We start from the raw sequence: 115,343 nt of genomic DNA on the forward strand, positions 1-115,343 counted from the left end.
CCGGGCGGCCGGCCTCGACGCGCAGCCGGGCCAGCGTGCTCGGGGCCGCCGTGGGCTGCCGGACCGTGTCGACCACCCTGACCTCCGCGTCGATGCGGTCGCGGCGGACGTCGAAGAGGTGGTAGCCACGGTGTGCGTCGAGCAGCTTCCAGTGCGGGTTGTCCGGGCGCCGCGGGTCCCACTCCTTGCGGAAGGCCTCCTGGTCCTGGTCGCCGTTGCTGGAGATGGAGGTGCCGACGAATTCGGCGCCGACGACCCTGGAACCCGGGTCGGCGTAGTCCTCCTTGAGGTCGCTGATCATCGTCAGGTGCCGGTCGCCGGAGAGCACCACCGGGTTGCGGACCTGCCTGAACTCCTGGAGGAACCGGTTGCGTTCGGCCTGGTAGCCGTCCCAGGCGTCGTAGAACCAGAGCTTGCCCTCACCGACCTTGAGGTCCGTCTCGGCCATCATGATCTGGGAGGCGATGAGGTTCCAGCGGGCGGGCGAGTCGTGCAGCCCGTCCAGCAGCCACTGCTTCTGCCGCGCGCCGAGCATGGTCAGCGACGGGTCCTGGGCGCCGGCCTGGCTGGTGGCCTGGTCGCTGCGGTACTGGCGGGTGTCCAGGACGTTGAGCCGGGCCAGGCGGCCGAACTCCAGGCGACGGTACATCCGGATGTGCGGACCCGTAGGGACGGCGGTGGCACGGACCGGCATGTGCTCGTAGAACGCCTGGTAGGCCGCGGTGATCCGGGCCACGAACGCGTCGTGCGGCTGCTTGTCCGGGTCCTGCGGGATCTCGCCGGCGAAGTCGTTGTCCACCTCGTGGTCGTCGAAGGTCACCACGAAGGGCGCGTTCGCGTGCATCGCCGCGAGGTCCGGGTCGGTGCGGTACTGCGCGTACCGGTTGCGGTACTGGGTGAGGCTGAACGGCTCACCGGTGCCCTCGTGCCGTCGTACGCCCGTCGCCGAGGGCGTGGACTCGTAGATGTAGTCGCCGACGAACACCACGACGTCCGGGTCCTGGTCGAGCATGTCTGCGTATGGCGTGAAATAGCCGTGCTGCCAGTTCTGGCAGGAGGCGAGAGCCATGCGCAGGGAGCCACCGGAGCTGTGGGGGTGGGGCGCGGTACGGGTGCGGCCGACGGGCGAGAGCTGCCCGCTGGTGCGGAAGCGGTACCAGTACGCACGGTCCGCGCGCAGTCCGCGTACGTCCACGTGAACGCTGTGCCCGTACTCGGGCCGGGCCTGGGCGGTGCCCCGTCGGACGAGCTTTCTGAACCGGGAGTCCTCCGCGACCTGCCACTCCACCGGCACCATCCGGTCGGGCATGCCGCCGCCGTTCACCGGGTCCGGGGCGAGCCTGGTCCACAGCACGATGCCGTCCGGGAGCGGGTCCCCGGAGGCGACGCCGAGGCTGAACACACCGTCCGGCAGCGACGTCTCGGCCGCACGGGCGGCGGCCGGCAGCCACAGCTGGGCGGAGGCCGCGGCGCCGAGCACCGCGGCACCGGCGGTCAGAAAGCGGCGTCGGTCGGGGGATACTGCTCCGGTCATCGGCTGACTCCCTTACCTCGCTGGCCACTTGGACACTGGGAAGCTTCACGCTCGCGGGCGGTCCGCCCGCTGAACGCCGGGGTTCACGTACATGACAACTAAGCAGACAAAGAGAGACTCGCCGCCAGCATCGGAACAAGCCGTTGCCGGGGCGAGTCTGACAGGAGATCAGTAAGCGAAGCCGGTGCCGAGCCGTGCGCCTGTGGCGGTCGTACCGAGGAGTGTGTTGCCGAAGGCCGTGGTGGCGTCGGGGCTCACGACGGTCGTGGGGCCGGACCTGAAGTACCACACCACTCCGGCGTTGCCGTTCTCCCCCGGCGCGCCGGCGGACAGGTCGGCCGGACCGTCCCTGTTCGCGTCCGCAAGGTGCACGGCCTTGCCGAACGCGTCGCCCGCCTCGGCGGCGCCCGGCACATCGGGCGTGTTCTGCGTGACCACCTGGGCTCCTGCGCCGGTGAGCCCGGCCGCGGTGCCGCGCAGCACGACGACCGCGCCCGCGCCGGACACCGTGCCCAGGTCCTCACCGGGCACGCCGGTCACCACGTCCGGGTGACCGTCACCGGTGACGTCGGCGACCTGGACGTCCGTCCCGAAGCCGTCGCCCTTCTCTGCGGAGCCGGGCACGCCGGGACTGTCCTGGTTGAGGTACTCGGCCCTGGTGCCGTCGGCTCCGTCGCCGCCGCCCGGTATCCACGTGATCCGCCCGCCCCTGGCGGCGGGGGTGCCGAGGTCGCTGTCGTACCCGTCGACGGCCCGGCCGACCACGATGTCGTCGAAGCCGTCCCGGTCGATGTCGCCGATGCCGAGGTTCTCCCCGCCCTGGAGCCGGTTGCCGTCACCGTCCTGCACGGTGGTGTACGGGGAGAGTCCCTGCTCGCCGCCCAGCCAGTGCACGACCCGGCGGGCGTCGTACTCGTCGCCGTCGTTCTCGGTGGCGGCGACGTCGGTGATCCCGTCACCGTCGAGGTCACCGGTGGCGAGGTCCAGGACGCGGCTGTCGAACTCGTCCTTGACGATCTGCTCGCCCTGGCCCGCGGAACCGTCCCGGGAGAACGGTCCGTTCAGCACCCGCAGGTTGAACTGGTTCTCCACGGTCACCAGGTCCTCGGCACCGTCACCGCCGAAGTCCGCCAACGCCAGCTGCCCTTGCCCACCGAGCCCGTCGTACGCCTTCAACCGTCGCGGTCGAGGTCGGCGGTGACGAGCGCGCTGCCGAACGCGTCGTCCGCCTCGGGGCTGCCGGGCACACCGGCCGTGCTCTGGCTGAGGACCTGCCTCGTCGTGACGTTCAGCCCGTTCTCGGAGCCGTAGACGACGGCGACGTAGCCGGCGCCCTTCTCGCCGCCGACGGTCGCGCTCGGGGCAGCCACCGCGAGGTCGGCGTAGCCGTCTGCGTTGAAGTCGTCCCGGAGCTTCTCCGCGACGGAGGAGGCAGCGGGGACGGCGTGCGCGGCCACCGGGGTGGTGACGGCCGCGACGACGGCGACGGCCGCCGCGACCACTCGACCGGCCCTGCGCTTGCTCATGGACTGCGGCACGTCGACTCCGTTGCTCCGCTGGGCCGTTACGGTGCCGAGAGGAACAAGATCCTCACCGGCACTGCCCTGTACGACTCACCGGAGAACGGCTTGGTTGCACCGAAGTCCGTTGCGCATGTGCTTGTTGTTGACTCAGAACGGCTCGAAGTCGTCGAACTCCTGCTGCGCCTCGTCCCGCTCGGCCTGCCGGTCCTTGCGGCGCTGCGCGGCCGGCCGCTCCCCCTCGAGCCGGTGGTCCTCACCACGGCGGCCGAGCATCTCGGCTCCGGCTGTCACGGACGGCTCCCAGTCGAAGACGACCGCGTTGTCCTCGGGGCCGATGGCCACGCCGTCGCCGCCTCGGGCGCCCGCCTTCATCAGCTCCGCTTCGACACCGAGCCGGTTGAGCCGGTCCGCGAGGTATCCGACGGCCTCGTCGTTGTTGAAGTCGGTCTGGCGCACCCAGCGTTCGGGCTTCTCACCGCGCACCCGGAACAGGCCGTCGGCTTCCTGCGTCACGGTGAAGCCGGTGTCGTCCACGGCCTTGGGCCGGATCACGATCCGGGTGGCCTCTTCCTTCGGCTTCGCGGCCCTCGCCTGCGCCACGACCTCCGCGAGCGCGTACGACAGCTCCTTCAGGCCCATGTGCGCCACGGCCGACACCTCGAACACGCGGTAGCCGCGCGCCTCCAGGTCGGGTCGCACCATCTCGGCCAGATCCTTGCCGTCCGGTACGTCGATCTTGTTCAGGACGACGATCCGCGGCCGGTTGTCCAGCCCGCCGTACTGCCGCAGCTCCTCCTCGATGATGTCGAGGTCGGAGGCCGGATCGCGGTCCGACTCCAGCGTCGCGGTGTCCAGGACGTGGACGAGCACACTGCACCGCTCCACGTGCCGCAGGAACTCCAGCCCCAGGCCCTTGCCCTGGCTGGCACCGGGGATGAGGCCGGGCACGTCGGCGATGGTGTACACCGTCGAACCGGCCGTGACGACACCGAGGTTCGGCACGAGGGTGGTGAAGGGGTAGTCGGCGATCTTCGGCTTGGCGGCGCTCAGCACCGAGATCAGCGACGACTTGCCGGCACTCGGATATCCGACGAGCGCCACGTCGGCGACGGTCTTCAGCTCCAGGACGACGTCCCGCAGGTCTCCCGGCTCACCGAGCAGCGCGAACCCGGGCGCCTTGCGCCGCGCGGAGGCCAGTGCCGCATTGCCGAGGCCGCCCCGGCCGCCCTGCGCGGCGACGTAGGACGTGCCGTGCCCGACGAGGTCCGCGAGGACGTTGCCCGCCTTGTCCAGCACGACGGTGCCGTCCGGCACCGGCAGCACGAGGTCCTGCCCGTCCTTGCCGGAGCGGTTGCCGCCCTCGCCGGGCTTGCCGTTGGTGGCCTTGCGGTGCGGGGAGTGGTGGTAGTCGAGCAGCGTGGTGACCGACTGGTCGACGGTGAGGATCACGTCCCCGCCGCGTCCGCCGTTGCCGCCGTCCGGCCCGCCCAGGGGCTTGAACTTCTCACGGTGGACGGAGGCACAGCCGTGGCCTCCGCTACCCGCGGCGACATGCAGCTCGACGCGGTCCACGAAGGTGGTCATGGGATGTGCCTCCAGTTACTACGGGAATGTCTTTTGGGTAACACGCGAAAGGCGGACCCGCTTCCCTTGAGGGAAGTGAGGTCCGCCTCGCGAAAGCTTCCGATCAGGCAACCGGAACGATGTTCACGACCTTGCGGCCACGGTGGGTGCCGAACTGCACCGAACCGGCCTCGAGGGCGAACAGCGTGTCGTCGCCACCACGGCCGACGCCGGCGCCCGGGTGGAAGTGGGTGCCACGCTGACGAACCAGGATCTCACCCGCGTTGACGACCTGACCGCCGAAGCGCTTCACGCCGAGCCGCTGGGCATTGGAGTCGCGACCGTTCCGGGTGGACGATGCGCCCTTCTTGTGTGCCATTTCTCCTCAGTCCCTTACTTCGCAGCCGTGGGGATCTCAGTGACCTTGATCGCCGTGTACTGCTGGCGGTGGCCCTGGCGACGGCGGTAACCGGTCTTGTTCTTGTAGCGCAGAATGTCGATCTTCTGGCCCTTGTGGTGGTCCACGACCTCGGCCTGGACCTTGATGCCGGCCAGCACCCACGGGTCGCTGGTCACGGCGTCACCGTCGACAACGAGCAGGGTCGAGAGCTCGACCGAGTCGCCAACCTTGGCAGTGGAAATCTTGTCAACCTCAACGATGTCGCCGACAGCAACCTTGTGCTGGCGACCACCGCTGCGCACGATGGCGTACACGCGGACTCACTCTCTCGCTCGGGAAACGGCACCCCCGCAGGCCAGCCGCCCGACTCAGCGAGCGGCCTCTCCTGGGCGCCCGGCGCCCGGAGGATGAGGTTTACGGGGATGTGACGTGTCAGTCGACACGCCGACGGTCAAGGTTACGGGGCCGCGGCCGAAAGGGTCAAACCGAGCCGGGCCCGCCACCTGTGCGACCGGTCACGCCGGTCGCGTCCCCGGGGGCGTACGCGGAGTTCGCGCACGCCCCGGGGGACATCGAGGCCGGTCAGCCCTCGTCGGCGGAGGCCGAGACGGAGGACGCGGAGGACGCGGAGGACGTGGACTGCTCCGCCGCCACGGTCTTCTTCGACGCGGTCTTCTTGGCGGCGGTCTTGGTGGTCTTCGCCGCCTTCTTGGCCGTCGTCTTCTTGGCGGCGGTCTTCTTCGCCGCCGTCTTCTTGGTGGTGGCGGCCTTCTTCGCCGTGGCCTTCTTGGCCGTCTTGCGGGCTGCCTTCTTGGCGGGTGCCGACTCCTCGGCGGCCTCCTCCGTGACGGCGCCGCCGGACGCGGACACCTGCGGGGCCTCCTCGGGCGCGGCCGACGGGACGACCACGACGGCCGTCTCCTCGGACGCCGTGGACACCGTGGGCTTGCGCACGGCACGGCGCCGCGGACGGGCCGGGGCGGCGCTCTCGGCGGGCGCCTCGGCGGCCGGCTCGGGCACCTCGGCGGCGTCGGCCTCGGACACCGCGGTCGCGGTCTCGGCGACCGTCACCACGGTCGCCTCGGCCCCCGCCGGAGAACCGGCCGGAGCGGACACCTTGCGGGTGGCCCGCCGCCGGGTACGGCCCTTGGGCGCGGCATCCTCGGCCGGAGCGGCCGGAGCGGGCTGCGCGTCCGGAGCCGCCTCGACCACCGGGTCCTCCACGGCCATCGGCTCGGCCTGCGCCTCGGCGGCCGGCTCCGGCTGCACCGGACGGGCGACCTCCTGCGCGGCGGTCACGTCCTGAGCCGTCGGCACCTGGGCCTCGGCCTGCTCGGCCCTGCCCCTGCCGCGCCGGGTCCTGTCCCTGCCCTGCTCGGCCGTCGGCTCCGCCGCCTCACCGCGCGGGGAGCCCGCCGGAGCCGACGCCCGCCGGCTCGCCCGGCGTCGCGACCGGCCACGGCCGGCCGCGGCCTCCGCCTCGGCGGCGCTGCTGTACAGCTCCTCGTCGGGCTCGAAGACCGGTTCGGGCAGCGCGATCGGCTCGGCGACCTCGGCTCCGATCTCGGCCTCGGTCTCGGCCTCCTCCTCGGCGGTCTCGACGACCGCCTCGTGGACGTGGGGCTGTTCCGCGGCACCGGCACGCGCGCGCTTCTTGCGCTTGCCGCCGCCACCGGGGGCCGTCGGCTGCTCCATGTGGACGATGACACCGCGCCCGTTGCAGTGGACGCAGGTCTCGGAGAAGGACTCCAGCAGCCCCTGCCCGACCCGCTTGCGGGTCATCTGCACGAGCCCCAGCGAGGTCACCTCGGCGACCTGGTGCTTCGTACGGTCCCGGCCCAGGCACTCCAGCAGGCGCCGCAGCACCAGGTCCCGGTTGGACTCCAGCACCATGTCGATGAAGTCGATGACGATGATGCCGCCGAGGTCGCGCAGCCGCAGCTGACGCACGATCTCCTCGGCCGCCTCCAGGTTGTTCCTGGTGACGGTCTCCTCGAGGTTGCCGCCCTGGCCGGTGAACTTGCCGGTGTTGACGTCGACGACGACCATCGCCTCGGTCCGGTCGATCACCAGCGAACCGCCGCTGGGCAGCCACACCTTGCGGTCGAGGGCCTTGGCGAGCTGCTCGTCGATCCGGTACGTGGCGAAGACGTCGACCTCGGAGGTCCACTTCGACAGCCGCTCGGCGAGGTCCGGCGCGACGTGCGAGACGTATCCGTGGATGGTCGACCACGCCTCGTCGCCGCTGACGACGACCTTGGAGAAGTCCTCGTTGAAGATGTCGCGCACGACCCGGACGGTCATGTCCGGCTCGCCGTACAGCAGCGTCGGGGCGTTGCCGTTCTTGGCCTTCTTCTGGATGTCCTCCCACTGCTGCTGCAGCCGCTCGACGTCCCGGCGCAGCTCGTCCTCGCTCGCGCCCTCGGCGGCGGTGCGCACGATGACGCCCGCGTCCTCGGGGACGATCTTCTTGAGGATGGTCTTCAGCCGGGCCCGCTCGGTGTCGGGCAGCTTGCGGCTGATGCCGGTCATGGAGCCCTCGGGGACGTACACGAGGTAGCGGCCCGGGAGGGAGACCTGGCTGGTCAGGCGGGCGCCCTTGTGGCCGATCGGGTCCTTCGTCACCTGGACGAGCACCGACTGGCCGGACTTGAGGGCGGACTCGATGCGCCGCGGCCCGTGGGCCATGCCCAGCGCCTCGAAGTTGACCTCACCGGCGTACAGCACGGCGTTGCGGCCCTTGCCGATGTCGATGAAGGCGGCCTCCATCGACGGCAGCACGTTCTGCACCTTGCCGAGGTAGACGTTGCCGACGTACGAGGTCGACTGCTCCTTGTTGACGTAGTGCTCGACGAGCACGTCGTCCTCGAGAACGCCGATCTGCGTGCGGTCGCCGTGCTGGCGCACGACCATCACACGCTCGACGGCCTCGCGGCGGGCCAGGAACTCGGCCTCGGTGATGATCGGGACGCGTCGGCGGCCCTGCTCGCGGCCTTCGCGGCGGCGCTGCTTCTTGGCCTCCAGACGGGTCGAGCCCTTGATGGACTGCACCTCGTCGGACGGCTCGGCCTTGGGGCGGGGCTCGCGGACCTTGACGACCGTGCGCTCCGGGTCGTCGTCGGAGGGCTCGGGCTCGGTGCCGGAGTCCCCGGCGCGGCGACGGCGGCGACGGCGACGGCGGCTGCTGCTGGACCCGCCCCCGCCGGACTCGTCGCGGTCGGCGGCGTCCTCGGAGTCCTCGTCGTCCTCCTCGGCGCTGTCCTCGGTGTCCTGCTCGGCGCTCTGCTCGGACTCGGCGTCCTCGCCGCCCTCGCCGTCGGCCTCGGCCGACTCGCCGCGCCTGCGACGGCGACCGCCCCGGCGACGGCGGCGGCGCGAGCCGGTGCCCTCGGACTCATCCTGGTCGTCGCCGTCGGCCTGGTCCTCGGCGGACTCGTCGGCCTCCTCCGCCTCGTCGGCGGCGGTGTCGGCGGCGGTCTCAGGGGCCTGGGCCTCGGGCTCGTCCCCGGCACCCCGGCGCCGACGCCGACGGCGCGAACCGCCGGTCTGCTCCTCGCGCGGGGCCTCGGCCGGCGTGGCCTCCTCGGCCTCCTCGGCCTCCTGGGGCTCCGCTGCTCCGGCCGCCTCGGCGGCGGCAGCGGCGGCGGCCCGCTCCGGCGTCTGGAACTGGGGCTCGGTGAAGACGGGCGCCTGGAACAGCGCGACGGCGGGCCGCGCCGGACGCGACGGCGACTCGCTGTCGCTGTCGGCCGCCTTCGCGGTCGCACGAGCGGCGGCCTTCGAGGCCCTCGCGCCCTTGGCGGGCTGGGCGGGCTCGGCGAAGCCACTGGCGGCACGGCGCACGACCCGGCGACGGCGACGCGGACCGGCCTCTTCGGCCGACTCGGCAGCCTCGTCGGCGGGGGCGGTTTCGGCGGAGGCCAGGGGGGCCGTTTCGGCGGTGGCCTCGGAGGCGTTGGCCTCGGACGCGCGGGGGGCCTCGGCGGCCGGGTTCTCGGTCACGGATGCCTTCGCCTCCTCGGCGTCGCCCTCCACCGCGTCCGCGGCGGAAGGGGCCCCGGCGGGCGCGGACGCCCGCCGCGAGGCACGCCGGCGAGTCCGACGCGGAGCAGCCTCTTCAGCGGCCTCGGCACCCTCGGCTTCAGCGGCCTCGGCGCCTTCGGCGGCGCCGGAGGTCGCGACCGCCGGCTCCGGGGTACGGGCCTCGGCCGGAGCCGCGACCGTCTCGGCCGTCTCGGCCGGAGCCGCGGCGGGCGAGGTCACGGTGCGCGTGGCGCGGCGCCGGGTGCGCTTGGGAGCGGCGGCCTCGGTCACCTCGGCGGACGCGGCGGGAGCGGCGGCCTCGGCCGGCTCGGAGTCAGCGGGTGCACCGGCGGCCACCGGGACCACGGTCTCGGCGGCCTCCGCGGCCGCCGGAGCGCCGACAGGGGCGGAAGCCCGGCGCACGGCACGACGCCGCTTGCGCCCGGCGGGCGCGGCGTCCTCGTCGCTCTCGACGGCTTCGGGAGCCTTGTCGGTCTCGGCGACGGCTCCCTCGACCTCCCCGGCCTCGTCGGCCTCCACGACGTCGGCCGCGAGCTCTTCGGCATCGGCGGCCGGTATGGCGGGCGCAACGGTCTCCACCGGCGTGTCGGAGGAGGCACCGGTGGGCGGACCCGCCGGGCGGGACGCGGCACGGCGCCGCCTGCGCGGCGGCAGCGTGTCGCTGGGGGTGTTCTGTTCGGAACCCTCTGTAGGTTCGGTCGGTTCGAGCATGCGGGCTTATCTCCCGTCAGGCTCCCGGGCGCCGCGCTTGGTCCGGCGATGCCGGTGACGTCCGCGGCGCGCGCTGTGCGCGTTCGCCGCCGTCCGGGGCGCGGGCGCCGCACGGGAGCTCTCTGTGTCCTGTCTCGCCGGTTCCGTACGCCGAATGCGCACGGCCTGGCGAAAGTCTTCTGGTCGGTGCGCTGCCCGACCCAGGTGGCTCCCGAGTCCGAGGGCGGCGCTACGACGTCCGTCCCTTCGCGGGACCTTCCTTACGCCGGCGCCGTCGCGGCGGCAGTCGGTTCGGCCGTTGTGTGGGCCTCGACTGCCTCGCGGTCGGGCGCGAGCGGGTCGGTCACCGTGCCGGTCTCTGCATCGAACAGCCCCTGCGCCAGCCTGGTCACCGCTGCGGGGACCGGCGGCGCCAGGTCGGCCACGGCGCGGAGACCGGACAGGACGTCGTCGGGTCGTACGGCAGGCGTCACGTGCCGAACAACCAGCCGCAGTATCGCACAGGGCTGGTCGGTCGGCCTATCAGCCTGCGAACTGTGCGTTTCCTCGAGGGCGCGGACCTCCAGGCTCGCGACCGCGGAGCGGGCGTCGAAGGTGCGGACGCCGTTCTTGGCGAGGCGCTGGACCTCGACGGTCTCGGCCGCGTTGAAGGCGTCCGCCGCTCGGCGGGCCTCCTCCAGCGGCACTCCGTCCAGCCGGAGCTCCCAGACGGAAGCCGTCAGCCGGTCGGCGAGTCCCGAGGTGCGGGCCTCGACCGCCTCGATGATGTCGAGCCCGGTGGGCAGCGACTCGTCGAGGAGGGCCCTGAGCTGCTCCGGGTCGCGCGGCGCGGTGAGCGCGATCTCCAGGTATTCCGCCTCACTGCCCGTGCCGGTGGGTGCGGCATTGGCATACGACACCTTCGGGTGCGGTGTGAAGCCGGCCGAGTAGGCCATCGGCACCTCGGCACGGCGCAACGCACGCTCGAAGGCGCGCTGGAAGTCACGGTGGCTGGTGAACCGGAGGCGGCCGCGCTTGGTGTAGCGCAGTCGGATGCGCTGCACCGCGGGTGCGGGCGGCGGGCCTTCGGGCTGTCGCTTGCCCAGTGTCGTTCAGTCCTTCGTGAGAGCGGTCGTACTGCCACCAAGAGTACGTGCCTCGCGTCCCGAAGGTTCCCTCCGGTCGACCGGCCGCGGCTGCCGCGGATCGCCGAGGAGCATCCGCCGGAAGTCGGCGCGGGCCTGCCGTACGGACTCGCGGGCGGCGGCCAGCGCCTGCCGGGTGGCCAGCCCCACACTGCGGGCGGCCTCGGCGGCGGGCCGCAGGACGACGTCCCGTACGACGTGCCCGACGGGTGTCAGCACACTGCGGTACACCCAGCGGACCGGTTCGACGACGATCCACCGGAAGAGGGTCCCGAGGAATCGCCCGACGGCGAGCGAGATGTGCCCGGCGACGCGCCAGGCGTGGCCGAGCGCGTCCCACACCTCCCGCCCGATGACGGCGAGCGCGCGTCCGACGGGTGTGAGGATCCAGCGCCAGAGGGCGAGCGCGGGCAGGACGAGGAGGATGCGGGCGATCCAGTAGAGGGCCGCGCCGATGCCGGTGCCGATCATGCTGACCAGCCACACGAGCCCCTTGCCGCACCAGCCGATCGCGCGGCCGACCGGTGCGAGCACCCAGGTGTACAGCCAGACGGCGGGTACGACGACGAGGTACTTCGCGAGCCAGGCCAGGGCCGTCCAGACGCCGATGCCGAGTGCGGCGAGCCCGGCGCCGAGCCCCCTCAGGACCCACATCACCGCCTGCCCGACGGGCGTGAGCAGGTGCGCGTACACCCAGCCGAGCCCGGCTCCCACGCCCCCCGCGGTCCAGCCGATCACAGACCCGATGCCCCGGACGGTCCATGCGATCGCGTGCCCCACGGGCGTCAGTACGTGCCGGTACAGCCACACCACAGGCACGACGACGAGGACGTTCCCGAGCCATCCGAGGGCCTTGCCCACCGGGACGACCACGTATCGCCACAGCCCCACGAACGGCCAGACGAACACCGCCCGCGCAAGCCACAGCAGCGCCCGGCCGAGCGGCCGGAGCAGGGCGTCGTTCAGGAACCGCCCGGCCACGACGAGCGCGTCCCACAGCATCCGCACGGGCACGACCAGGACGAGCACGATGATCCGTACGGGAATCCGGATCGCGACGGCGAGGCATCCCCCGGGCGCCTCCGGCTCCTGCCGGACGGGCGGTTCGGCCGGCCGCTTGTGCAGGTCGACCCGCGTTCGGGAACTCTCGCGGGGATGCTTCTCCAGATCCATACCGTCGTAGACGCCTCAGCGCCCCGTCCGGATGCAGCACCGCACAGTCCCGCCCCGTTCTCCCGCGGTTCCGCCACTCGGCCGCAGGTTCATACGGCTCACGCGCGGGTGACCTGCGCCTGGAGCAGCCGGGGTGACTCCTGGAAGCCGCTGCGGGCGTACGCGGGGATGGCCCGCGGGCTGGAGTGCACGGTCACGCGTTCCAGTCCGAGCTCGCGGGCTCCGTCCAGGACGGCCCGGATGAGCCGCCCGCCCAGCCCGCCGTCCCGCGCCTCGGGTACGACGTACACGCACTGGAGATCGCCGGAGGCCCGCCGCGGCGCCCGGGGAGTGGGCACCCGCTGCACCACCGCAAGCCAGGCCATGCCGATGACCCGGTCGTCCCGGACGAGGACCATGCAGCGGTGGGATCCGGCGTTCTCCCCCGCCCAGGCGACGAAGTGCCGTACGAAGTCCTCGCGTTCGCCGAGGTCCTCCGAGCCGTTCTCGACGAGCCACTCCCACCGGAGGGTGGCCACTGCGGCGAGTTCGGCGGGCCGGGCCGGGCGGATGCTGATGTTCTCCATCAGGCCATTGTCGAGCCGGCCCTCGAGTCGGGCGTGGAGTCGGGCGTGGAGTCGGGCGTGGGGTCGGCCGCCCCCTCCGGCTCCCAGCGCAGCAGATCTCCCGGCTGGCATTCCAGCACCTCGCACAGTGCGGCGAGGGTCGAGAAGCGGACCGCCTTGGCGCGGCCGTTCTTGAGGACCGCAAGGTTGGCGGGGGTGATGCCGACGCGTTCCGCCAGTTCGCCCACGGACATCTTCCGTTTGGCCAGCATCACGTCGATGTCGACGGCGATCGGCATCAGATGACCTCTTCCAGCTCGGCCCGCATCCGGGCCGCCTCGATGTCGCGTGCGACGGCCTGCGCGAGCAGCATCCGCAGCACGAGCACGACCAGCGCGACGCCCAGCACGGCCACGACGACCCCGCACAGCAGCAGGACCACCCCGGGAGCCACGGCCTCGCCCGGCGCGAGCACGACCGCGAGCGCGAAGACCAGCAGGGCGGCTGCCACGAACGCGCCGATCACGATGTGCACGTAGCGGAAGGCAGCGGTCGAGAACACCGTCCCGCGACGCACCATCGTCACCAGCCGCCACACGCACACCACGACGACCTGGGCGGTCACGATACCGAGGATCGTGATCACGAGGATCGGGGTGCGCAGATACGCGTACTCGGGCTTGAGCCCGTTCATGTCGACGGCCAGCAGCGGCACCATCACCGCCTGCACGAACAGCGACCCGGCGATCAGCACCACGAGCACCCCACGCAACGCCGCCACGGCCAGCTTCCCCATCACCACTCCTTCGATCGAGCCACGATGGAAATCTATCGAGATTCGATAGGTGACGCAAGGCGTGACCCGGCGGGACGACGAACGCGATGTGCGGCTGCCCGGGGTGTGCGAGCCGTGGCACCGTGGCAGAAGGGATGCATGCCCGGCACCCGGACCGAGGAGGACGACGGTGGACTGGCGCGTGTTCGCTCGGGATATGGCCTCCATGGCGCGTGACCTGCTCGCCCAGGACTCGGTCGGCGCCACACTCGAGCACATCACCGGAACGGCCACGGAACGCGTCGCGGGCTGCGACGCGGCGGGCATCCTCCTGCTGCACGGCAAGAGCGTGGAGACAGTGGCACCCACCCACGACCTGGTCGTCGAGAGCGACCGGCTCCAGGAGCGCCTCGCGGAGGGCCCCTGCTTCGACGCGGCCCGCACCAGCACCGGGGAGCGCGTGTTCCGCATCGCCGACTTCACCGCCGAGCAGTCCCGCTGGCCCGCGTACGCCCGGCGGGCCCATGAACTGGGCGTGGGCAGCATGATGGGCTTCCTGCTGTACACCGAGGACCAGGATCTCGGCGCGCTCGACCTCTACTCGCACCGTCCGGGGGCCTTCACGGAGGACAGCGAGACCGCCGGCTGGCTGCTGGCCTCGCACGCCGCGGTCGCCTTCTCCAGCGCCCGCAGTCACGCCCAGATGGAGCAGGCCCTGGCCACGCGCCACGTCATCGGCGAGGCCATGGGCATCCTCATGGGCAGCCACCACCTCACCGAGGAGCAGGCCTTCGACGTGCTGCGCCGCTTCTCCCAGGAGAAGAACATCAAGCTGCGCGAGGTCGCCCGGCGGGTCTGCGAAGAGGGCCGCCTGACCTGACGGCTCCCCCAGCACACATTCTGAACTGGGGGAACCTGGCCGAGCCGGCCCCCCGGGGGAGCGTCACCAACCCGACTTGCTCAGCGGGTCCCCCACAGAACGGGCCTCTCACCTCACAGGTTCTCGCGCTTGGGGGCGTGACCATGCTTCGAAGCCTCTGTGACTTCATTGACCGGATGAGCCGCGGGATCGGATCCGGCAATTCCCGGGGACTGTCGTTCCCCGTGGAACCGCTGCCCCACAGCACGGCCGACAGCCGAGGCGCCCAGGTACCGCCTCCACCTGCCGGAGGGCTGTCGCAGCGGGCCCTGCTCATCGTCATCGCCTTCCTGATCGGCCCTCTCACCGGCCCCGCGGCGGGCGTGCTGCCCGTTCTGCTCCACGCGACGATCCTCGGCGCGGCGGCATGCCCGTGCCCGCTGGGAGCCGGCGCCCCGTTCTTGACCGTCAGGGGCAGGAGCCCAAGCGTTACTCCACATCTATGCCGTAGTCCCGGACGAGCTGCTCCAAGCCGCCCGTGTAACCCTTGCCGCCCAGCACGAAGTCCCAGTCACCACTGGACCTGCGCCGGAAAGATCCGAGCACCAATGCGGTCTCCCCGGCGCGCCCATCGGAGACCTCAAGCCGCCCGAGCTCGGTCATTGCCGGATCCAGGAGCCGGATGCAGGCATTGGTGAACCCGGACAGGTCAGCCTCCGGGTTCACCTCGGGATCCACAGCAGCCACCATCACGAACCGGTCAGCGGCCTCTGGCAGCCCATCGAAGGCGACATGAATGGCGGCCTTGTCCGGTCCCGCAGCCTGTACTGCGCGTACCGAACCGTCAGGTGTCTGCGGGTTGTTGAAGAAGACGAAGTGGTCTTCGCTGAGGACGTGGCTGCCCTGGCAGACCAGCGCGCACACGTCGAGTGCGACGTTGCCAGACCACGTCATGCCCAGCACGTTGTAGTCGTCGGAGGGAGCCGCAGGGCTGGACGGCGTCGGCTGCGCTGGGGCTCCCGGCCCCCTCTCTCCCAGGCGTCCGCGAAGCCCATGCCTGTGCAGCAGGTCAACGAGTTCGCTGCCGCCGATGAGCTCCAAGGGCTTGCCCCGAGCAAAGGTGTGAGATCCCGGACCGAACCCGGACGTCGTCACCAGAACGCCCTTGTTGGCGCCGACGTCTTGAACCGTGCCGTAAAGATCGCGCACGGCCGTGGGCGGCACCGTGTTGCGGTAGCGCTTCACCTGCACGACGATCTTGCCACCGCGGATGGGAGTCGGGTCCATCGCATCGACGTCCACGCCACCATCGTTCGAGCGCTGAGTCGTCACCGCCTGCATACCCATGGCGCGGAACAGCTCGGCGACGAGGGACTCGAAGGCGATCGGATCCATGTCGTACAGGTTCGGCTCGTGGTCGCCACCGTGGGCGGCCACAGGGCTGCCGACGTCCTGGGGCTGCCGGCTCGGCCGCACGGAAGTGAGCTGGTCGGGCCGGGTCGAGATCTGTCCCCGCAGCGCGTCGGTCAGGCAGCTGACCGGGTCCACCTGCCTCAGATTCAGGTCCGTGAAAGCCTCCCGAGAGGCCATGACGGTCGCCAGGAAGATCTGCGTCTGTCGTCCTGTCGCCGGATCGGGGGCGTCCACGAAGCCGTTCAGGGCTACCGAGTCGAGGATGTTGTACTCGTCCGCCGCGAACAGCTGATGCAGCACCAGCAGCATGCTCTGTCCCAGCACCTCTCGGTACAGCGCCCGACGCTGGCTCACCGGCCGTGTCGCTTCCTTGTACTGATCCTCTCGGGACAGGTACCTCACTGACTTCGCTTCCGGAACCACGTCGTATGTGGGCAGTTCCCAGTCCAGCACCAACTGCCGCCCCGCTACGTCGTAGGCCGCCGCCACCTGCCGAGGAAAGCCCTCCGGCCAGGCCGTCGACGCGTAGAGCGCAGCGGAGAAGTACTCGACCACGGAGTCCGGGGCGCCCCGTCCGACCCCCTCGGTCACTTCCACGACTCCGGCATTGTGCCGACGCACCTCGGCCCGCTGAGACTCCGTCCTCTGCTCGTAGTCCCGCTGCAACGCGGCTAACTGTTGCTGCCGCTGCGCCTCGGCGACCTGCGCGGCATGCCAGTCCTGCTCGAACCGAGCCCGCGCCTCGGCTTGTGCCCGCGCTCGCTGACTGGCGGTCCAGCCGCCCTGAGCCTGGTACTGGTTCGGGTCGGGCATCCGCACCGGCCAGGCAAGCTGCCCTGGGTCGAACGGTGGGATGTCTTCCGCACGCATGAGAGACAGTGCCCGGAAGACCGGCGCCTGGCAGCCCGTGGTCAGCAGACTCTGCAGGGCTGCGACCTGGGCTTCCAGCTCCTCGGTACGTCGCCTGGCCTCCGCCTGGCGGTAGTCTCGTTGGCTTTGCGTGGCCAGCCGCTGGTACGCCCGGACCTGCCGCGCCTCCTCCCGACGCTGCCTCGCCTCGGCTTCCACCTGACGTTGTTGCTGCCGCTGAATCTCAGCCCACGCACCGACAAAACCAGCAGAGCGACGACTCATGCGCTACAGGCCCTCCCCAGGACGTCGGCACAGCCGACCAAGCTCTAGTTGCCCCCGCAACCAGTAGTAACAAAACGACTGTATCCAGCAATCGCCGTCCTGAATATCAAGTTGCCAAAGCGATCAGAACGGAACGTTCGGGCAGGTCACCGCGCGCCCGTTCTTCACGACGCAGCCTCACCGTGCAAGGACGTCATCGAGCGCCGACACCACTGAGCCCCCTCCGGGTCGAAGGGGGCTCAGTAGTCGCCCAGAATGCTTCCGCGAGGCTCCGAGAGCCTCAGACCCACTCCACCTCTGAGTGGATGGCCGAGGCCCCTCCCAGGTCCAGCAGAGGCGTACAACGCCCACTCTGCTGCACCGGCTCCCGTCGACTCGAAGCCCCGACAGCAGCCAACGCAGCAGCCACCTCGTCCTCACTCGCCCCCGCCAGGGCATCCATCACCCGAACAAGTGCGTCACTCACCTCAGTGCTCGTGCCCGCTCGGCGCAGGGGCGGCATTCTTGACCGTCAGGGGCAGGAGCTTCTTGCCCGTCGGGCCGATTTGGATCTGCGTGTCCATCTGCGGGCACACCCCGCAGTCGAAGCACGGTGTCCAGCGGCAGTCCTCGACCTCCGTCTCGTCGAGGGCGTCCTGCCAGTCCTCCCAGAGCCAGTCCTTGTCCAGGCCGGAGTCGAGGTGGTCCCAGGGGAGGACCTCCTCGTAGGTGCGCTCGCGGGTGGTGTACCAGTCGACGTCGACGCCGAACGGAGCGAGGGCCTTGTCGGCGCAGGCCATCCAGCGGTCGTACGAGAAGTGCTCGCGCCAGCCGTCGAAACGGCCGCCGTCGTCGTAGACCGCGCGGATGACCGCACCGATGCGACGGTCACCGCGGGAGAGGAGGCCCTCGACGATGCCGGGCTTGCCGTCGTGGTAGCGGAAGCCGATCGAACGGCCGTACTTCTTGTCGCCACGGATCTTGTCCCGCAGCTTCTGCAGACGGGCGTCCGTCTCCTCGGCGGAGAGCTGCGGGGCCCACTGGAAGGGCGTGTGCGGCTTGGGGACGAAGCCGCCGATGGAGACGGTGCAGCGAATGTCGTTGGAGCGGGAGACCTCGCGGCCCTTGGCGATGACCTTCGTCGCCATGTCGGCGATCTGCAGGACGTCGTCGTCGGTCTCCGTCGGCAGGCCGCACATGAAGTACAGCTTCACCTGGCGCCAGCCGTTGCCGTACGCGGTGGAGACCGTACGGATCAGGTCGTCCTCGGAGACCATCTTGTTGATGACCTTGCGGATGCGTTCCGAGCCGCCCTCGGGGGCGAAGGTGAGGCCCGAGCGCCGTCCGTTCCTGGTCAGCTCGTTCGCCAGGTCGATGTTGAAGGCGTCCACGCGGGTGGAGGGCAGCGACAGGCCGATCTTGTCGTCCTCGTAGCGGTCGGCGAGGCCCTTGGCGATGTCGCCGATCTCCGTGTGGTCGGCGGAGGAGAGGGACAGCAGGCCCACCTCTTCGAAGCCCGTCGCCTTCAGGCCCTGCTCGACCATGTCGCCGATGCCCGTGATGGAGCGCTCGCGCACCGGGCGCGTGATCATGCCGGCCTGGCAGAAGCGGCAGCCGCGGGTGCAGCCGCGGAAGATCTCCACCGACATGCGCTCGTGGACCGTCTCGGCCAGCGGGACGAGGGGCTGCTTGGGGTACGGCCACTCGTCGAGGTCCATGACGGTGTGCTTGGAGACCCGCCACGGGACCCCGCTGCGCTTCGGCACGACACGGGCGATACGGCCGTCCGGCAGGTACTCGACGTCGTAGAAGCCGGGGACGTACACCCCGCCCGTCTTCGCCAGGCGGAAGAGGAGCTCCTCGCGGCCGCCCGGGCGGCCCTCGGCCTTCCAGGCGCGGACGATCGCGGTGATCTCCAGGACCGCCTGCTCGCCGTCGCCGATCACGGCGCAGTCGATGAAGTCGGCGATCGGCTCGGGGTTGAACGCCGCGTGGCCGCCGGCCAGGACGATCGGGTCGTCGACGGTACGGTCCTTGGACTCCAGGGGGATGCCGGCCAGGTCGAGGGCGGCCAGCATGTTGGTGTAGCCCAGCTCCGTGGAGAAGGACAGGCCGAACACGTCGAACGCCTTGACCGGCCGGTGGCTGTCCACCGTGAACTGCGGGACGTGGTGCTCCCGCATGAGTTCCTCGAGGTCGGGCCACACGCTGTACGTGCGCTCGGCGAGGACGCCCTGCTGCTCGTTGAGCACCTCGTAGAGGATCATGACGCCCTGGTTGGGCAGACCGACCTCGTAGGCGTCCGGGTACATGAGCGCCCAGCGGACGTCACAGGAGTCCCAGTCCTTGACCGTGGAGTTGAGCTCTCCGCCGACGTACTGGATCGGCTTCTGCACGTGCGGGAGCAGAGCTTCGAGCTGCGGGAAGACCGACGCAGCGACTTCGGCAGGCATGTCGCGCACCTTCGTGGGCTGGACTGAACTGACAGGGGTGACCATCCAGACTAACGCGATCGCGGGGAGCCTCCGTACGCCGGAAGGTCAGAGGTCCGCCGCAGCGTCCTTGATCCCGTCCCAGAACCCGGGCAGTTCGGCCTCCACGCGCACCGCCCGCTGCTCCTCGCGTTCATGGAGGAGGCCGTAGGTGAAGGCGCTCTCCCCCGCCGCGTGGGCGACCGCCGACAGCTCGCGGAGGGTCTGCCGCGCCATCACGCTGTCCTGGTGTTCGCCGAGCAGGTCCTGCAGCGACTTCATGGACTTGACCATGGTCTTGGCCGGTTTGCCGAGCACGGGTTCGGCCGCCTCCGCCGCGTAGCGGGTGCGCTTGGCCTTCTTGCGGGCCTCGTGCAGCGCGACGTCGCGGTCGGTGCCGGGCTCCAGGTCGGCGGCCTGCTCGATCAGACCGGAGACCTTGCGGAAGTCCTTCCGTACGGCCTTGGCGATCGGCTTGTGGGGCTCCTTGCGGGCCGCCTTCAGCAGCGGCGGGTCGGCGATCAGCGCGTCCAGGGTGTCGAGCAGGGCCAGGTAGCGGCGGGAGTCCAGGACGCCGATCAGACGGCCGCGGGCCCCGCTGTGCTCTGCGCCGGACCAGGAGTGCAGGCGCTCCGCGACCGGGCCGCGGACCAGGTCGGCGGGCACCTCGTCGAAGGCCGCGGTCAGCCGGTCGGTCAGCACCTCGCGGTCCCGGTCCAGGCCCAGCTCGCCGGCGAGCCACTTCAGCTCGTCGGCGACGGGTTCGGTGACGGTCCGGTCGAGGATCTTGTCGAACGACTTGAAGGTGCTGCGCAGCCGGCGGGTTGCCACGCGCATGCTGTGCACGGAGTCCTCGGCGTCCCGGCGGACGGCGGGGTCGAGCTCGACGATCGCGTCACGCTGGGTGCGCACATAGGCGAGCACATGGTCTCCGGCGGTCACCGGTTTCCCGGCGGGCGCGGACCTGCGCTGCTCGACCGGTGCCGTCTCCTCGAGGGCGCGGGCCAGTTTCGACGACGACGCCGAGGGCCGTACGCCCGCCTTGCGCAGCCGCTTCTCCACCTTGTCGAGCAGTACCGGGTCCGTTCCGTCGGCGAGTTCCACCTCGATCTCGGTCCATCGCGCTTCACCGCCATGGCCGGTGAGCCGCTCGGCGTGCACGGCGTCCACACTCATCTCGGCGAGCAGCCGGCCGTCGGCGTCGAGCAGATGACGTACGTCGCGGTCGGAGCGCAGCCGGACCACCGGAAGCAGCTCGCTGTCGCGGACACGGGAGCGGACCAGCGCGGTGAGGTCGTCGGGGAGGGTGTCGGAGAGAGGGGCGTGGATCTCGTCGCGGACATCGGGGGCGATCGGGAACTTCAGGTGCCAGCCTGCGTCGGAACCGCCTGTGCGGCGGCGCAGGGTGACGGACGACGCGGCGAGGCGTTCGTCGCCGGTGTCGTAGTAGGTGGCGTCGAGGTGGGCCACACCCTTGTCGACAACGGCCGCGACCCCGGCAACCCCGGTGAGGTCGGGTAGCCCGCCGTCGGCCGACTCGTACTTCCGCTCGATCTCGCGCTTGCTGTCCGCCATGAACCGAATCTAGTCGGCCGGGGCGCGGGGCGGCAGAGGGCCACCCCGCGCGGTGTCATGCCGACATCGGCCGTTGCACCCGGATCGACTGCAACAGCCCCACCGCTATCCACACGGCGAACATCGACGATCCGCCGTACGACACGAACGGCAGCGGCAGACCGGTGACCGGCATGATGCCGAGCGTCATACCGACGTTCTCGAAGGTCTGGAAGGCGAACCAGGCGACGATGCCCGCGGCCACGATCGTGCCGTACAGGTCCGTGGTCTCCCGGGCGATGCGGCAGGCCCGCCACAGGACGATGCCGAGGAGCAGGATGATCAGGCCGCCGCCGAGGAAGCCCAGCTCCTCCCCCGCCACGGTGAAGACGAAGTCCGTCTGCTGCTCGGGCACGAACTGGCCGGTCGTCTGCGAGCCGTGGAAGAGGCCGGAGCCGGTCAGGCCGCCCGAACCGATGGCGATGCGGGCCTGGTTGGTGTTGTAGCCGACGCCGGCCGGGTCGAGCTCGGGGTTGGCGAAGGCGGCGAAGCGGGCGATCTGGTAGTCGTCGAGGACCCCTAGCTGCCAGACGGTGACCGCGCCGAGGGTGCCCGCGCCGAGCAGGCCGAAGACCCACCGGTTGGACGCCCCGGAGGCCAGCAGCACTCCGAGCACGATGATGACCATCACCATGACCGACCCGAGGTCGGGCATCAGCATCACGATCAGCATCGGCACGGCGGCCAGGCCCAGCGCCTGCACCACGGTGCGGTGATCGGGGTACTGCTTGTCTCCCGCGTCGACCCGGGCCGCCAGCAGCATCGCCATGCCCAGGATGATCGTGACCTTCACGAACTCCGAGGGCTGGAGCGAGAAGCCGCCGGGCAGCTTGATCCAGGAGTGGGCGCCGTTGATCGTGGAGCCGAGCGGGGTCAGCACCAGCAGGATCAGCAGCACCGAGAAGCCGTACAGGACCGGCACGACCGTGCGCAGGCCGCGGTGGCCGAGCCAGATCGTGGCGGCCATCAGAGCGAGGCCGATACCGGTGTTCAGCAGGTGCCGGACGAGGAAGTAGTACGGGTCGCCCTGGTTGAGCTCCGTGCGATTGCGGGTCGCCGAGTAGACGAGGAGCGTGCCGAGCAGCGACAGGGCCGTCGCCGACAGCAGGATCGGCCAGTCGAGCCGCCGCGCCACCGAGTCACGGGCCAGCAGCCGTGTCCAGCCGGAGCGCTCCGGGCCGTAGCCGGAGACCTGGAAGCTGTTCACACCGCCGGTCATGCCGGCCACCTCCGGCTTCCCCGGCGGCGCCGCCTTCGGGTGTCACGGTTCTCCGGCGTCGGCGGGGCCGCCGTCGCCGGCTGGAGCGGGTCGGCCGGCGCGTTCGGGTCCTTCTTCTTGGCCTGCTGGTCCTTGGCCGGGTCCTTGGAGACCTTCGGGGAGGTGATGGTGCCGTCCGTCCTGACCTTCGGCAGGGCCTTCTGCGGGGTCGGCAGCAGCGCCTTCTTGGAGTCGATGTCGCCGTCCTCGGAGACGCCGTACAGCGCGTTGTAGATGTTGCGGACGGCGGGGCCCGAGGCGCCGGAACCCGTACCACCCTGGGAGATCGTCATGACGATCGAGTAGTCCTTGGTGTACGTGGCGAACCAGGAGGTCGTCTGCTTGCCGTAGACCTCCGCCGTACCCGTCTTGGCGTGCATCGGGATCTTGTCCTGCGGCCAGCCGCCGAACCTCCAGGCGGCCGTACCGCGGGTGGCGACTCCCGCGAGGGCTTCGTCTATCTCGTCGCGCGTCTTCTGCGTCATCGGCAGCTTTCCGTGCGACTCGGGCTTGATCGGCGTGACGGTCTTGCCGTCGGCGCTGATGACGGCCTTGCCGACGGAGGGGTCGTAGAGGGTGCCGCCGTTGGAGATGGCCGAGTAGATGGTGGCCATCTGGATGGGCGTGACGAGTGTGTCGCCCTGGCCGATGGAGTAGTTGACGGAGTCACCGGCGCGCATCCGGTTGCCTTCGAGGCAGTTCTCGTAGGCGATCTTCTCGGCGTAGCTGCCGTTGCGCTTGCCGGTGCGGCACCAGGCGTCCTTGTTGGCCTTCCAGTAGCTCAGCTTCCACTGGCGGTCGGGGACGCGGCCGGTGACCTCGTTGGGCAGGTCGATGCCGGTCTCCTTGCCGAGGCCGAACTGGTGGGCGGTCTTGTAGAACCAGTCGTGGGGCTTCTTCTTCGGCTTGGTGCCGCCGTCCTTCTTCCACTCCTCGTGGGAGAGCCGGTAGAAGACGGTGTCGCAGGAGACCTCCAGGGCGCGGCCGAGGCTGATCGGGCCGTACCCCTTGGACTCGAAGTTCTTGAAGACCTGGCCGCCGATCGAGTAGGAGCTGGAGCACTGGTAGGGGCCGTTGAAGGAGTAGCCCGCGTTGACCGCGGCGGCCGTCGGGATGACCTTGAAGATCGAGCCGGGTGCCGACTGGCCCTGGATCGCGCGGTTGAGCAGCGGGTAGTTGGAGCTCTTGCCGGTGAGCCGCGCGTAGTCCTTGGCGGAGATGCCGCCCACCCAGGCGTTCGGGTCGTACGTCGGGTTGGACGCCATGGCGACGACGCGGCCGGTCTTGGCCTCCATGACGACGACGGCTCCGGAGTCCGCCTTGTAGTTCGTGCCGGTGTTGCGGTCGTGCTGCCTGCGGGCCTCCTTCATGGCCTCGTTCAGCTGGTACTCGGCGATCCGCTGGACCCGGGAGTCGATGCTGGTGACGAGGTTGTCGCCGGGGTGGGCCGGGTCGGCCTCGGCCTGGCCGATGACGCGGCCGAGATTGTCGACCTCGTAGCGGGTGACGCCGGCCTTGCCGCGCAGCGCCTTGTCGTACTGGCGCTCCAGGCCCGAGCGGCCGACCTGGTCGGAGCGCAGGTAGGGCGAGTTGGTGTTCTGCGCCTTCTTGATCTCCTCGTCGGTGACCGGCGAGAGGTATCCGAGGACCTGGGCGGTGTTGGCCTTGCCCGGGCTCGGGTAGCGGCGCACGGCTTGCGGCTCGGCGGTGATGCCGGGGAAGTCCTCGGCGCGCTCGCGGATCTGCAGGGCCTGCTTGGGGGTGGCCTCGTCGGTGATGGGGATGGGCTGGTACGGCGAGCCGTTCCAGCAGGGCTGCGGCGTCTTGGCGTCGCACAGCCGGACCTTGTCCTGGACTTCCTTGGGCGTCATGCCCAGGACCCCGGCGAGCTTGGTGAGGACTTCCTCGCCGTCGTCCTTCATCTTCAGCAGGTCGGTGCGGGACGCGGAGACCACCAGCCGTGTCTCGTTGTCCGCGAGGGCCACGCCGCGTGCGTCCAGGATCGAGCCGCGGACGGCCGGCTGGACGACCTGCTGGACGTGGTTCCCCGACGCCTCCTTGGCGTAGGCCGCTCCCTCACGGATCTGGAGGTACCACAGACGCCCGCCGAGGGTGAGCAGGAGGGAGAGGACGAGGACCTGGATGACGACGAGCCGGATCTGGACCCGTGGATTCCGGCCGGTCTCGGGAATGTTGGTCACTGCGGCTGCCTCCTCCTCTCGGTGCGCGTACGGGTGTGCGGGTGCGACGGTGCGTCCGGGCACGGATGTGCGGATACGAGTGATGAACGACGGGCCCACGAGCCGGCGTTCCTGCTGGACCGACCCGTTCGGGTGAACTTCCCTGCGTTCACAGCCGCTTGACCCCCTTGATGCGCCCGGCGCGCGCCATCCGCGCCCGGGCCGCCTTCACACGCAGCCCGTTGCGCTGGCCGCCGATCTTGAGGCCGGTGCCGCCGGAGAGCCAGCCGGAGGAGATGTCCGTGGCCTTGGCGGCGGAGCCGGCCTCGGCGAGCGGATCGTTCTCGGCGCGCCGGGCCAGGGCCATGATCCCCGGCACGACGAACGGGGCGAGCAGCAGGTCGTACAGGGCGGCCGTGAACAGCAGGCTGCCGAGGCCCACATGGCGGGCGGCGGTGTCACCGACGAGGGCGCCGACCCCGGCGTACAGCAGGGTGGAGCCGACCGCGGCGGCGACCACCACGACCATGGGCCCGGTCGCGGACTTCAGCCGGCCCGTCTCGGGCTTCACGAGGCCCGCGAGGTAGCCGATGACGCACAGCACGAGGGCGTAGCGCCCGGCGGCATGGTCGGCGGGCGGGGCCAGGTCGGCGAGCAGACCCGCCCCGAAACCGACCAGGGCGCCGCCCACATGCCCGTACACCAGCGCGAGGCCGAGCACGGTCAGCAGCAGCAGGTCGGGCACGGCGCCCGGAAGATGGAGGCGGGCGAGGACGCTCACCTGGATCACCAGGGCGACGACGACCAGGGCGGAGGAGAGCAGGATCCGGTTGACGCGCATGGGGTGACAGCTCCTACTGCTCTTGCTGGTTCTGGCCGTCCACGGGTGCCTCGGCCGACGGCGTCACGGTCACCGTCACCGTCGGCCTGGGGGTCGGCTTGGGCTTGGGCGGGAGGACCGAGTCGCGCGGGTCCTTCTTCGGCGTCTCGACGACGACACCGACGATGTCGAGCTTGGTGAAGCCGACGTACGGCGTGACGTAGAGCGTGCGGGTCAGGCCACCGCCGGAGGGATCGACGCGGGAGACCACGCCGACGGGCACTCCGGGCACGAACGGCCGGTCCGCCTGCGAGCCGAAGGTGACCAGGCGGTCGCCCTTCTTCACCTCGGCCTTGCCGTTGAGGAGTTCGACGCGCAGCGGGCGGTCACCCTGCCCGGAGGCGAAGCCGAGCTCGTCGCCGGATTCCATCCGGGTGCCGACCGTGAAGTCGGGGTCGCTGGCCAGCAGGACCGTGGCGGTGTCCGGGCCGACGGTGGTGACCCGGCCGACGAGCCCCTCCCCGTTCAGGACGGTCATGTCGCGCTTGATGCCGTCGTTGGCGCCGACGTCGATGGTGATGGTCCAGGAGAAGCCCTGCGCGGCTCCGATGGCGATGACCTGGGCGCCCTTGATGCCGTACTGGCCCTGGCCGGCGATCTTCAGCATCTTGTCGAGCTGCTTGAGGCGGCTGCGGCTGCGGTCGTCGCTGCCGAGCCGCGCCTTCAGGGCCGCGTTCTCCTCTTCCAGCGCGGCGAGCCGATCGTGCCGTTCCCCGGAGTCGCGGATGGCGGAGACCGCGTTGCCGACCGGGTCGACCGCGGCCGAGACGCCGCTCTCGATCGGGCCGAATACCGTCGCCGCGCCCTGCCGGGCACCGTCGACGGGCGAGTCCTCCCCACCGCGGATGTCCACCGTGATCAACGCGAATGCGACGGCGATCAGCAGCACCAGGAGCAGCCGGCTCTCTCGTGTGTCCCTCACGTGCGGCGGCCGTGCCCTTCCTCATAGGAATTCGGGAAGCCCCAGGGAAACCCGAGGGCTGCTATGTGGGAGCTTATGCAGATGTATCAACGATCCGCCGTACGAGAGGAGATCGTCCCGTACGGCGGAATCGAAGAGTTATGTCATCTGCGCGGCTGGGCGTCCAGCACCTGCTGGAGCGCCTCGAACTCCTCGACGCACTTTCCGGATCCGAGCGCGACGCTGTCCAGCGGGTCCTCGGCGATGTGGATCGGCATGCCGGTCTCCCGGCGCAGCCGCTCGTCGAGGCCCCGCAGCAGCGCTCCGCCGCCGGTCAGAACGATTCCTCGGTCCATGATGTCGCCGGACAGCTCCGGAGGACACTTGTCGAGGGTCGTCTTGACGGCGTCGACGATGGCGTTGACCGGCTCCTCGATCGCCTTGCGGACTTCGGCGGCGGAGATGACGACGGTCTTCGGCAGCCCGGAGACGAGGTCCCGCCCGCGGATTTCGGTGTGCTCGTCGGAGTCGAGGTCGTACGCCGAACCGATCGTGATCTTGATCTGCTCGGCCGTGCGCTCACCCAGCAGGAGGGAGTACTCCTTCTTGATGTGCTGGATGATCGCGTTGTCCAGTTCGTCGCCCGCGACACGGATGGACTGGGCGGTGACGATGCCGCCGAGGGAGATGACCGCGACCTCCGTGGTACCGCCGCCGATGTCGACCACCATGTTGCCCGTGGCCTCGTGGACCGGCAGGCCGGAGCCGATGGCCGCGGCCATGGGCTCCTCGATGATGTGCACCTGGCGGGCGCCGGCCTGGGACGACGCCTCGATGACGGCGCGGCGCTCGACGCCCGTGATGCCCGAGGGCACACAGACGACGACCCGCGGACGAGCCAGATACCTCCGCTTGTGGATCTTCAGGATGAAGTAGCGGAGCATCCGCTCGGTGATCTCGAAGTCGGCGATCACGCCGTCCTTCAGCGGACGGACGGCAACGATGTTGCCGGGCGTGCGCCCGATCATCTTCTTCGCTTCGGCACCGACCGCGAGGATGCCACCGGTGTTGGTGTTGATCGCGACGACGGACGGCTCGTTGAGTACGATCCCGCGACCCCTGACGTACACCAGCGTGTTGGCGGTCCCGAGGTCGACAGCCATGTCACGGCCGATGAACGACATTGAGTTCCCCATCAGGATTCGTCTGGCCTTCCCACTAGCTTTTGAGGGCTTTTCAGGTAGGCAAAGGTGGGTGCTGTGACGTGAAGGCTTCCATCGTAGACGCGCCTTCGCGAACACTGCGGGAGGGTCTCCGCCATTGTCAGCAGATGGCGACCGCATTCGCTTGTGGAGACGGGCGTTCGGGGCCCATCGTTCCCTCGATCGGCACGCATATGCCGCAAAGTCCGGGGGCCCCGGCCCCCGGGTCTGCCGTATGTGCCGGTGAGGTGCGGACGCTACGCCCGGCCGGGGAAGAAAATCTTCACCTCGCGCTCGGCGGACTCCTCGGAGTCGGAGGCGTGGATCAGGTTCTCCCGGACGATGACGCCGAAGTCGCCGCGGATGGAGCCGGGCGCCGCGGCGATAGGGTCGGTCGGCCCGGCGAGCGCGCGCACGCCCTCGATGACCCGCTCACCCTCGACGATCAGCGCCACGACCGGACCGGAGGCCATGAACTCCACCAGCGGCTCGTAGAAGGGCTTGCCCTTGTGCTCGCCGTAGTGCTGCTCCAGCGTGTCCTGGTCCAGGGTGCGCAGCTCCAGCGCGGTGATCGTCCAGCCCGCCTTGCGCTCGATGCGGCTGATGATCTCGCCGGTCAGGCCTCGACGGACGGCGTCGGGCTTGAGGAGGACGAGGGTGCGCTGGCTCACGACGGGCTCCTTGTGCGTAAAGGTTTGACGGTGGGACGAGGTTACCCGGCGTGTCGGGGCGACTGTTACGCAGCGTCAGGTGTGGAGGAGCTCGCCTGGGCCGCGAATCTCGCCTTCGCCTCGTCCACCTTCCGGCCGTAGTGCACCGACGCCCACCACAGGGCCGCGAAGATCGCTCCCAGGAAGTACATGGTCGGCACGATGAAGCCCGACGCGATGAGCGCGATCTGCAGCGCCCAGCCCAGCGCCACCCCGCCCGGGCGCGTCACCAGGCCGCACAGCACCAGGCACAGGAACATCGCGATGCCGCTGACCGTCCACACGGTCGTCATGGACAGGTCGGGGTCCTTCATGGCGACCAGACCGGCGAACCCGATGACGAAGAACTCGCCGATCAGGGTCGAAGAACAGAGCGTGCGCACGGGACTCAGCCCCTCCCCAGGAGCAGTCGGGCCTCGCCGACGGTGATGACGGAACCGGTGACGAGCACACCGCCGCCGGCGAACTCGCCCTCCTCCTCGGCCAGGGTGATGGCGGCCTCCAGGGCGTCGGGCAGCCGCGGCTCGACCTGGACGCGCTCCTCGCCGAACACCTCCACGGCGATACCGGCGAGCTCGTCGGCGTCCATCGCGCGGTGGCTGGAGTTCTGTGTGACCACGACTTCGGCGAACACCGGCTCGAAGGCCTCCAGCAGCCCCCGGACGTTCTTGTCGCCGCTCGCGCCGACCACGCCGATGAGGCGGCTGAACTGGAAGGCCTCCCCGATCGCCTCGGCCGCCGCCCGCGCGCCGGCCGGGTTGTGGGCGGCGTCCAGCACGACCGTCGGCGACCTGCGCACGACCTCCAGCCGGCCCGGCGAGGCGACGGCCGCGAACGCCTTGCGGACCGTGTCCAGGTCCAGCGCGTCGGCCCGCTGCGCGCCGACACCGAAGAACGCCTCGACGGCGGCGAGCGCGACGGCCGCGTTGTGCGCCTGGTGCGCGCCGTGCAGCGGCAGATACACCTCGGGGTACTCGCCGCCGAGCCCGCGCAGCGTCACCAGCTGCCCGCCGACGGCCACCTGCCGCTCGACGACGCCGAACTCAAGCCCCTCCCGGGCCACGGTCGCGTCCACCTCGACGGCCTTCTTGAGCAGCACCTGCGCGGCGTCGACCGGCTGCTGCGCCATGATGACCGTCGCACCCTGCTTGATGATGCCGGCCTTCTCCGTGGCGATCTCGGCGTGCGTGGTGCCGAGCCGGTCGGTGTGGTCGAGGTCTATGGGCGTGACGACGGCGACGTCGCCGTCGATCACGTTCGTGGCGTCCCAGGAGCCGCCCATGCCGACCTCGACGACGCCGACGTCCACGGGGGCGTCGGCGAACGCCGCGTACGCCATGCCGGTGAGCACCTCGAAGAACGACAGCCGGTACTCCTGCGCGGCGTCGACCATCTCCACGTACGGCTTGATGTCCTGGTACGTCTCGATGAACCGCTCGGGCGAGATGGGAGCGCCGTCGAGGCTGATGCGCTCGGTGATCGACTGCACGTGCGGCGAGGTGTAGCGGCCGGTGCGCAGCTCGAAGGCGCCGAGCAGGGCCTCGATCATGCGGGCCGTGGAGGTCTTGCCGTTGGTCCCGGTGATGTGGATCGACGGGTACGACCGCTGCGGCTCCCCCAGCACGTCCATCAGCGCGGCGATACGGCTGACGGAGGGCTCCAGCTTGGTCTCGCCCCAGCGGGTGGCGAGCTCTGTCTCGACCTCGCGCAGGGCCTTGTCGACCTCGGGGTCGGCGGGGCGCGCGGGAATGTCGGCGTCGGGCGGGCCGCCCTGGGTGCGCAGGGTTCGGCTGCCGGCCTCGATGACCGCGAGGTCGGGGTCGCGGGTGGTCTCCTCCGCGATGATCTCGTCGAAGCTGTCGAGGGGGTCGGGCTGGTCGTCGGCGTTGTGGTCTGGAGGGAGCTCGCTCACGGGGCCAGTCTACGGAGACCGACTGACATTGCTTGCGGTGGCTTATGTCCATGGACGACTGCTGGTCCGCAGGGGTTGCTCGCGCAGTTCCCCGCGCCCCTTGACTGCGTGAAGGCCCCGGCGCTGACCAGCACCGGAGCCTTCACGACCGTACGGACCCCTACGCCTGCGGCAGCCTCTCCAGCTGCGCCTGGATGCGGGCGATGTCCTCCTCCGCCTTGGCGAGGCGGGTGCGGATCTTGTCCACGACGTGGTCGGGGGCCTTCGCCAGGAACGCCTCGTTGCCGAGCTTGGCGTTGGCCTGAGCCTTCTCCTTCTCGGCCGCGGCCAGGTCCTTCGCGAGGCGCTTGCGCTCCGCCGCCACGTCGATCGTGCCGGAGAGGTCGAGGGCGACCTCGGCGCCGGCGACCGGGAGGGTCGCCGTGGCCGTGAAGGCGTCACCCTCCGGCTGGAGGCGCAGCAGCTGCCGGATGGCGGCCTCGTGGGGCGCGAACCGCGTGCCGTCGAGGGTCAGCCGGGCCGGGACCCGCTGGCCGGGCTGGAGGCCCTGGTCGGCGCGGAAGCGGCGGACCTCGGTGATGACCGACTGGAGGGACTCGATCTCGCGCTCGGCGTCGGCGTCCCGGAAGCCGCTGTCCTTGGGCCACTCCGCGATGACGACCGACTCGCCGCCGGTGAGCGTGGTCCACAGGGTCTCGGTGACGAACGGGACCACCGGGTGCAGCAGCTTCAGCGTGACGTCGAGGACCTCACCGAGGACGCGCTGGGAGACCTCCGCCGCCTCGCCGCCCGCCTGGAACGTCGTCTTGGACAGCTCGACGTACCAGTCGAAGACCTCGTCCCAGGCGAAGTGGAACAGGGCGTCGGAGAGCTTCGCGAACTGGTAGTCCTCGTAGAACGCGTCGACCTCGGCGACGACCGAGTTGAGGCGGGACAGGATCCAGCGGTCGGTCGCCGACATGTTCGAGGCGTCCGGCAGCGGACCCTCGATCGTCGCGCCGTTCATCATCGCGAAGCGCGTCGCGTTCCAGATCTTGTTGGCGAAGTTCCGGGAGCCCTGGACCCAGTCCTCGCCGATCGGGACGTCGACGCCCGGGTTGGCGCCGCGCGCGAGGGTGAACCGGAGGGCGTCGCTGCCGTACTTGTCCATCCAGTCCAGCGGGTTGACCGCGTTGCCGAAGGACTTCGACATCTTCTTGCCGAACTGGTCGCGGACCATGCCGTGCAGGGCGATGGTGTGGAACGGCGGGGTGCCGTCCATCGCGTACAGGCCGAACATCATCATCCGGGCGACCCAGAAGAAGAGGATGTCGTAGCCGGTGACCAGGACGGAGTTCGGATAGAACTTCGCGAGCGACTCCGTCTGTTCGGGCCAGCCGAGCGTGGAGAACGGCCACAGGCCGGAGGAGAACCAGGTGTCGAGGACGTCGGTGTCCTGACGCCAGCCCTCGCCGCTCGGCGGCTCCTCGTCGGGGCCGACGCAGACGACCTCGCCGTTCGGGCCGTACCAGACCGGGATGCGGTGGCCCCACCACAACTGCCGCGAGATGCACCAGTCGTGGAGGTTGTCGACCCAGTCGAAGTAGCGCTTCTCCATTTCCTGCGGGTGGATCTTGACCTTGCCGTCGCGGACGGCGTCACCGGCCGCCTTCGCGAGCGGGCCGACCTTGACCCACCACTGCATGGACAGACGCGGCTCGATGGTGGTCTTGCAGCGCGAGCAGTGGCCGACGGAGTGGACGTACGGCCGCTTCTCCGCGACGATCCGGCCCTCGGCGCGCAGCGCGGCGACGATCGCCGAGCGGGCCTCCAGCCGGTCCAGCCCCTGAAAGGGGCCGTGGGCGGTGATGACCGCGTGCTCGTCCATGATCGTCAGGGCCGGGAGGTCGTGGCGCTGGCCGATCTCGAAGTCGTTCGGGTCGTGCGCCGGGGTGACCTTGACGGCACCCGTGCCGAACTCGGGGTCCACGTGCTCGTCCGCGACGACCGGGATGGAGCGGTCGGTCAGCGGCAGCTTGACCAGCTTGCCGATCAGGTGCTTGTACCGCTCGTCCTCGGGGTGGACGGCGACGGCCGTGTCACCGAGCATCGTCTCGGCGCGGGTGGTGGCGACGACGATGGTGTCGTCCCCGTCGCCGTACTTCATGGAGACGAGCTCACCGTCGTCGTCCTGGTACTCGACCTCGATGTCCGAGATGGCCGTCAGACAGCGGGGGCACCAGTTGATGATGCGCTCGGCGCGGTAGATCAGCTCGTCGTCGTAGAGGCGCTTGAAGATGGTCTGGACGGCCTGGGACAGGCCCTCGTCCATCGTGAAGCGCTCGCGCGACCAGGCGACACCGTCGCCCAACCGCCGCATCTGGCCGCTGATCTGGCCGCCGGACTCGCCCTTCCACTGCCAGACCCGCTCGACGAACGTCTCACGGCCCAGGTCGTGGCGGGACTTGCCCTCCTTGGCGAGCTCCCGCTCGACGACGTTCTGCGTGGCGATACCGGCGTGGTCCATGCCGGGCTGCCACAGCGTCTCGTACCCCTGCATGCGCTTGCGGCGGGTCAGGGCGTCGATGAGGGTGTGCTCGAAGGCGTGCCCCAGGTGGAGCGAGCCCGTGACGTTCGGCGGCGGGATGACGATGGTGTACGGAGGCTTCTCGCTCTTCTCGTCCGCCTCGAAGTAACCCCGCTCCACCCAGCGCTCGTACAGCGGCCCCTCTACGTCGGCCGGCGCGTACTGGGTCGGCAGGTCGGTGCTGGGCGCTGGTGGCTGCTGCTGAGCGTTCTCGGTCACGGGGGTCAGTTTAGAGGTGTCACCGCCCCGTCCCGAAACGCGTTTGCTTCGTAACGGTGGGGGGCCCGATGCCATGCACACGGCGGGTCTGCGCCAGGATGTCTCGAACACATAAGCATCTGGAGGGGAACCCAGAAGATGAGTCACAACCAGCCGGGCCCGTACGGCGGGCAGCCCCAGCAGCCCGGTCCGTACGGCCAGCCGGGCCCGTACGGCCAGCCGCCGCAGACGCCCCAGCCCGGCTACGGCTACCCCCAGCAGGCTCCTCCGCCCCAGCCCGGCTACGGCTACCCGCAGCAGCCCCCGCAGGGCGTCCCGCCCCAGCAGGCTCCTTACGGGCAGCAGCCCCCGTACGGTCAGCAGCCGCCCTACGGCCAGCAGCCCCAGTACGGCGTCCCCCAGCCCCCGGCCCCGGGCGGCGGCAAGAAGAAGACGGGCCTGATCATCGGCGCGGTCGCGGTCGTGGCGGCGATCGGGGTGGGCGCGTACTTCGTGCTCGGCGGGGGCGGCGGCGCGGGCGCCCTGGAGGACGACGGGCCGCACAAGATCGCGACGCCGGCGACCGTGCTCAGCGAGTACAAGCGCACCACGAAGGACGGGCAGGCCGCCGGAAACGCGTCGGAGTTGGAAAAGAGCGGCGTCAAGAACGCCAAGACCGCGGCGGGCCTCTACTCCACGGTGGACCTGAGCGACTACGACCCCGACGATCCGTCGTCCGCGGCGAAGATGGCGGCGGCCAAGACGCTTTCGGTGGCCGGTGCCTACGGTGAGATCTCCGACCCGGAGGCGACGCTGGACCTGTTCTTCGCCAACTTCAAGAAGTCGGCCGAGAAGGAAGCCACCACCGGGTCCGGCAAGCCCGAGCTGGTCGGCGAACCCGAGGACGCGGACCTCGACGGCGCGGCCATGAAGTGCCAGTCGGTCAAGGGGCAGGACCAGCTGACCAAGAAGGAGAAGACCAACTGGTTCTGCGCATGGGCCGACTACAGCACGATCGCCATCGTGTCGCCGGGTGAGGCGTCGCAGGGCGTCACCAAGGACGTGGCGATCGACCTCACCACCAAGGTCCGCAAGGAGATCCGCGTCGAGGCCTGACGCCGGCAACGACGAAGGCGCCCAGCAGCAGTGCTGGGCGCCTTCGCGTGCAGTGGGTGGCTACGCCGTCTTCTGCTCCCCCGGCCCCCGCCCCCGCGCATCCCGCGGAATCAGCGTCGGGTTGACGTTCGACTGGACGACGTCCGCCGTGATGACGACCCGGGCCACGTCCTTGCGGGACGGGACCTCGTACATCACGCCCTGGAGGACCTCCTCCATGATGGCGCGCAGGCCGCGCGCGCCGGTCTGGCGGAGGATGGCCTGGTCGGCGATGGCCTCCAGGGCCTCGCGCTCGAAGTCCAGCTCCACGCCGTCGAGTTCGAAGAGGCGCTGGTACTGCTTGACGAGCGCGTTGCGCGGCTCGACGAGGATCTGGAGCAGGGCCTCGCGGTCGAGGTTGTGGACCGAGGTGATGACCGGGAGACGGCCGATGAACTCGGGGATCATGCCGAACTTGACCAGGTCCTCCGGCATGACCTCCTGGAACTGGTCCTTGGACTCCATCTCGCGCTTGGAGCGGATCTGCGCGCCGAAGCCGATGCCCTTGGCGCCGGCCCGGGACTCGATGATCTTCTCCAGTCCGGCGAAGGCACCGCCCACGATGAACAGCACGTTCGTCGTGTCGATCTGGATGAACTCCTGGTGGGGGTGCTTACGGCCGCCCTGCGGCGGGACCGAGGCCGTGGTGCCCTCCAGGATCTTCAGCAGGGCCTGCTGGACGCCCTCGCCCGACACGTCGCGCGTGATCGAGGGGTTTTCACTCTTCCTCGCGACCTTGTCGATCTCGTCGATGTAGATGATCCCGGTCTCGGCCTTCTTGACGTCGTAGTCGGCCGCCTGGATCAGCTTGAGCAGGATGTTCTCGACGTCCTCGCCGACGTAACCGGCCTCCGTGAGGGCCGTGGCGTCGGCGATCGCGAAGGGGACGTTCAGCATGCGCGCGAGGGTCTGCGCGAGGAGGGTCTTGCCGGAGCCCGTGGGGCCGAGGAGCAGGATGTTGGACTTCGCCAGCTCGATGGCGTCGTCACGGCCGCTCGCCCCGCCGTTCTCGCCGGCCTGGACTCGCTTGTAGTGGTTGTACACCGCTACGGAGAGGGCCTTCTTGGCGGCCTCCTGGCCGACCACGTAGCCCTCGAGGAACTCGTAGATCTCGCGCGGCTTCGGGAGCTCCTCCCAGCGGACCTCGCTGGTCTCCGCCAGTTCTTCCTCGATGATCTCGTTGCAGAGGTCGATGCACTCGTCGCAGATGTACACACCGGGCCCTGCGATGAGCTTCTTGACCTGCTTCTGGCTCTTGCCGCAGAACGAGCACTTGAGCAGATCGCCGCCGTCACCGATGCGTGCCACGGTGTGCTTCCCCTTCGCCTGGGAGACTCCTGGACGTCGACGTCCAGCGGACTCCTGGTGCTGCCTTATGTCCGACGGTACCTTGCCGGGCCCCCCGTTCGGGCCCCCCTTGGCGCGGTTCGCTTTGACGTGAACCGAGCCAAACCGTGCCAAGGGGCGGCAGACGTTACAGCCTCTCGCCTCAGCGCAGGCTCGAGTTGTCCATCTTCCGGGTGGTGATGATCTGGTCGATCAGGCCGTAGCTGAGCGCGTCCTCGGCCGTGAGGATCTTGTCGCGCTCGATGTCCTCGCGGATCTTCTCGACCGGCGTGGTGGAGTGCTTGGCCAGCATCTCCTCCAGCTGCGCGCGCATCCGCAGGATCTCGTTCGCGGCGATCTCCAGGTCGGAGACCTGACCGCGGCCGGTCTCGCTGTACGGCTGGTGGATCAGCACGCGCGCGTTCGGCAGGGCCATGCGCTTGCCCGGCGTACCGGCGGCCAGCAGGATGGCGGCGGCGGAGGCCGCCTGGCCCATGCAGACCGTCTGGATGTCCGGCTTCACGTACTGCATCGTGTCGTAGATCGCCGTGAGCGCCGTGAAGGAGCCGCCGGGGCTGTTGATGTAGACCGAGATGTCACGGTCGGGGTCCATCGACTCCAGGCACAGCAGCTGCGCCATGACGTCGTTGGCGGAGGCGTCGTCGATCTGGACGCCGAGGAAGATCACGCGCTCCTCGAAGAGCTTCGCGTACGGGTCGTACTCGCGGATGCCCTGGGAGGTGCGCTCGACGAAGCGCGGGATGACGTAGCGGGACTCGGCCTGCGGGCCGGTGTAGCGGCCCTGCGAGGCGCTCATGTCCTGCACGGCGGGCATACGGTCGTAGATCCCACTGCCGGGGAACTGGTTCACGGTGTCTCCTGAAAGGGGCTGAGGCGGTCGGCTGGGGCTGTCTGGGGTCGCTGGGGCCCGGGAGGGCTCCGTGGGCCTCACGGGGCGCCACAGGCCCCGTGGGGACCGCTCAGGCCCCGGTGCCGCCGCCGCCCGGCATACCGGCGGCCGTGGGGATGACGTCGTCGATGAGGCCGTACTCCTTGGCCTCGAAGGCGTCGAACCAGCGGTCGCGGTCCGAGTCGCGGGTGATCTGCTCGACCGTCTGCCCCGTGTGCTGGGACGTGAGCTCGGCCATGCGCTTCTTGGTGTGCAGCAGCCGCTCGGCGTGGATCTTGATGTCCGAGGCCGAACCGGCGAGGCCGGCGGAGGGCTGGTGGATCAGGATCTCGGCGTTCGGCAGCGCGAAGCGCTTGCCGGGGGTGCCGGCGCTGAGCAGGAACTGACCCATCGAGGCCGCGAGGCCCATGGCGATGGTCACCACGTCGTTCTTGATGAACTGCATGGTGTCGTAGATCGCCATGCCGGCCGTGATGGAACCGCCGGGGCTGTTGATGTACAGGTAGATGTCCTTGTCCGGGTCCGCGGCAAGGAGCAGCAGCTGCGCGGTGATCTTGTTCGCGATGTCGTCGTCGACCGGCTGGCCGAGGAAGATGATCCGCTCGTTGAGCAGCCGGTTGTAGACCTGGTCGCCGAGGCCACCACCGATGGAAGGCTCGCCGGCGGCTGAGGGCATCAGATTCGTCACGTATCCACCTGCTCGTCTTACGACGGCGCCGGGCCGTCTCACGTTTCCCTAGGGGCTAGGAGCCGTTCGGGGACTCCACTGCCCTCGTATTCATGGACCCTAACGCGCGGGTCCCTTCGGGGAATCCCGGAGATGGGAGTGTTCGCCGGGGGCGTAGCGACTCGGGGGCAACGGTGCGGGTGTACGACAGGAGGGCCCGGGGTTCACACCCCGGGCCCTCCCTGCGATTCGACCGGTGCCGGGGGCTCAGCCCTCGGTCTTCTCCTCGGCCGGGGCGTCCTCGGCCGGGGTCTCCTCGGCGGAGGCCTCGGTGGTCTCCTCTTCCTCGTCGTCGAGGTCGATGATCTCGCCGTTGGTGTCCTTGACCGTGGCCTTCTCGACCACGACGGCCAGGGCCTTGCCGCGGGCGACCTCGCCGACCAGGAGCGGAACCTGGCCGCCCTCGACGACCGCCTGGGCGAACTGGTCGGGGGACATGCCGGAGGAGGCCGCACGCCGCATGAGGTGCTCGGTGAGCTCCTCCTGGTTGACGTTGAGCTTCTCCTGCTTGACGAGCTCGTCGAGCACGAACTGGGTCTTGATGCCCTTGACCGCGGCTTCCTTGGTCTCGGCGTCGAACTCCTCCTCGCTCTTGCCCTGGATCTCCAGGTACTTCGCGAGGTCGAGGCCCATCTGGCCGAGCTGGTGGTGCTCGAGGTTGTGCTTGCGGGTGTTGATCTCGTCCTCGAGCAGCTTCTCGGGGACCGGGACCTCGACCAGCTCGAGCAGCTTCTCCAGGACGCGCTCCTGGGCCTGCGTGGCCTGGTCGTACTGCTTCATGTTCTCGAGGCGCTTGCGGCTGTCCGCGCGCAGCTCCTCGATGGTGTCGAACTCGGAGGCGAGCTGCGCGAAGTCGTCGTCCAGCTCGGGCAGTTCACGCTTGGCGACCTGGGTGACCTTGACGGTGACCTCGGCCTCCTTGCCGGCGGCGGAGCCGCCCTTGAGCTCGGAGGTGAAGGTGGCCTCGCCACCGGCCTCCAGGCCCGTCACGGCGTCGTCGATGCCGTCCAGCAGCTCGCCGGAGCCGATGGTGTAGGAGACGCCGTCGGCGACTCCGTCCTCGAGGACCTCGCCGTCGACCTTGGCGCGCAGGTCGATCGTCACGACGTCGCCGTCCTCGGCGGCACGCTCGACCGGGGCGGTGGAGGCGAAGCGCTCGCGCAGCTCCTCGACGGCCTTGTCGACGTCCTCGTCGGTGACCTCGACCGCGTCGACCTCGACCTCGATGCCGGAGAAGTCCGGGATCTCGATGGCCGGGCGGATGTCGACCTCGGCGGTGAAGTTCAGCGTCTCGCCGTCCTTCAGCTCCGTGATGTCGACCTCGGGCTGGCCCAGCACGCTGAGCTCGGCCTCGTTGACCGCGTCGGTGTAGAACTTCGGAAGCGCGTCGTTGACCGCCTCCTCCAGAACCGCACCGCGGCCGAACCGCTGGTCGATGACCCGGGCCGGGACCTTGCCCTTGCGGAAGCCCTTCACCGTGACCTGCTGGTTGATCTTCTTGTACGCCGCGTCGAGGCTGTCCTTGAGCTCCTCGAAGGGCACCTCGACAGTGAGCCGAACCCGAGTCGGGTTCAGGGTCTCCACGGCGCTCTTCACGGTTCGGTCTCCTTGTGGCTGACTTCTTGGTTTCTGCCGGGGCCAGAACGGCCCGGCGGATTTCGCCGCCCGGAGGACTTCAGACGATGAGACACACGGGCGTGCAGCTTGCATAGTAACGGCAGCGACTACACCGCCCAAAAGGCGATCACGTGAGTGATCGGATGGGCGACCACGCGAGGTGATCGGATGGCTGGTCGGGGTGGCGGGATTTGAACCCACGGCCTTCCGCTCCCAAAGCGGACGCGCTACCAAGCTGCGCCACACCCCGTCTGGTGCGACACGTAGGGTACATGCCGCAAGGCGGCGTGGCCGCCGCATTTCCACTGGGTGTGTGCCGCGTCGGCTCCGGCGGGAATGCGGTGTGCGGCGGAGGGGGCCGACCCGCTACGATGCCTTCAGTGCCGCGGTCATCCGACCTGCGGCGCGTCCTGTGCGGGCGTAGCTCAATGGTAGAGCCCTAGTCTTCCAAACTAGCTACGCGGGTTCGATTCCCGTCGCCCGCTCTCAATGGCTCAGGGCCAGGTCAGAGGATCATTCCTCCGCCTGGCCCTGAGTGTTTCCAGGGGTTGTGTTCACGGGGTGTGGCCGCCGCAGATGGCCGCGACCAGGTCACTCAGCCGCGGGCCTGGCGCAGGGCCGAGGGTGGTGGAGCAGCGGCGGCGCAGCCGGGTTGTGAAGCGCTGCCAGAGCTGACCGGCGTAGTTGCTGAACAGCACCGTGCCCGCGTAGTCGTAGGTGGCCGGATCGAGGGCCGTACCAAGAGCGGAGTGGGGGCGCCGTTCCCGGCCGCGGGCGGTAGTGGTGTGCGCGGAGTGCTCCCATCCCGACCACCATCGGCCCAGGCAGAGCCGAGCGGACGTGGCCCATGGCGTCCGCTCCACTGTGGGTGGAGAAAGGAAGCGGGTGCGGCTTGACGTGGGCCTGTACCGTGAGCGCCGCAGACCTCGGTAAGGATTGAGCGGGTGCCCGTGCAGGCGATCAGACGCGTCGTTGCTAGCGCTCTCCTGCTCTGTGGTGCGTTGCTCGGTGCGCGGGAACTTCAGCGGCAGGCTTCCAGCCGCAGCGGGAAGAAGAGCCTCATGGCGCTTGCGTTCGCCCTCTGTGCTGCTGGCGTGCTGATCAGCCAGGCATAGCGGAACTCGGAGTGTTCGTGCCCCCTGCGTGCACGGTCGGATGGCGAGCGGCGGGGCACGTCGGCAAGTCGCGCGAAACGCGCAGGTCACCGTCTTACCAGGTCAGAGCAGAGGTGTTCTCCGGCGGTGCACCGGAGGAACGAGCATGCTGTCGGCCCGGCCGCCGTCGTCGTGCTGCGGCCGTCGGCGATCGCGGCGAGTGCGGCGGTCGGCCTCAGGTGCCGGGGTCCGGGTCGCGTGGCGGTCGGTGCTGTTCCGTCGAGGTTCTGTCGGGCCGCCGCGCCCGGTGGGGGCCGCGTCGGGCCATGCCGTGCCTGCGGGCTCGGTCGGCCAGGGGCGGCGGCCATGGACGCACGGGGCGCGGTGCGCCGGCGCCGGGCCCGGAGAGCAGCGTGCCGGAGTGGCGCCCGAGCCCGTACGAGACGGCCCTGCGCGTCGTCGAGGGCGAACATGTCGGCGGCCGGGCCGACGTCCTGGGGGGCGGCGAACTGTTCCGGGGACATGTAGGGCGGCGTGCCCAGGACGCGGGCGGTCGGGCTGGGGACGTCGGAGGCGGCGAACTCGGCGGCGCGGGGAGATGACGCGGGGGCCGTCCTCGGCGGGCATCGCGTTGGCCGGCTTCAGGTCGCGGTGGACGACTCCGGCGCGGTGGATGTCACGCAGCGCCTCGGAAACGGGTGCGGAACTCGTCGTCGTCGGCGTACTGGCTGTGCACGACCTTGACGGCGAGGCGCCGACCGGAGACCGCGAGCGGGCCAGGTGGACCACACCCATGCCGTCGGAGGCCAGGCATCCTCGATGCCGTAGCCGCCCCCTTCCGCCGGGTCAGGAGCGCAGCACCATGCCCGTACGTTCCCCCGTCACCCCCCGGTCAGAAGCTGATGGAGTTGATGGTCTCCGCTATCGAGTTGAGGAACCGGTTGATGGACGGGGCCATGCCGGTCGAGGCGAGGAAGAAGCCGAAGAGGATCGCCACGATCGCCGGCCCTGCCTTGATGGATCCCCCTCTCAGCAACACCACAAGGATGATCGCCAACAGCAGCACCACAGACAGTGAAATGGCCACAACTGATCACACCCTCGGTCGGTCCGCTCTCCCGGCCCGGGGACGCGACCCCGCGCACCCCCGCCAGAACCATCGTGCCACCAACGCGGCCGGGCTATGCGGCCGGTGACGCATCGACTACGCGCGTGTCGCCCCCGCCCGCGCGGCTCGCCTGCGCGCGGAGACCCAACATCGAGGAGTCGCACGGCAATTCGACGAGCCACCCGACAGTGAATTCGGCCGCATCGTTTCCGTCTCCACACAACGCGTTCGCAGGAAATTCGAATTGTTGCCGCGGACTCATCAACGCCCTTGCGAAACAGGGGTCGAAGAGGGCTGAAGCAGACATTCCGCTGGAGTCGCCTGCTGGTCTTATGCGTCACTTAGTCCGGAAGTATCACGACAAGCAGGGCCTAGGCGGTGCACACAATCCGGCATCGGACGATGTGTTGGCCATCACGCCGACAGTGACGTCAACTACCCGTAATCCGGGGTACCCGCAGCGAATAGCCAGGAATCACGTCCGGCGTTTTACGAATAGCTACAGGGAACGCTAGGGTGCCTCAGATGTTCCACGCTGCCTCGTCCCCCGTACGCGCAGCGAGGTCCCGGATCGTCTCCCCGAGCTCCTGGTGGGAGGGTCTGTGACGAACTCGCTGCGACCGAACGGCGACCGCAGGGCGCCACTTCCCCCGGCACAGTCACCGGCCGACGGAGTGCCGAGCCCGCGCTCGCCGCAGAGCACGCAGAAGAAGCAGAACGGCAGACAGCGCGACGCGTTCTTCGACAACGCCAAGTACCTCGCGATCGTCCTGGTGGCCATGGGCCACGCCTGGGAGCCGCTCAAGGGCGACAGCCGGATACTCGAGGCGGCGTACCAGGTCGTCTACGCGTTCCACATGCCGGCGTTCATCATCATCTCCGGCTACTTCTCCCGCAGTTTCGACATGCGGCCCGACCGGCTGAAGCGCCTGATCACCGGCGTTGCCGTGCCGTACATCATCTTCGAGACGGCCTATCCGCTCTTCAAGCGGGTCATCGACAACGACCCGCACCAGGAGATCAGCCTTCTCGACCCCTGGTACCTGACCTGGTTCCTGGTCGCGCTGTTCATCTGGCGCCTGACCACCCCCATCTGGAACCTGGTGCGCTGGCCGCTGCCGCTGGCGCTGGTTCTCGCCATGCTGGCGACCGTCACCCCGGAGATCGGTGACGACCTGGATCTGCAGCGCGTCCTGCAGTTCCTGCCGTTCTTCGTGCTGGGCCTGGTGATGAAGCCCGAGCACTTCCACATGGTGCGGCGCCGTTCGGTGCGGATCGCCTCGGTGCCGCTGTTCGCCGTCGCGCTGGCCTTCAGCTGGTGGGCGGTGCCGCGCATGAACACCGCCTGGTTCTACCACCGTGACGCCGCCCAGGAGCTGGGCGCCCCGTGGTGGACCGGCCCGGTCATGGTGCTGGCGATGTTCGGCTGCTCCCTGGCGCTGACCGCCTGCTTCTTCGCCTGGGTGCCGCGCCGCCACATGTGGTTCACCGCCCTCGGCGCCGGCACGCTCTACGGCTACCTGCTGCACGGCTTCCTGGTGAAGGCCGGCGACTACGAGGGCTGGTTCGAGGCGTCCTGGCTGCACCAGCCGGCCGGTGAGATCCTCGTGACCGCCCTCGCGGCCGCCGTCGTGACGATGCTGTGCACCAAGCCGGTGCAGCGCGTCTTCCGGTTCGCGATGGAGCCGAAGATGGCATGGGCCTTCAAGCGGGACGCGGCCGAGCTGGCCCGTGAACGCCAAGGCGCCGAGCGCCGCGAACGCGAGCGCGAGCGCGAGAAGGTCAACGCCTGACCTGCACGGCAGGGTTCATCCGACGAGACCGAGAAGTGCGCGCATCCGTGCGTACTTCTCGGTCAGTCGTTCGCGGGTCGCCTCGTCGAGGACCGCGAGGCGGGCCGGGTCCGCGTTGTGCGCCAGGTCCGACTCCTTCACCAGCAACGCGCCGGGCGTGGCGAGGATCCGCGCGGCGTACTCCTCCGGCGGCTCCCCCGCCCGCTTGGTGACCGCGAGGACGATGTCCTTCGTACGGCTGCTCAGCGCGGCCTCGCGCAGCCACTTCGGGGAGAGGGCGTCGTCCTCGACGGCGTCGTGCAGCCAGGCCGCCGCGATCTGCTCCTCGTCGCCGCCCCGCGCCCGCACGCCCTCGGCCACGGCCCGGAGGTGTTCGGCGTAGGGCCGTCCCGCCTTGTCGGTCTGGCCGGTGTGCGCGGCACGGGCGGTGGCCTCCACTTGGGCCAGGGTCATACGGGATGTCTCGGTCACCGCTCCAGTGTCTCGCGCGGCGCCGCCCGAACCCACCTCAGCGGATCGAGGCGGCCGTCGGGCCCTCGCGGCAGATCAGCAGCAGGGCCCGGTCGTCGTTGACGTCCTTGGCCACGGCCTCGATGAGATGCCAGGCGGCGCCGTGGAAGCCGCCGGCGACATAGCGGTCGGCCTCGCCGGTGAGGCGGTCGATGCCCTCGACGATGTCGCGGTCGGCGGTCTCCACCAGTCCGTCCGTGAACAGCATCAGCACGTCCCCCGGCCGCAGGGAGCCCTTCACCGGGTCGAACTGGGCGCCGTCGTACACCCCGAGGAGCGGGCCCTCGGCCGTCTTCTCCTCCCAGCGGCCGCTGCCGGCGCTGAGCTGGAGGCCCGGCGGGTGGCCCGCGGAGTAGAGCTCGTAGTCGCCGGAGTCCAGGTCGAGGACCAGGTGGATGGAGGTGGCGAAGCCCTCGTCCCAGTCCTGGCGGAGGAGATAACCGTTCGCGGCCGGGAGGAAGGCGTGCGGCGGGAGGGAGCCGAGCAGGCCGCCGAACGCGCCGGACAGCAGCAGGGCACGGGAACCCGCGTCCATGCCCTTGCCGGAGACGTCGGTGAGGACGACCTCGAGCGTACGGCCGCCGTTGGTGCGCGCCGCCACCACGAAGTCGCCCGAGAAGGACTGGCCGCCCGCGGGGCGCAGCGCCATCTCCCGGTGCCAGCCGTCCGGCAGGTCGGGCAGCTTGCTCTGCACCCGGATGCGTTCACGCAGGTCGAAGAGCATGGTGCCGCCGCGCCGCCAGGGCACGCCCACCCGGCTGCGGAACTGGGCGAGGAGCAGCCCGAAGAAGCCGCAGGCCGCGACCACGAGCACCACGCCGGGGGTGACCCTGGACGGGCCCTCCGTGTACGGGCCGAGCTGCACCGACTCCACGATCAGTGCCGTGGCCGCCGCCGCGTACAGGCCGAGCAGGCTCGCGGGGCGGAGCAGCAGGCCGCCCACGACGACCGGCAGGACCAGCGCGGCCGGCGAGAACCACACCGAGTTCGCCAGCGTCGCGGCCGCGATCAGGGGAACCATCACGAGCAGACCGGCCAGGGCGATCCAGTCCGAGCCGTTGCCGCGGAAGTAGTCCACGGCGGCTCGGCGCACGCCGACGCGGACCCGGTGCCACTGCTTCTTCAACCGGGCCGTGAACGTGTCGGCTTCCGCGCGCCGCTCTCGTCCTGATGCCATTAGTTCGGGACCCTATCCATCGGACCAGCCCCTTGGCACGGGAGGTCCCACTTGTCCCCCGTCCGAGGGCCGACTTCACAGTGAACTTCACAGCGCGCAGCCCTGCCGCCACCCGGGAGAAATTCCCTCGCTCGCCCCGCATTGCCCTGGTAGGCATGGCTCATGGGAACTGACGCGAACGGTCTTTCGCCCGACTTGCGGGTCCTGCGGCAGGACGATTGGGACAAGTGGTACGACTGCCTCGTCCGAGGTTTCGGAGGGGTGCCGGAGTCCGCCGAGGAGCGGGAGTTGTGGAAGTCGCTGACCGAGTTCGACCGTTCACTCGGTACCTGGGACGGGGACGAGTGCGTGGGGACGGCCGGGGCGTTCAGCTTCCGGCTGACCGTGCCCGGCGGCGCGTCATTGCCGGTCGCGGGCGTCACGATGGTCAGCGTGGCCGCCACGCATCGCCGGCGCGGAATCCTGACCTCGATGATGCGGCGGCAGCTGGACGATGTGCGCACGTGGGGTGAGCCGCTGGCCGTGCTCACGGCGTCCGAGCCGGCGATCTACGGGCGGTTCGGATACGGCAACGCGACCGTGTCGCTGACCGCCGAGATCGACACGACCCGGGTCCGGCTGTCGGTGCCGGACGGTACGGATGACGTACGGGTGCGGTACGCGGTACCGGCCGATGTGCTCGACGCGTGCGAGGCGGTGTACGCCCGGCTGGTTCCGGCGCGGCCCGGGATGCTGGCCCGGCGGCCCGGCTGGGAGCGGCTCGGGGTGCTCGATCCGGCGAGCGAGCGGGAGGGGGCGTCGCCCCTGCAGTGCGTGCTCGCCGAGCGGGACGGGGAGACGGTGGGGTACGCGCGGTACCGCGTCAAGCCCGAGTGGGAGCTGTCCGGGTCCAACGGCACGGTGATCGTGGAGGACTTGGCGGCGCTGGACCCCGCGGCGGACGCGGCGTTGTGGCGGTTCCTGATCGGGATCGACCTGACAGCGAAGGTGACCATGCGGGGGCGTCCGGTGGACGACGCGTGGCAGTACCTGGTGTCCGACCCGCGGCGGTGCCATCCGTGGGTGCGGGACTCCCTGTACGTGCGGCCGGTGGAGGTGGGGGCCGCGCTGGAGGCGCGGACGTATCAGACGCCGGTGGACGTGGTGTTCGAGGTGGAGGACTCGTTCTGCCCCTGGAATGCCGGGCGTTGGCGGTTGAGCGGGGACGCGAAGGGCGCGTCCTGCGAGCGTACGACGGATGCGGCGGATGTCGCCCTGTCGGTGCGGGAGTTGGGCGCGGCGTATCTCGGCGGTGTGTCGCTGGCCTCGCTGGGGGCGGCGGGACGCGTGCGGGAGCTTCGGTCGGGGGCGCTGGCGGAGGCGTCGCTCGGGTTCGGGGCGGGTGTGCCGCCGTGGTTGCCGCACGGGTTCTGATGCCCGCCCGGTTTCAGGGGCGTTGGCAGGCCGGGCACCAGAAGAGGTTGCGGGCGGCGAGGTCGGCGGTGCGGATCTCGCCGCCACAGATGTGGCAGGGCAGGTTGGCCCTGCGGTAGACGTACACCTCGCCGCCGTGGTCGTCCACGCGGGGCGGGCGGCCCATCGCCTCCGGGGTGTGTTCCGGGCGGACGGTGTCGATGCGGTTGTTGCGGACGCCCTCGCGCATGAGGTCGACGAGGTCGCTCCAGATCGCGTGCCACTCGGTGGGGGTGATGTCCTGGCCGGCGCGGTACGGGTCGATGCGGTGCCGGAAGAGGACCTCCGCGCGGTAGACGTTTCCGACGCCGGCGATGACCTTCTGGTCCATGAGGAGGGCGGCGATCGTCGTACGGCTGCGGGTGATGCGGCGGTAGGCGGTGTCCGGGTCGGCGTCGTCGCGGAGCGGGTCGGGGCCCAGGCGGTCGTGTATCGCCTGCTTCTCCGGGGGTGTGATCAGGGCGCAGGTGGTGGGGCCTCGGAGGTCCACGTAGGTCTTTTCGTTCGCCAGGCGGAGGCGGACGGTGTCGGTGGGTGGCGGTGCGGGGGCGGGACCGAAGGTGACCTTGCCGAAGAGGCCGAGGTGGATGTGGACCCAGTCGGTGTCGCGGAAGCCGAGGAAGAGGTGTTTGCCGTGGGCTTCCGTGTGGGTCAGTTCCGTGCCGGCGAGGAGGGTGGCGGCGGCTGTGAACTTGCCCTGGGGGCTGGTGGCGCGGGGCGTTGTGCCGAGGAAGGCGGTGCCGTAGTCCTGGGCCAGGCGGTGGATGGTGTGGCCTTCCGGCACGGTTCTCCCTGTGATCGTTGCCCTTGCCTTGACGCGGGCACGGGTCGATGTCCGCTCAGCACGCCGGGGCCGAACGCCCTCAAGCCTGGCCCACCCACCCACCCGAATCGGCTCCGAGGCTGAGGTCGAAAGACCTCGGGGCTCCGCCCCCGAACCCCGGCGGGGACTGCGTCCCCTGCACCCCTCGCGGGCCTCCGCTCCTGCCCCCCCCGCAGTGTCCCGCCCCGCCGTGGACGGGGACTCCGGGCCACGCGATATGCGGCGTGGAGCGGAGTCCGTCGCGGTCAGGGCGCCTGTGGGGCGGTTACTGCTGCGGGTGGTGCGGGGGGATCGGGGGCAGGTCGCCGGTCGTTTCGTAGTCGGCCAGCATGTCGATGCGGCGAATGTGACGTTCGTCACCGGAGAACGGGGTGTTGAGGAAGGTTTCCACGAACTTCGTCGCCTCGTCCTGCGAGTGCATGCGCGCGCCCACCGCGACGACGTTCGCGTTGTTGTGCTGACGGCCCAAGGACGCCGTCTCCTCGCTCCAGGCGAGGGCCGCGCGGACGCCCTTGACCTTGTTCGCGGCGATCTGCTCGCCGTTGCCCGAGCCGCCGATGACGACGCCGAGGGCGTCGGGGTCCGCGGCCGTGCGCTCCGCCGCCCGGAGGCAGAAGGGCGGGTAGTCGTCCTGGGCGTCGTAGATGTGCGGGCCGCAGTCGACGGGGTCGTGACCCGCCGCCTTCAGCCACTCGACGAGGTGGTTCTTGAGTTCGTAGCCCGCATGGTCCGAGCCGAGGTACACGCGCATGGGACGAGTGTGACATGGGTGTTTCGGGGAAGGCGCGCGGGGTGGCGCTCATGAAAACCCGAGGCAAATGTGAGCCGCATTACTGAACCTCAGGAAAACCTCAAGTAACAATCTGGATTCAAAGGTTCTCCTATACGTTCGCCTCCGATTCACTGGACCGGCTCGTACACCGCTCGTACGAGCTCCCCGTACACCGCCATGCCGCGAAACACCCCGTTCGTACGGCTCGGGCGTTTCGTACGGAAGTACAGCTCCCCGGCGCAAAGGAAATCCGTTCCATGACCTCGCAGCCGACCATGAACAAGGCCGGAAACGACCCCGGAGGGCCCGGAGAACCCGGAGCCCAGGGCTCCGGGCTGCAGGCCGGGCTCAAGAACCGGCATCTTTCGATGATCGCCATCGGCGGTGTCATCGGCGCCGGACTCTTCGTGGGGTCCAGCTCCGGTATCGCCACCGCCGGACCCGGCATCCTGCTGTCGTACGCCCTCGTCGGCACGCTCGTGGTGCTGGTGATGCGGATGCTCGGTGAGATGTCGGCCGCCAACCCGACCTCGGGTTCCTTCTCCGCGCACGCCGACCGGGCGCTCGGGCCCTGGGCCGGTTTCTCCATCGGCTGGCTGTACTGGTTCTTCTGGGTGGTCGTGCTGGCCGTCGAGGCGACCGCCGGTGCGGTGATCCTCGAGGGCTGGATACCGGCCGTGCCGCAATGGGGCTGGGCCCTGATCGTGATGCTGGTGCTGACCGCCACCAACCTCGTCTCCGTCGGCTCCTATGGCGAGTTCGAGTTCTGGTTCGCCGGCATCAAGGTCGTCGCGATCGCCGCGTTCATCGTCATCGGCGGACTGGCCGTCTTCGGGCTGCTGCCCGGCGTGGACAGCGAGCAGGCGGGGCTGAGCAACCTGACCGAGCACGGCGGCTTCCTGCCCAACGGGGCAGGCGCCATCCTCACCGGCGTGCTGCTCGTCGTGTTCTCCTTCATGGGCAGCGAGATCGCCACCCTGGCCGCCGGTGAGTCCGAGAACCCGCGGCAGGCCGTCACCAAGGCCACCAACAGCATCATCTGGCGTGTCGCCGTGTTCTACCTCGGCTCGATCGCGGTCGTCGTGTGCCTGCTTCCGTGGGACAGCAAGTCCATCACCAAGGACGGCTCCTACGTCGCCGCGCTCGACTCCCTCGGTATCGCGCACGCCGGTCAGATCATGAACTTCATCGTGCTGACCTCGGTGCTGTCCTGCCTCAACTCCGGCCTCTACACCGCCTCCCGCATGGCCTTCTCCCTCGGCCAGCGCGGCGACGCGCCGAAGGCCTTCGCCCGCACGACCTCCAACGGCGTGCCGCGCACGGCGATCCTCGCGTCCGTCGCCTTCGGTTTCGTCGCGGTCTTCTTCAACTACAAGTTCCCGGACTCCGTCTTCCTCTTCCTCGTGAACTCCAGCGGCGCGGTCGCCCTGTTCGTGTGGCTGGTGATCTGTTTCTCCCAGCTGCGCATGCGGAAGATCATCAAGGCCGAGGCGCCCGAGAAGCTCGTGGTGAAGATGTGGCTGTACCCGTACCTGACCTGGGCGACCGCCGGGCTGATCGTGTTCATCCTCGGCTACATGCTCACCGACACCGAGCACGACGGGCGCCAGACCATCCTGCTGTCGCTGCTCGTCGCGGCGGTGGTGCTCGTCATCGCCTTCGTCAAGCACAAGGTCCGCGGGGGCCGGCCGGCCGCCGACGCCCCGCAGGTCCAGGGTGAGGAGCGGAGCGAGGTTTCGGCCGGCTGATCCTTTGGCCGCTCACCGTTCGTCGTGAACGGGGGCCCGTGGTGCGTGCCGCCGCCCGGCTGCACGCACCACGGGCCCCCGTTCCGTTTGCCTACAGCACCGTGAAACTGTCCTTGACCTTCTCGTAGGTGGCGAGTGCCTCCTGTCCGGTCGCGTCGTCGTACCACGTGTTGACCTGGTACGACTTGCCGGTCACGGTGAAGCCGAGCAGACGGGCGTGCCAGTGCACTCCCTTCAGCGTGAACGTGTACTCCCAGACCACCGCCGGGTGGCCGCGGAACGTGGTCTCCTCCAGACGGATCTTGCGGTAGTCCTGGCCCTGGTGGGCGTTGCGCTCCGAGGTCTGCCAGGTCTCCAGCAGGTCGCCGCGGGCCAGGGAGGACTTGCCGACCAGCTCCTGGGAGCCGTCCGGGGAGGTGTAATGCACTTCCGCGCCCGTCTTCAGATCCCGCCGCCAGCCCTCGGGTGTCGCCCAGGCGAACCCACCGGCCTCCCGGTGCGTCCCCGGCGGCAGGGTCTGCGGCCTGGTGGTGCCCTCGACGGTGGGTGAGGGGGTGGGGCCGCCGGTGGTGGCCGGTGCGGACGCCGAGGGCCCTGCGCGGGGAGAGTCGTCACCGCCCGGTGAGCCTGACGAGGTCGCCAGCAGGATTCCTGCGACCGTGCCGGCGGTGGCAAGGGTGGCTGCCACGGCGGTGAGCACCGTACGGCGGCGGCCCACGCCGGTACGGGGACGGGGTGCGGCCGGGACGGCCGGGCCGGGGAGTTCACCCGGCGGCATCGGCACGGGGGTGGGGTGGGGACGGCGCTCGGTCTCCGCCTGTGCGCGGGCGAGGGACACGAGGCCTTGGGCCTGCCCGGACGTTTCGGTGGGTGTGGTGTGTGAGGGGTGATGGTGCGGGTCCGGGACAGGGGCGGGTCGGCGGGGGTCCCGGGCCGCCGGGAGGTGGTCGGGGGCGGGTGATTGCCGTGGAAGTGCGGGGGTAGATGTCCGCGACTGCGGCTCCGGGGCTGGTTGTCGCCTACCGAGGGTGGGTTCCAGATCAGGGGCCGACTCCGGCGCCGGCCTCGGTGCGGACTCCTCGTCCGCCACAGACTCCGGCCGTGACTCCCTTTCCGGTTCCGTTGCCGGGTCCCGCGGTCCCACCGAGACCGTCGGTGTCGGAGCCGGGAACGCCACGGGTTCCAGCGCCGCTTCCAGAGCCTCCAGGTCCGGGCGGGACGAGGGTTCCTTGGCCAGCAGGGAGGTCAGGATGTTCCGCAACGAGCCGGCCGTGGCGGGGAGTTTTGGCTCCTCGTACAAAACCGCGTGCAGGGTCGCGAGCGTGGTGTCGCGGGCGAACGGGGAGCGGCCGCCGAGGGCCGCGCAGAGGGTCGCGCCGAGGGACCAGATGTCGGACGGTGGGCCCTGCGGGCGGCCGGAGATGCGCTCGGGGGCCATGTAGTCGGGCGAGCCGACCAGCATGCCGACCATCGTGAGCGCCTTCGCGTCCTGGATCGCGGCAATACCGAAGTCGGTGAGGACGACCCGCCGTCCCTGGCCGGAACCGTTGCCGTTGCCACGTGCGGATCCGGCCATCCCGTCCGCGTGTTCCACCAGCACGTTTCCGGGCTTGATGTCGCGGTGCAGTACGCCCCGTTCGTGCACTTGCCGTAGTGCCGCGACCAGACCGAGGCCGACGCGGGCCGTCTCGCCGGGGCTCAGGGGGCCTGTCTCGGCGAGGATCCGTTCGAGGGAGCTGCCCGCCACCAACTCCATGACGATCCACAGGCGTTCGCCCTCGTCGACCACGTCGTAGATCCGTACGACGTTGGGATGGTCGATGCGGGCCGTGGCCCTGGCTTCGCGCAGGGTGCGCTCGCGGCGGGTCCTGCTGTCCTCCGCGTCGAGACCGTCGATCCGCATTTCCTTGACGGCGACCTGCCGGTCGAGTATTTCGTCGGCGGCTCGCCACACCCGCCCCATTCCCCCCTGGCCGATACTTTCGACCAACCGATAACGTCCCGTCACCAATATCCCTGGGACACCGCCGCTGTTCGCATTCCCCGGCAATCCGCTGCACCCCCTCCACGACGCCGCGACCGACTCCAGTGAAACACGACGGTCACACTTCGTGCCGCACCAGGATAGTGCGGTGAAATCTTGTGGTACCTCTTTCAGTGCTGCGAATTCAGGCGCAGCCCAGGGGGACGCAAGGGGGGCCGAACATGAGTTCTCGTCGTACGACGGCGATCGCGGGATCGCTGGTCATGGCATCTTTCTCGGCGGTGATGATCCTTTCCGGCACGGCCGGCGCGGAGGACGGGGGACCGCCGAGCAGCAAGGGGGGAAAGGCGGTCGACGAGGCACCGGCGGGGGTGGAGCTCACCACGCTGCTGCCCGGGAAGATCTCGGTCGACAACGGTTCGGAAAAGACGGCGATTACCGCCACGGTGAAGAACGAGGGGAGTAAGGACAGCGGGAAGATCAGGCTGTTGGTCGTCGGTTTCGACGGGCTTGTCGTCAAGGGTGTCGAGGGATGTTCGGCGATACCCGAGAACGGACTTCCGGAGGGCTCGAACAGCGGATTCGCATGCCCGATCGACAATCTCGCGGCCGGTAAGTCGAAGTCGTACGCCGTTGATGCGACGTTCGACCTCGGCAAGACCGGGAAGATCTGCCTGCCGGTGCAGACGGGCGACGGGAAGAAGACCTTCTGGCAGCAGGGCCCGGTGCCGTTCGGCACGAGCAACCCGTCACCGGACGCCCCCGCCACGCCGCTGCTCCTCGGCACCGACAACGAGCCTGCGGGCCCGGGCGGCAAGGAGCTGCCGAAGACCGGTCCGGCCCGTGATCTGCTGCCGCTGGGCGCGGCCGGTGCGTCGTTGCTCGCGGCGGGTGTGGCCGGAATGTGGTGGTCGCAGCGGCGGCGGCCGGGGGCTCAGCAGGGCTGAATCGGCCCCCTGTCGCGCCGTTGAGCACGCAGAGAGGCCCGCCGGGGACATCGTGTCCCGGCGGGCCTCTCGGTCATGGCTGAGGTCAGCTCTTGTTCGCGAACTTCCAGGCGGTCGGCAGTGCGCCCATCGCCAGCGCCGCCTTCAGCGCGTCGCCGATGAGGAACGGCGTGAGGCCGGCCGCGATGGCGGCGGTGGCGGACATGCCGGTGGCGAGGGCCAGGTAGGGCACGCCGATGGCGTAGATGATCGCCTCGCCCACCAGCATCGTGCCCGCCATGCGCAGCATCGAGCGGTCGGCGCCGCGGCGGGCCAGGGCGCCGACGACGGTGGAGGCGAGGATCATGCCGAGGATGTAGCCGAAGGAGGGGGCGACACCGGAGGAGGCGCCGGCGAACCACGGCACACCGGCGATGCCCGCGAGGGCGTACAGCGCCAGCGCGAGGAAGCCGCGGCCGGCACCGAGGGACGTGCCGACGAGCAGCGCGGCGAAGGTCTGTCCGGTCACCGGCACCGGGGAGCCCGGAACGGGCACGGAGATCTGGGCGGCGAGGCCGGTGAGCGCGGCGCCGCCGAGCACGAGGGCCGCGTCCCGGACACGGGAGGCGGGGAGCAGGTCGGCGAGGACCTGTCCGGTGCGGGCGGGTGTGGCGGCAGCGGTGCTCATGGGGACTCCGCGGAGGTGAGGGCCGGTGGGACACCGTGACGCTATCCCAGCGCCCTCGTCCCGATCACCGTCAGCGCTCGACAAAGGCGTGGTCCGGCGGTTGGTCGACTCCGAACAAAGGGTGCCGGTTACACCGAGGACGGCGTGATGCCGGTCACGGTGGTGGGATGGTGCGTGACACGGGGGTCGGATCGAGGGCCGTCTGTAGGTTTCCACCAAAGGGCCGCGTCCGCCGTCTCGCCCGTCGGTAGCCGTCTGGGCACGGCCGCCCGTCGCCCACCGCTGGTCGCCGAGCCAGGTCGCCCTGTTCGACAACCGCCATCCAGGGCGACGCCTCGCACTACACGCCGGTCGCCGCCCGGCCACACAGAGCGACGTGACTGTCCACATGGTGGGATGCCTCTCCGTACTCACGGAGAGGCATCCGAGACTGGCGGCGTTTTTGCCCTCGTACGCCTCTCACGCACAGGACGAGCCGCGCCCATGCCCAGCAGTACCACCGCGGAGACGCCGACCAGCGCGGACGGTGTCTCCCTCTCCCCTGGCCTGAAGCAGCGCCACCTCTCGATGATCGCCCTCGGCGGGGTGATCGGAGCCGGTCTGTTCGTCGGCTCCGGCGCCGGTATCGCCGCGGCCGGTCCGTCGATCGTGGTCGCCTACGCCCTCTCCGGTGTCCTCGTGATGCTGGTGATGCGGATGCTCGGCGAGATGTCGGCCGCGTATCCGTCGTCGGGGTCGTTCTCGGCGCACGCGGAGCGGGCGATCGGCCCCTGGGCCGGGTTCACCGCCGGCTGGTCCTTCTGGGTGCTGCTCTGCACGGCCGTCGGCCTGGAGGGCATCGGCGCCGCGAAGATCGTCAGCGGCTGGCTGCCGGGCACGCCGGAGTGGGCGTGGGTGGCACTGTTCATGGTCGTCTTCTGCGGCACGAACCTCGCGGCCGTGAAGAACTTCGGCGAGTTCGAGTTCTGGTTCGCGGCGCTGAAGGTCGGCGCGATCACGCTGTTCCTGGTGCTCGGTGTCCTGGCGATCATGGGTGTCCTGCCCGGCACGGACTCGCCGGGCGCGAGCCACCTCACGGACTTCCTGCCGAACGGCGGTGAAGGCCTGGTCATCGGCCTGCTCGCCTCGGTCTTCGCCTACGGCGGCCTGGAGACGGTCACCATCGCGGCGGCCGAGTCGGAGAACCCCGTCAAGGGCGTCGCGAGCGCGGTCCGTACGGCGATGTGGCGCATCGCGCTGTTCTACATCGGGTCGATGGCCGTCATCGTCACTCTGGTGCCGTGGGACTCCAAGGCCGTTGTGGAGAAGGGCCCGTACGTCGCCGCCCTCGACGAGCTCGGCATCCCGGGTGCCGGCCAGCTGATGAACGTGGTCGTCCTGGTCGCCCTGCTGTCGGCGATGAACGCCAACATCTACGGCGCCTCCCGCATCGCCTACTCGCTGGTGGAGCGCGGGCAGGGCCCGAAGGGGCTGGGCCGGGTCTCGGGCGGGGTGCCGCGGATCGCCGTGCTGGCGTCCTCCGTCTTCGGGTTCCTGTGCGTGCTGCTGAGCTACTGGCGGCCGAACGACGTCTTCGCCTGGCTGCTGAACATGATCGGCGCGGTGATCCTGGCCGTCTGGATCTTCATCGCCGTCTCACAGCTGCGGCTGCGCCGCCGCCTGGAGCGCGAGGCACCCGACAAGCTGGCCGTACGCATGTGGGCGTTCCCCTGGCTGACCTGGGCCGCCCTGGCCGGCATGGCCGCGGTCTTCGTCCTGATGGCCCGGGAGCCGGACACGCGGGTGCAGCTGTACTCGACGGGCGGGATGATCCTGGTTCTGGCGGGGGTGGGGTACGGGTGGCAGCGGGCGCGCGCGAAGGGCTGATCAACGCTGGGCTTCCGCCTGCCATTCCATGAGCCAGGCCCGGTTGTCCACGACGAAAGGGTGCTCGGAGCCGAGTACCCTTTCGCGGCGCTCGATGACCTCTTTGATCGCCGCCACGGCGGCGTCGTGCTTTCCCAGGCCGTGCGCGACCCGCGCCATGAGGCAAAGGGCGGAGAGTGCCAGGGGGTGATCAGCGCCCTGGAGGCGGATCCGGTCGGCCAAGACCCGGCGAGCCAGGGGTTCCGCCTCTTCGTACCGTTCCAGGATCCGAAGGCCTTCCGCGCGGTTGTGCCGAGCGGTCACCGTCGTCAGGTGGTCCGGGGGCAAGGCTCGCTCACAGGTGCGCAGCAGGGCTTCGGTCTCGGATTCGAACTCGCGTTCCTTGCCGAGCGCGGGCAGCACTTCTGCGAGGATCACCCAGGTGTTCAACGTCTCGGCCGAGTCCTCCCCCAGTAGGCGACGCTGGCCTTCCAGGGCCCGGCGGAGATAGTGCTCGGCCTCCTCGTACCGGCCCTGCAAGTGGAGCGGGGCCTGGAGACCGAAGCAGCTGCGCAGGGTGTCCAGGTGATCGGGCCCCCGCACGAGTTCGCGGTGCCCGAGAATGCGGCGGTGCAACGCCTCGGACTCCATGTACTGGCCCATGCGGAACAGCGCCCGGGCTTCCGTGTCGCGGGCCTCCATGGACACGGGGTGCTGCTCACCCAGGTATTGCTCGACCTTGTCCGCGATGCCCGGCGCGAGGGCCAGAGCACCCGCGAAGTCCCCGGAATCGAACACTCCACGAACCACGCGCACCGCCACCTCGGAGGTGCGCTCCCCGGGTGCCGCTGTCAGCAGCGCAGCGGCGTGCGGTGCCACCAGGGCGAGCAGACGCTGGATCTCCGGCGATTCGCCACGCTCGAGCGACACGGCCTCCAGCAGTCCGGCCGCCACTTCCGCGAGGGCCGGCCGTTGAGCGTGCGGTGTCCCCGCCGCCACGCTGTCCAGCAACACGCCGTGCGCCCGCACACATCGCACCCTGTCGGCGTCCACCAGCTCGACCAGCGAGTGATCGAGCAGTCCCCGTAGCGCGGGCTCCAACTTTCCTGCGGGAAGCGCCGGTTCGAGCCCCTCGGCCTCGACTGCCCTAAGGGCCGCCAGCAAACGCAGGGGTACCGGATCCGCCGCCAGCAGCGACAGGAGCCGCAGGAGGGTCGTCGCTTCAGGCAGCCCCTGCTCCGCGAGCGCGTCCAACGACAGCTGCCAGGTGCGGCCCACCAGATGCCGGGACTGGCCTCCTCCATATCCGGGAGCACCCTGGTCGACGATGCCCGTCGACTCCTCGGCGAGCTTGCGGTCGTACTCGTCCATGGACCACGACTCCAGGAGTTGGTGGGCGAGATGCGATCCTGCGAGGGTGAGCGCGAGCGGAAGTCGCCCCAAGCGCTCGGCGACCTTACGCGCCGACTCCACATCCCCCGCCTCCGGCGCGAGATCGCACAGGACCTGTGCCGCATCCTCCAGCGGCAGAACGCCCAGCGCATGCCGGCTCACCCCCGGCATGCGCCACAGCCCGGACGTCGCATGCCGCGTCGTGACGAGCACCGTGCCCCGCCCGCCGACCCGCAGCCACGCCCCGTCCTCCAGGACGCTCGGGGCGTCGGCGTTGTCGAGCACGAGCAGCCACGGCTCGGTGGAGTGGTCGAGGTAGTGCCAGACCAGGTCCGCCGCGGCCCGCTGCCCCGCCGCCGCGGCCGCCAGCTCTCCCGTGGCCGCGCCCCGGTCCCCCGCCACCGCCAGCATCCCGGCCCGCAGGGACATCCGCTCGGAGGCGTTGACCCAGAAACCCACCCGCCCGTGCTCGCGTACCGCCTCGTTGAAGAGCCAGTACGCCAGTGCGGTCTTGCCGCAGCCGCCCATGCCGTGCACGACGTGGACCTCACCGCCGGGTCCGGCGACGGCCGCGCCGAGCGTCTCGCGGAGTTGTTCACGGTTGCGCAGGATGCCCGGCGCCCGGCCGACCAGCGGCATCCGCACGGAGTCGGGAGCGGTCGGTCCGCCTCCCGCGGAGGGGGAGACCACCCGTCCGAACAGCGGGCCGCCGGCGTCGTAGTGGTGGTGGTGTTCCTCGATGTACTGATCGCCCGAGGTCTGGAAGATCCGCCCGTGACCCGAGGCCCGGGCGCCGAGTTCGCTCATCGTTCGGTGATGTGCTGGTCGCGTCCGGCCTGGTAGACCCGGCCGCTGCCGGAGACATCGGCACGCAGACGGATGTCGGCCACCGCGTGTGCCTCAGGGACCTGGGGGCTCAACTCAGCGAGGATCCGGCGCAGTTCGTCGGCCACCTCGGGCCGGGCAACCAGGAGTCGACGGACCCTCGCCTGCCACTCGGCGGTGAGTTCGGACTCGGTGTCGGCGTCACCGGTCTGCTGGGCGAGCAGGAGGTCCTCGCGGGGCGCCTCCAGTTCGCCGCCGACGGCCTCCGCGCGGTCCGGCTGGAAGCGCTGCCAGAGGGAGACCAGGCCCTCGCGGGCCGACTCCCAGGCCTGACCGGCCATCAGCGTCACCATCGTCGTTCCCGCGGTTCTGGCGAGTTCGGCGATCTCGGGCCCCATGGCCGCCCCCTTCCCTACGAGAACCGATAGTAGGTCGCGCTCACCCCAGGCGCACCGCCGTTCCGCGCGTCTGCCCAGCCCATGACCCCTCTTGCTGTTAGCGTGTACTTGCAACCTCATTGCAATAAGCGCACCGGAGGGGATCCCGCCCATGCCCGTCTACACGTTGCCTGAACTGCCCTACGACTACTCCGCACTCGCCCCCGTGATCAGCCCCGAGATCATCGAGCTGCATCACGACAAGCACCACGCCGCCTATGTGAAGGGCGCCAACGACACGCTGGAGCAGCTTGCGGAGGCGCGGGACAAGGAGACGTGGGGGTCGATCAACGGGCTGGAGAAGAACCTTGCCTTCCACCTCTCCGGGCACATCCTGCACAGCATCTACTGGCAGAACATGACCGGTCCGAAGGACGGCGGCGGCGAGCCGCTGGCGCAGGACGGGGTGGGTGAGCTCGCGGACGCGATCACCGAGTCCTTCGGGTCCTTCGCGCACTTCAAGGCGCAGTTGTCCAAGGCGTCGGCCACGACGCAGGGTTCGGGCTGGGGGGTGCTCGCCTACGAGCCGCTGAGCGGGCGGCTGATCGTGGAGCAGGTCTACGACCACCAGGGCAACGTCGGCCAGGGCGCCACCCCGATCCTCGTCTTCGACGCCTGGGAGCACGCCTTCTACCTCCAGTACCGCAACCAGAAGGTCGACTTCATCGAGGCGATGTGGCAGGTCGTCAACTGGCAGGACGTGGCTCGTCGCTACGAGGCGGCCAAGTCCCGGGCGGATGTGCTGCTGCTGGCGCCCTGACGGCGGCCCCGCCGCCGAGTCGTCCTGCCTCGTGATCGTCTTCTCACCCTTCACGAACGGCAGGCGGAAAGAAGGAAGCCCCCGCGAGGACAGGACTCGCGGGGGCTCTCCCGTGACCGGGTGCCGTCAGGGCTTGCGGCCCAGGCCGCCGTGCTGGCCGATCGGGTCCGTGGGGGCGCCCGGCTCGGGGTGCCACAGGGGCACCGAGACCACGCCCGGCGCCACCATCTCCAGGCCTTCGAAGAACGCCTCGATCTGCTCGACCGGCCGCAGGAAGTACGGCACCGCGCCCGTCTTGTTGTAGGCGTCCTGGGCCTGCTCGTAGGCCGGATCCGTGCCGCGGGAGCCCTCGTTGAGGGAGAGGTAGCTGCCCGGGGACAGACCGGTCAGGAGGCGGCGGACCAGGTCGCGGGCCTGCTCGTAGTCGGCCACATGCCCCAGGATGCCGCTGAGGATCAGGGCCGTGGGGCGGGTGAGGTCGAGGGTCCGGCCGGCGGCCGCGAGGATCTCCTCGGGCTCGTGGAGGCTGATGGGCTCGTACGCCGTCGCGCCCTCGGGGGTGGAGGTGAGCAGGGCGCGGGCGTGCGCGAGGACCAGCGGGTCGTTGTCGACGTAGACGATCCGCGACTCGGGGGCGAGGTTCTGGGCGACCTCGTGGGTGTTGTCGACGGTCGGCAGGCCGGTGCCGACGTCGAGGAACTGCCGTACCCCGGCCTCCTGGACGAGGTGGCGGATGCTGCGGCCGAGGAAGGCGCGGCTGCTGCGGGCGATGGTGACGATGCCGGGGAAGACGGCGGTGTACGCGTCACCGGCCGCCTCGTCCACCGGGTAGTTGTCCTTGCCGCCCAGCCAGTAGTTCCAGATCCGGGCCGAGTGCGGCACCGACGTGTCGATCTGCGTCATGTGCTCATACTGCTACGGCACCTCCGTCTCGCACGGCACATTGAGTGAGAGGAGTGCGGCGAAGCCGTCGGCGTTCATGCGCAGTTCGCTGATCGCCGCGTTCCGCAACCGCGGGAGCACCCTGCGGTACTCGCTCACCGGGATGGACAGCAGCGTGCACAGCACCAGCCGCAGCAGGGTGTTGTGGGCGACGACCAGGACGCGTTCGCCGGGGTGGGCGGCGGCGATGTCCCGCAGGGCGCGCACTCCGCGGGCCGCCGCGGCCAGCGGGTCCTCCGCCCCGGGGAAGGAGTGCTCCACCGGGTCGGCCCGGTAGGCCGCGGCCCACTCCGGGTCCTCGGCCTCGAACTCGGCGAGCGTACGGCCCTCGAGCACGCCGAAGTCGCATTCCCGCAGGTGGGGTTCGCTCTGTGAGGTGAGCCCGAGGGCGCGGCAGGCGGGCTCGGCGGTGGCGACGGCGCGGGACAGCGGGGACGTCCAGATCGCGTCGACGGGGTGGGCGGCGGCCCACCGGCCGAGGGCCTCGGCCTGGGCGCGGCCGGTGTCGGTGAGGTCGATGTCGCTGATGCCGGCGTAACGGTTCTCGGCGTGCCAGACGGTCTGTCCGTGACGGACCAGCAGAAGGGTCGTACTCATGACCCGGAAGTATCCCGGCTCAGCCGGCTGTGCGCGTGGGCGGCGACCGGGCCGGGCAGCCAGCCGCGGTCCCTCAGGGCGTCGACGAGACGCGCGTACGGCTCGGCGAAGGCCGCCGTGCGGCCGGGGCGGGGTTCGAGGACGGTCCGGACGCGGACCATGCGTTCGGCGACGTCCGCGAGCGCACCGGCATCCGACACCCCGTACGCGGCCAGTGCCGCCATGCCCAGGGCCGGTTCCGTCTGCTCGGGGACGCGGGCCGGGCGGCCCAGGATGTCGGCGCGCAGCTGGTTCCAGTACGGACTGCGCGCACCGCCACCCGTGAAGGTGAGCGGGCCGTCGAGGGGGGCGCCGAGGTGGTGGAGGTAGTCCAGGCACAGGCGTTCGGCGTAGCCCACGCCCTGGAGCAGCGCGGCCCACAGGTCCGCGTCCTCGGCGGGGTCACCCAGGAGGATCGGGGTCGCCTCCGGTGCCCGGAACGGGAACCGCTCCCCGGGCGAGACGAGGGGGTAGGCGACCGCACTCGACGGTTCGAACGCCATGGCCGGTGCGTCCATCTCGGCCGGGTCGGCATCCGGGAAGTGGGCGGCGAGTGCCCCGGCTCCGACGCTCGACGCCCCGCCGGGGAGCCACGTACCGTCCGGGGCACGGTGGTTGTAGACGACGCCGGTGGGGTCGCGGACCGGGTCGCGGGCGGCGCCCTTCAGCACGAGCGTGGTGCCGAGCACGGAGTTCCAGGAGCCGGGCCGCAGCGCGCCCGACGCGATCTGGGCCGCGCAGCCGTCCGTCATCCCGGCGAGCACCGGGGTGCCGGCGGGGATGCCGGTGGCGTCTGCGGCGGCCGGGCAGACCTCGCCGAGGCGCGTCCCCGGGCGGACGACGCCGGGGAACAGGCCGTCGGGCACGCCCAGTTCGGCCAGGGCGGCCTCCGGCCAGCGGTCGCCCGCGAGGTCGTAGCCCGTCTTCAGGGCATGGCTGGAATCGGCCGGGGGCGGCTCGCCCGTGAGGCGGGAGACGATCAGGTCGGGCTGGTGCGTCAGGCGCAGCGAGGTGCCGCCGTACTCCCGCAGCAGCCACAGCGCCTTCGGCAGCGCCCAGGTGTCCTGGACGGCGAGCCCCGCCCGCCGGGCCCGCGCCGCCTGCGCCTTCGCCCGCCCGTCGTCGTACATCAGGGCGGGGCTCACCGGACGGCCCGCGCCGTCCGTCAGCAGCACGGTGCCGGACGTGCCGCACACCGCGAGTCCGCCGACCGGCAGGCCCGGGGGCGCGGAGCCGAGGGCCGTCCGGGACGCCGTGCACAGCGCCGCCCACCAGCGCAGCGGGTCCTGCTCGTGCCGCACCCCGTCCCGCCGCCCGGTCAGCGGGGCCGAGCCGCTGCCGAGGACCGTGCCGTCGGCGGTGACGAGCAGCACGCGGACGCTCTGCGTGCCCAGGTCGACACCCAGCCAGCCCGCACCCTCGTCCACCATCCGGAACCTCCCGCACCGTCGCAGCCGGATCTGTGAACTTCTCACTGTGCCCCGATATTTTCCCGTGCGCGAGGGATTGACGCCCAACTTCAGCCGTTCCACCCTCTGTTGACGAGTCGACTCGACGTGTTAACCAGGCTCCACGCGGAGGTACGGATGGACACGCACGTGCACGACCGCCGGCGCTTCCTCGCCCTCGCCGCCGGTGCGGCGGCGGCCCCGCTGCTCACCGCCTGCGGCGCCGGTTTCGGCGGGAACGACGACAAGAGCGACGGGTCCGCGGCGGACGACGTCACCGGTTCCTTCGACTGGAAGCGGGAGAAGGGCACCACCGTCAAGGCGCTGCTCAACAAGCACCCGTACACGGACGCCCTCATCGCCGACCTCAAGTCGTTCACCGCGAAGACCGGCATCGAGGTCGAGTACGACGTCTTCCCCGAGGACAACTACTTCGACAAGCTCACCGTGGACCTGTCCAGCGGGCGCGCCTCCTACGACGTCTTCATGCTCGGCGCGTACATGGTGTGGCAGTACGGGCCGCCGGGCTGGCTGGAGGACCTCGGGCCCTGGATGCGCAACTCCTCGGCGACGGGCGCCGAATGGGACCAGGCGGACTTCTTCCCGAACCTCCTCCAGGCCGACCAGTGGTCGCTGAAGGCGGGCGCGCCGCTCGGCCAGGGCGGGCAGTACGCGCTGCCGTGGGGCTGGGAGACCAACGTCGTCGCCTACAACACCGAGGTGTTCCGGAAACTGGGCCTGGAGCCGGCCGAGTCCTTCGACGAGCTGGCCGAACTCGCCGGCACCATCAAGCAGAAGGCGCCGGGCGCGGGCTTCGACGGGATGTACGGGATCGCCGTACGCGGGTCCAGGAGCTGGGCTACCATCCACCCCGGCTTCATGACGATGTACGCCCGCAACGGGCTGACGGACTTCACGGTCGACGGCGGGAAGCTCACCCCCGCCATGAACAGCTCCGATGCCGTCGCCTTCACCGAGGACTGGGCCGGCATGGTCAAGCGGGGCGGGCCGCCGTCCTGGACGTCGTACACCTGGTACCAGTGTTCCAGCGACCTGGGCGCGAAAAAGGCCGGGATGCTGTTCGACGCCGACACGGCCGCCTACTTCCAGGCGGTGAAGGGCGCCAGCCCCGCCTCCGGGAAGATCGCCTTCCACCCCGGGCCGAAGGGGCCGGACGGGTCGCTCGCCACCAACATGTGGATCTGGTCGCTCGGCATGAACGCCAAGAGCAAGAAGAAGAGCGCCAGTTGGCTGTTCCTGCAGTGGGCGACCGGCAAGGAGCACCTGCGCAAGAGCGCGATCACGCACAACCACATCGACCCGGTGCGCAAGTCGGTCGCCGACGACGCCGCTTACAAGGACAAGATGCGGCATCTGCCGGGGTTCCTGGAGACCTTCGAGACGGTCGTCGACCAGACGAAGATCCAGTTCACCCCGCAGGCCCAGTTCTTCGACGCGACGACCAGCTGGGCGGCGGCCCTCCAGGAGATCTACGGCGGCAAGGACGCGCAGTCCGTCCTGGACGGGCTGGCGGACGACCTCGCCGGCAAGGTGGGCTAGCCGATGGGGTGGCGGCTCACCCTGCGCCCGTACCTCCTGATCGTCCCGGCGCTGCTGCTGACGTGCGGGATCCTGTACCCCTTCGGGCTCGGGCTGTACTACACGCTGTTCGACTTCTCGGCGAGCAAACCGCAGCCGGACATGGTGCGGTTCGAGAACTACACGACCGTCTTCACGCAGGAGGCGTTCTGGAACTCGGCGTGGGTGACCGTGCTGTACGCGGTCGGGGCGGCGCTCACCGAGACGGTGCTCGGCGTGGCCGTCGCCCTGCTGCTGCACCGCTCGACGTTGATCGGCCGGTTCCTGGAGAAGATCCTGATTTTGCCGCTGATGATCGCCCCGGTCATCGCGGCGATCATCTGGAAGCTGATGCTCCAGCCGTCGGTGGGAGTGGTCAACCACCTGCTGCGGCCCTTCGGGCTGGGCGGCGTGCAGTGGACCGACACCCCGACGGGCGCGCTGCTGTCGTCGATCGCCGTGGACGTGTGGGTGTACACCCCGTTCGTGGCGATCCTCGCCCTGGCCGGTTTGCGGTCGCTGCCCACCTCCCCGTTCGAGGCGGCGGCCGTGGACGGCGCGGGGTGGTGGTACACCTTCCGGCGGCTGACCCTGCCGATGCTGTGGCCGTACGTCCTGGTCGCGGTGATCTTCCGGTTCATGGACTCGCTGAAGGTGTTCGACATCATCTACGCCCTGACCGAGGGCGGACCGGGTGACTCGACCGTCGTCCTCCAGATCCGGGCGTATCTGGAAGCCATCCGCTTCCAGCGCTACTCCTTCGGGATCTCGTACACGATCGTGCTGTGGGCCGTGGTGTATCTGGCCGCGATGGTGCTGGTGAAGCACCTGGGGAAGATCCAGCGGAAGGCCGCGGAGGTCACCACATGAGGAAACGTGTCCTGGGGTGGCTGGGCGACGCCGCCCTCGTCCTCTACTTCGTCTTCGCGCTGTTCCCGATCGCCTGGATGGTGATCCTCTCCCTGAAGCCGACGAACCAGCTCTTCTCCACCTACTTCTCCTTCTCCCCCACCCTCGACGGCTACCGCACGGTCCTCGGCGACAGCGAGGGCATCCCGTTCGTGCGGTTCTTCGTCAACAGCCTGGTGGTGTCGGTGGGGGCGGTCGCGCTGTCGCTGGTGGTGGGGCTGCCGGCCGCGTACGCCTCGGCGCGGTGGCGGTTCAAGGGCTCGGAGAACCTGATGTTCACGCTGCTGTCGTTCCGCTTCGCGCCCGAACTCACCGTGATCATCCCGCTGTTCGTGCTGTATCAGAAGCTCGGTCTGTTCGACACGTACGTCGGCATGGTGTGGGTGCTGCAACTCGTCACGCTGCCGCTGATCGTGTGGATCATGCGGTCCTACTTCGCCGATCTGACGCCGGAACTGGAGCAGGCCGCCCTGCTGGACGGCTACACCCGCAAGCAGGCGTTCTTCAAGGTCGCCCTGCCGCTGGTCAAGCCGGGCATCGCGGCCGTGTCGCTGCTGGCGTTCATCTTCGCCTGGAACAACTTCGTCTTCCCGCTGATCCTCACCTCCAACGAGGCCCAGACGGTGACCGTGGGCGCGCTGTCGTTCCTCGGCGGGGACCGGCCCAAGTACAACCTCACGGCCGCCGCAGCGCTGGTGTCCGTCGTACCGCCGCTGCTGCTGGCGCTGACGATCCAGCGGTACCTGGTGCGGGGTCTGTCGTTCGGGGCGGTGAAGTCTTGACTGCTCTCCCTCTCAAACCAAGGAAGATTCCTGGCTCAGGCCGCCTCCTGGAGCAGCGCTCCAGGAGGTCTTACGCCCTCGGCACCAGCCGGGTTCAGACCAGCCCGGATGAGCATCACACGAGCGGAATTCTTGTCTCTTGGAGAGACCGCTCCGCACGCCGTGCAGGTGTAGGTGCGTTCCGACAGCGGAAGTGCGTGCTTGGTTCTCGCTCCGCACAACGCGCAGTCCATGGTGGTGTGCGCGGGGTGCACGAGACGGACGTCGCGCCCGTGCTTGCGGCCCATCTCGATCAGAGCCTGCTTCGTGGCGCCGATGGCGGCGTCCGCCGCCTTGCGCGCCATGGTGGTCCTGGCGAGGAACTTCGGCCGGAAGTCCTCCACGGCGATGGCATCGTGATCGCGCACCACCTTCTTCGCCCATTTTCGCGCGGTGTCCTGCCGCTGCCGGGCGATTTTCTGGTACGCCTTCGCCCGCAGCTTTTTCGCTTGGCGATAGCCCTTGGAAGCAGCCTGCCCCTTCCTCGGCTTGCGGCGGGCCATCATCCGGTCGTACCGGGTCAGCCTTTCCCTGCTCTTCTTCCCGTGCTCGGCGTGTGGGAGGTCATGAGCGTCGGACGTGGTGGTCGCGGTCTCCCTCACACCCCAGTCGACACCAAGCACCGCGCCGGTCTCCGGCAGCTGTTCAACTACGGCGGGGACGACGAACGACGCGTACCAGTGGCCGACGTTGTCCCGATACACCCGCACACTGGACGGCTCGGCGGGCAGGTCCCGCGACCACACCACCGTCAGGACGATGTTCCCGGCCAAGTGCAGACGGCCGTCCTTCAGCCGGAAACCGCGCCGCGTGTAGTTCAGCGTCGGTTCTGCCTCGCGCTTCTTCTTGAACCTGGGCATCCCTGCCCGCTGCCTCATCGGCAGCCGGTCCTTGATGTCCTTGAGCGCCTTGGCTCGGGCCTTGCCAAAGTCGCGGATGAGCTGCTGCTGCGGCACGCTGGAGCCCTCGGCCAACCAGGGCGTGACAGCGCGGGCCTCGGTCAGCATTTTGTCCATCATCGCGGGGCCGCACTTCTGGCCGTCCCGGTGGGCCTTCTTGGACCGGGCAATGCACTCATTCCAGATCCACCGACACCGGTCCCACTCGGCCAACAGTGCAGTGCGGGCAGAAGACAACACACGGAGCCGGTAGGTATACCGGGCGTGCCCCGCCTCGTTGACCCGCCTCAGTGTCGTCATGGCACCAAGCTAGGACCCGGGATTCGCTCTTCTCTGCGAATGCCAGAACACCCACACGAACGAGTGAAGTCCCGCCCTCACGGCATCCTCCGGGAGGCCCGGTGAACTCCAACAAGACGGCCATCGCACTACGAGGAGTACACAAGACGTACGGCACGGTCACCGCGCTCGACGGGCTCGACCTGGACATCTACGAGGGCGAGTTCTTCTGTCTGCTGGGTCCGTCGGGAGCCGGTAAGAGCACGACCTTGAAAACCGTCGCCGGGCTGGAACAGCCCGACTCCGGCACAGTCGTGCTCGACGGCGAGGACATGCGGGGTGTCGAGCCGTACGACCGGGGTGTGGCGATGTGCTTCGAGAGCTACGCCCTCTACCCGCACCGCTCGGCCTACGACAACCTGGCCTCGCCCCTGCGCTCCCCCCGGCACCGGCTGCCCGCCGCCGAGGCCCGGCAGCGGATCGGCGCCATCGCCGAACTGCTCGGCATCTCCGGGCTGCTGGACCGGCCCGTCGGCCGGCTGTCCAACGGCCAGCGGCAGCGCGTCGCGCTCGGCCGGGTCCTGGTCCGCCCCGCCCGGGCCTTCCTCCTCGACGAGCCGCTCTCCCACCTCGACGCCAAACTCCGCCAGCAGATGCGGGCCGAGCTGAAGGCGATCGGGGCCGTGCAGCAGACCACCACCCTCTACGTCACCCACGACTCGGTCGAGGCGCTGGCGCTCGGCGACCGGATCGGGGTCATCCGGGAGGGCCGGATCGTGCAGACGGGCACCCGGGAGGAGATCTGGTACCGGCCCCACGACACCGAGGTCGCGCGGGCCTTCGGGCGGCCCCGGATCAACCTGCTGCCGGGCGTGGTGACGGAGGGCGGCGTGCGCGCGGACGGCGGGGTCGAGCTGCCGGTCCGTGCACAGACCACGCCCGGCACGGACGTCCTGGTCGGCCTCCGGCCCCGGGACATCGCGCTGCGCGGCGAGGGCCACGAACTGACCGGGACCGTGTACGTCACCGAGGTGCTGGGCCGGTCCGTGGAGGTCACCGTCCGGCTCGGGACCGGGGAGCAGCGCGTGTCGCTGGTGGCCCCCCGGGCGGACGCGGCGCGCCTTCGTCCGGACGATCCGGTGCGGCTCGTGGTCCGGCCTGAGAACCTGCTGCTGTTCGAGGCCGACCGGCCGGAGCGACCGGGACGACGGATAGAGACACAGCCATGAGCGGCAACAGCAGTGGTGGACAGCAGGGGCCCGCGGCGCGGCAGGCCGCCATGGCCGAGCAGGTGCTGGCCGACGGCTCGGCGACGGCGGCCGAGCTCGCCGAGCGGTTCGGGGTGAGCCTGATGACCATCCACCGGGACCTCGACGAGCTCGAACGGCAGGGCATCGTACGGAAGTTCCGGGGCGGGGTGACCGCGCAGCCGTCGGGGGTCTTCGAGTCGAACGTGCAGTACCGGCTGAAGACCATGCGCGCCGAGAAGGCCGCCGTCGCCGAGCGGGCGCTGCGGATGGTGGAGCCCGGCATGGCGATCCTGCTGGACGACTCCACGTCCACGCTGGAGATAGCCAGACGGCTGCGCACGGCCGAGGTCACACCGCTGACGGTCGTCACCAACTTCCTGGAGGCGATCAACCTCCTGTCCGACCAGCGGGGCATCCACCTGATGGCGCTCGGCGGCGACTACGACCCGCTGCACTCCTCGTTCCTCGGGGTGTCGTGCGTGGAGGCGGTCGAGCAGCTGCGGGTGGACGTGTGCTTCGCGTCGACGTCGGCCGTGCACGGGGGCTACGCCTACCACCAGGAGCAGCACATCGTGTCGGTGAAGCGGGCGATGCTCGACGCGGCGGCCCGCAACGTCCTGCTGATCGACCACACCAAGCTCGGCCGGGTCGCCCTGCACCGGGTCGTCCCGCTGTCCCGCTTCGACACGGTCCTCGTGGACGACGGGGCGTCGCCGGAGGCACTGCGGGATCTGGACGAGCACAAGGTCCGTTACGAGGTTTGCGCGATGAAGGGCGGCCATGACGGGAACGGGACTGGAGCTACGTGAGCTGCGCAAGACCTACCGGTCGCGGGGGCGGCCGGGGGTGGACGCCGTCCGCGGGATCGATCTGAGCCTGCGCTCCGGGGAACTGCTCGGACTGCTCGGTCCCTCCGGCTGCGGCAAGTCGACCACCCTGCGGATGATCGCCGGGCTGGAGTCCGTCACCGGCGGGGACATCCTGGTCGGCGGGGCGTCGGTCGTCGAACGGCCCGCTCAGCAGCGGAACATCGGGGTCGCGTTCGAGAACTACGCGCTGTATCCGCCGCTGTCGGTCGCGGAGAACCTGGCGTTCGGGCTGAAGGCCCGCAGAAGGGCCGCACGAGGCGATGTCGAGCGCAAGGTGAAGGAGATCGCCGAGCGGGTCGGCCTGACCGGCCTCCTCGACGCCCGCCCGGCCGGTCTCTCCAGCGGCCAGAAGCAGCGCGTGTCCCTGGCCCGGGCCCTGATCCGTGAACCCGATGTGCTGCTCCTCGACGAGCCGCTCTCCCACCTGGACGCGGCCCAGCGCGACACCACCCGCCGGGAACTCAGGCGCATCCAGAAGGACCTGGGCCACACCACGATCCTGGTCACCCACGACCAGGAGGAGGCCCTCTCCCTCGCCGACCGGATCGCCGTGATGAAGGACGGCGTCATCCAGCAGCTCGGCACCCCCTACGAGATCTACGACAGCCCGGCCAACGTGTTCGTCGCGGACTTCGTCGGCGAGCCCGCCCTCACCCTGCTGCCCGGCATCGCCGACGGCGACGGCCACGCCCGTCTCTCCGGCACGGTGCGCATCGCGCTGCCCGTGCCGGTCGACCGGGGGCGTGAGGTGGTGGTCGGGATCCGCCCCGAGGACGTCCGGCTCACCGCCGAGGACGGCCTGCCCGCCCGGGTCGTCGCCCATGAACCCCTGCTGGAGTCGGGCCTTGCGACCCTCGCCCTGGACGGGGTGGAACGGCACCTGGTCGTCCTCACCGACCCCGAGGTGCGGCTCGCCCACGACGAACGGGTCCGGGTCGCCGCCGACCCCGAGCACACCCATGTCTTCGACTCCGAGACAGGAGACCGTCTGCGATGACCTCCGGAAACAGTGTGCGTGTGGTGGCCGCCGGTGACCACTTCGTCCTGCCGTCGCTGATCACGCGGGCGGTGGAGCACGAGGTGGAGCGGGCGGACGTCAGGGAACTGCGACTCGGCTGGCCGCTGGAGCCGTTCGGGCCGGTCGCCGAGGTGCAGGAGGCCAGCGACGCCGAGGACGCGCTGATCGAGGCGCTGGCCGGGGCGGAGGTCCTGGTCACGCAGATGGGCCCGGTGACGGAGAGGGTCCTCGCCGCCTGCCCGGATCTGAAGCTGGTCGTGGTCTGCCGGGGCGGTCCGGTCAACGTCAACCTGGACGCGGCGAAGAACCGTGACGTGCGGGTGTGCTTCGCGCCGGGCCGCAACGCCGCCGCCACCGCCGAGTTCACCGTCGGCATGATGCTGGCGGCCCTGCGCCGCATCCCCCAGGCCCACGAGCCGCTCGCCCGGCGGGGCAGCTGGGAGGGCGCGACGTACTACACGTACGAGCGGAGCGGACTGGAGCTGGAGGACCTGCCGGTCGGGCTCGTCGGGTACGGGGCCGTCGGCAGCCGGGTCGCGCGTGTGCTGTGCGCGTTCGGGGCGCGCGTGATGGTCTACGACCCGTATGTGCACGGCGAGATCCACGGTCTGCGCGTGACCTCCCTCGACGACCTCCTGCGCCGCTCCCGGGTGATCACCCTGCACGCCCGGCTCACGCCCGGGACACGGGGGCTGATCGGTGGCCGGGAGCTGGGACTGCTGCCGTCCGGCGCGGTGGTGGTGAACGTGGCCCGGGGCCCGCTGCTGGACGAGGGCGCTCTGTGCGACGCGCTGGAGAGCGGCCGGGTGTCGGCGGCGGCGCTCGACACCTACGAGCGGGAGCCGCTGCCGGCGGAGTCCCGGCTGCCGGGGCTCGCCGACCGCGTGGTGCTGACCCCCCACCTGGGCGGGGCCTCGCGTGCGGTGGCGGAGAAGGCGGCGCGGATCGCCGCCGAAGAGGTGGGCCGCTGGGTGCGCGGGGAGCCGCTCGCGCACTGTCTGACCTGAGGACCGGGAGGAGAGCCGCATGTACGTCGGTATCGATGTGGGCACATCCATGGTCAAGGCGGCGGCCTTCGACGCCACGGGCCGTGAACTGGCCGTGTCCTCCCGCCCGGTGGACCTCTCCCTGCACGGCGGGGTCGTCGAGCAGGACATGGAGGAGGTGTACGGGGCGGTCGTCGCCGTGCTCGACGAGGTCACCGAGCGGGTCCCGGGGCCGGTGGAGCTGGCCGGGCTGACGGGGCAGGGCGACGGGGTGTGGCTGGTCGACGCGGAGGGGCGGCCCGTGCGGGCGGCGGCCTCCTGGATGGACGGGCGGGCGCACGAACTGGTCGACCGGTGGCTGGCGGACGGCACGTTCGAGACGGTGTTCCGGCGGACGGGCAGCGCGATGTTCCCGGGCTGCCCGGGCCCGCTGCTGGCCTGGCTGGACCGTCACGAACCGAAGGCGCTGGACGCCGCGAAGGCCGCCCTGTACTGCAAGGACGTGGTGTTCCAGCGGCTGACCGGCGCCGGTCCGACGACGGATGTGTCGGACGCGTCGATGCCGTTCCTCGACCCGCGGACCCGGGCGTACGACGACGGGGTCGTCGAGCTGCTGGGGCTGGCGCACCGCCGGGGTCTGCTCGCCCCGGTCAGCGACCCGGTCGCGACGGCCGGGGCGCGGGGCGAGGGCCTGCCGTCCGGGACCCGGATCGTGAACGGCCCGTACGATCTGCCGGCCTGTGCGCTGGGCGCCGGGGTGACGTCGCCGGGGGACGGTCTGCTGATCGTCGGGACCTGCCTGGCCAGCCTGGTCGCCACCACCGAGCTCGATCTGACCGGCGAACCGGCGGGCCTGTACATCTCCACCGACCGGCCCGGACACTGGCTGCGCGCCATGCCCGCCATGGTCGGCACGGCGGCGCTGGACTGGGTGCTGTCGACGACGGGGGTGCGGCACGACGAGGTGGACGGTCTGCTGGCCGGAACACCGCCGGGCGCGCACGGCGTCCGCGTGCTGCCGTACTTCGCGCCCTCCGGTGAACGCGCCCCCTTCGTCGAGCCGCGCCTGCGTGCCGAACTCACCGGTGTCTCGCTGGAGTCGACCCGGGGCGACCTGGTCCGCGCCACCTGCGAGGGCATCGGGTACGCGGCCCGGCACTGCCTGGAGGCCGCGGGCCTGACCGGGAGCCTGGCTGTCTGCGGGGGCGGCACGCGCAGCTCCGCCTGGATGCGGCTGCTGGCCGATGTGCTGGGCCGGCCGCTGCGGGTCGTCGAGGGCGAGGTGGGGGCGCGGGGCGCGGTCCTGGCGGCGGCCGAACGCCACGGGGTGCCGCTGGACGCGGAGGGGTGGACGAAACCGACGGCGGTCGTCGAGCCGGACCCGGGCCGGGCCGCGTTCTACACGAGGGGCTACGAGGAGCATCTGGGCCGGCTGGCGCAGGCCCGGGCCCGCGCAAGGAGCTGAACACACCTGTGGCGAAAGGGACTTGGATGCACCTGAGACGCCGATCTCTCCTGCTCGCGGCTGCCGCGGGACCGGCCACGGCTGCCACGGCCGCCCCGGCGGCCGCCGAACCCCGCAAGGGCGGCGGCCCGGTCGTCATCGGTCATCGCGGCGCGGCCGGCTGGCGCCCCGAGCACACGGCGGCCTCGTACACGTACGCCGTGCAGACCGGTGCCGACTGGATCGAACCGGATCTGGTGCCGACGAAGGACCACGTGCTGGTGGTCCGGCACGAGAACGAGATCTCGCAGACGACGGACGTGGCGCGTCACCCGGAGTTCGCGGACCGCCGCACGACGAAGACGGTCGACGGGCGGCCGGTGACCGGCTGGTTCACGGAGGACTTCACGCTGGCCGAGCTGAAGACGCTGCGGGCGGTGGAGCGGCTGCCTGCGGTCCGCAACCGCAACACCGTCTTCGACGGCCGTGCGGAGGTCATGACCTTCCAGGAGGTCGTGGACCTGGCGCGGCGGCTGTCGAGGGAACACGGCCGGACGGTCGCGGTCTTCCCGGAGACCAAGCACCCCACGTACTTCCGGTCGATCGGCCTGCCGCTGGAGCCGAAGCTGGCGGCCGCGATCCGCCGCAACCGGCTCGGCCGGCGCGAGTGCGTGGTGCAGTCCTTCGAGCCGACGAGCCTGCAGCGCATGACGGATCTGAACGTGCCGCTGTGGCAGGCGCTGGGGACGACGGGCGGGCCGTACGACCTGCCCTCGATGACCTACCGGGACATGATGACGCCGGCGGGACTGGCGCGGATCGCGGAGTACGCGGACTGGATCGGGCCGGACAAGTCCTCGGTCGCCGGCACGACCCTCGTCGCGGACGCGCATGCGGCGGGGCTGCGGATCGGGCCGTACACCTTCCGCGCGGAGAACCAGTTCCTGCCGGCGGAGTTCCGGCGCGGGACCGGACCGAACGATTTCGGGGACGCGTTCGCCGAATACGCGCTGTACTACCGCATGGGGGTCGATGCGGTCGTAACCGACTTCCCGGACTTGGCGGTGATGGCCAGGAGGGTCTGAATGTTTTTCAAGGACAAGCACTGTCCGACCTGTGGCGGCAGCGGCACCCAGGTGTTCACGCCGCTCAAGCCCGGGGAGAGGAAGGCGCTCGGGACGAACCGTACGGACCTGTGGCGGTGCACCGCTGCGGGCTGCCGTTGGTATCAGCCCTGGGGCCACCAGGCGGGCGGCGGGCGGCTCCCGGAGGAGTTGCAGAACCCGGGAGCCGACGCCTCACAATGAGCCCTACAGGTTGGAGAAGTCGGGGCCCTTGGTGCGGGTGCGCTTGATCTCGTAGAAGCCGGGGACCGAGGCCACGGCGAGGGTGCCGTCCCAGAGGCGGCCGGCCTCCTCGCCCTGCGGGGCCGGGGTGACGACGGGGCCGAAGAAGGCGATCTGTTCGCCGTCGCTGCCGGGCACGGCGATGACCGGGGTGCCGACGTCCTGGCCGACCTTGTCGATGCCCTCCTTGTGGGAGGCGCGCAGTTCCGCCTCGTACGGGGTGGAGTCCCAGTGCTCCAGGAGGGACTCGGGCAGGCCCACGTCCTTCAGGGCGGCGGCGACCGTCTCCTTGCCGGGGCCCTCGGCCCGGTTGTGGATGCGGGTGCCGAGCGCGGTGTAGAAGTCGCCGAGGACCTCGGCGCCGTGTTCCTGCTGCGCGGCCATGACGACCCGGACGGGGCCCCACGCCTTGGTCTCCAGCAGCTCGCGGTACTCCTCGGGCAGCTCGTCCAGCTTGTCCTCGTTCAGGACGGCGAGGCTCATGACATGCCAGCGCGCCTCGATGTCCCTGACCTTCTCCACCTCCAGCACCCAGCGGGAGGTCATCCAGGCCCAGGGGCAGAGCGGGTCGAACCAGAAGTCGACGGGGGTCTTGTCCGACATGTCTCTCCTCAAGAGGGAACCGTTTCTCCGGCAACGCCGGTCCGCGCTCCCGTCATTCCCGGCTGCCCCGTGTCAGGGGCACGTGGCAGGATCGGTCCTGTTCAGCCGTACCCCACGACATCTGAGGAGTGCCGCCCGTGCCCGGTGAGAATCTGTCCCGCGACGAGGCCCGGGAGCGGGCCGCCCTGCTGAGCGTCGACGGGTACGAGGTGTCCCTCGACCTGCGGTCCGCGGTCGGTGAGGACCGAGGGGACGGGCCCCGCACCTTCCGCTCCATCACCACGGTCCGCTTCCGCTGCAACGAGCCCGGGGCGAGCAGCTTCGCCGACCTGATCGCGCCGAGTGTGACGGCCGTCTCACTCAACGGCCGTGATCTGGACCCCGGTGAGGTCTTCGACGGTTCCCGGATCACGCTGGAGGACCTGGCCGCGGAGAACGAGCTGGTGGTCGACGCGCAGTGCGCGTACTCCCGCACCGGCGAGGGCCTGCACCGCTTCGTCGACCCCGAGGACGGCGAGGTGTACCTGTACACGCAGTACGAGCCGGCCGACTCCCGGCGGGTCTTCGCGAACTTCGAGCAGCCCGACCTGAAGGCCCCCTACCGGTTCGAGGTGCGCGCGCCCGAGGGCTGGACGGTGTGGAGCAACGGGGCCGGTGAGCAGGCCGACGGGGTGTGGCGGTTCGCCGAGACCAAGCCGATCTCGACGTACATCACGTGCGTGGTGGCGGGCCCGTACCACTACGTGACGGACTCCTACGCGCGCACCCTCGCCGACGGCACGACGCTGGAGATCCCGCTCGGCGCCCTGTGCCGCAAGGGCCTCGCGCCCTACTTCGACGCCGAGGACGTCTTCCTCGTCACCAAGCAGGGCCTGGACTTCTTCCACGACCACTTCGACTTCCCGTACCCCTTCGGGAAGTACGACCAGGCGTTCGTGCCCGAGTACAACCTGGGCGCGATGGAGAACCCGGGGCTGGTGACGTTCCGCGAGGAGTTCATCTTCCGCGGGAAGGTGACCCAGGCGTCCTACGAGGGCCGGGCCAACGTCATCCTGCACGAGATGGCGCACATGTGGTTCGGCGACCTGGTCACCATGGAGTGGTGGGACGACCTGTGGCTGAAGGAGTCCTTCGCGGACTTCATGGGCGAGTTCTCGCTCGTCGGCGCGACCCGCTTCGTCAACGGCTGGATCACCTTCGCCAACCGCCGCAAGGCCTGGGCCTACCGCGCCGACCAGCTGCCCTCCACGCACCCGGTCACGGCGGACATCCGCGACCTCCAGGACGCCAAGCTGAACTTCGACGGCATCACGTACGCCAAGGGCGCGTCGGTGCTGAAGCAACTCGTGGCGTACGTCGGCGAGGAGGCGTTCCTGGAGGGCGCCCGGCGCTACTTCAAGCGGCACGCGTACGGCAACACGCGCCTCGGTGACCTGCTGTCGGTGCTGGAGGAGACCAGCGGCCGGGACATGAGCGCGTGGGCGCGGTCCTGGCTCCAGACGGCCGGGGTGAACTCGCTGACGCCACAGGTGCTGCTGGGCGCGGACGGCCGCGTCGAGGAGCTGGCGGTGGTGCAGGAGGCCGCCGAGTCCCACCCCGAACTGCGCCCGCACCGGGTGGCGGTGGGCCTGTACCGGGTGACCGGCGGCGGGGCGCTGGAGCGGTACGCGCGCGTGGAGACCGACGTCGACGGCGCGCGGACGGTCGTGGCGGAACTGGCCGGGACCGACGCCCCCGACCTGGTCCTGGTCAACGACGACGACCTGACGTACTGCAAGATCCGCTTCGACGAGACCTCGCTGGCGACCCTGCGCGAGCACCTGGGTGCGGTCACCGACCCGCTCGCGCGCGCCCTGTGCTGGTCGGCGCTGTGGAACATGACGCGTGACGCGCTGCTCCCGGCGCGGGACTTCGTGGACCTGGTGCTGCGGTTCGGCGGGCGCGAGTCCGAGATCGGCGTCGTGCAGATGCTGCACGCGTGGGCCGAGTCGGCGGTCACCCACTACACGGCACCCGCCCGGCGCGAGACGGCGGCCCGGCTGCTCGCCGAGGGCGCCCGGCGCGAGCTGTACGCGGCCGGGGCGGGCAGCGAGCACCAGCTCGCCTGGGCGCGCTTCTTCGCCCGGACGGCCACCGCCGAGGCCGACTTCGAGCTGCTGCGCGAACTGCTGGACGGCACGGCGACGGTCGAGGGCCTCGACCTGGACCAGGAGCTGCGCTGGGTGTTCCTGGAGCCGCTGGCCGCGCACGGGGCCGTGAACGAGAAGGCGCTGGCCGAGGAGCTGACCCGGGACGACACGGCCTCCGGCAAGCGCCACCAGGTGCGCTGTCTGGCCGCCCGCCCGTCCGCGGCGGTCAAGGCGCAGGCCTGGGCGCAGGTCGTGGAGTCGGACGCGCTGTCCAACGCCATGGTCGAGGCGACCATCGCGGGCTTCTCCCAGGGCTCGCAGCGTGAGTTGATCGCGCCGTACGCCGAGAAGTACTTCGCGGCGATCGAGCGGGTGTGGGCCGAGCGGTCGATCCAGATCGGCATGCACGTGGTGCAGGGCCTGTTCCCCTTCCTCCAGCAGTCCCAGGAGACGCTGGACGCCACGGACGCGTGGCTGGACGCCCACCAGGACGCGGCCCCGGCCCTGCGCCGGCTGGTGCTGGAGTCCCGTGACGATCTGGCACGGGCGTTGCGTGGACAGGCGTGCGACGGGGCCTCTGACCAGTAGCTTTGGCCTGAGATCCGGGCATGGCGGCTTCGTTACGAGATGAGTGCCCCGCAAGCCGTAACCTCTGGTCCGCACCCGAACGGACCAGGGGCTTTCGGCATCCGAACAACCGTCCTTTAGTGCTGGGTTGTCCGTATTTGTCGACGGCCCTGTAACAGCGGTTAAAGAGTGGTCGGAACGCGGGAAATTGCGGGTCATGACCCACAACACCCCGCTCTCCCCCCGCCCCCTGCGCGACCTGTCCGGCGGCGTGCGCCCCCGCGTGATGACGACGGCCCAGCTCCGCTCGCACGGCGTCTCCACGGCCGAGACGAACGAGCACTGCCGGGCGGGCGGCCCCTGGCAGCAGTTCCTCCCCGGCGTCGTCCTGCTCCACCCGGGCCCGCCGACCAGCGAGGAGCGGCTGCACGCGGTGCTCATGTACGCGGCACGGGAGCGCGGCACCGGGGTGCCCGCCCAGCCCGGCGCGGGCGGGCCGCACGCCTCCGCCCACCCCGAGGTGATGATCACGGGCCTGGCCGCGCTGACGCTGCACGGCTTCTCCTCCACTCCCCCGCTGCCGTCCCTGGACGTGATCGACGTCCTGGTCCCGCGGCTGCGGCGGCTGCGCTCCACGGGCTGCGCGCGCATCGTCCGCACGTCCGACGTGCCCACCCCCGAGCCGGTCACGGGGGTGCCGGTGGCGCCGGTCGCCCGCGCCCTGGCCGACGCGGTGGCGGAACTCGCGGACGCCGGCATCGTCCGCCGTCTGCTGACGGAGGCGGTGCGCGGAGCCCACTGCGACCCGGCGGCGGTGGTCCGCGAGCTGAACCAGGCGCGGCTGCTGAGCCGCCCACACGTGGTGGACGCGGTGGAGTCCCTGCTCGCCGAGGGCCGGGCGATCGCGGAGGGCCGCCTGTACCGGATGGTCCGCGACTACGGCCTGCCCGACCCGGTGTGGAACGTCGACCTGCGTCTGCCCGGCGGCCCCTACCTCGGCGGCCTCGACGTGTACTGGCCCGACCAGGCGGTGGCGGTGGAGCTCGACACCCGGGCGCCCCGGCAGGACGACGACGCCCTGTGGTCCGAGTACGCCCGCAAGCGCGAGCACCTGGAGCGGCTCGGCATCACGGTCGTCCACATCACGCCGAGGAAGCTCCGCGACTCCCCGGAGCAGCAGGCGACGGTGATCCGCACGGCCCTGATGGCCTCGGCCGACCGCGAACCGGCCGCGCATGTCGTGGTGCTGCCCCGGTAATGACGGACCCGGGTGCAGCACCAGGAGGGGAGAGGAGGGGCCGCCGGAACTGACCGGCGGCCCCTCCTCGCATTCCGGCAGCGACGGATCTTGATCTGTCGCGGTGGCGGCTACGAACAAGAGGTGGGGGGAGGGGACGCGCCGCCTCGCCGCCGGGGCGGCCGTCTGCTGCGGCAGGCAGGTGAATCCGTCAGACGGACGGCTTCGGACCGGATGCGCCGCCCGCGGAAGAGGGCCAGTGTCGAGTCGAGGCGAGGAGGCGCGATGGACCGAGGAGACGGAGCTCGGAGGGAAGGTGACAAGAGAGGGGGGCCGACAGACGACCCCGGGCTGGACACGTTGCTCCTTCGCGCCGCCGACGGCGACGAACAGGCCTTCGCCGCACTGTACGACGCCTTGGCGCACACGGTGCTGGGGCTGGCCTGCCGGGTGGTGGGTGACAAAGCCCAGGCGGAGGAGGTGACCCAGGACGTGATGGTGGAGGTGTGGCGGACCGCCGACCGGTTCCAGCCGGCGCGCGGAGCCGCCCGGAACTGGGTGCTCACCCTCGCGCACCGCCGCGCGGTGGACCGGGTGCGGTCCGTCGCCGCGGGCCGCGCCCGCGAGCTGCGCGCCGCGGTCATGGAGCAGGAACGGTCCTTCGACGCCGTCGCCGAAGAGGTCGAGGTGCGGGAGGAGCAGCGCGCCATCTTCCGCTGCCTGGCCCAGCTGGCCCGCGAGCTCAGGCTGCCCCTGGTGCTGGCCTACTACGAGGGGTTGACGTACGCGGAGGTCGCCGACGCGCTCTCGACACCGGCGGGAACGATCAAGTCGCGGATGCGTCAGGGGCTGCGGCGCCTGCACGACTGTATGGAGGCCGCCACGTGAGCCTCGCCGATGATCCCCACCTCGCTGTCGGAGCGTACGTGCTGCACGCGCTTCCGGCCGGTGAGGAAGCCGTCTTCGAGAAGCACCTGGCCGTCTGTGTGTCATGCCGTCGGGAAGTGGATCAGCTGTCGAGTGCGGCGGTTCCGCTGGGGGCGGCGGAGACGAGCGCCCCCTCAGCGGACCTGCGCCGCCGGGTGCTCGACCAGATCGGCACCGTACGTCAGGGCCGGTCCGTCGCAGTCGAGTCCCGGCGCCGACGCCGACTGCAGCGGAGCCTGGTGCCGGCGCTGGCGGCGTCCGTGGCGGCGGCCGCGGCTCTCGGAGGCGTCGCCTGGTGGCAGAGCTCCGAGGCCGACACCGCACGCGAGCAGTCCGCGCAGGTCCGTGCCGACTACCGGCATCTCACCGATGTCCTTGCCGCCCCCGACGCCACGATCAGCACCCAGGAGCTGGCGCGCGGCGGGACCGCGAGCGTGGTCGCCTCCCGGGCGCAGGGCCGGTCCGCGCTCATCGCCTCCGGACTGCCGCCGCTCACCGGCGAACGGGTCTACGAACTCTGGTACGCCGAATCGGGGCGGTACCGGCCGGCAGGACTGCTGTCCTCGGCGGGCGGACGTCAGACACATGTGCTGGATGGGCGCCTCGAAGGGGCCACTGCCGTCTGTATCACCGTGGAACCGGCCGGCGGCTCCACGCAGCCCACCACCGACCCGGTCGGCGTCATCCCCGTCCCCGCTTGAGGGTCACGGCTCGGCCACCGCGACGGCAGCCGCACACCCCTCCCCCACCGCCACGTCCCCGACGGCCCAGCCCGGCAACCGGCGGGGCCCGGCCGCGGAGGCGCCGAGGTGGTCCAGGTGGAGGTCGCGTCCCAGTCCGGTGCCGAGCCCTTTCAGATACGCCTCCTTGCGGGTCCACACGCGGGCGAAGGCGGCCGGGCGCCCCTCCGGCGGACACGCGGCGAGTTCGGCGGCCTCCCGGGGATGCAGCGTCGCCGTGAGGGCGGAGACGACGTCGGCGGCGGGCAGCCGCTCGATGTCCGCGCCGACCGCTGTGTCCGCGAAGGCGAGAAGGCAGAGCCCGGCGGTACGGGAGAGGGAGAAGCACAAGGGCGCGCCGGGCACGTCGGGGCGGCCGTGCGGGCCCCCGCACACGGGGCAGGGTCGCCGTACCAGCGGCACGTCCGACGGCTCGACGCCGAGGTAGGCACCGAGGAGCATGCGCAGGCACACGTGGGCGACCCGGTAGCCGTCCCTGTCCGCCGCCCGGTGAAGTGCCGCGGCCCGCGCCCTTTCCCCGCTGTCCAGCACCGGGTCCGCGAGCCGGGCCGCGGCACCGCGGAGATCCTCCACCCGGGCCAGCCACAGCCGGGGCCGGCCGGGGCGCGGCGGCTTCGGGAGCCGGGCCCAGGCGGCGGGCGTGAGCCGCTCGGGAGGCGGGAGCGGCATCAGGGGGAGGAGGCACATGGCGACGGCCGCCTTCAGTCGGAGGGGGCTCGTACCGCCCGGGCGTCCTCGATTGCGCTGCCGTGCGACACCGGCGGGGCGAGCGCGTCGCCACCGTACAGAGCCCGCACCCAGTTGCCCTGGTAGATCGTGTCGAGGTAGCGCTCGCCGAGGTCCGGGGCGAGCGCGACGGGGGTGAGGCCGGGCGTTCCGTGCCGGGCGAGCCAGCTCGTCGCCCCGCTGACGACCGTGCCGGTCGAACCGCCGAACAGGAAGCCCCGCCTGGCCAGGCTCTGGCAGGTACGGATGGCATCGGCCTCCTCCACCCGGACCGCCTCGTCGACGTAACTCTCGTCGAGCAAGGGGGGCCGGACGCTCATGCCCAGTCCGGGAATCATGCGCCGTCCGGGCGGGTCGCCGAAGATGGCGGAGCCGACGCTGTCCACCGCCACGATCCGCACCGGCCGGTGCCAGGAGCGGAACCAGCGTGCGCAGCCCATCAGCGTGCCGGTCGTGCCGACACCGATGAACAGGACGTCCAGGAACGGGAACCGGCGGGCGATGGCCGGTGCCGTCCTGCGGTAGTGCGCCCGCCAGTTGTCGGGATTGGTGTACTGGCTCAGCCACACGTAACGGGCGTCCGCGGCGCACAGATCGCGCAGGTGCGCCAGCCGCGCGCCCAGCAGACCGCCCGTGGCGTGCTCGTCGGAGACGACGTGGACCTGGCTGCCCAGGGCCTCCATCATCAGCCGGGTGGCCAGGTTGCACCGGGAGTCCGTCACGCAGACGAAGCGGTAGCCCTTGCTCGCCGCGATCATGCTCAACGCCACGCCGAGGTTGCCGGAGGAGGACTCGACCAGGATCGAGTCACGCCTGAGGGTCCCGCTTCGCTCGGCGGACTCCACCATCTCGGTCGCGGCCTTCAGCTTGATCGAACCGGCGAAGTTGAAGCCCTCGCACTTGAGGAAGAGCCGGTGTCCTGTCATCGGCTCGAGGTCGACGTACAGGTCCTCCTCGTTGAAGGCGTGGGGTTCGGATATGACTGGCACGATGTTCTCCTCGTCCAGGGCCGGACGGTGGACGCGTGTCGTCCTCAGCCGTGCCGGCTCAGTTCGTGAAAGAAGTGGTCGACGACCCGCAGTTCGCCGGAGCGGGCCAGTTCGTCGTAGACGTAAGAGCCGACCGCGAGGTCCAGCACCCCCAGGCCGAACGGCGAGAAGATCGCCGGGCGTTCGGCCGGGACCGTCACGCGGCCGGCCATCACGTCGTCGAGCGTGCCGAGCAGGAAGTCGCGGTTGCCGGTGAGGCGTTCGGTGAGGTGCGGGGAGGTGGCGGCCCTGAGGCAGTGGTCGATGTCGTCGACGACGTTGGTGGCGCTGAGCAGCACCTGCGGCGCGAGGTCGCGCAGCGACACGTGCAGCACCACCGGGTTGTGCCGGAACCACGACGGCTCGGTGATGTGCGGCCGGTCGGCGACCGTGGCGAAGACGATCAGATCGCTGAGGCGGATCAGTTCCTCGGCGTCACGGTGCACGGTGACGCGTCCGACGGCTCCGGACTGCTCCAGGTAGGTGCGGAAGCCGGCGGCGCTGTCGGGGGACAGGTCATGCACACCGATGGCGTCGAAGGACCAGCCGGTGCCCTCAAGGTAGGTGTGGATGTAGCGGGCGATCAGACCCGCCCCGACGAATCCCAGGCGGGCGGGGCGCGGTCGTCCCCTGCTGAGCCGGTCGGCGGCCGACGCGGCGGACGCCGCGGTCCTGGCGGCGCTGATGATCGAGCTCTCCATGCAGGCGAAGGGGTAGCCCGTGGTGGGGTCGTTGAGGATGAGTACGGCTGACGCCCGGGGGATGCCCGAGGCGACGTTGCCGGGGAAGCTGGAGATCCATTTCAGGCCGTCCACCGGGCCCTCGCCGCCGAGCGAGGCGGGCAGGGCGATGATCCGTGACGTCGGCCGGTCGGGGAAGCGCAGGAACGAGGACGGCGGGTTGACCGTACGGCCGGCGCCGTGCAGGCGGTAGGTCGCCTCGACGACCTCCACCACGGTCTTCTCCCTGCCCTGGAGGACCTCCTTGACCTGGCTTCCGGGGACGACGGCGAAGGACGGCACGACGGGGGTGTGCGTCCGGGCGGTGTGCGGGACGGTGTGCAGGGTGGTCATGCCGCTTCCCTCCCCGTCCGCGGTCCGGGAAGGCCGGGACGCACAGGGTCGGCCATCGCCACCACGACCTCCCGCGGCCCCCGGTACGCCTCGCGGCTGTGCGCGGTGCGGATGTTGTCCACGAGCATCAGGTCACCGCGCTGCCAGGGCCGGCGTACGGTGAGGGCTTCGTAGGTCTTGTTGATCTGCTCGACGACGTCCGGGGGCACCGGGTCGCCGTTGCCGTAACGGGTGTTGAAGGGCAGCCCGTCCGGTCCGTACTCCTCGACCAGGAACTCCCGGACCTCGGGTGCCATCGTCCATTCGTTCAGGAACGCGATCTGGTTGAACCAGCAGTTCAGACCGGAGACCGGGTGCCGCACCACGGCGTGCCGGCGCTGCCGCGTCCGCAGCGAACCGTCGGGCTGCCAGGACCAGTCGATCGCGTGTGCACGGCAGTAGGCCTCGACGGCGCCCCGGTCGTCGGTGCCGAACGACTGACCGAGCGTCGCGCCGATCCCCTCGTTGTAGGCCCTGGTGAGCAGCCAGCCCTCCCGGGCGAAACGCTCGACGAGGTCGGCGGGCAGCGCGTGCAGCACAGCGGTCGCGTCGGCCACCGCGGTGGCACCGCCTTCGGCGGGGGGCTCCAGGCAGGCGAACAGCATCAGGCCGGGACACTCCGCGGCGTAGCTGAGTTCGTGATGCATGCACATGGGCTGGTTGGGCGGCCAGGCCGACGACGTGTAGACGCCGTCCGCGTGGCGGTCACGGGCGGCGAACGCCTCGCGTTCGGCCACGGGCTGCTCCGCCACTTGGCGCAGGACCGACCCGACGTCGGCCGGGGTGCGCAGTCCGAGGCCCCGGACGACGAGCGCCCCTCGCTCGGCGACGAGTCCGCGCAGCGTCTCCCGCCGGTCGGCCGCCCAGGCCGCCGCGTCCGTGCCGTCCGGGGTGTCCGCGGCATCGAGTACCGCAAGGCCGTCCGGAGCCGGTGTCGTGGTGGCCCTGTTCTTGCGGAAGAGTGCCGACAGCATGTCGATCTCCTCTCGTACTCCTGGTGTCCGTCACGGTTCTTGGCCGGTCCGGCTGTCGATCAGCCGGGCCAGGTCGGCCAGTACGGGACGGTCGGCGAGGTCGCGCGGGGAGATCACCCGGTCCACCGCGACCGCGAGCCGCACCGCCGACAGGGAAGTGCCGCCCAGATCGAAGAAGTTGTCGTCCCGGCGGATCCGCCCGGGCGGCAGGCCGAGTTCCGTCTCCCATCGCGCCGCGAGCCGCCGCTCGCCCGGCGTCCGCGGGGCGCCCTGGGCGTCCCGGGCCGGACCGAGGTCCTCGGCGAGCGCCGAGAGCGCCTTGCGGTCGGTCTTGCCATTGGCGGTGAGCGGCAGGCGGTCCAGCCGGTGGAAGGACGCCGGGATCATGTACGCGGGCAGCAGGTCCGCGAGCCGCTCCCGCAGCTCCTCGGCGGTCACCGCGCACGCGCTCGTCCAGAAGGCGGCCAGCTGACGGCCGTACTCCTGCGCGCCGGTCACCACGACCGCGCAGTCGGTGACGCCGGGCACGCGCAGCAGCGTGTTCTCGACCTCGCCGATCTCGACCCGGAACCCCCGGATCTTCACCTGCGCGTCCCGGCGGCCGAGGAACTCCAGTTTCCCGTCGGGCCGCCAGCGGCCGAAGTCGCCTCCGCGGTAGAGCCGTTGGCCGGGGCGGTAGGGGTCGGCCAGATAGGCGAGCCGGGTGCGTTCGGCGTCGTTGACGTAGCCGCGGCCGACGCACACCCCGGAGAAGACGATGGCGCCGGGCGCCCCGAGCGGAACCGGAAGCAGGTTCTCGTCGACGACGTACTGGTACACGTTGGCGATGGGCCGGCCGAGCGGGATCCGATCGGTGCCGGGCGCCCGGTCCATCACCTCGTGGTTGGTGTCGTCGGACGTCTCGGTCAGTCCGTAGGCGTTGACCAGTCGCACGGCGGGACCGGTGGTGAACCACCGCCGGACCAGTTCCCCGCGCAGCGCCTCGCCGGTGACGGACACGCACCGCAGGTCCGGCAGGTCCCGCGGGCGGCGTTCCAGGGCGGACAGGAGGACGTCGAGATAGGACGGCACGAGTTGCAGGACGTTGACGCGGCCCTCGGTGATCGTGTCCAGGAACCGGTCCGCGTCGAGGACGGCGTCCTGCTCGACCAGCAGGGTCCGCCCGCCCGTCAGCAGCCCCGCGAGCAACTGCCACAGCGAGATGTCGAAGCACTGCGAGGCCGTCTGCGCCACCACGGTGCCCTCGCCGATGCCCAGGTCGCCGATCTTGGCGTACAGGTGGTTGAGCAGGCCGGCGTGCTCGCACAGCGCGCCCTTCGGCTCTCCGGTGGAGCCGGAGGTGAAGAAGACGTACGCGAGTCGGTCCGCCGGTATGTCCAGACCGAGGTCCGTTCCGTCGGTGGCCCGGTCGGTGACGTCCGGGACGAGCAGCCGCCGGGTTCCGGGGAGCGAGGCGAGCGCCCGGTCCAGCTGCCCGGTGCTGTCCGGTTCGGTGAGGACGTACGAGCAGCCGGCGCGGGTGAGCATCGCCCCGATGCGGCCGGGCGGGTGACGTGGGTCGACGGGCAGGTACACGGCCCCGGCCTTGAGGACGCCGAGCACGGCGGCCGCCCAGTGGAGGTCGCGCTCGGTCACCACGGCGACCGTGTCCTCGGGGCCGACCCCCTCGGCCAGCAGGGCGCGGGCCAGCCGGTTGGCCCGCGTGTTGAGGTCCCCGTACGTCCGGCTGCGGCCCCGGTGGACCACGGCGACGGCGTCCGGAGCGGTGCGCACCCGCTCCTCGAACAGTTCGTGGCACCGGCGGTCCGGCAGCGCACGGCGCGGCCCCGCCAGCCCGTCGAGTTGGAACCGGCGTTCGTCCGCGGACAGCAGGCTGCGGCGGTCATGGGGGGCGTCGGGGTCGGCGGCGATCGCTTCCAGTGCGGCGAGGTGGTATCCCCCGATCCGGGCGGCGCAGTCCGCGTCCAGCAGATCCGTCCGGTGACGCAGGCGCAGGACCAGCCCGTCGCCCTCGTCGTCCGCCGAGACCCCGAGAAGCACGCTGCCGTCCGCCGGGACAGTGACCTCCTGCCCCGCCGGGGCGAACACCGCTTCGGGGCCGGCCCCGGACGGTGAGCCGGTCCCGGGCGACGGCACCGCCGCCTCGGCACGCCGGGCTCGAAGCACCAGCCGGCGCCAGGTGCCGGACCCGACCGTCAGCTCGAAGGGCAGCGGCCCGGCCCGGCCGGGGAGCAGACAGCCGCTGCGCACGTCCGGATCGCCGGAGAGCAGGGCGAGCACCTTCGCGTGGGCGGCGAGGAGGATCACGGTGAGCGGCACGCCGAGTTCACGGGCCCGCACACGCAGGGCCGCCGTCACGTCGCCGGGGACGCGCCTGACGTGCTCCCCGGTGCCGGGCACCGGCTCCTTCGCCCATCGGGGCACGGCCGTGAAGCCGCCTTCGACCCTGCTGTCACTTCCGGGGACGCGGGCGTCGGTCGTCGTCGCTGCCATCACCGCGCACCTCCGCGTTCGTCGAGGGGGTGAGCCGGATTGCCCGTCCAGCGGGTGTGTTCGGGGACCGTCTCGCCCTTCATGAGGAAGGAGTCCGCCGCCAGCACGGCGCCGTCGCCGACCGTCACCCCGTAGTGCACGAGCGCTCCGACGCCGAGGGTGCAGCGGGCGCCGAGCGAACTGCGGTCCGACTTGAACGTGCCGTCCTCCTGGGAGTGGCACTGCAGGACACTGCCCGAGTTGAGGGTGCAGTCGTCCCCTACGGCCACCATGGGGCGTTCCGTGAGATGGCAGCCGTCGTCGAAGACCCGCGCCCCGATCCGGACGCCCAGCAGGCGCCACACGACGCTCTTGAACGGGGTGCCGTCGAGGACGTGCAGATAGGTCTCGGACGGGACCTTCCAGTAGCGCTCACGACGCCAGAAGCGGCGGTCGTAGATCGAGCAGAACAACGGCTCGGGTGGGTGCGCGGCCGTGACGGCCCGCTCGAGGAGGACGTAGTACAGGAGGGTGAACGGCAGCAGGACGGCGTTGGCGAGCGCGAGGACCGTTGTGCCCCACGCGGGGTACCGGCTCGCGGCGATCGCGAAGAGCAGGGCGACGCAGAAGAAGTACAGCCATGCCGTGAGCAGGTGACATGCCATGGTGACGGCGTTGTGCCGGTTCTTGGCCGCGAGGCTCCGGCGCAGGCTGTTCCCGTCCTTGAGCTCGTCGAAGGTGCTGTCCCGCGCCACCGACCGCGGGATCTCGAAGCAGGGGGAGCCGAGAAGTCCCACATCGTGCCGGAGCGGTCCGCTGACGGGGACCGCCACCTTGGTGGCGAGGAGGCAGTTGTCGCCGGTCCGGCCGCCCGCGGGGTAGGCGATCCGGTTCCCGAGGAAGTTGTGCGCCCCGATCACGGCCGGCGACAAACGGAAGGAGGTGCTGGAGTACTCGGCATTCATCAGGGACAGTCCGTCGGCGACCATGGTCCCGGCGCCGATCCTGCTCAGGTAGGGGCTCTCGTGCTTGACCGCTGTGCCGAAGTTCGAGCCGGTCTGCTCCACGGGAGTCAGGCGATAGCCGATCCAGCGCAGGTAGTGCACGATGCAGGAGCTGTCGCCGAACAGCCGCGTCAGGGATTTCCTGTTCGTCATCAGGACGATCGTCCGGTGCACGGAGTAGTGAAAGCCGAAGAGCGGATACGTCCGGCCGGGCCGAAGGCATCTGCCCAGCAGCCGTGGGACGGTGGCCAGGACCACGAGGGCGGCGAGCACGCCGCCGAAGAAGACCACGGCCGTGACCACCAGCAGGTCGACGTAGCGCACCGTCGCCCCGCCCCTCACCACCGCTGACCCCTCCAGCACCCGGGAGAGCAGCACGTCCAGACAGCCCACCGCCAGCGGCAGGTACACCAGCAGCACTGTCAGCATCAGCAGGGCACCGTGGGCCGCTCGCCGTGCGGTGCCGCACCGGGCGGGCTCCACTTCGGGGAAGTCGCCGTCCGAGGGCTGGGCCGGAGAGCCCTGCCAGTGCTCGCCGTCGGGGACCGCCTGGCCGGTGTGCAGGGAGGACGCGTGCCCGAGCCGGGATCCGTCGCCGAGCCGGGTCCCGATGTCCAGCACGGTCACCTCGCTGACGACCGCGCCCCGGCCCAGGGTGACCGGCCCGGTCTCGATCACCCCGTCGGCCGCGTGGTAACAGCTGATCAGCGCGTCCTTGCGGACGAGCGTGCCGTCACCGACGGTCAGCAGATCGGCGCAGACGGGGACGGAGCGCGAAAGGATCGTCACTCCGGCGCCGATGCGCGCGCCCAGGGCCCTCAGGAAGAGAGGGTAGAGCGGCGACCCGGCGAACAGGACGAGCGGGCTCGACCGGATCAAGGTCTTGACGAGCCAGAACCGGAAGTAGGTGAGGCTCCAGACGCGAAACCGGCGTGGTGTGAACCGGCCGAACAGCAGCCACTTGGCGATCACGGGCAGGGCGCACAGCACGAGGAGCAGTGCGGCGCCGAACACGACGCTCCGCAGGTAGGCGTCGAGCAGGTGTGCCTGCGCGGAGATCCATTCGTAGCCCTGGGCGGTGACGGCGGCGAGGAGAAGGGCGTAGACGAGGAAGGCGAGAAGCTGGAGTGCCCCGCAGAGCACGCGGTGGGGGCGGCCCGTCGGCGGTGCCGGTGCCGGGGCCTGGGCCTGTTCCCTGGGCAGTGCGGGCGGGCCGGGCGTCTCGGATGCGGGGGGCGGCGGGGCGCTGTCGAGCAGTGCGGCCGCAAGGCTGCCGGCGGTCGGATGCCGGTAGACGTCGCGCATCGACACCGGCGGCAGGTCCGGCCGGTTCCTCACCCGCGCGCAGAAGTGCGCCATCACCAGGGAGTCGGCGCCGAGATCGTCGAAGAAGTCGCTGTCGATCGGCACCTCGTCCAGGTGGGCGACATCCGCCAGCAGCGCGGCGAGCCGCTGCGCCGCAGCGGCGACCGCGGCGTCCGGCGGTGCCTCGCGGGGCCGGGCTCCCTTCACGATGCCCCTGGCCGCCTCTTGCAGTTGCTGTCCCGTCATGGGGAGGACCCCCTCGGCTGCGACTGTCGCGTGCCCTTCCTCGATAGGGGTTCGTAGCCAGGCAGCCGAGGGATGGACATTCCGGCTGTTCTTCTCGCATGGTGAGCGGGTCTCTCATCAGGCGAACAGACGGCACCGCCCTACCCCTTCTTGAGCACCAGTTCGGTGTTGCGGTCCTCCGGGTCGCCGCCGAGGGTCGTGCTCGCGCCGGGGGCGTTGAGGGACAGCTCCCGGTAGAGGGCGGCGAGGCCGGTCTGGGAGAGGTCGGAGAAGTCCGTGCGGTGCGGGGCCGAGGACTCCACCAGCGTCGTGAACAGGGAGATCGTGCCGTCCTTGTTGTCGGTCAGCTCGATCACCCGGGCCAGCTGCGGGAAGTCGACGTGGGAAGCGGTGGAGATCTCCCAGAAGGAGCGGCCGCCGGGCGCGGAGTGCGGCGTGATGACGTTCTTGTGGATGTGGCCGTTCACCCAGGCGAGAACGTTGGCGTGGCTGCCGAGCAGGGCCAGGACCTCCTGGCCGTTGCGCCGCCGCTCGTGGGGGCGGGCGGGGTCGGGGCGGGTGTTGGTCATCGTCTTGCTGGTGTGGTGGCTGAAGATCAGCGCGTAGGAGTCCTTGTTGTCCCGCAGTGTCCTGTCGAGCCACTTCATCTGGGCCGTGCCGATGGACCCCTCGTAGTGGCCACCTGCGTCGGTGGTGTCCAGGCTGATGCCGATGACGTCGTCGGAGATGCGGAAGGCGTAGTACTGGGTGCCCGCGTCCAGGTTGGCGGAGGAGTAGCCGTGGCCGGCCGGGCCGACACCGCGGTAGGCCGGGTCCAGGTGCGCCTCGAGGTACTCGGCCGGTGTGAAGGGCGCGCGCCTCTCGTCGGGGGTGACCGAACGCATGCCGCGGGCGTGGGACTTGAGGAAGTCGTGGTAGCGGACGCCCTGGGGGTCCCGGGCCTTCTTGATCTGCGCCTGGAGCTGCTGCGCCTCGGCCGCGGTCACGTTCATCAGCTTCTTGCCGCCGACGGCGAGTTCGGTGAGGTACGAGTCGCCGTGCGAGGCGTAGCAGCCCATGGGCAGGGAGTCGTGGTTGCCGACGGTCGAGTACCAGGGCAGGTTGAGGCCAGGGCTCTGCACCTCCCGGATCGCGGCCTTCAGGAAACCGTCGAGGCGCGGGAAACCGGCCTGCTTGTCGGTGTCGCGGACGGCGGCGTCCGGCTGCCAGTACTGCTTGAGGCCGCTGTTCTGGACGCCCTCGTACCGGCGCGGGTCGCCGGTGTTGGGCGTGATGCGCCCGCCGCTCATGATCTTCAGGAACCACTCCAGCTCGGACTTGGCGTTGTTGTCCGTGTTGTCGCCGGTGGTCATGGCGAAGTGCAGCGGGGCGCCGGTGACGGGGGCGCCGCGCAGGGCGTTGATCCGCTCCACGAGCGCGATGGCGCCCTGGACGGTCAGTGCCTCGTGCGGCCGCCAGGCGTGGATGTCGGCCGAGCGCAGGTACTCCAGGCGCAGCGGGTGCTGGGCGTCGATGATGTGCAGGTCGGTGAGCTGCACGAAGGCGGCGAGCGCGGTACGGCGGCCGGCGCGGCCGGACTTGGGCGCGGCCAGCTCGGAGCGGACGACCCGCTTCCAGCCGGGTCCGTCGCCCAGGCGCCGGTAGCCGGAGCTGCCGCGCGGGGCGGCGACGGACGCCACGGTGGTGCCCTTGGTGTACGGGGCCAGGGGCGCGGCCGGTGCCTGGCGCGAGGAGGCCGCCACGGCGGCGTCGGTGCTCTCCTTGACCGTGGCGGCCTGGCTGTCGCTGGGCCGCAGGGCGTAGCCGACGCCCCCGGAGAGGGCGACCGCGCCGGTGGCGGCGAGGACGGAACGACGGTGGATGCCCTGGCCGGAGCCGGCGACTGAGCGTGTGCGCGACATGCGCTTCTCTCCCCGAGTGCGAACGCGTCGGCAGTGGTCGCGGGGCGTTCACGACGTGAACACCCCGCTCGTACTGGATCGTTGGCAATGGGGATGACCTGCGCGTGAACGAGGCGGCAACGCGCAGCGCCGATCACCGGACGTGGATCTTGGACTGCCCTGCGCGTCGTCGTCTGCTCCGGATACGGCCCGGAGCCGGTCACGCGGCGTTCACTTTCCGGGGTACTGCACCTACTCGAGGGTGTCGGCCAGCCGTCCGGTGACCGGGCGTTCGCGCCACATCCGCAGGGCGATGTCGACCATCGGCACCCGGACGAGACCGGGGACCGCGTCGAGGTCCTGCCAGGCGGCGAGGTCGGTGGAGCCGTTCACCTCGTTGCGCAGTTCGCCGCCGATGATCCGGCCCTCGTAGACGAACCGGACGCCGTGATGGTCGACCGGGAGCCCGAAGCCCTCGCGGAAGACGCGGTGGGAGGAGTTCACGCCGAGCAGTCCGGTCACCTCGATGTGGTACCCGGTCTCCTCCTCCACCTCCCGCACGACGGTGTCGTAGGGATCCTCGCCGTGCTCCATGCCGCCGCCCGGCAGGACCCACTCGGGCGTGCCGTCCCGGGCGGGCGAGCGGGCGAGCAGGATCTGTCCGTCACGGACGCATATGGCGTAGGCCGCCACCCTCAACTTCTGTCGCACTTGGGGACGTTAACCGATTTCTTCGCCACCTTCAGGACTGATGCTCACAAATCGCATCGCGGGTTTTCCCCATACATCCATTTCGTTTCGGTCAACACTCCCCAAAGAACTTCCCCTTGCGTAAGGCTGTGCGATCGTCCGGGCTTGCCGTTCGGATCGTCTGCGACCGGGACCGATCGGCCTCGGTCGCTTCCCGCTCGTTCCTTTACCTACAAGGGATGCCGATGACCCCTCCCACCCCGCGTGATCAGATATCGGGCCCGAGACGTGTGGCACGCATCGCCGTGGCCGCCGGTCTCGTCGCCGCGCTCTCCGCGGCCGGGCCGATCCCGATGGCCTTCTCCGCCGACGGTCCGGGCGCGGACGCCCCGGCCGACCCGAGCGTCAAGTCCGCGCACGCCAAGCTCGGTTCGGACGACGCGGACCTGCTCTCGGAGGCCAAGGCCGACGGCGACAAGACCGTCACGATGATGATCGCCACCGCGCCCGGGCAGACCGAGCAGGTCGCCGGGCAGCTGGACGCGGTCAAGGGCGGCTCGGTGGGCCGGGCCGACGACAAGCTGGGCTACGTCCGCGCCACCGTCCCGACGGCCAAGGCCGACTCGGCGATCGCCGCCGCCGCCAAGCTGTCCTCCGTGCACGGCATCGACCTGCGCGAGGAGATCCCGCTGGACGACCCGACGCCGAGCGCGGACACCGCCAAGGGCTCCAAGGCGACGGGCGCGTACCCGGCGCCGGGGAAGAAGACCCCGGCCGAGAACCCGTACAACCCGTCCTTCGAGACGGGCGCGGTCGACTTCGTCGAGGACCACCCGAAGGCGGACGGCCGCGGCGTCACCATCGGCATCCTCGACTCCGGCGTCGACCTCGGCCACCCGGCGCTGCAGAAGACGACGACCGGTGAGCGGAAGATCGTCGACTGGGTGACGGCGACCGACCCGATCATCGACCAGGACAACACCTGGCGCCCGATGGTCACGGCCGTGTCCGGCCCGGCCTTCACCTACCAGGGCCAGTCGTACAAGGCGCCGGCGGGCTCGTACGCCGTCAGCCTCTTCAAGGAGTCGTACACCACCGGCGGCGACGCCAAGGGCGACGCCAACCGCGACGGCGACACCACCGACGTCTGGGGCGTGCTGTACGACGCCAAGACGGGCACGGTCCGGGTCGACCTGAACAACAACAACGACTTCGCCGACGACGCCCCGATGAAGCCGTACAAGGACGGCCACCAGGTCGGGTACTTCGGCACCGACAACCCGGCCACCGACGTCGCCGAGCGGCAGCCGTTCGTCGTGGAGATCCGCAAGGACGTCCCGATGGACCCTCTGGGCGGCACCTGGGTCGGCAAGAAGTCCGACTTCGTCAACATCGGCGTCATCGAGTCCGAGCACGGCACGCACGTCGCCGGCATCACCGCCGCCAACGGCCTGTTCGGCGGGAAGATGGACGGTGCCGCTCCGGGCGCCAAGCTGGTCTCCTCCCGTGCGTGCACCTGGTCGGGCGGCTGCACCAACGTGGCGCTCACCGAGGGCATGATCGACCTCGTCACCAAGCGCGGCGTCGACATCGTCAACATGTCCATCGGCGGCCTGCCGGCGCTGAACGACGGCAACAACGCGCGCGCCGAGCTGTACACGCGCCTCATCGACGACTACGGCGTCCAGCTGGTGATCTCCGCGGGCAACTCCGGCCCCGGCGCCAACACCATCGGCGACCCGGCCCTGGCCGAGAAGGTCATCTCGGTCGGCGCGTCCGTCTCCAAGGAGACCTGGGCCGCCAACTACGGCTCGGTCGTGGAGAAGAAGTACGCGATGATGCCGTTCTCCTCGCGCGGACCGCGTGAGGACGGCGGCTTCACGCCGACCCTGGTCGCCCCCGGCGCGGCGATCAACACCATCCAGACCTGGATGCCGGGCCAGCCGGTCGCCGAGGCGGGCTACACCCTGCCGGCCGGCTACGGCATGCTCCAGGGCACCTCGATGGCCTCCCCGCAGGCCGCCGGTGCCTCGGCGCTGCTGATCTCGGCCGCCAAGCAGAAGAAGATCGACCTCACGCCGGCGACCCTGCGCACGGCCCTCACCTCCACCGCCGACCACATCAAGGGTGTGCAGGCGTACGAGGAGGGCGCGGGCCTCATGAACATCGAGGACGCCTGGGACGCCATCCGCGACGACGCCACCTCGCACTCCTACACGGTCAAGGCGCCGGTCGACACCGCGATCGACCAGTTCCTGAAGACCCCGGGCCACGGCACGGGCCTCTACGACCGTGAGGGCGGCCTGAAGGCCGGCCAGAAGAAGACGTACGAGATCACCCTGACCCGTACGTCCGGCGCCGACAAGGCGATCCGGCACGAGCTGCACTTCGAGAACAACGCGGGCGGCACCTTCCGCATCGTCGGCTCCGACGAGGTGAAGCTGCCGCTGAACCAGCCGGTGACCGTCAAGGTCCAGGCCGCGCCGAAGTCCGCGGGCATCAAGAGCGCCATCCTGGAGGTCGACGACCCGAAGACCGAGGGCATCGACCGTCAGGTCCTCAGCACGGTGGTCGTCTCCGCGCCGCTGAAGTACACCTTCTCCGCGAAGGACTCGGTGCAGCGCAACAGCTCGCACCACTACTTCGTCACCGTCCCCGAGGGCGCCAAGACCCTCGAGGTCGCGATGAGCGGGCTGAAGGACAAGAGCCAGACCCGGTTCATCTCCATCCACCCGTACGGCGTCCCGTCCGACCCGACGTCGACGATCAACTGCTACCCGAACTACCCGAACCCGGCCAACACCTGCCGCCCGGACCTGCGTTCGTACGCCGACCCGCAGCCCGGCGTCTGGGAGATCGAGGTCGAGTCGCGCCGTACGTCGCCGCTGCTCGACAACCCGTACAAGCTGGACGTCGCCGTGCTCGGCGCGGCCTTCGACCCGGAGACCGTGACCGTGCCCGAGGCGAAGGTCGGCACCCCGGCCGCCGCCTCCTGGAAGGTGACGAACGGCTTCGCCGCGCTCGACGGCAAGCTGGTGGGCGGCCCGCTGGGCTCGGCCAAGACGGCCCGTCCGTCGATCAAGCAGGGCGAGACGCAGACCACGACGGTCGAGGTGCCCGCGGGCGCGAAGTCCCTGGACGTCGCCATCGGCGGTGTCTCGGACAACGCCGCGGACCTGGACCTCGCCGTGTACGACGCGTCGGGCACCCAGGTCGGCAGCTCCGCGGACGGTGACTCGGAGGAGTCGGTGTCCGTGCCGTCCCCGGCCGCCGGGAAGTACACCGTCGAGGTCGTCGGCTACTCGGTGCCGGCCGGCACCACGGAGTACGACTACCAGGACGTGTTCTTCTCCGCCTCGCTCGGCAGCGTCACCGTCGACGGCTCGGCGCCGGTGAAGCTCGGCACGGGCGACTCGGCCACGGTCTCCGGCAGCGTCACCGCCGCGGCGGCCGCTCCCGAGGGGCGCGAGTTCTTCGGCCAGGTCCAGCTGGTCAACGCGCGCGGCACGGTCGCGGGCCTGGGCAGCGTGAAGATCGAGAAGGTTCTGCCGTAGCGGTATCGCGGCACTGGGGGCGGGCGTCCGTTGGGGCGCCCGCCCCTTGCCGTTCCCATGGGCACGTTCCTACGGGCACGGGAAGGTGCGCGAGGCGGGCAGCGCTTCGGTGATCCACGCCCGGTCGCGGGCGATCTCGTTCTCCCCGGTCGCCCACGTGTCCGGGTGGGCCTGCTCGCCGGAGATGCCGACGAGCATGTGTGCACCGGCTCGGAGCGAGGGCTCGGCGCCGGTCTCCAAGGGGAAGGTGATCCGCTTTCGGCCCTTGTCGGGCTTGTAGTAGCGCGTCACGTCCAGGGTGACCCGGTCCTGGCCGGTACCGGGAACGGTCTCGACCTCGGTGACGATGCCCTCGACGACGATCCGGGCGCAGGCGAGATACCCGGCGTGACCGAGCTTGGCGTCCTCGTCCGCGTGCTCCCGGCCGGCGGAACCGTCGGCGGCGGACGTCGCGCCCTGGTCGCCACCGCCGTCCATGCCGCCGCTCTGGACGACGAGCCAGCCCATGCCGATCACGAGACCGGCACCGACGGCCGCCACGAGGCCCTTCAGGGCCGCGTCCCAGGGCTTGCGCCGGTCGCGGCGCGCGGACAGCGACGCCACGGATGCGCCGCCTCCTGCCGCCGGTCCTGGCTCGGGGTCCTGCTCAGTGATCTCCTCGGGGTCCCGTTCGGGCCCGGCGAGTGCCTGTCCGATGAGGCCCAGCTGCTCACGCAGCAACGCCACGTCGGCGGTCGCCGACCGGTACTCGGCCTTGAAGGCCTCGTCCGCCAGGGCATCGTCCGTCGGCGCCTCGCCGGTGATCACTGCCATCAGCGCTGCCTCGTCGTGCCCGTCCCTGTCGTGTTCGGCGGTCACGTCACACCACCTCGTCCTCGTGCAGGCGGGCGCGCAGGGCCCGTACCGCCGTGTGCAGCCGGCTCTTGACCGTGCCCTCCGGGACGCCGAGCTGCTCGGCGATGGACCGGACCGGCAGGTCGGCGTAGAAACGCAGCACGACCACCTGCCGCTGGGCGTCGGGCAGCTCGTCCAGGCCCTGGGCGACGGCGACGGACAGCACACTGCTGTCCTCGCCGGAGGGGTGCGCCGGCTGCCGCAGGGCGGCCAGCCGCTCCCCGAGCCGCTCCTGGCGGCGCTTGGCCCGATGCCAGTCCATCGCCAGGTTGGAGGCGACGACCGCCGCCCACGCCGAGACGTCCCGCGGTGCCTCCCGGCCGCTCGCGGCCCGCTCCAGCAGCCGCAGGCGGACCTGCTGCACCCCGTCCGGCAGGTCCGCCTGCGGTACCCCGCCGAGCGCGAGCACCGCCCGCACCCGGCGCTCCTGCGCCGGGTCCAGTGGATCGGCCTCGCCCACCGGGTCGTCGCCGGTCCCGGCGTGCGCCTCCCGGCCGCGCCGCGCCCTTCCGCGCAACAGCACAAGCCACCCCCCTCGCCGTGTTTCTCCTACGACGCCGGTACGGCCCGGAACGTTCGGTCGCCGGCACGGCGAGTTCCGCCGAGGCGGCAGAGGCGTACATCACACTTCCGTGTGGCCGAGACCGACATGGGCAGGCGAGCTTGCGGCGCACGACCCCTGCCGGACGAATTCCTCCAGCTCAGCGGGGTTGACACCGCAGGTCCGCAACCATCGGGCGGGACGGGCCGTCCCACTCTTCGGGCAGACCGGGGAAAGAAGTGGACAGGCGGACCGTGGTCGGCCGCATGATGGAAAAGCCTCGGCCAAGCAACGAGCACGTGAAGAGACGCAGGAGAGGGAGTCACCGTGAGGGTCGGAATCGTCGGAGCCACCGGACAGGTGGGCACGGTCATGCGCAGGATCCTCACGGAGCGGAACTTCCCGGTCACGGAGCTGCGCCTGTTCGCCTCGGCCCGTTCCGCGGGAACGGAGCTGGACGGCGTGACGGTGGAGGACGCGGCGACCGCCGACTACACCGGCCTGGACATCGTGCTGTTCTCCGCGGGCGGTGCCACGTCCAAGGCGCTGGCCGAGAAGGTCGCCTCCCAGGGCGCCGTGGTGATCGACAACTCCTCCGCGTGGCGCAAGCACCCGGAGGTCCCCCTGGTCGTCTCCGAGGTCAACCCGCACGCGATCGCGAACCGCCCCAAGGGCATCATCGCGAACCCGAACTGCACGACCATGGCCGCGATGCCGGTCCTGCGTCCGCTGCACGACGAGGCGGGCCTCGAGGCCCTGGTCGTCGCCACGTACCAGGCGGTCTCGGGCTCCGGCCTCGCGGGCGTCGCCGAGCTGCACGGCCAGACGCAGAAGGTCGTCGCCGAGGCCGAGAAGCTCACCCACGACGGTGAGGCGGTGGACTTCCCGGAGCCGGGTGTCTACAAGCGCCCCATCGCCTTCAACGTGCTGCCGCTGGCGGGTTCGATCGTCGACGACGGCCTGAACGAGACCGACGAGGAGCAGAAGCTCCGCAACGAGTCCCGCAAGATCCTGGAGATCCCCGGGCTGAAGGTCTCCGGCACCTGCGTGCGCGTCCCGGTCTTCTCCGGCCATTCCCTCCAGATCAACGCCCGCTTCGCGCGTCCGATCTCCCCGGAGCGCGCGACGGAGCTGCTGAAGGACGCCGCCGGCGTCGAGCTCTCCGACATCCCGACCCCCCTCCAGGCCGCCGGCAAGGACCCGTCCTACGTCGGCCGCATCCGCCGCGACGAGACGGTGGACAACGGCCTGGCCCTCTTCGTCTCCAACGACAACCTCCGCAAGGGCGCGGCCTTGAACGCGGTGCAGATCGCGGAGCTGGTGGCGGCGGAGCTCTCGGCCGAGTAACGGACAGCACGGCACGTCCGGGGCGGTCACCCACTGTGAGGTGACCGCCCCGGACGCCGTTCCGCCCGCTTCGGGAGCGGCGGCTGACGGACGCGGCGCTCAGCCCTCCTGGGGCCTGCGCACCTCGTACAGGAAGCAGCCGTACTCGACGGCCCGGACGTGGACGAGCGCCACGGCCGGGTCCGCGAACGCCTCGGCGAAGGCCGTCTCGAACCCTGCGGGCTCCGTGACCAGCTGCCCGCCCAGGATGTGGCCCTCGGCCGAGTAGCGGCGGACGGTGCGGTGGGAGCCGGTGAAGGGGAGGGCGTCACCGGCGGGGCCCGCGCACTCCTCGGCGTGCACGAAGACCGGGCCCTGTTCGTCGTAGGCGCCCGGGGCGGCGCCGGTTTCGGCGGCCCAGCGGCGCAGGGGGGCGTAGGAGACCAGCGCGATGCGTTCGCCCGGCTCGCTGCGGCGCAGGCAGCAGCGGAGGGGGGCGCCGCCCTCGGCGTCGGTGAAAGGGGCCGCGGGACGGCCCGCGTCGTCCGCCGTGCGCAGGTCCCTCAGGGCCCGGGGGGCGATGGGGCGTGCGGTGTACGTGGTCGTCATCATGCTCATCAGGCTCACTCGCGCGAGGCCCGCCCACCGGCGGAATCCGGACGTCGCGTCCGCCCGGACCCTCGCCTCCCGAGGGGTATCCCTAGGAGAGTCCCGGGTCGTCGCCTGACGCCGAGCCGCCGTGGAAAGATGGCGCAACCCACCCATAACGAGGAGATGACCGCGTGCCTGGCACAAACCTGACCCGCGAAGAGGCGCAGCAGCGGGCGCAGCTGCTCGCCGTTGACTCGTACGAGATCGAACTCGATCTCTCCGGCGCGCAGAAGGGCGGCACCTACCGGTCCGTGACCACGGTGCGCTTCGACGTGACGGCCGAGAACGGCGCGGAGTCGTTCATCGACCTGGTGGCGCCGGCCGTGCACGAGGTGACCTTGAACGGGGACTCCTTGGACCCGGCCGAGGTCTTCGCGGACTCCCGGATCGCGCTGCCCGGACTGCTCCACGGGCGCAACATCCTCCGGGTCGTCGCCGACTGTGCGTACACCAACACCGGCGAGGGCCTGCACCGGTTCGTCGACCCGGTCGACGACCAGGCCTACCTCTACACCCAGTTCGAGGTACCGGACGCCCGCCGGGTGTTCGCGAGTTTCGAGCAGCCGGATCTGAAGGCGACCTTCCAGTTCACCGTGAAGGCACCGGAGGGCTGGACCGTCATCTCCAACTCGCCGACGCCCGAACCGCGGGGCAGCGTCTGGGTGTTCGAGCCGACCCCGCGCATCTCGACGTACATCACGGCACTGATCGTCGGCCCGTACCACTCGGTGCACAGCGTGTACGAGAAGGACGGCCAGTCCGTCCCGCTCGGCATCTACTGCCGCCCGTCCCTGGCCGAGTACCTCGACTCGGACGCCATCTTCGAGGTGACCCGGCAGGGCTTCGAGTGGTTCCAGGAGAAGTTCGACTACGCGTACCCGTTCGAGAAGTACGACCAGCTGTTCGTGCCGGAGTTCAACGCGGGCGCGATGGAGAACGCGGGCGCGGTGACCATCCGCGACCAGTACGTCTTCCGGTCCAAGGTGACGGACGCGGCGTACGAGACGCGCGCGGAGACCATCCTGCACGAGCTGGCCCACATGTGGTTCGGCGACCTCGTGACCATGGAGTGGTGGAACGACCTGTGGCTGAACGAGTCGTTCGCCACGTACACCTCCATCGCCTGCCAGGCCGCCGCGCCCGGCTCGCGCTGGCCGCACTCGTGGACGACGTTCGCGAACTCGATGAAGACCTGGGCGTACCGGCAGGACCAGCTGCCCTCCACGCACCCGATCATGGCGGACATCCGCGACCTGGACGACGTGCTCGTCAACTTCGACGGCATCACGTACGCCAAGGGCGCCTCCGTGCTGAAGCAGCTCGTCGCCTACGTGGGCGAGGACGAGTTCTTCCGGGGTGTGCAGGCCTACTTCAAGGCGCACGCCTACGGCAACACGCGCCTGTCCGACCTGCTGGGGGCGCTGGAGGAGACCTCCGGCCGCGATCTGAGCACCTGGTCGAAGAAGTGGCTGGAGACGGCCGGCATCAACATCCTGCGCCCGGAGATCGAGACGGACGCCGACGGTGTCGTCACCTCCTTCGCCGTCCGTCAGGAGGCCCCGGCCCTGCCCGCCGGCGCCAAGGGCGAGCCGACGCTGCGACCGCACCGGATCGCCGTCGGCCTGTACGAGCTCGACGACGCCGGCGGCAAGCTGGTCCGCGACGAGCGGATCGAGCTGGACGTGGACGGCGAGCTGACGGCGGTGCCGCAGCTGGTCGGCCGCCGCCGCCCGGCCGTGGTCCTGCTCAACGACGACGACCTGTCGTACGCGAAGGTCCGTCTGGACGAGCAGTCCCTGGCCGTGGTCACGGAGCACCTGGGCGACTTCGAGTCCTCCCTGCCGCGCGCCCTGTGCTGGGCGTCGGCCTGGGACATGACCCGCGACGCCCAGCTCGCGGCCCGCGACTACCTGTCCCTGGTGCTGTCCGGCATCGGCAAGGAGTCCGACATCGGCGTCGTGCAGTCGCTGCACCGCCAGGTGAAGCTGGCGATCGACCTGTACGCCGACCCGGCCGCCCGCGAGGCGCTGCTGGCCCGCTGGACCGACGCGACGCTGGCGCACCTGCGGGCGGCGGCGCCGGGCAGCGACCACCAGCTGGCGTGGGCGCGCGCGTTCGCGGCGACGGCCCGCACGCCGGAGCAGCTGGATGTGCTGGACGCGCTGCTGGACGGCTCGCAGACCATCGAGGGCCTGGTCGTCGACACGGAGCTGCGCTGGGCGTTCGTGCAGCGGCTCGCGGCGGTCGGCCGGTTCGACGAGGCGGAGATCGCGGGCGAGTACGACCGTGACCGTACGGCCGCCGGTGAGCGCCACGCGGCCACGGCCCGGGCGGCCCGTCCGACGCCGGAGGCCAAGGCGGAGGCGTGGGCGTCGGTCATCGACTCCGACAAGCTGCCGAACGCCGTGCAGGAGGCGGTCATCGGCGGTTTCGTCCAGACCGACCAGCGCGAGGTGCTCGCCCCGTACGCGGACCGGTACTTCGAGGTGGTCAAGGACATCTGGGAGGCCCGCTCCCACGAGATGGCCCAGCAGATCGCCGTCGGCCTGTACCCGGCGGTGCAGGTGTCCCAGGAGACCCTGGACAAGACGGACGCGTGGCTGGCGTCCGCCGAGCCGAACGCGGCCCTGCGCCGCCTGGTCTCGGAGTCCCGCGCGGGCGTCGAGCGCGCCCTGCGGGCCCAGCGGGCGGACGCGGCGGCCGGCCGGTAGGCCGCATCGCATCGCGAAGCGGTGGGGCGCTCAGGCGCCCCACCGCCTCTGCTCGGCCGGCCCTGACAGGCGTCAGGCGTCCACCGTGTGCCGCAGATTTTTGCGAGCGTTCCCTCCGGGGAAGCCGGAGGTGCGCGACGGCCGGGTGACGAACTGCCCCGCCACCGTCGCGCCGAACGCCAGCCCCATACCGACCAGTTGCACCGGTGTCAGCGCCTGCCCGAGCGCCGCCCAGCCGACGACGGCCGCGGTCAGCGGGGAGAGCGGCCCGAGGAAGGTGACCTGGGTGGCGGTCATGCGGCCGATGCCGCGGAACCACAGCCAGTACGCCACCGCCGTGTTCGCGAGGGCCAGGTAGAGGTAGCCGCCGACCGCCCGGCCGTCCAGCGCCGGCGGGGCGCCCTCGACCAGGAAGGCGAGCGGCGCGATGAGCAGGCCTCCCGCGGTCAGCTGCCAGCCGGTCAGCGCCAGCGGGCCGACGCCCTCGGGGCGCCCCCACCGCTGGGTGAGCACGGTGCCGGTCGACATCGACGCCGTCGAGGCGACGGCCGCCAGCAGACCGAGCGCGTCCAGCGCCCCGGCCGCCCGCAGGACGACGAGGCTGACGCCGAACGCGGCCACGGCCCCGGTCAGCAGCGTGCGCGCCGACGGCCGCTGCCCGAGCAGCAGCACCGAGAGGCCGGCCACGAACAGCGGACCGGCCGAGCCGACGACCGCCGCCAGACCGCCGGGCAGCCGGTACGCGGAGAGGAACAGCAGCGGGAAGAAGGCGCCGATGTTCAGCGCCCCGAGCACCGCGGCCTTCCACCACCAGGCACCGCGCGGCAGCACCCGGGCGAGGGCGAGCAGCAGCAGGCCGGCGGGCAGGGCGCGCACCAGGGCGGTGAACAGCGGGCGGTCGGGCGGGAGGAACTCGGTGGTGACCGCATAGGTCGTGCCCCAGGAGACGGGAGCGAGGGCGGTGAGGGTGATGAGAGCGGCACGGGAAGCGGCCATGGCGGGCACCCTTCAAGTAGGTCGGTGGAAAGTAGCTTACTGCTAAGCAACTTTCAGTCAAGCTACTTTCTTGCGGGTGACCGAGAGGCGGCCGATACTCGTGGCATGAGCGAACGCCCCGGGCAGCGCAGGGACCCCGTCGACGCGATCATCGACCAGTGGGCGACGGTCCGGCCCGACCTCGACACTGCCGCCATGGAGGTCTTCGGCCGGATCAACCGGCTCTCGCACGCGATCGGCGAGCGGGTGGGGAAGGCGTACGCGACGTTCGGGATCTCCCGGGGGGAATTCGACGTCCTGGCGACCCTGCGCCGCTCCGGCGAGCCCTACACGCTCTCGCCGCGGCAGCTCTCCGCGACGCTGATGCTCACCACCGGCGGCATGACGGGACGCCTGGACAAGCTGGAGCGGGCGGGACTGCTGCGCCGCTCCCCCGACCCGCACGACCGGCGCGGGCTGCACGTCACGCTCACCGACGAGGGCCTCGGGCTGGTCGACGAGGCGGTCGGGGCGGGGCTGGCGGTCCAGACGGAGGCCCTGTCCGCCCTGGGCGGACAGCGGGCCGGTCAGCTGGCCGACCTGCTGCGGGAGCTGTTGGCGGGGACGGACAGGTCCTGACACGTCGAGGGCGCCGCCGCGGTCATCGCGACGGCGCCCTCGACGAGGAACGCTGCTCAGGCCTTGACTTCGCTCTTCGCGTCGGCCTTGGTGGTGATGTTGGAGCTGGTGGGGTCCTTCTTCTTGTGCGTCTTGTCGCCGACCATCACCAGTCCGGCGATGACCAGGTAGAGCACGATGGGGGCCACGACGAAGAGGCCCAGCGTCTCGATGACGCTCAGGCCCGGGCCGGGGTCGTCACCGTCGTCGCGGGTGAGCGCGCTCGCGGGGGACGACATGAGCAGCATCATCAGCGTCGTACCGGCTGCCAGGGCGCCGGCGCGCAGGGCGTTCTTCTTGTCCACGGTGTCAAAGTATCCAACGCCGGTCGGGCATGCGCGCCCGGGGTGCCGTAAGAGGCCCTCGCCTCATGAGCCGCCCTCCCGGAGCACCTCCATCAGCGCGCGCAGCCGCGGCGAGGCCGCCAGGTCCTCCAGCGTCACCGGCCGCCCCTGCGCGTCCGCGATCGGCAGACGCCAGTTCGGGTACTGGTCCCAGGTTCCCGGGAGGTTCTGCGGGCGCCGGTCGCCGACGCCGTCCGGGAGCCAGACGCCGATCATGCGGGCCGGGGTGCGCAGCAGGAAGCGGTGGACGGCCTGGATCTCGGCCTCCTCCGAGGAGGCGTCGCTGCCGCCGCCGGTGCCGTGCAGCAGGCCGAGCCGGGAGAGCAGGGTCAGCCACTCCCCCGCGTCGGCGGCGGCCTCGGCGCGCTCCTCCTCCAGCGGGCGGGTCAGTAGCCCCAGGCTGTCGCGGAGCTCGACGTGCTCGCCGGTGAGGCGGGCGGCCGTGGAGGGCAGGTCGTGGGTGGTGGCGGTGGCCAGGCAGTCGGCGCGCCAGCGGTCGGGGGGCAGGGGGCGGCCGTCGCCCTCCCAGTCGCGTTCGAACCACAGCACGGACGTGCCGAGCACCCCGCGCTCGCGCAGTGCCTCACGGACGCCGGGCTCGACCGTGCCGAGGTCCTCGCCGATCACCAGCGCCCCGGCCCGGGAGGCCTCCAGGACGAGGACGGCGAGCATGGCCTCGGCGTCGTAGCGGACGTAGGTGCCCTCGGTGGGCGGGTGGCCCTGCGGGACCCACCAGAGGCGGAACAGACCCATGACGTGATCGATGCGCAGCGCCCCGGCGTAGCGGAACAGGGCGCGCAGCAGCTCGCGGAACGGGGCGTAGCCGGACTCGGCCAGGCGGTCGGGGCGCCAGGGCGGCAGGCCCCAGTCCTGGCCACGGGCGTTGAAGGCGTCCGGTGGGGCGCCCACCGACATGCCGGCGGCGAAGTACTCCTGCTGCGCCCAGGCGTCGGCGCCGCCGGGGTGTACGCCGACCGCGAGGTCGTGCACGATCCCGACGGGCATCCCGGCCTCGCGCCCGGCGCGCTGCGCGGCGGTCAGCTGGGTGTCGGTGAGCCAGGCGAGCCGGGACCAGAAGTCGACCCGGTCCATGAGGCCGTTGCGGGCCTGGACGGTCTCGGCCGAACGCGGGTCGCGCAGGCCGGTCGGCCAGCGGTGCCAGTCGGAGCCGTGCACCTCGGCGAGCGCGCACCAGGTGGCGTGGTCCTCCAGGGCCTGGCCCTGCCCGGCGAGGAAGTCGCAGTAGGCGGCGCGCCGGCCGGGGCCGAGGGGAACCTCGCCGAGCAGCTCCAGCGCCTCCCGTTTGAGCTCCCACACGGCGTCCCGGTCGATCAACGCGCCCTTGTCCAGCACCCCTTCGCGCAGCCGGCCGGATCGCTCCCGCAGGACGCGCAGGCGTTCGGGGTCCTCGACGTACGCCGACTCGGGGATGTCCTCGATGCGCAGATGCACGGGATCGGGGAAGCGGCGCGAGGACGGGCGGTACGGGGAGGGGTCGGTGGGGGCTCCGGGCACGGCCGCGTGCAGCGGGTTGACCTGGACGAACCCGGCGCCCAGCGAGCGCCCGGCCCAGCCGGCCAGCTCGGCGAGGTCACCGAGGTCGCCCATGCCCCAGGAGCGGCGGGACAGCAGGGAGTAGAGCTGGACGAGGAGTCCGCGGGAGCGTCCGGCGGGGGTGGGCAGGCGGGGCGGGGCGACGATCAGGTGGGCGCTCGCGGTGCGGCCGTCGGGGGTGGTGGCGGTCAGCCGGTGGACGCCCGCCGGGAGGCCGTCGGCGGAGGCACGGCTCTCGCCCTGCTCGGTGTCGATCCGCAGCCGGGTCCCCTCGGGCAGCGCGGCCAGGGCGGCCGGGGGGCTGCCGCTCCAGCCGACCACGGTCGGCGGGAGAAGCCGTTCACCCACTTCGCGCTCGCGGGCCGCGAGCGCGGCGCTCACGGCGCCGGGCGTGCTCGCGTCCACGCCGAGGGCGGCCAGGGTCAGGGTGAGAGCGGTGGCCGAGGCCGCGACCGTGCGGTCCGGGGACGGGCTGTAGGACGTGGCGACGCCGTGCAGGGCGGCGAGGCGGGACAGGTCCTCGGAGGGTGGGTCGGCCGGCCGGGGTGCGGTCATCTACATCCTCGAGTGATCCGGGACGAAGGCCGGGGGCTCGCTGGTCAGAGGGGCGGCTTCGGCGAGCGGCGGCTCACTGGTGAGGGGCTCGGCGTCGGGCAGCGGGGGCTCGCTGGTCAGCGGCAGTTCGGTGTGGGTGCTCTCGGAGCTGAAGACGCAGTAGCGGGGGTCGGCATAGTGGGAGTCGTCGAGGTCGGCGGACGGATCCGCCACGGGTTTGGACGGGGCCGGGAGCGGAAGGAAAGTCATCGCAGCCACGGGGGCCTCCTTGTCGGTACGGCTTGCAACGGGTCATCGCAGCCCTACCCAGTCGACGCGAAGGCAGACACCACAGGCCGAACATCGTGCTTCTGCTCACATTCCACTCTCCTCCACACAGTCCAGATTCCGGCATTTCACCCACAACGGCCACTCTCGTTGACACCTTCACCGCACGGGTGGTGGGCTCGTTCCGCCGGTCGAACGCATCTGGAGGGGGCCTGTGGGACTGCGGCGTGGAAAGCGGGCCGCGGCCCTCGCGGTCGTCGTCGCCGGGAGCCTCGTCGGCCCGCCCGCCGCGACGGCGGCTCCGCCGGCCCCGGGCACGACCGCGACTCCGACCCCCGCCACCACCGGACCTGAAATCTCCGTCCGGCCGCGCCCGCAGTCGCTGCGCGCGAACGGCGCCCCGGTCGCCGTGCCGGACGACGTGACGCTGATCACCGACCCGCAGGCGGACCCCCACGCCGTCGAAACCCTTCGCGAGCTGCTGCGGCAGGCCGGGGCCCGCCGGATCACGGACACGGCCGGGCCGGGGGCCCTGGTCGTGCGGGCGCGGACCGAGCCCGTCCGCCGGGGCGACCGCCACACCCTGCCCTCCGGGGGCTACGAGCTGTCCGTGGGCCGGGGCGGCATCTCCCTCACCGGCACCGGTGAGGACGGCCTGTTCCACGCCGTGCAGACCCTGCGGCAGCTCCTGCGCCCCGACCGCACGATCGCGGCGGCCGTGGTCCGCGACTGGCCCGGCACCGCCGTCCGCGGCATGACCGAGGGCTTCTACGGCACCGCCTGGACGCACCGGCAGCGGATGGGGCAGCTCGACTTCATGGGGCGCACCAAGCAGAACCGCTACCTGTACGCCCCCGGCGACGACCTCTACCGGCAGGCCCGCTGGCGTGAGCCCTACCCGGCGCGGCAGCGGGCGGCCTTCCGGGAGCTGGCCGAGCGGGCGCGCCGCAACCACGTCTCGCTCGGCTGGGCGGTGGCCCCGGGCCAGGCGATGTGCTTCGCGTCGGACGCCGATGTGCGGGCGCTGACGCGCAAGCTGGAGGCGATGTGGGCGCTGGGTTTCCGGGCGTTCCAGCTCCAGTTCCAGGACGTCAGCTACAGCGAGTGGCACTGCGGGGCGGACGCCGACCGGTTCGGCTCCGGCCCCGAGGCGGCGGCGCGGGCGCAGGCCCGGGTGGCGAACGCCGTGGCCCGGCACCTGGCGCGGCGGCACCCCGGCGCCGCCGCGCTGTCCCTGATGCCGACCGAGTACTACGAGGACGGCACGACCGACTACCGGCGCACGCTGGCGCACGACCTGGCCGCGGGCGTCGAGGTGGCGTGGACGGGCGTCGGAGTGGTGCCGCGCACCATCACGGGCGGCGAACTGGCCGACGCGCGCGAGGCGTTCCGGCACCCGCTGGTCACGATGGACAACTACCCGGTCAACGACTACGACCCCGGCCGGCTCTTCCTCGGCCCGTACCGGGGCCGGGAGCCGGCCGTCGCGACCGGCTCGGCCGCGCTGCTCGCCAACGCGATGCAGCAGCCGGAGGCGTCCCGCATCCCGCTGTTCACCGCCGCCGACTACGCCTGGAACCCGCGCGCCTACCGCCCCGGGGAGTCCTGGCGCGCCGCGATCGCCGACCTCGCGGGCGGGGACCGGCGCCGCGAGCAGGCCCTGGCCGCGCTCGCCGGAAACGACGCGTCGTCGGTCCTGGGTGAAGAGGAGTCGGCGTATCTGCGCCCGCTGACCGAGGCGTACTGGCGGTCCCGCACGGCCGGTGGCGCCGACGGCGACGCCGCGCGGCGACTGCGCGAGGCCTTCGCCGTGCTGCGCGAGCTGCCCCGGCGGCTGTCCGGAACCGGCCTCGGCTCCGAGGTCGCCCCCTGGTCGAAGCGGCTGGCGTACTACGGCGAGGCGGGCACGGCCGCGCTCGGCATGCTGGACGCGCAGCGCGCCGGGGACGCGGCGGCGGCCTGGACGGCGTACCGCAGGCTCGGTGCGTTGCGGGCCCGGCTGGAGTCGGCGCCGGTCGAGGTCGGCACGGACGTGCTGGACCCCTTCCTGCGGCGGGCGCAGAAGTCGTACGCGACCTGGTCGGGCATCCACCACGAACCGCCCCGCAACCCCGGCGGCGGACGCACCCTGCGCCTCCCGCAGCCCCGGGCACTGACCGCCGTGACGGCCCTGACCGAACCGGGCACCGAGGGCGGCGTCGAGGTTCACGTGCCGGGGCAGGGCTGGCGAGGGGCGGGCCGGCTGGACCGGTCCGGGGCGACCGAGGTGCGGCTCTCGGCGCACGCCGACGCCCTGCGGGTCACCGGCCCGGCCCCGTCCCGCGTCCACCACCTCATCCCCTGGTTCACCGACTCCCCCGCCACCTCCCTCGGCCTGCCCCGCGACCGCGTGGACGTGGAGAGGGGCCGTACGGAGCGGCTGACGGCCCGGCTGAGCTCGCTGCGCCCCGCCGACGCCCGCGGCCGGCTCACCGCCGAGGCGCCCGAGGGCGTCCGGGTCCGGGTACCGAAGGGCGAGCTGACCGTGCGGCGCGGCACGACGGTGGAGGTCCCGGTCGAGGTGACCGTGGAGCGCGGCACCCCGATGCGGTCCTACGACGTCCGGCTCGGGTTCTCGGGAGCGGACCGCACCCTCACCGTCCGGGCCGTCCCGCCCACCGGCGGCCCCGACCTGGCCCGCACCGGCACCGCCCGTTCCTCGGGCGACGAGACGCCCGACTTCCCCGCGTCGGCGGCGAACGACGGCGACCCGGACACCCGCTGGTCGTCCCCGGCCGACGACGGCGCCTGGTGGCAGGTCGAGCTGACCCGCCCGGCGCGGCTCGGCCGGGTCGGGCTGCACTGGCAGGACGCCCACCCCTCGGCGTACCGCGTCCAGGTCTCCCCGGACGGCCGCCGCTGGCGCACCGCGGCCGCCGTCCGGGACAGCCGGGGCGGCCGGGAGAGCGTCCGCATGGACGAGAAGGACGTGCGCTTCGTGCGCGTGCAGGGCGACAAGCGGGCGACGCCCTACGGGTATTCGCTGTGGTCGGTGGAGGCGTACGCCGTCACGGACTGAACCCTTCGGAGGTTCGGCGACGAACTTCTTCGGCGCTCACTATTCACTCAGTACATGTACTCAGTACATAATGATCGGCATGAGCACCCGCCACATCCTGCTGGGCCTGCTCGCCTCGGGTCCGAGCCATGGCTACGACCTCAAGCGACGCCACGACGAGCGCTTCCCGCAGGCCCGCCCACTGGCCTACGGGCAGGTCTACACGACCCTGCAGCGCCTTGTGCGGGACGGTCTCGCCGAGGTCGACGGCACCGACTCGGACGGCGGCCCGGAGCGTACGACGTACCGGGCGACGGAGGAGGGGACGCACGAACTGGCCCGGTGGGCCGGGGAGATCGCGCCGCCCGCGCCCTTCGTGGCGAACGAGATCTTCGCCAAGGTCGTGGTCGCGATCCTCTCGGGCGACGACCCGGCCGGGTACCTGAGCGTCCAGCGCGCCGCGCACATGGAGCGGATGCGGGAGCTCACTGCGGTGAAGGCCGCCCAGGGAGCCGATCTCGCCACCGTGCTCTCGGCGGACTACGCCCTCAACCACCTCGACGCCGACCTCCGCTGGATGAACACCACGGCGGCCCGGCTCACCATCCTGACCGCGGAGGTCGACGCAGCATGAGCAGACCCGTGCCCCTTCTCACGGCCGGTGGTCTCACCAAGGCGCACGGCCGGACACCCGCCCTGCGCGGCGCGTCAGTCGCGCTGCACGCCGGCGAGATCCTCGCGGTGACCGGCGCGAGCGGCAGCGGGAAGTCGACGCTGCTGCACTGCCTGGCCGGCATCGTCCGCCCGGACTCGGGCTCGGTGACCTACGACGGCCGGCGGCTGGAGGACCTGCCCGAGAAGCGGCTGAGCGAGCTGCGGCGCACCGAGTTCGGCGTGGTGTTCCAGTTCGGGCAGCTCATCCCCGAGCTGACGGTCCTGGACAACGTCGCCCTGCCCCTGCTGCTGGCCGGCACCGACCGGGCCGGCGCCCGGGCCCGGGCCGGTGAGTGGCTGGAGCGGTTCGGGGTGCGGGGCCAGCAGGACCTGCGCCCGGGCGAACTCAGCGGCGGCCAGGCACAACGGGCCGCGCTGGCCCGGGCCCTGGTCACCGGCCCGCGCGTGGTCTTCGCCGACGAGCCGACCGGCGCTCTGGACTCGCTGGCGGCAGAGCAGGTCATGACGGCCCTGGTCCACACGGCCCGCGAGTCGGGCACCGCCGTGCTGCTGATCACGCACGACGCCCAGGTGGCGGCCTACGCGGACCGGGAAGTCCAGCTGCGGGACGGGGCCGTGGCGGCGCTGGGGGTGACGGCGTGACGTCGCTCCGGGCCGATCTGCGCCTCGCCTGGGAACTCACCCGCGGCTCCGACCGCGGCGAATGGTGGCGGGTGGCCCTCACGGCGACCGGCGCGGCGCTCGCGACCGGGTTCGCCCTGGCCGCCGTCGCCCTGGCGTCGCTGCGCGGCATCCACGACGTGCCCGTCGGCGCGGGGCTGCTGGACCAGCCGGGTACGCGATCGGGCGTGATCGTCAGTCTGGTGCTCCTGCTCGTGCCGGTGCTCGGGTTCCTCGGTCAGTGCGCCCGGATCGGGGCGGTGCACCGCGACCGGCGGCTGGCCGGGCTGCGGCTGGCCGGGGCGACGCCCTGGCAGGTGCGGCGGATCGCCGCGCTGGAGACCGGACCGGCCTGCCTGCTGGGCTCGGCGGTCGCCACGGTCTTCTCGGTGCTGCTCCTGCTGCGCCTGTGGAACCGGCCCACCGCCCTGGCCTGGACGGGGATCGCCCTGGTCGCCGTCGCCGTACCGCTGCTGGGCGCGGCGGCGGGCGCGCTGGCGCTGCGCCGGGTGGTGGCCTCGCCCCTCGGCTGGGTCCGCAGGGTCGCGCCGCGCACCGGGCGGGGCCCGGGCCTGCTGTTCCTGGCCGGGTTCCTGCTCGTCGCGGTGCTGGCACTGCTGGCGACGGCCACCACGACGGCCGCGGCCAACCGGCCGGACGGCGAGTGGTATCTGACGCTGACGGGCGCGATCCTCGCAGTCGGTGCGGGCGCGGTGTGGCTGTCGGGGGTCGCCGCGAAGGCGACCGGGCGGATCCTCGCCGTCCGGGCCCGGTCGGCGGCGACGCTGATCGCGGCGGAGCGGCTGCGCGACGACCCCTGGTCGGCCGCCCGCACCCACGCGGCGGTACTGCTGGTGACGGTCGTGGGGACCGGCTTCATGGGCATCCGGCAGGTCATGGGCGAAGTGGTGCGCACCCGGAAGTTCTCCGCACCCGCGTCCTACTACCTCACCGGCCTCGACCTCACCGGCGCCGCCATCGGCATCGCGCTGGTGATCACCCTGTCCGGTCTCGCCGTCGGCACCGCCGAGTCCCTGGCCACCCGCCGCAGGGGCCTGGCCGCTCAGGCCGCCGCCGGGGTGCCGCAACGGGTGCTCGGCCGGGCCCTGCTGCTGGAGACCGCGCTGCCGCTGGCGCCTGCGGTACTGCTCGCCGGCCTGGGCGGGACGGCCGTCGGCACGTGGTACGCCCTGCTCGTCGGCCGGCCGGTCCCCTGGGGCATCACCCTGGTCCCCGTCGCCGTCTACGCCGCCTGCCTGCTGGCCGCAGCCACCGCGCTGCCGCTGCTGCGCCGATCGGTGCGGCCGGGGGAACTGCGGTATGCGTAGGCGCTCCCCATGACGGACCGGCCCGGGGGAACGGGGGTTCCCCGGGCCGGTCGGCAGGCCGCATGCGGCAATGCGAAGGCCCGGATCGTCGTCAGGCGGAAATGCCGTCGATCCGGGCCATGGCGTCCTCCGCGCCGTACGGCTGCAAGTACGGCAACCAGCGCGGATCCCTGTGGCCGGTCCCGATGATGCGCCAGGCCAGGCCGGACGGCGGGGCGGGTTTGTGACGCAGCCGCCAGCCGATCTCGAAGAGGTGGCGGTCGGCCTTCACGTGGTTGCAGCGGCGGCAGGACGCCACCACGTTGTCCCAGACGTGCTTGCCCCCGCGGCTGCGCGGGATGACGTGGTCGACGCTGGTTGCGACGCCACCGCAATACATGCACCGGCCCCCGTCGCGGGCGAACAGCGCCCGGCGGGTCAGTGGAACGGGCCCCCGATAGGGAACCCGGACGAATCGCTTGAGCCGGACCACGCTGGGTGCGGGGACTGTGACGGTCGCGCTGTGCAGATAGGCGCCGGACTCCTCGAGGCAGACGGCCTTGTTCTCGAGGACGAGGACGAGCGCGCGGCGGAGCGGTACGACACCTAGCGGCTCGTACGACGCGTTGAGGACCAGGACATGCGGCACGGATGCCTCCTTGGACGCCGGCGGCGCGTGGCTCGCGCCGGGACGATTCGTAGCCAGTCTCCCCTCATGCCTGGTGGCAGCGCCACCATGTCCCCGTAACGGGCTGGGAGTGTTTTCGACCACATCCCATTCATCCCCCGGACCGTGGCCTGTTCAAGCCCAGGTGAGCACGGTCTCTCCTTCACACATCCCGCGATAGCACACACAATGCCCCGTTAGTGTGGTGGTTCTGCCCCTTCGGTGACCCAGTCGTGACCTTGACCCCCCTGAACCACCTCGCCGGGGCAGACCGCTGCACCTGGAGGTACCTGCCGTGTCCTTGTCCCTTGCGGACGCCGTCCTGATGGCCGCCGACCCCTCACCGTCGCCGACCCCCTCGGAGACGCAGTCCCCGAGAGTGCCTTCGCTCGAGGACGCCCAGGAGAGCGCGACGAACGCCGCCGGCTGGGTCGAGCAGAACTGGTCGACGTGGCTCGCGATCGGCCTCAGGGTCCTGCTCATCGTGGTGATAGCCGCGGTGCTGAGGGTCGTCGTACGACGGGCGATCACCAAGCTGATAGACCGCATGAACCGGACCGTCCAGTCCGTGGACGGCACTGCGCTCGGCGGGCTGCTCGTCAACGTCGAACGCCGTCGGCAGCGCTCGCAGGCCATCGGCTCGGTGCTGCGCTCGGTGGCGTCGTTCCTGATCATCGGCACCGCCGCGCTGATGATCCTGGGCACCTTCCAGATCAACCTCGCCCCGCTGCTGGCCTCGGCCGGTGTCGCCGGTGTGGCGATCGGTTTCGGCGCCCGCAACCTCGTCACCGACTTCCTCTCCGGTGTCTTCATGATCCTGGAGGACCAGTACGGCGTCGGCGACACGATCGACGCGGGCGTCGCCTCCGGCGAGGTGATCGAGGTGGGCCTGCGGGTGACCAAGCTGCGCGGTGACGGCGGTGAGATCTGGTACGTCCGCAACGGCGAGGTCAAGCGCATCGGCAACCTCTCCCAGGGCTGGGCCACGGCCAATGTCGACGTCACCGTCCACGCGGGCGAGGACCTGGACAAGGTCAAGGCCACTCTGGACGAGGTCGCCGAGAAGATGGGCGCCGAGGAGCCCTGGAACGAGCTGCTGTGGGGCCCGATCGAGGTGCTCGGCCTGGACAGCGTGCTGCTGGACTCCATGGTCGTGCGCGTCACGGCCAAGACGATGCCCGGCAAGTCCCTGACCGTGGAGCGCGAGCTGCGCTGGCGCATCAAGCGGGCCTTCGACGCGGCGGGCATCCGGATCGTCGGCGGCGCCACGGCCCCGGTGGAGGAGCAGCCCGTCGACCCGACGGCGGGGATGGCCGCGCCGTCGGTGTACGCGAACGCGACGTCCCCGCAGTCGGCGGCGGCGTCCCCGCTCGCACCGCCCGCGCCGACGAGCACCACGAAGTAGCCCGTCACACCCTGGGGAGAGGGCGGCGTCCGGTCCTGCCGGGCGCCGCCCTCTTCGCATGTCCGGATGGCGGCAGGCCGTCCCCTGTTGACGCCCGCCCGGTACCGGGCCTACCTTCCTCCCATCGATAGGAAACTTTCCTAACAGTTATCCGGAGCACCCGAGGGAACGGTCGTCCGATGGACTTCCCCGGCTGATCACTGAGAAGCTGAGCAGCCGAAGGGCAGGTGTGGACACGCATGGCAGGAACCGCCGGCACGCCGGGCACCCCACGCGTCCTGCGCGCCATGAACGACCGGGCCGCCTTGGACCTGCTGCTGGAGCACGGACCGCTGTCCCGCACCCGGATCGGCAAGCTCACCGGCCTGTCCAAGCCGACCGCGTCCCAGCTCCTGGCCCGCCTGGAGGCGGCGGGGCTCGTCCTGGCCACCGGCACCACCGAAGGCCGGCCCGGCCCGAGCGCCCAGCTCTACGAGGTCAACCCGGCGGCCGGTCACGCCGCCGGACTCGACGTCACCCCCCAGCGGATCCTCGCCGCGGTCGCCGACATCACCGGCCGCACGGTCGGCCGTCACGAGCTGCCCACCCCCGGCAGGCGCACCGGCACCCCGGTCGTCCAGCAGGTCACCGACGCCCTGGACGGCGCGGTGAAGGCCGCCGGTCTCGCCCGGGCCGACATCCACCGCCTCGTCATCGGCACTCCCGGCGCCTTCGACCCCACCACCGGCCGGCTGCGCTACGCCTCCCACCTCCCCGGCTGGCACTCCCCCACCCTGCTGGACGAGCTCGCCGCCGCCCTGCCGATGCCGTTCGAGTACGAGAACGACGTCAACCTGGTCGCACTCGCCGAACAGCGCCTGGGAGCGGCCCGGGGACACGCGGACTTCGTGCTGCTGTGGAACCAGGAGGGCCTGGGGGCCGCCCTGGTGCTCGGCGGACGGCTGCACCGCGGCTGGACCGGCGGCGCAGGCGAGGTCGGCTTCCTGCCGGTACCGGGCACACCCCTGGTCCGCCAGGTCACCAAGGCCAACAGCGGCGGCTACCAGGAGCTGGCCGGCTCCCAGGCCGTCCCGCGCCTGGCCCGCGAACTCGGCATCGACGACGTCCCGCAGGGCCCGCACGCCGAGGCCGCCGCCGAGCTGGTGGCCCGGGCGGCGCAGGCCGGCGACGACGCCCACCGCCACCTCCTCCAGACCTACGCGACCCGGCTGGCCACCGGCCTGGCCTCCCTCGTCTCGGTCCTCGACCCCGAGCTCGTCGTACTGAGCGGCGCGGTCCTCACCTCGGGCGGTGAGCCGCTGCGCGCCCTCGTCCAGGCCGAACTGGAAGAACTGGCCGCGTCCCGCCCCCGCCTGGTCGTGGGCGACGTCCGTGAACACCCCGTGCTGCGCGGCGCACTGGAGAGCGCGCTCGCCACCACGCGCGACGAGGTCTTCGACACCTCCCGCTGAACCACCCTCCCGCTGACCCCACCCCCCCTCCCCCCGGTGTTTCCCTTCTTCCCCCGTGCCTCAGGGAGCTCTGCCATGCCCAAAACATCCAGAAAAGCGACCTTCGCGCTCGCCGCCTCCGCCTCCCTCGCCCTCCTCGCCACCGCCTGCACCGGCCAGTCGGACGCCGGTGCGAGCGACGACGCGTCCAAGGAGACGACCCTCGACTTCTGGCACGCCTGGAGCGCGCCGTCGGAGGTGAAGGCCGTCAAGGACCTGGTCGCCGGATTCGAGAAGACGCACCCCCACATCCACGTCAACGTCGTCGGCAACATGACGGACGACAAGATGAACCAGGCCCTGCGCACCGGCGGCACCAAGGCCCCGGACGTGATCTCGTCGTTCACCACGAACAGCGTCGGAAAGTTCTGCTCCTCGGGGGCCCTGGTGGATCTCAACCCGTTCTTCGAGAAGTCGGGCATCGACCCACAGCAGACCTTCCCGAAGGCGATGAACGAGTACACCCAGTTCGACGGGAACCGCTGCGCGGTGCCCCTGCTGGGCGACGCCTACGGCCTCTACTACAACAAGACGGCGTTCAAGAAGGCCGGTATCGCCGCCCCGCCGAAGACCTGGTCGGAGTTCGAGCGGGTCGCCGAGAAGCTGACGATCCCCCGGGGCGACACGTACAAGCAGCTCGGCTTCATGCCGAACTACCACGGCTGGGAGACCACCACCGAGCACTACCTCGGCCAGTTCTCCCCCACGTACTTCGACAAGGACGGCAAGTCGAACGTCGCCAAGGACCCGGCCTTCGCGAAGGCGTTCAAGCTCCAGAAGAAGCTGGTCGACGCACTCGGCGGCTACCGCAAGCTGGAGACCTACCGCTCCGGGCTCGGCGACGAGTGGGGCCCCAAGCACCCCTTCCACACCGGCCAGGTCGCGATGCAGCTCGACGGCGAGTGGCGCCTGGGCATGGCCCTGGACAGCAAGCCGACGTTCGAGATCGGCGTGGCGCCGCTGCCCGTCCCCGACGACCAGGCCGACCAGTACGGCAAGGGGTACATCACCGGCACCATCGCCGGTATCGCGGCGACCAGCGAGAAGCAGAACGCGGCCTGGGAGCTGGTGAAGTACATGACCACGGACACGGACGCGGTGGTGAACTTCTCCAACGCCATCCACAACGTGCCGTCGACCCTGGCGGCCCTGAAATCCCCCAAGCTGACGTACGACCCGCGCTTCAAGACGTTCCTGGAGATCGCCGCGAACCCGAACTCCACCACGGCCCCGGCCTCCGTCAACGGCGGCGTCTACCTCACCACGATCCAGCAGTTCGGCTACGACTACGAAAGCGGCAAGGCCACCGACCTCGAGGCCGGCCTGAAGAAGACGGCCGCGCAGATCGACACGGACATCGCGCAGGCGAAGTAGGCGACGAGCACGATGAGCACCTCCACACTGCGGGCGAAACACCGCCGCTCGACCCTGCGCACCCTCGCGTTCCTCTCCCCCTGGCTGATCGGCTTCACGGTCTTCTTCGCCTATCCCCTGATCTCCACCGTCTACTTCTCCTTCATGCGCTACGACGGCTTCAAGCCGCCCGCGTGGAGCGGCACGAAGAACTGGGCGTACGTCGTCGAGCACTACCCCCTCTTCTGGCCCGCCCTGCGCAACACCCTGTGGCTGGTCGTCATCATGGTCACGCTCCGGGTCGCCTTCGGCCTGGGCGTGGGCCTGCTGATCACCAAGATCAGGACGGCCACGGGTGTCTTCCGCACCCTCTTCTACCTGCCCTACCTCGCTCCGCCCGTGGCGGCCACGATGGCCTTCGCGTTCCTCCTCAACCCCGGCACGGGCCCGGTCAACTCGATCCTGGAGAAGACCGGGCTCCCCGCCCCCGGCTGGTTCAACGACCCCACCTGGTCGAAGCCGGCCCTGACCCTCCTGGCCCTGTGGGGCATCGGCGACCTGATGGTCATCTTCATGGCCGCCCTGCTCGACGTGCCGAAGGAGCAGTACGAGGCGGCGGAACTGGACGGCGCGGCCCCCTGGCAGCGCTTCCGCTACGTGACGCTCCCGAACATCTCGCCGATCGTCATGTTCGCGGTCGTCACGGGCGTGATCCAGACGATGCAGTACTACACCCAGCCGCTGATCGCCGGGAAGGTCGCCTCGGGCGTGATCCAGGGCGCGGGAACGCAGTTCGAGCCCGGCTACCCCGACAAGTCGACCCTGACCCTCCCCCAGCTCGTCTACAACCTGGGCTTCCAGCGCTTCGACTACGGCTCCGCCTGTGTGGTCGCCCT

93 protein-coding genes, 2 tRNA genes and 1 pseudogene (2 of these 96 running past the window's edge) are annotated in these 115,343 nt (G+C 71.0%); 36 read left to right on the top strand and 60 right to left on the bottom strand.

From position 1 onward, the window contains the following. The 12 genes from ACIRDU_RS04470 to ACIRDU_RS04525 all read right to left on the bottom strand — a co-directional run. Positions 1 to 1,534: the 5' portion of an alkaline phosphatase D family protein gene (locus tag ACIRDU_RS04470; protein ID WP_403574267.1), read on the bottom strand. 17 nt of this gene lie to the left of the window's left edge; 1,534 of the gene's 1,551 nt are visible here — the first part of the coding sequence; the start codon lies at positions 1,532 to 1,534; its stop codon lies off the left edge, out of view. A 168-nt stretch (positions 1,535 to 1,702) separates the two neighbouring features. Next, positions 1,703 to 2,668, bottom strand: coding sequence for an FG-GAP and VCBS repeat-containing protein (locus tag ACIRDU_RS04475; protein ID WP_403574270.1), 966 nt, complete (start codon positions 2,666 to 2,668; stop codon positions 1,703 to 1,705). A 38-nt stretch (positions 2,669 to 2,706) separates the two neighbouring features. Continuing rightward, positions 2,707 to 3,072: an integrin alpha gene (locus tag ACIRDU_RS04480; protein WP_403574273.1), complete on the bottom strand. Its 366-nt coding sequence runs from the start codon at positions 3,070 to 3,072 to the stop codon at positions 2,707 to 2,709. A gap of 132 nt (positions 3,073 to 3,204) precedes the next feature. Next, complete coding sequence (gene obgE / locus ACIRDU_RS04485) at positions 3,205 to 4,641, bottom strand: GTPase ObgE (RefSeq protein WP_403574276.1); 1,437 nt, start codon at positions 4,639 to 4,641, stop codon at positions 3,205 to 3,207. Between the two features lie 103 nt (positions 4,642 to 4,744). Continuing rightward, positions 4,745 to 4,999, bottom strand: a complete 255-nt coding sequence (gene rpmA, locus ACIRDU_RS04490; RefSeq protein ID WP_003990207.1) for a 50S ribosomal protein L27 — start codon at positions 4,997 to 4,999, stop codon at positions 4,745 to 4,747. A gap of 14 nt (positions 5,000 to 5,013) precedes the next feature. Then, a complete protein-coding gene (rplU, locus tag ACIRDU_RS04495; protein ID WP_030836278.1) occupies positions 5,014 to 5,334 on the bottom strand; it encodes a 50S ribosomal protein L21 in 321 nt (106 codons plus the stop codon). 268 nt (positions 5,335 to 5,602) lie between these two features. Continuing rightward, entirely contained in the window at positions 5,603 to 9,775 is a 4,173-nt protein-coding gene (locus ACIRDU_RS04500) for a ribonuclease E/G (protein WP_403574281.1), read from the bottom strand. Positions 9,776 to 10,035: 260 nt separating this feature from the next. Next, on the bottom strand, positions 10,036 to 10,818 hold the full coding sequence (locus tag ACIRDU_RS04505) for a TIGR03936 family radical SAM-associated protein (RefSeq protein WP_403574284.1): 783 nt from the start codon (positions 10,816 to 10,818) through the stop codon (positions 10,036 to 10,038). A 48-nt stretch (positions 10,819 to 10,866) separates the two neighbouring features. Continuing rightward, positions 10,867 to 12,072 carry a hypothetical protein gene (locus ACIRDU_RS04510; RefSeq protein WP_403574287.1) on the bottom strand — a complete coding sequence of 402 codons (1,206 nt, stop codon included), beginning with the start codon at positions 12,070 to 12,072 and terminating at the stop codon, positions 10,867 to 10,869. A 98-nt stretch (positions 12,073 to 12,170) separates the two neighbouring features. Further along, entirely contained in the window at positions 12,171 to 12,638 is a 468-nt protein-coding gene (locus ACIRDU_RS04515; protein ID WP_403574290.1) for a GNAT family N-acetyltransferase, read from the bottom strand. Next, a complete protein-coding gene (locus tag ACIRDU_RS04520) occupies positions 12,638 to 12,916 on the bottom strand; it encodes a helix-turn-helix domain-containing protein (protein WP_403574293.1) in 279 nt (92 codons plus the stop codon). Before ACIRDU_RS04520 ends, ACIRDU_RS04515 begins: the two co-directional genes overlap by 1 nt. Continuing rightward, on the bottom strand, positions 12,916 to 13,413 hold the full coding sequence (locus tag ACIRDU_RS04525; RefSeq protein WP_403574296.1) for a DUF2975 domain-containing protein: 498 nt from the start codon (positions 13,411 to 13,413) through the stop codon (positions 12,916 to 12,918). Before ACIRDU_RS04525 ends, ACIRDU_RS04520 begins: the two co-directional genes overlap by 1 nt. Before the next feature lie 196 nt (positions 13,414 to 13,609). Between ACIRDU_RS04525 and ACIRDU_RS04530 the strand changes: the two genes are divergently transcribed. Then, the gene (locus ACIRDU_RS04530) at positions 13,610 to 14,272 is read left to right on the top strand and encodes a GAF and ANTAR domain-containing protein (protein ID WP_403574299.1); all 663 of its coding nucleotides are present in this window, start codon (positions 13,610 to 13,612) and stop codon (positions 14,270 to 14,272) included. 468 nt (positions 14,273 to 14,740) lie between these two features. Here ACIRDU_RS04530 and ACIRDU_RS04535 read toward each other — a convergent pair whose 3' ends face one another. The 12 genes from ACIRDU_RS04535 to ACIRDU_RS04590 form a co-directional block, all read right to left on the bottom strand. Continuing rightward, entirely contained in the window at positions 14,741 to 16,798 is a 2,058-nt protein-coding gene (locus tag ACIRDU_RS04535) for a restriction endonuclease (RefSeq protein ID WP_403574302.1), read from the bottom strand. Positions 16,799 to 17,265: 467 nt separating this feature from the next. After that, positions 17,266 to 19,230 carry a TIGR03960 family B12-binding radical SAM protein gene (locus ACIRDU_RS04540; RefSeq protein WP_403574305.1) on the bottom strand — a complete coding sequence of 655 codons (1,965 nt, stop codon included), beginning with the start codon at positions 19,228 to 19,230 and terminating at the stop codon, positions 17,266 to 17,268. A gap of 87 nt (positions 19,231 to 19,317) precedes the next feature. Beyond that, the gene (locus tag ACIRDU_RS04545; RefSeq protein WP_403574308.1) at positions 19,318 to 20,823 is read right to left on the bottom strand and encodes a CHAD domain-containing protein; all 1,506 of its coding nucleotides are present in this window, start codon (positions 20,821 to 20,823) and stop codon (positions 19,318 to 19,320) included. 55 nt (positions 20,824 to 20,878) lie between these two features. Beyond that, on the bottom strand, positions 20,879 to 22,081 hold the full coding sequence (gene rodA / locus ACIRDU_RS04550; protein WP_403574311.1) for a rod shape-determining protein RodA: 1,203 nt from the start codon (positions 22,079 to 22,081) through the stop codon (positions 20,879 to 20,881). Continuing rightward, positions 22,078 to 24,321, bottom strand: coding sequence for a penicillin-binding protein 2 (mrdA, locus tag ACIRDU_RS04555; RefSeq protein ID WP_403574314.1), 2,244 nt, complete (start codon positions 24,319 to 24,321; stop codon positions 22,078 to 22,080). The genes rodA and mrdA overlap by 4 nt, the downstream gene beginning before the upstream one ends. A gap of 148 nt (positions 24,322 to 24,469) precedes the next feature. Further along, a complete protein-coding gene (gene mreD, locus ACIRDU_RS04560) occupies positions 24,470 to 25,141 on the bottom strand; it encodes a rod shape-determining protein MreD (RefSeq protein WP_403574317.1) in 672 nt (223 codons plus the stop codon). 13 nt (positions 25,142 to 25,154) lie between these two features. Continuing rightward, positions 25,155 to 26,102: a rod shape-determining protein MreC gene (gene mreC, locus ACIRDU_RS04565; protein ID WP_403574320.1), complete on the bottom strand. Its 948-nt coding sequence runs from the start codon at positions 26,100 to 26,102 to the stop codon at positions 25,155 to 25,157. Between the two features lie 143 nt (positions 26,103 to 26,245). After that, a complete protein-coding gene (locus tag ACIRDU_RS04570; protein WP_004001297.1) occupies positions 26,246 to 27,265 on the bottom strand; it encodes a rod shape-determining protein in 1,020 nt (339 codons plus the stop codon). Between the two features lie 275 nt (positions 27,266 to 27,540). After that, a complete protein-coding gene (gene ndk, locus ACIRDU_RS04575) occupies positions 27,541 to 27,954 on the bottom strand; it encodes a nucleoside-diphosphate kinase (RefSeq protein ID WP_062926842.1) in 414 nt (137 codons plus the stop codon). A gap of 65 nt (positions 27,955 to 28,019) precedes the next feature. Further along, positions 28,020 to 28,376 (bottom strand): DUF4233 domain-containing protein, encoded by a 357-nt coding sequence (locus ACIRDU_RS04580; RefSeq protein WP_030836239.1) that lies wholly within the window; start codon positions 28,374 to 28,376, stop codon positions 28,020 to 28,022. A 5-nt stretch (positions 28,377 to 28,381) separates the two neighbouring features. Next, on the bottom strand, positions 28,382 to 29,905 hold the full coding sequence (locus ACIRDU_RS04585; protein WP_403574324.1) for a bifunctional folylpolyglutamate synthase/dihydrofolate synthase: 1,524 nt from the start codon (positions 29,903 to 29,905) through the stop codon (positions 28,382 to 28,384). 160 nt (positions 29,906 to 30,065) lie between these two features. Continuing rightward, on the bottom strand, positions 30,066 to 32,690 hold the full coding sequence (locus ACIRDU_RS04590) for a valine--tRNA ligase (protein WP_403574327.1): 2,625 nt from the start codon (positions 32,688 to 32,690) through the stop codon (positions 30,066 to 30,068). 138 nt (positions 32,691 to 32,828) lie between these two features. Here ACIRDU_RS04590 and ACIRDU_RS04595 point away from each other — a divergent pair, with 138 nt between their 5' ends. Continuing rightward, positions 32,829 to 33,785 carry a hypothetical protein gene (locus ACIRDU_RS04595; RefSeq protein WP_403574330.1) on the top strand — a complete coding sequence of 319 codons (957 nt, stop codon included), beginning with the start codon at positions 32,829 to 32,831 and terminating at the stop codon, positions 33,783 to 33,785. Positions 33,786 to 33,845: 60 nt separating this feature from the next. On the opposite strand, the gene clpX is transcribed toward ACIRDU_RS04595, so the two are convergent. The 5 genes from clpX to ACIRDU_RS04620 all read right to left on the bottom strand — a co-directional run bounded on the left by clpX (position 33,846) and on the right by ACIRDU_RS04620 (position 38,654). Then, entirely contained in the window at positions 33,846 to 35,132 is a 1,287-nt protein-coding gene (gene clpX / locus ACIRDU_RS04600) for an ATP-dependent Clp protease ATP-binding subunit ClpX (RefSeq protein WP_399408853.1), read from the bottom strand. Between the two features lie 181 nt (positions 35,133 to 35,313). Next, complete coding sequence (locus ACIRDU_RS04605) at positions 35,314 to 36,021, bottom strand: ATP-dependent Clp protease proteolytic subunit (protein ID WP_403574334.1); 708 nt, start codon at positions 36,019 to 36,021, stop codon at positions 35,314 to 35,316. 109 nt (positions 36,022 to 36,130) lie between these two features. Then, entirely contained in the window at positions 36,131 to 36,736 is a 606-nt protein-coding gene (locus tag ACIRDU_RS04610; protein ID WP_192234658.1) for an ATP-dependent Clp protease proteolytic subunit, read from the bottom strand. A gap of 258 nt (positions 36,737 to 36,994) precedes the next feature. Continuing rightward, positions 36,995 to 38,383: a trigger factor gene (tig, locus tag ACIRDU_RS04615; protein ID WP_403574337.1), complete on the bottom strand. Its 1,389-nt coding sequence runs from the start codon at positions 38,381 to 38,383 to the stop codon at positions 36,995 to 36,997. A 194-nt stretch (positions 38,384 to 38,577) separates the two neighbouring features. Beyond that, a tRNA-Pro gene (locus ACIRDU_RS04620) sits at positions 38,578 to 38,654 on the bottom strand. Positions 38,655 to 38,818: 164 nt separating this feature from the next. Between ACIRDU_RS04620 and ACIRDU_RS04625 the strand changes: the two genes are divergently transcribed. Next, positions 38,819 to 38,889 (top strand) — tRNA-Gly (locus tag ACIRDU_RS04625). A gap of 132 nt (positions 38,890 to 39,021) precedes the next feature. Here ACIRDU_RS04625 and ACIRDU_RS04630 read toward each other — a convergent pair. Beyond that, positions 39,022 to 39,228, bottom strand: a pseudogene (locus ACIRDU_RS04630) (replication initiator); the annotation flags it as partial. Between the two features lie 683 nt (positions 39,229 to 39,911). Here ACIRDU_RS04630 and ACIRDU_RS04635 point away from each other — a divergent pair. Continuing rightward, positions 39,912 to 40,100, top strand: coding sequence for a hypothetical protein (locus ACIRDU_RS04635; protein ID WP_403574340.1), 189 nt, complete (start codon positions 39,912 to 39,914; stop codon positions 40,098 to 40,100). A 290-nt stretch (positions 40,101 to 40,390) separates the two neighbouring features. Here ACIRDU_RS04635 and ACIRDU_RS04640 read toward each other — a convergent pair whose 3' ends face one another. Further along, positions 40,391 to 40,585, bottom strand: a complete 195-nt coding sequence (locus ACIRDU_RS04640) for a hypothetical protein (protein ID WP_010041885.1) — start codon at positions 40,583 to 40,585, stop codon at positions 40,391 to 40,393. A 695-nt stretch (positions 40,586 to 41,280) separates the two neighbouring features. Between ACIRDU_RS04640 and ACIRDU_RS04645 the strand changes: the two genes are divergently transcribed. Beyond that, positions 41,281 to 42,399, top strand: a complete 1,119-nt coding sequence (locus ACIRDU_RS04645) for an acyltransferase family protein (RefSeq protein WP_403574344.1) — start codon at positions 41,281 to 41,283, stop codon at positions 42,397 to 42,399. A gap of 15 nt (positions 42,400 to 42,414) precedes the next feature. Here ACIRDU_RS04645 and ACIRDU_RS04650 read toward each other — a convergent pair whose 3' ends face one another. Both ACIRDU_RS04650 and ACIRDU_RS04655 read right to left on the bottom strand, forming a co-directional pair. Continuing rightward, on the bottom strand, positions 42,415 to 42,852 hold the full coding sequence (locus ACIRDU_RS04650; RefSeq protein ID WP_403575154.1) for an HD domain-containing protein: 438 nt from the start codon (positions 42,850 to 42,852) through the stop codon (positions 42,415 to 42,417). A gap of 55 nt (positions 42,853 to 42,907) precedes the next feature. Continuing rightward, entirely contained in the window at positions 42,908 to 44,086 is a 1,179-nt protein-coding gene (locus ACIRDU_RS04655) for a PP2C family protein-serine/threonine phosphatase (protein WP_403574347.1), read from the bottom strand. Positions 44,087 to 44,248: 162 nt separating this feature from the next. Between ACIRDU_RS04655 and ACIRDU_RS04660 the strand changes: the two genes are divergently transcribed. After that, positions 44,249 to 45,499, top strand: a complete 1,251-nt coding sequence (locus ACIRDU_RS04660) for a GNAT family N-acetyltransferase (RefSeq protein WP_403574350.1) — start codon at positions 44,249 to 44,251, stop codon at positions 45,497 to 45,499. 13 nt (positions 45,500 to 45,512) lie between these two features. Here ACIRDU_RS04660 and ACIRDU_RS04665 read toward each other — a convergent pair whose 3' ends face one another. Then, entirely contained in the window at positions 45,513 to 46,322 is an 810-nt protein-coding gene (locus ACIRDU_RS04665) for an Fpg/Nei family DNA glycosylase (protein ID WP_403574353.1), read from the bottom strand. 304 nt (positions 46,323 to 46,626) lie between these two features. Then, a complete protein-coding gene (locus ACIRDU_RS04670) occupies positions 46,627 to 47,112 on the bottom strand; it encodes a ribose-5-phosphate isomerase (RefSeq protein WP_403574356.1) in 486 nt (161 codons plus the stop codon). A 278-nt stretch (positions 47,113 to 47,390) separates the two neighbouring features. On the opposite strand from ACIRDU_RS04670, the gene ACIRDU_RS04675 reads away from it, so the two are divergent. Further along, positions 47,391 to 48,881 carry an amino acid permease gene (locus ACIRDU_RS04675; protein WP_403574359.1) on the top strand — a complete coding sequence of 497 codons (1,491 nt, stop codon included), beginning with the start codon at positions 47,391 to 47,393 and terminating at the stop codon, positions 48,879 to 48,881. A 91-nt stretch (positions 48,882 to 48,972) separates the two neighbouring features. Here the strand turns inward: ACIRDU_RS04675 and ACIRDU_RS04680 are convergent, their stop codons facing one another. Continuing rightward, entirely contained in the window at positions 48,973 to 50,889 is a 1,917-nt protein-coding gene (locus tag ACIRDU_RS04680; RefSeq protein ID WP_403574362.1) for a protein kinase, read from the bottom strand. Positions 50,890 to 51,086: 197 nt separating this feature from the next. Here ACIRDU_RS04680 and ACIRDU_RS04685 point away from each other — a divergent pair, with 197 nt between their 5' ends. Next, positions 51,087 to 51,812 carry a hypothetical protein gene (locus ACIRDU_RS04685; protein ID WP_403574366.1) on the top strand — a complete coding sequence of 242 codons (726 nt, stop codon included), beginning with the start codon at positions 51,087 to 51,089 and terminating at the stop codon, positions 51,810 to 51,812. 85 nt (positions 51,813 to 51,897) lie between these two features. Here the strand turns inward: ACIRDU_RS04685 and ACIRDU_RS04690 are convergent, their stop codons facing one another. Next, positions 51,898 to 52,479 carry a biotin transporter BioY gene (locus ACIRDU_RS04690; protein ID WP_403574369.1) on the bottom strand — a complete coding sequence of 194 codons (582 nt, stop codon included), beginning with the start codon at positions 52,477 to 52,479 and terminating at the stop codon, positions 51,898 to 51,900. A gap of 483 nt (positions 52,480 to 52,962) precedes the next feature. Here ACIRDU_RS04690 and ACIRDU_RS04695 point away from each other — a divergent pair, with 483 nt between their 5' ends. Next, on the top strand, positions 52,963 to 54,345 hold the full coding sequence (locus tag ACIRDU_RS04695; RefSeq protein WP_403574372.1) for an amino acid permease: 1,383 nt from the start codon (positions 52,963 to 52,965) through the stop codon (positions 54,343 to 54,345). Here the strand turns inward: ACIRDU_RS04695 and ACIRDU_RS04700 are convergent, their stop codons facing one another. Next, positions 54,346 to 56,523, bottom strand: a complete 2,178-nt coding sequence (locus ACIRDU_RS04700; RefSeq protein ID WP_403574375.1) for a tetratricopeptide repeat protein — start codon at positions 56,521 to 56,523, stop codon at positions 54,346 to 54,348. Next, a complete protein-coding gene (locus ACIRDU_RS04705) occupies positions 56,520 to 56,939 on the bottom strand; it encodes a hypothetical protein (protein ID WP_403574378.1) in 420 nt (139 codons plus the stop codon). Before ACIRDU_RS04705 ends, ACIRDU_RS04700 begins: the two co-directional genes overlap by 4 nt. Positions 56,940 to 57,090: 151 nt before the next feature. Between ACIRDU_RS04705 and ACIRDU_RS04710 the strand changes: the two genes are divergently transcribed. Continuing rightward, positions 57,091 to 57,738, top strand: coding sequence for a superoxide dismutase (locus ACIRDU_RS04710; protein WP_033314232.1), 648 nt, complete (start codon positions 57,091 to 57,093; stop codon positions 57,736 to 57,738). Between the two features lie 126 nt (positions 57,739 to 57,864). Here ACIRDU_RS04710 and ACIRDU_RS04715 read toward each other — a convergent pair whose 3' ends face one another. From ACIRDU_RS04715 to ACIRDU_RS04725, 3 genes are read right to left on the bottom strand one after another with little or no spacing between them, the layout of a single operon-like run. Beyond that, positions 57,865 to 58,641: an SAM-dependent methyltransferase gene (locus ACIRDU_RS04715; RefSeq protein WP_403574381.1), complete on the bottom strand. Its 777-nt coding sequence runs from the start codon at positions 58,639 to 58,641 to the stop codon at positions 57,865 to 57,867. Between the two features lie 12 nt (positions 58,642 to 58,653). Continuing rightward, positions 58,654 to 59,277, bottom strand: a complete 624-nt coding sequence (locus ACIRDU_RS04720; protein ID WP_403574384.1) for a histidine phosphatase family protein — start codon at positions 59,275 to 59,277, stop codon at positions 58,654 to 58,656. Then, positions 59,274 to 60,746: an FGGY-family carbohydrate kinase gene (locus ACIRDU_RS04725; protein WP_403574387.1), complete on the bottom strand. Its 1,473-nt coding sequence runs from the start codon at positions 60,744 to 60,746 to the stop codon at positions 59,274 to 59,276. Before ACIRDU_RS04725 ends, ACIRDU_RS04720 begins: the two co-directional genes overlap by 4 nt. A gap of 156 nt (positions 60,747 to 60,902) precedes the next feature. Here ACIRDU_RS04725 and ACIRDU_RS04730 point away from each other — a divergent pair, with 156 nt between their 5' ends. Genes ACIRDU_RS04730 through ACIRDU_RS04740 form a run of 3 tightly spaced genes read left to right on the top strand, consistent with a single transcriptional unit; the run spans position 60,903 to position 64,033 of the window. After that, positions 60,903 to 62,324, top strand: a complete 1,422-nt coding sequence (locus tag ACIRDU_RS04730) for an ABC transporter substrate-binding protein (RefSeq protein ID WP_403574390.1) — start codon at positions 60,903 to 60,905, stop codon at positions 62,322 to 62,324. 3 nt (positions 62,325 to 62,327) lie between these two features. After that, positions 62,328 to 63,212: a carbohydrate ABC transporter permease gene (locus ACIRDU_RS04735; RefSeq protein ID WP_403574392.1), complete on the top strand. Its 885-nt coding sequence runs from the start codon at positions 62,328 to 62,330 to the stop codon at positions 63,210 to 63,212. After that, positions 63,209 to 64,033, top strand: coding sequence for a carbohydrate ABC transporter permease (locus ACIRDU_RS04740; RefSeq protein ID WP_403574395.1), 825 nt, complete (start codon positions 63,209 to 63,211; stop codon positions 64,031 to 64,033). The genes ACIRDU_RS04735 and ACIRDU_RS04740 overlap by 4 nt, the downstream gene beginning before the upstream one ends. A gap of 35 nt (positions 64,034 to 64,068) precedes the next feature. On the opposite strand, the gene ACIRDU_RS04745 is transcribed toward ACIRDU_RS04740, so the two are convergent. Next, a complete protein-coding gene (locus tag ACIRDU_RS04745; protein ID WP_403574398.1) occupies positions 64,069 to 65,271 on the bottom strand; it encodes an RNA-guided endonuclease InsQ/TnpB family protein in 1,203 nt (400 codons plus the stop codon). A 101-nt stretch (positions 65,272 to 65,372) separates the two neighbouring features. On the opposite strand from ACIRDU_RS04745, the gene ACIRDU_RS04750 reads away from it, so the two are divergent. The 7 genes from ACIRDU_RS04750 to ACIRDU_RS04780 are packed head-to-tail and all read left to right on the top strand — an operon-like array spanning position 65,373 to position 72,124. Continuing rightward, on the top strand, positions 65,373 to 66,479 hold the full coding sequence (locus tag ACIRDU_RS04750; RefSeq protein WP_403574401.1) for an ABC transporter ATP-binding protein: 1,107 nt from the start codon (positions 65,373 to 65,375) through the stop codon (positions 66,477 to 66,479). Then, positions 66,476 to 67,309, top strand: a complete 834-nt coding sequence (locus ACIRDU_RS04755; RefSeq protein WP_403574404.1) for a DeoR/GlpR family DNA-binding transcription regulator — start codon at positions 66,476 to 66,478, stop codon at positions 67,307 to 67,309. The genes ACIRDU_RS04750 and ACIRDU_RS04755 overlap by 4 nt, the downstream gene beginning before the upstream one ends. Continuing rightward, complete coding sequence (locus ACIRDU_RS04760) at positions 67,281 to 68,366, top strand: ABC transporter ATP-binding protein (RefSeq protein ID WP_403574406.1); 1,086 nt, start codon at positions 67,281 to 67,283, stop codon at positions 68,364 to 68,366. The genes ACIRDU_RS04755 and ACIRDU_RS04760 overlap by 29 nt, the downstream gene beginning before the upstream one ends. Continuing rightward, a complete protein-coding gene (locus ACIRDU_RS04765; protein WP_403574408.1) occupies positions 68,363 to 69,394 on the top strand; it encodes a 2-hydroxyacid dehydrogenase in 1,032 nt (343 codons plus the stop codon). The genes ACIRDU_RS04760 and ACIRDU_RS04765 overlap by 4 nt, the downstream gene beginning before the upstream one ends. A gap of 19 nt (positions 69,395 to 69,413) precedes the next feature. Next, complete coding sequence (locus tag ACIRDU_RS04770) at positions 69,414 to 70,838, top strand: FGGY family carbohydrate kinase (protein WP_403574411.1); 1,425 nt, start codon at positions 69,414 to 69,416, stop codon at positions 70,836 to 70,838. A gap of 26 nt (positions 70,839 to 70,864) precedes the next feature. Further along, positions 70,865 to 71,902: a glycerophosphodiester phosphodiesterase family protein gene (locus tag ACIRDU_RS04775; protein ID WP_403574413.1), complete on the top strand. Its 1,038-nt coding sequence runs from the start codon at positions 70,865 to 70,867 to the stop codon at positions 71,900 to 71,902. After that, entirely contained in the window at positions 71,903 to 72,124 is a 222-nt protein-coding gene (locus tag ACIRDU_RS04780) for a hypothetical protein (protein ID WP_403574416.1), read from the top strand. Positions 72,125 to 72,127: 3 nt separating this feature from the next. Here ACIRDU_RS04780 and ACIRDU_RS04785 read toward each other — a convergent pair whose 3' ends face one another. Beyond that, complete coding sequence (locus ACIRDU_RS04785; RefSeq protein ID WP_403574419.1) at positions 72,128 to 72,766, bottom strand: DsbA family protein; 639 nt, start codon at positions 72,764 to 72,766, stop codon at positions 72,128 to 72,130. A 137-nt stretch (positions 72,767 to 72,903) separates the two neighbouring features. On the opposite strand from ACIRDU_RS04785, the gene pepN (ACIRDU_RS04790) reads away from it, so the two are divergent. The 4 genes from pepN (ACIRDU_RS04790) (at position 72,904) to ACIRDU_RS04805 (ending at position 78,327) form a co-directional block, all read left to right on the top strand. Beyond that, positions 72,904 to 75,483: an aminopeptidase N gene (pepN, locus tag ACIRDU_RS04790; RefSeq protein WP_403574422.1), complete on the top strand. Its 2,580-nt coding sequence runs from the start codon at positions 72,904 to 72,906 to the stop codon at positions 75,481 to 75,483. A gap of 196 nt (positions 75,484 to 75,679) precedes the next feature. Then, a complete protein-coding gene (locus ACIRDU_RS04795) occupies positions 75,680 to 76,720 on the top strand; it encodes a hypothetical protein (protein ID WP_403574424.1) in 1,041 nt (346 codons plus the stop codon). Between the two features lie 264 nt (positions 76,721 to 76,984). Then, on the top strand, positions 76,985 to 77,587 hold the full coding sequence (gene sigK / locus ACIRDU_RS04800; RefSeq protein WP_403574427.1) for an ECF RNA polymerase sigma factor SigK: 603 nt from the start codon (positions 76,985 to 76,987) through the stop codon (positions 77,585 to 77,587). Next, on the top strand, positions 77,584 to 78,327 hold the full coding sequence (locus ACIRDU_RS04805) for an anti-sigma factor domain-containing protein (protein WP_403574430.1): 744 nt from the start codon (positions 77,584 to 77,586) through the stop codon (positions 78,325 to 78,327). The genes sigK and ACIRDU_RS04805 overlap by 4 nt, the downstream gene beginning before the upstream one ends. A 3-nt stretch (positions 78,328 to 78,330) precedes the next feature. Here the strand turns inward: ACIRDU_RS04805 and ACIRDU_RS04810 are convergent, their stop codons facing one another. From ACIRDU_RS04810 to ACIRDU_RS04845, 8 genes are all read right to left on the bottom strand, one after another. After that, positions 78,331 to 79,053 (bottom strand): 4'-phosphopantetheinyl transferase family protein, encoded by a 723-nt coding sequence (locus ACIRDU_RS04810; RefSeq protein ID WP_403574433.1) that lies wholly within the window; start codon positions 79,051 to 79,053, stop codon positions 78,331 to 78,333. Between the two features lie 14 nt (positions 79,054 to 79,067). Continuing rightward, a complete protein-coding gene (sbnA, locus tag ACIRDU_RS04815; RefSeq protein WP_403574436.1) occupies positions 79,068 to 80,081 on the bottom strand; it encodes a 2,3-diaminopropionate biosynthesis protein SbnA in 1,014 nt (337 codons plus the stop codon). A gap of 44 nt (positions 80,082 to 80,125) precedes the next feature. Further along, entirely contained in the window at positions 80,126 to 81,193 is a 1,068-nt protein-coding gene (gene sbnB, locus ACIRDU_RS04820) for a 2,3-diaminopropionate biosynthesis protein SbnB (RefSeq protein ID WP_403574439.1), read from the bottom strand. Then, on the bottom strand, positions 81,190 to 82,206 hold the full coding sequence (locus ACIRDU_RS04825; protein WP_403574442.1) for a TauD/TfdA family dioxygenase: 1,017 nt from the start codon (positions 82,204 to 82,206) through the stop codon (positions 81,190 to 81,192). The genes sbnB and ACIRDU_RS04825 overlap by 4 nt, the downstream gene beginning before the upstream one ends. 30 nt (positions 82,207 to 82,236) lie before the next feature. Continuing rightward, entirely contained in the window at positions 82,237 to 84,699 is a 2,463-nt protein-coding gene (locus tag ACIRDU_RS04830; protein ID WP_403574445.1) for an amino acid adenylation domain-containing protein, read from the bottom strand. Further along, entirely contained in the window at positions 84,699 to 87,233 is a 2,535-nt protein-coding gene (locus tag ACIRDU_RS04835; RefSeq protein WP_403574447.1) for a Pls/PosA family non-ribosomal peptide synthetase, read from the bottom strand. The genes ACIRDU_RS04830 and ACIRDU_RS04835 overlap by 1 nt, the downstream gene beginning before the upstream one ends. 140 nt (positions 87,234 to 87,373) lie before the next feature. Further along, positions 87,374 to 89,134 (bottom strand): TIGR03767 family metallophosphoesterase, encoded by a 1,761-nt coding sequence (locus ACIRDU_RS04840; RefSeq protein ID WP_403574450.1) that lies wholly within the window; start codon positions 89,132 to 89,134, stop codon positions 87,374 to 87,376. Positions 89,135 to 89,365: 231 nt separating this feature from the next. Next, a complete protein-coding gene (locus ACIRDU_RS04845; RefSeq protein WP_403574452.1) occupies positions 89,366 to 89,824 on the bottom strand; it encodes an NUDIX hydrolase in 459 nt (152 codons plus the stop codon). A gap of 224 nt (positions 89,825 to 90,048) precedes the next feature. On the opposite strand from ACIRDU_RS04845, the gene ACIRDU_RS04850 reads away from it, so the two are divergent. After that, positions 90,049 to 93,357 carry a S8 family serine peptidase gene (locus ACIRDU_RS04850; protein ID WP_403574455.1) on the top strand — a complete coding sequence of 1,103 codons (3,309 nt, stop codon included), beginning with the start codon at positions 90,049 to 90,051 and terminating at the stop codon, positions 93,355 to 93,357. Between the two features lie 69 nt (positions 93,358 to 93,426). Here the strand turns inward: ACIRDU_RS04850 and ACIRDU_RS04855 are convergent, their stop codons facing one another. Both ACIRDU_RS04855 and ACIRDU_RS04860 read right to left on the bottom strand, forming a co-directional pair. Then, positions 93,427 to 94,215 carry a hypothetical protein gene (locus tag ACIRDU_RS04855; protein WP_403574458.1) on the bottom strand — a complete coding sequence of 263 codons (789 nt, stop codon included), beginning with the start codon at positions 94,213 to 94,215 and terminating at the stop codon, positions 93,427 to 93,429. A 1-nt stretch (position 94,216) separates the two neighbouring features. Continuing rightward, complete coding sequence (locus tag ACIRDU_RS04860) at positions 94,217 to 94,771, bottom strand: RNA polymerase sigma factor (protein ID WP_403575157.1); 555 nt, start codon at positions 94,769 to 94,771, stop codon at positions 94,217 to 94,219. Between the two features lie 348 nt (positions 94,772 to 95,119). On the opposite strand from ACIRDU_RS04860, the gene ACIRDU_RS04865 reads away from it, so the two are divergent. Beyond that, on the top strand, positions 95,120 to 96,139 hold the full coding sequence (locus tag ACIRDU_RS04865; protein WP_403574461.1) for an aspartate-semialdehyde dehydrogenase: 1,020 nt from the start codon (positions 95,120 to 95,122) through the stop codon (positions 96,137 to 96,139). 99 nt (positions 96,140 to 96,238) lie between these two features. Here ACIRDU_RS04865 and ACIRDU_RS04870 read toward each other — a convergent pair whose 3' ends face one another. Beyond that, positions 96,239 to 96,727, bottom strand: coding sequence for a DUF1203 domain-containing protein (locus ACIRDU_RS04870; RefSeq protein WP_403575160.1), 489 nt, complete (start codon positions 96,725 to 96,727; stop codon positions 96,239 to 96,241). 173 nt (positions 96,728 to 96,900) lie between these two features. On the opposite strand from ACIRDU_RS04870, the gene pepN (ACIRDU_RS04875) reads away from it, so the two are divergent. Continuing rightward, positions 96,901 to 99,480: an aminopeptidase N gene (gene pepN / locus ACIRDU_RS04875; RefSeq protein WP_403574464.1), complete on the top strand. Its 2,580-nt coding sequence runs from the start codon at positions 96,901 to 96,903 to the stop codon at positions 99,478 to 99,480. 72 nt (positions 99,481 to 99,552) lie between these two features. On the opposite strand, the gene ACIRDU_RS04880 is transcribed toward pepN (ACIRDU_RS04875), so the two are convergent. After that, entirely contained in the window at positions 99,553 to 100,476 is a 924-nt protein-coding gene (locus tag ACIRDU_RS04880; RefSeq protein WP_403574467.1) for an EamA family transporter, read from the bottom strand. A 105-nt stretch (positions 100,477 to 100,581) separates the two neighbouring features. Between ACIRDU_RS04880 and ACIRDU_RS04885 the strand changes: the two genes are divergently transcribed. Beyond that, complete coding sequence (locus tag ACIRDU_RS04885; protein WP_403574469.1) at positions 100,582 to 101,094, top strand: MarR family winged helix-turn-helix transcriptional regulator; 513 nt, start codon at positions 100,582 to 100,584, stop codon at positions 101,092 to 101,094. A 56-nt stretch (positions 101,095 to 101,150) separates the two neighbouring features. Here ACIRDU_RS04885 and ACIRDU_RS04890 read toward each other — a convergent pair whose 3' ends face one another. The 3 genes from ACIRDU_RS04890 to ACIRDU_RS04900 form a co-directional block, all read right to left on the bottom strand. Next, positions 101,151 to 101,438 carry a hypothetical protein gene (locus ACIRDU_RS04890; RefSeq protein WP_403574472.1) on the bottom strand — a complete coding sequence of 96 codons (288 nt, stop codon included), beginning with the start codon at positions 101,436 to 101,438 and terminating at the stop codon, positions 101,151 to 101,153. 63 nt (positions 101,439 to 101,501) lie between these two features. Beyond that, positions 101,502 to 103,586: a 4-alpha-glucanotransferase gene (gene malQ / locus ACIRDU_RS04895; protein WP_403574475.1), complete on the bottom strand. Its 2,085-nt coding sequence runs from the start codon at positions 103,584 to 103,586 to the stop codon at positions 101,502 to 101,504. Then, positions 103,587 to 103,844 (bottom strand): hypothetical protein, encoded by a 258-nt coding sequence (locus ACIRDU_RS04900; RefSeq protein WP_403574478.1) that lies wholly within the window; start codon positions 103,842 to 103,844, stop codon positions 103,587 to 103,589. It lies immediately after the preceding gene. Between the two features lie 223 nt (positions 103,845 to 104,067). Here ACIRDU_RS04900 and ACIRDU_RS04905 point away from each other — a divergent pair, with 223 nt between their 5' ends. The 4 genes from ACIRDU_RS04905 (at position 104,068) to ACIRDU_RS04920 (ending at position 109,553) form a co-directional block, all read left to right on the top strand. Then, positions 104,068 to 106,911 (top strand): beta-N-acetylglucosaminidase domain-containing protein, encoded by a 2,844-nt coding sequence (locus ACIRDU_RS04905; RefSeq protein ID WP_403574481.1) that lies wholly within the window; start codon positions 104,068 to 104,070, stop codon positions 106,909 to 106,911. Between the two features lie 79 nt (positions 106,912 to 106,990). Beyond that, positions 106,991 to 107,524: a PadR family transcriptional regulator gene (locus tag ACIRDU_RS04910; protein WP_403574484.1), complete on the top strand. Its 534-nt coding sequence runs from the start codon at positions 106,991 to 106,993 to the stop codon at positions 107,522 to 107,524. Next, complete coding sequence (locus ACIRDU_RS04915; RefSeq protein WP_403574487.1) at positions 107,521 to 108,207, top strand: ABC transporter ATP-binding protein; 687 nt, start codon at positions 107,521 to 107,523, stop codon at positions 108,205 to 108,207. Before ACIRDU_RS04910 ends, ACIRDU_RS04915 begins: the two co-directional genes overlap by 4 nt. Then, positions 108,204 to 109,553 carry an FtsX-like permease family protein gene (locus tag ACIRDU_RS04920; protein WP_403574490.1) on the top strand — a complete coding sequence of 450 codons (1,350 nt, stop codon included), beginning with the start codon at positions 108,204 to 108,206 and terminating at the stop codon, positions 109,551 to 109,553. The genes ACIRDU_RS04915 and ACIRDU_RS04920 overlap by 4 nt, the downstream gene beginning before the upstream one ends. Positions 109,554 to 109,644: 91 nt before the next feature. Here ACIRDU_RS04920 and ACIRDU_RS04925 read toward each other — a convergent pair whose 3' ends face one another. Next, a complete protein-coding gene (locus ACIRDU_RS04925; protein ID WP_033314199.1) occupies positions 109,645 to 110,181 on the bottom strand; it encodes an HNH endonuclease in 537 nt (178 codons plus the stop codon). Positions 110,182 to 110,524: 343 nt separating this feature from the next. On the opposite strand from ACIRDU_RS04925, the gene ACIRDU_RS04930 reads away from it, so the two are divergent. The 4 genes from ACIRDU_RS04930 to ACIRDU_RS04945 all read left to right on the top strand — a co-directional run. Beyond that, positions 110,525 to 111,604: a mechanosensitive ion channel family protein gene (locus tag ACIRDU_RS04930; protein ID WP_403575163.1), complete on the top strand. Its 1,080-nt coding sequence runs from the start codon at positions 110,525 to 110,527 to the stop codon at positions 111,602 to 111,604. Between the two features lie 239 nt (positions 111,605 to 111,843). Continuing rightward, positions 111,844 to 113,055: an ROK family protein gene (locus ACIRDU_RS04935; RefSeq protein ID WP_403574493.1), complete on the top strand. Its 1,212-nt coding sequence runs from the start codon at positions 111,844 to 111,846 to the stop codon at positions 113,053 to 113,055. A 75-nt stretch (positions 113,056 to 113,130) separates the two neighbouring features. Beyond that, positions 113,131 to 114,468, top strand: coding sequence for an ABC transporter substrate-binding protein (locus ACIRDU_RS04940; RefSeq protein WP_403574496.1), 1,338 nt, complete (start codon positions 113,131 to 113,133; stop codon positions 114,466 to 114,468). Between the two features lie 12 nt (positions 114,469 to 114,480). After that, positions 114,481 to 115,343: the 5' portion of a carbohydrate ABC transporter permease gene (locus ACIRDU_RS04945; protein ID WP_403574499.1), read on the top strand. Its footprint extends 82 nt past the window's final position; the window shows 863 of its 945 coding nt (coding positions 1-863); its start codon is at positions 114,481 to 114,483; its stop codon lies off the right edge, out of view.

This window comes from Streptomyces sp. NPDC093598 (genome assembly GCF_044764825.1).
Lineage (GTDB): Bacteria > Actinomycetota > Actinomycetes > Streptomycetales > Streptomycetaceae > Streptomyces.

What these genes read in the sequence shown, in the direction of transcription:
- ACIRDU_RS04500 (WP_403574281.1), bottom strand. Translation starts at nt 9,775, where the DNA reads ATGCTCGAACCGACCGAACCTACAGAGGGTTCCGAACAGAACACCCCC.
- ACIRDU_RS04540 (WP_403574305.1), bottom strand. Translation starts at nt 19,230, where the DNA reads ATGCCTGCCGAAGTCGCTGCGTCGGTCTTCCCGCAGCTCGAAGCTCTG.
- ACIRDU_RS04720 (WP_403574384.1), bottom strand. Translation starts at nt 59,277, where the DNA reads ATGAGTACGACCCTTCTGCTGGTCCGTCACGGACAGACCGTCTGGCAC.
- ACIRDU_RS04885 (WP_403574469.1), top strand. Translation starts at nt 100,582, where the DNA reads ATGAGCGAACGCCCCGGGCAGCGCAGGGACCCCGTCGACGCGATCATC.
- ACIRDU_RS04830 (WP_403574445.1), bottom strand. Translation starts at nt 84,699, where the DNA reads ATGGCAGCGACGACGACCGACGCCCGCGTCCCCGGAAGTGACAGCAGG.
- ACIRDU_RS04675 (WP_403574359.1), top strand. Translation starts at nt 47,391, where the DNA reads ATGACCTCGCAGCCGACCATGAACAAGGCCGGAAACGACCCCGGAGGG.
- ACIRDU_RS04835 (WP_403574447.1), bottom strand. Translation starts at nt 87,233, where the DNA reads ATGACGGGACAGCAACTGCAAGAGGCGGCCAGGGGCATCGTGAAGGGA.
- ACIRDU_RS04610 (WP_192234658.1), bottom strand. Translation starts at nt 36,736, where the DNA reads ATGCCCTCAGCCGCCGGCGAGCCTTCCATCGGTGGTGGCCTCGGCGAC.
- ACIRDU_RS04545 (WP_403574308.1), bottom strand. Translation starts at nt 20,823, where the DNA reads ATGGCGGACAGCAAGCGCGAGATCGAGCGGAAGTACGAGTCGGCCGAC.
- ACIRDU_RS04735 (WP_403574392.1), top strand. Translation starts at nt 62,328, where the DNA reads ATGGGGTGGCGGCTCACCCTGCGCCCGTACCTCCTGATCGTCCCGGCG.
- sigK (WP_403574427.1), top strand. Translation starts at nt 76,985, where the DNA reads ATGGACCGAGGAGACGGAGCTCGGAGGGAAGGTGACAAGAGAGGGGGG.
- ACIRDU_RS04840 (WP_403574450.1), bottom strand. Translation starts at nt 89,134, where the DNA reads ATGTCGCGCACACGCTCAGTCGCCGGCTCCGGCCAGGGCATCCACCGT.
- ACIRDU_RS04935 (WP_403574493.1), top strand. Translation starts at nt 111,844, where the DNA reads ATGGCAGGAACCGCCGGCACGCCGGGCACCCCACGCGTCCTGCGCGCC.
- ACIRDU_RS04795 (WP_403574424.1), top strand. Translation starts at nt 75,680, where the DNA reads ATGACCCACAACACCCCGCTCTCCCCCCGCCCCCTGCGCGACCTGTCC.
- ACIRDU_RS04775 (WP_403574413.1), top strand. Translation starts at nt 70,865, where the DNA reads ATGCACCTGAGACGCCGATCTCTCCTGCTCGCGGCTGCCGCGGGACCG.
- ACIRDU_RS04770 (WP_403574411.1), top strand. Translation starts at nt 69,414, where the DNA reads ATGTACGTCGGTATCGATGTGGGCACATCCATGGTCAAGGCGGCGGCC.
- ACIRDU_RS04705 (WP_403574378.1), bottom strand. Translation starts at nt 56,939, where the DNA reads ATGGGGCCCGAGATCGCCGAACTCGCCAGAACCGCGGGAACGACGATG.
- ACIRDU_RS04685 (WP_403574366.1), top strand. Translation starts at nt 51,087, where the DNA reads ATGAGTTCTCGTCGTACGACGGCGATCGCGGGATCGCTGGTCATGGCA.
- ACIRDU_RS04810 (WP_403574433.1), bottom strand. Translation starts at nt 79,053, where the DNA reads ATGTGCCTCCTCCCCCTGATGCCGCTCCCGCCTCCCGAGCGGCTCACG.
- ACIRDU_RS04870 (WP_403575160.1), bottom strand. Translation starts at nt 96,727, where the DNA reads ATGACGACCACGTACACCGCACGCCCCATCGCCCCCCGGGCCCTGAGG.
- ACIRDU_RS04650 (WP_403575154.1), bottom strand. Translation starts at nt 42,852, where the DNA reads ATGACCCTGGCCCAAGTGGAGGCCACCGCCCGTGCCGCGCACACCGGC.
- rodA (WP_403574311.1), bottom strand. Translation starts at nt 22,081, where the DNA reads ATGACCGGCGGTGTGAACAGCTTCCAGGTCTCCGGCTACGGCCCGGAG.
- ACIRDU_RS04785 (WP_403574419.1), bottom strand. Translation starts at nt 72,766, where the DNA reads ATGTCGGACAAGACCCCCGTCGACTTCTGGTTCGACCCGCTCTGCCCC.
- ACIRDU_RS04695 (WP_403574372.1), top strand. Translation starts at nt 52,963, where the DNA reads ATGCCCAGCAGTACCACCGCGGAGACGCCGACCAGCGCGGACGGTGTC.
- sbnB (WP_403574439.1), bottom strand. Translation starts at nt 81,193, where the DNA reads ATGACCACCCTGCACACCGTCCCGCACACCGCCCGGACGCACACCCCC.
- ACIRDU_RS04595 (WP_403574330.1), top strand. Translation starts at nt 32,829, where the DNA reads ATGAGTCACAACCAGCCGGGCCCGTACGGCGGGCAGCCCCAGCAGCCC.
- rpmA (WP_003990207.1), bottom strand. Translation starts at nt 4,999, where the DNA reads ATGGCACACAAGAAGGGCGCATCGTCCACCCGGAACGGTCGCGACTCC.
- ACIRDU_RS04530 (WP_403574299.1), top strand. Translation starts at nt 13,610, where the DNA reads ATGGCCTCCATGGCGCGTGACCTGCTCGCCCAGGACTCGGTCGGCGCC.
- ACIRDU_RS04745 (WP_403574398.1), bottom strand. Translation starts at nt 65,271, where the DNA reads ATGACGACACTGAGGCGGGTCAACGAGGCGGGGCACGCCCGGTATACC.
- ACIRDU_RS04740 (WP_403574395.1), top strand. Translation starts at nt 63,209, where the DNA reads ATGAGGAAACGTGTCCTGGGGTGGCTGGGCGACGCCGCCCTCGTCCTC.
- ACIRDU_RS04655 (WP_403574347.1), bottom strand. Translation starts at nt 44,086, where the DNA reads ATGGCATCAGGACGAGAGCGGCGCGCGGAAGCCGACACGTTCACGGCC.
- ACIRDU_RS04765 (WP_403574408.1), top strand. Translation starts at nt 68,363, where the DNA reads ATGACCTCCGGAAACAGTGTGCGTGTGGTGGCCGCCGGTGACCACTTC.
- ACIRDU_RS04825 (WP_403574442.1), bottom strand. Translation starts at nt 82,206, where the DNA reads ATGCTGTCGGCACTCTTCCGCAAGAACAGGGCCACCACGACACCGGCT.
- ACIRDU_RS04910 (WP_403574484.1), top strand. Translation starts at nt 106,991, where the DNA reads ATGAGCACCCGCCACATCCTGCTGGGCCTGCTCGCCTCGGGTCCGAGC.
- ACIRDU_RS04715 (WP_403574381.1), bottom strand. Translation starts at nt 58,641, where the DNA reads ATGACGCAGATCGACACGTCGGTGCCGCACTCGGCCCGGATCTGGAAC.
- ACIRDU_RS04660 (WP_403574350.1), top strand. Translation starts at nt 44,249, where the DNA reads ATGGGAACTGACGCGAACGGTCTTTCGCCCGACTTGCGGGTCCTGCGG.
- ACIRDU_RS04570 (WP_004001297.1), bottom strand. Translation starts at nt 27,265, where the DNA reads ATGTCGTTCATCGGCCGTGACATGGCTGTCGACCTCGGGACCGCCAAC.
- ACIRDU_RS04760 (WP_403574406.1), top strand. Translation starts at nt 67,281, where the DNA reads ATGACGGGAACGGGACTGGAGCTACGTGAGCTGCGCAAGACCTACCGG.
- ACIRDU_RS04730 (WP_403574390.1), top strand. Translation starts at nt 60,903, where the DNA reads ATGGACACGCACGTGCACGACCGCCGGCGCTTCCTCGCCCTCGCCGCC.
- ACIRDU_RS04710 (WP_033314232.1), top strand. Translation starts at nt 57,091, where the DNA reads ATGCCCGTCTACACGTTGCCTGAACTGCCCTACGACTACTCCGCACTC.
- ACIRDU_RS04915 (WP_403574487.1), top strand. Translation starts at nt 107,521, where the DNA reads ATGAGCAGACCCGTGCCCCTTCTCACGGCCGGTGGTCTCACCAAGGCG.
- ACIRDU_RS04690 (WP_403574369.1), bottom strand. Translation starts at nt 52,479, where the DNA reads ATGAGCACCGCTGCCGCCACACCCGCCCGCACCGGACAGGTCCTCGCC.
- ACIRDU_RS04670 (WP_403574356.1), bottom strand. Translation starts at nt 47,112, where the DNA reads ATGCGCGTGTACCTCGGCTCGGACCATGCGGGCTACGAACTCAAGAAC.
- ACIRDU_RS04535 (WP_403574302.1), bottom strand. Translation starts at nt 16,798, where the DNA reads ATGAGTCGTCGCTCTGCTGGTTTTGTCGGTGCGTGGGCTGAGATTCAG.
- ACIRDU_RS04520 (WP_403574293.1), bottom strand. Translation starts at nt 12,916, where the DNA reads ATGCCGATCGCCGTCGACATCGACGTGATGCTGGCCAAACGGAAGATG.
- mreD (WP_403574317.1), bottom strand. Translation starts at nt 25,141, where the DNA reads ATGCGCGTCAACCGGATCCTGCTCTCCTCCGCCCTGGTCGTCGTCGCC.
- obgE (WP_403574276.1), bottom strand. Translation starts at nt 4,641, where the DNA reads ATGACCACCTTCGTGGACCGCGTCGAGCTGCATGTCGCCGCGGGTAGC.
- malQ (WP_403574475.1), bottom strand. Translation starts at nt 103,586, where the DNA reads ATGACCGCACCCCGGCCGGCCGACCCACCCTCCGAGGACCTGTCCCGC.
- ACIRDU_RS04725 (WP_403574387.1), bottom strand. Translation starts at nt 60,746, where the DNA reads ATGGTGGACGAGGGTGCGGGCTGGCTGGGTGTCGACCTGGGCACGCAG.
- ACIRDU_RS04880 (WP_403574467.1), bottom strand. Translation starts at nt 100,476, where the DNA reads ATGGCCGCTTCCCGTGCCGCTCTCATCACCCTCACCGCCCTCGCTCCC.
- ACIRDU_RS04850 (WP_403574455.1), top strand. Translation starts at nt 90,049, where the DNA reads ATGACCCCTCCCACCCCGCGTGATCAGATATCGGGCCCGAGACGTGTG.
- ACIRDU_RS04930 (WP_403575163.1), top strand. Translation starts at nt 110,525, where the DNA reads ATGGCCGCCGACCCCTCACCGTCGCCGACCCCCTCGGAGACGCAGTCC.
- ACIRDU_RS04755 (WP_403574404.1), top strand. Translation starts at nt 66,476, where the DNA reads ATGAGCGGCAACAGCAGTGGTGGACAGCAGGGGCCCGCGGCGCGGCAG.
- ACIRDU_RS04780 (WP_403574416.1), top strand. Translation starts at nt 71,903, where the DNA reads ATGTTTTTCAAGGACAAGCACTGTCCGACCTGTGGCGGCAGCGGCACC.
- ACIRDU_RS04940 (WP_403574496.1), top strand. Translation starts at nt 113,131, where the DNA reads ATGCCCAAAACATCCAGAAAAGCGACCTTCGCGCTCGCCGCCTCCGCC.
- ACIRDU_RS04515 (WP_403574290.1), bottom strand. Translation starts at nt 12,638, where the DNA reads ATGGAGAACATCAGCATCCGCCCGGCCCGGCCCGCCGAACTCGCCGCA.
- ACIRDU_RS04510 (WP_403574287.1), bottom strand. Translation starts at nt 12,072, where the DNA reads ATGGATCTGGAGAAGCATCCCCGCGAGAGTTCCCGAACGCGGGTCGAC.
- ACIRDU_RS04700 (WP_403574375.1), bottom strand. Translation starts at nt 56,523, where the DNA reads ATGAGCGAACTCGGCGCCCGGGCCTCGGGTCACGGGCGGATCTTCCAG.
- ACIRDU_RS04525 (WP_403574296.1), bottom strand. Translation starts at nt 13,413, where the DNA reads ATGGGGAAGCTGGCCGTGGCGGCGTTGCGTGGGGTGCTCGTGGTGCTG.